The sequence below is a fragment of the Desulfovermiculus halophilus DSM 18834 genome, assembly GCF_000620765.1.
GTDB classification, from domain to species: domain Bacteria; phylum Desulfobacterota; class Desulfovibrionia; order Desulfovibrionales; family Desulfothermaceae; genus Desulfovermiculus; species Desulfovermiculus halophilus.
Window position 1 is genome coordinate 171211 of sequence record NZ_JIAK01000005.1, and the last position, 83272, is coordinate 254482.

Sequence of the window (83272 nt, forward strand, 5' to 3'; positions counted from 1 at the left end):
CAGGTCCTCTTTGACCGCCTTCACCGCCTCAGTGCGTTCCGCCTTGGTCGGGATACTCAGGGCAGATTCCAGCTTGGGTGCGGAAAACTCCCGGACTGCGGCTTCCAGCTCGGAATCGGGCTCCGGTTCGGCCACCGGGAGCTTGTCCGCCCCTACCTGACTGCGCAGCTCGTGCTGCATCTTGATCAGGGGCTGGATCTGCTCATGCCCCCAGGCTATGGCTTCGGCCATGAGCTCTTCAGAAGCGAAGTCGGCTCCGCCTTCAACCATAACCACGGCATCTTCGGTAGCGGCCAAAATGAGGTTGATCTGGCTGAACTCCAGCTCCGCCTGGCTGGGGTTGAGGACGAACTCATTGTCCACGTAGCCGATTCTGGCCCCGGCGATAGGGCCGTTAAAGGGTATCTTGGACAGATGCATGGCGGTGGAGGCCCCGGTTATGGCCAGGACATCCGGATCGTGTTTGGGATCGGCGGACAGGACCGTGGCCATGATCTGCACTTCCTGGCGGAAGCCTTCCGGAAACAGGGGGCGGATGGGTCTGTCGATGAGCCTGGATACCAGGGTTTCCCGTTCGCTGGGCCGGCCGATTTCCCGCCGGAAGTAGCTGCCGGGAATGTTCCCCGAGGCATAGGACATCTCCTGATACTCGACGATCATGGGCATGAAATCGAGCTCCCGGTCCGAGGGCTGAGTCACTGCGGTGACCAGGACCACGGTATCTCCGCACTGGACCCAGGTGCTGCCGTGGGCCTGGTTGGCCAGCCGCCCGGTCTCGATGATAAACGGCTCGTTATTGATCTGGGTTGTCAGGCGTGTGGGTTGGAAAGGACTTTTCATGTGTATTCTCTTCCTCCTTGGCGAGGTGGTCTTGGGCCGCCTTCAGTATGCAGTCCGGACGATTGTCGCCCAATGCACTCTGCGGTCTTGCCCCAAGCGACTGCCGTGACGGCGCACATTTTTTGCGGGAAGCCACAAAGAGCTTGGGGAAACCTGAGCATTGACGGGATACTGTCCGGATATGCCCGGCTGCAGGCGGCAATGGGCAGAAAAAAGCCCGGGACAAGCCGAATGGCTGAAAAAAGGCAGGGACTGTCGTCGCACAGTCCCTGCCTGAAGTTCTATTTGCGAAGGTTGAGCCTGCCTATCAGTTCCCGATAGCGGTTCACATCCTTGTTCCGCAGGTAGTTCAGCAGCTTGCGCCGCTGTCCAACCAGCTTGAGCAGGCCGTTTCGGGAGTGGTAGTCGTGCTTGTGATCTTTAAAATGCTCAGTCAGATAGCTGATGCGCTTGGTGAGCAGAGCGACCTGGACCTCTGGGGATCCGGTGTCGTTTTCGTGCTGCTTGTACTCTTCAATAATGTTCTTTTTGTCCTCAACTGTCAGAGCCACAGCGTCCTCCTTCATACCCTGTTGTGTGTTGTTTATAAATCTGGCCAGCTCACCGTTTGGCCCACAGTCCTCTGAGCACTGCCCAGTACAGGCCCTGCTGGTGCTGCTTGGTTTCGGCCAAAGCCAGCGCTTTGCCCTCTGGGGTCAGCAACAGCGCCTGCCGGCCGGGCTGTGTGGGCTGCCAATCCGGGAAGTGGGATACCTCGATCCGGCCACCGTTGGCGATCTGTTCGGCCTGGGCCTGGCTCGTGTACAGACGAGGCCAGTGCGGCAGGCTCTCTTCCAGAGGGATGACCCGCTCTGCAAAGCGATCCGGTGTCTTAAGCACGCTCTGCAGGGAATGGGCGTGCTCAAGGAGAAAGGGTTCGGATTCTTCCCGAATCAAGCTGGTGAGTACGGCGCCGCACCCGAGTCGTTGCCCCAGGCTGTGGGCCAGGGAACGGACATAGGTGCCTGCGGAACACCGAAGACGAAAGCTAACTCGCGGCAAGTCTACGTGCAAGACCTGGACTTGGTCAATAGCCACCGGTTTGGTCTTGACCGGAATATCCTTGCCGGCCCGGGCCAAGGAGTAAAGGGTCCTGCCCTTGTGCTTGGCCGCGGCATAGGGGGGAACGATCTGTTCGGTCAGCTCCTTCCAGCCCAGAACCTCCTGCTCCACCTGGGCCGGAAGAAGATCCTCCCACGACCCGGATCCGGTCACTGTACCCTGGATATCGTATGTGTCCGTCTCCGTCCCCAGTTCCAGTGCGCCCCGGTAGGCCTTGGCCCCGGACGTCAGGTAGGGGGCAAGCTTGGTGCCCTGTCCCAGGAGCACAACCAGGACGCCGCTGGCCATCGGGTCCAGGGTCCCGGCGTGTCCGATCTTGGGCTGACCGAGCTCGCGCTTGATTCTCTGGACGCAGTCCGAGGAAGTCGGGCCCTGGGGTTTTTCCAGGACCAGGATGCCGTGAAGCTGAGAGGATGCCTGGGGTTTTGGCATAGGATCTACCATGAAATCAAGATGTTGGTGTCCAGCTGTCGCAGGTGGGCTGAGCGCAAAGGAGGGTCAGTCCATGCGGTGGGGCCAGCCCGTGCGGGCGCAAATGGTTTGGACAATCCTTTCTTCCGCGTCCTGTAGTGGACCAGGGATCGATCCTCCAGCTGCATTGGGATGGCCGCCTCCTCCGAGCTCGGCGGCGATGTCCCGGACATTTACTTCCCCCCAGGTCCGCAGGCTGAACTTCACTCCATCCTCTTCTTCGCGAAGACTGACGGCCACCACCACCCCCCGCAGTCGGCGGACATAGTCCACCAGGCCTTCGCAGTCCTCCAGGGTGGCCCCGGTCTGATCACGCAGGGCCCGTGGGGCTCGGATTATGCCGATTTTCCCCTCTCCCCGCACCGATACATCCTGCATGGCCCGGCCGTGCAGGTGGAGCTTGGCCAGGGGCCACTGACGCTGCAGTTTGGCCTGGAATCCATCCAGGTCCAGCCCGCAGGCCTGGATCTCAGAGACAATGTCCAGGGTCTGGGGGGTGGTGTTGCTAAAGCTCAGGGAACCGGTGTCGGCCATGAGAGCAAGATACAGGGCCTCACCCAGATGGCCCTGAAGGGGAAAGCCAAGCCGGCGGGCGGCCAGGGCGATCATCTCTCCGACCGAGGACATTGCGGGATCCACCCAGTTCAGGGAGCCGAACAAGGTGTTCCCGGTATGATGGTCAATGTTGAGCACATCCTGAGCGCGGAACACAGCAGCAAGCTCTGTTCCCACCCGGTCCAGATCGGCACAGTCCAGGATGACGATGCACCGGCCGGAGAGCCCCGGGGGAGAGGAAACAACCGGCCAGGGAGCAGTCAGCCAGGAGAAGCGATCCGGAAGTCCTTGGGGCACAAGGATATGCCCGGTCTTTCCCATCAAGGCCAGCACGTGGGCCAGGCCGACCAGGGAGCCCACGGCATCCCCATCCGGATTGGCATGAGCGGTGAGGAGGAATGTGCGGGAGCTGCGCCAGCGGTCAAGTATCTGCGATAGGGGGGTCATGAATCGTCTCTTCCAAAAAGCTGTCCCAGACAAAGCGGAGCTCAGGCACATGGCGCAGCTTGATCCGTTTGCCGAGCATGGTCCGCATATAGCCGCGGGCAGCATCCAGCCCCTGTTGGACCTCGGAGTGCCGGACCGGGCTCTGGCCGTGGGTGTACAGGACTTCGGCCACAGTCAGATCCGTATTCAGGCGCACGCCGCTGACAGTAACCAGCTCCAGGCGCGGATCCTGGATTTCCTGGACCAGGATCCGACCCAGCTCGTGCATGATCATCTCTTCCAGCCGGATGGCCCGGCGCGAATATGCCTTGCGCATAGAACTCCCCTTGTCAGCCGCTGAAGATCTCGGTGCTGAAATGGACGATCTCTTCCGAGGTCGCGGCCTCGATCATTGCATAGGCCTTCTGCAGCTGGGAATCCACCCGCTTGGCTTCATTGGCCACTGTGACCACCCCCAGGATGAGGACATCCGTGATATCCTGGGCCTCAACTTCAGCCACTGCAACGTTGAACTTGTTGCGCAGCTTGCGTTTTATGCTGGCGGCAATGCTCCGCTTGGCCTTGATCGAGGTCAGGCCGTGGAGCCGAAACTCAACCTTGAGGATTCCGATGTGCATACCGGCCCGCTGCCCTGATCCTACTCCAGGGTGGCTTTTTCCTGAAACTCGGAAAAGGCCTCGATGATGTCCCCAGCCTTGATATCATTGAATTTTTCCAAGCCCACACCGCATTCGTAGTCCTTGGTCACTTCCTTGACGTCGTCCTTAAACCGCTTCAGGGAACTCAGCTTGCCGGTGTAGATAACCACGCCGTCCCGGAGCAGGCGAATGCCGGCGTTGCGCTGGAGCTTGCCGTCTAAAACGAAGCATCCGGCCACAGTGCCCACCTTGGGTACGGAGAAGATGTCCCGGACCTCGGCCTGTCCCAGGTATTCTTCCTTGGTGACCGGAGCCAGCATTCCGGCCATGGCTTCTTTGACCTCGTTCACCAGGTGATAGATGACATTGTAGAAACGTATATCCACGCTTTCCTGGTCGGCCAGGTCCTTGACCTTGGCCGTGGGCCGGACATTGAAGCCGATGATCACCGCTGCCGAGGCCGAGGCCAGCTTGATGTCCGATTCAGTGATCGCCCCGATCCCGCCGTGGATGATGTTCACCTTCACCTCGCTGGTGCCCTGCTTTTGCAGGGATTCGGTGATGGCTTCCAGGGAGCCCTGGACATCGGCCTTGAGGATCAGATTGAGGTTCTTGATCTCTTCTTCGGCCTTGGCGGCAAAGAAGCTCTCCAGGGTGACCTTGGTTTCCTTGGCCAACTCCCGTTCCCGGTGCTTGGCCTGCCTGGTTTCGGCGATCCGTTTGGCGACCTTGTCGTTTTCCACGACCACGAATTCGTCCCCGGCATTGGGCACGCCTTCAAACCCTTGGACCTCAACAGGCATGGACGGCCCGGCTTCGTCTATCTTTTGCCCCATGTCGTTGAACAGGGCCCGGGCCCGGCCTGAATACAGGCCGCATACAAACGGATCAGAGGTGCGCAGGGTGCCTTCCTGGATAAGGACCGTACCCACCGGGCCGCGTCCCTTGTCCAGCTTGGCTTCCACAATGTGGCCCCTGGCCCGCTTGGCGGGGTTGGCCTTCAGCTCCAGGACCTCGGTCTGGAGGAGGACCATCTCCAAGAGCTCGCTCAACCCGATCCGCTGTTTGGCGGATATATAGGCGTAGATGGTCTCTCCGCCCCATTCTTCCGGAATCAGGCCCAGGTCGGCCAATTCCCTCTTGACCCGGTCCGGATCGGCATTGTCCTTGTCGATCTTGTTCACAGCCACAATAATGGGCACCTGGGCCGCCTTGGCGTGGTTGACCGCTTCCTTGGTCTGATCCATCACCCCGTCGTCTGCGGCCACAATGAGGATGACCACGTCCGTGACCTGCGCCCCGCGGGAGCGCATTTCAGTGAACGCCTCATGGCCCGGCGTGTCCAGAAAGACCAGGGTCCCGCCCTCGGTCTGCACGTGGTAGGCCCCGATATGCTGGGTGATGCCCCCGGCCTCGGAATCCATGACATGGGACTTGCGGATGGCGTCCAGCAGGGATGTCTTGCCGTGGTCCACGTGGCCCATAATGGTCACCACCGGTGGGCGGGGCATGAGCTCTTCCGGGTTGTCCTCCTTCTGGGGCAGGACGTACTCCTCCTCGGAAAAGCCGACCTTTTCCACCTCGTATCCGAACTCGGATGCGACCAGGGTGGCGGTGTCCACATCCAGGGACTGGTTGATGGTGGTCATCACCCCGAGGTTGAACAGGCTCTTGATGATGTCCTGGGCCTTGATTCCCATCTCCTGGGCCAGGTCCGCGACCCGGATGGCTTCTTCCATCCGGATCTTGCGCTTGGCTGCTTTCAGAGGCTGGGTAGGCTGGGGAACGGCTTGGGGCTTGGGACCTTTCCTAGCCTGAGGGGCCGTCGGTTTTTTCCTTCGTCCTTTGCCCCGGGGCGGCTTTTCCGGAGCTTCGGCCTGTTTTTTGGCACCCTTGCCCTGGCGGGACTCATCCTGGGTGTACAACCCGGAGACGTCCACAGTCCGCTTGTCCTTCTTCCGCTTTTTGCCCTGCTTCTCTTGATCTTTTCCTGCGGATTCCTCTCCCGCCGGAGCTGCGGGCGGCGCTTCCGGTTCAGGCGCGGCCTCGGGCCGGGATATGACTGTGACCTGAGGGGGCGGGGTCTCTTTCTTCTTTCTCCGTCCCCGCTTCTTTTTCCCCGGCTTGGCTTCGGACTGGGGTTCAGTCCCTTGTGCCCCTTCAGCCGGCGCGTGCTCCCCGGCAGCAGACTCTTCGGGTTCGGAGCCAGCAGGGGGGGTGGGTTCGGCCCGGGACGGCTCCTCGGGGGACGTAGGGGGCTGCTCGGCCTGGAGCTCGACAGCGGACGTCTCGTGGGACTGGTCCGGGCCCGCGGGCTGCCGGGGAGAGACCTCGCCGCTTTCGGCAGCCGGGGGCTGTTCAGGTTCCGGCTGAACAGGGACTTCGGGCTCTGCTTCCGGCTGTTCGGGGCCAGCTTCAGGTCCCGGAGGCTCGGTCCCTTCAGAAACAGGGGAAACCGCTTCCTGCTCCCGGCCGTCTGATTCGGCCTCATGGGCCTTTTTGCGCTGACCTCGCCTGCGGCGGACGATGACCCCGGACGGAGTTACCTTGTCCTGGGAGGCATGATCCCCTGCATGGTCTTTGACTTTGGCTCTGACGCTCTCAACCTGCTCGTCGCTGAGGCCGCTCATGTGACTTTTGACCTGGATATTTTCTTCCCGGAGAATATGGAGCAGCTCCTTGTTGGACAGGCCCAGCTCGGCTGAGAGTTCTCGTACTCGCATTTTGGTGTTCATGACTCCCCCCTACACTTCTTCTGCCACCCCTTGTGACGGGTCAAGGCTCTTTGGCATCCGGGGTCGGAACAGAGGTAAAAACCGCGCCCGGGCAGGATTTGTTGCGGATCAAACTTCAGTGTCAACCGACCGTGGTCGTCTCGCCGACATACGTACCGTTGGAGATTATATTTGGGCAGGCGCGTCCGGCAGATGCAGCACATGCGCTGCGGGATATGCCGTCGGCCGCCGCCGGGCTTGGAAGGAGCATCTGCTGCTTGCGGGCTGTCCGGATAGCTGCTGATCATGCGTCCTCTTCAGGGTCGTCTTGAGCCGTTTCGTTCGCCTCCGGGCCCGCCCAAGGCTCCTGATCGTCCCCGGGTTCAGTTTCTTCCGGCGGTTGCGCGTCGGCATCCGAGGCAGGAGCGGCGTTTCTGCTCAAAAGATTGACCGCGGACCTGAGGTCATCCAGTCTCTGCTCATTCATGCCTTCCAGCTGGAGCAGCTCCTGGTCGGATGCGGATTGCAGGACTTCCAGGCTGTTCAGGCCGGCGGCATAGAACTGATCCACGGAGATGCCGGTTACGCTGGCTACGTGTTCCACGTCCTGGCGATGGGCGTACATTTCCCCGTATCTGCTCTCAGTTACGATATCGATTTTCCAGCCCAGCAGCTTGCTGGCCAGCTTCACGTTCTGTCCCTTGCGGCCGATTGCCAGGTGGTGCTGGCTGTCCGGGACCACAACCTCCAGGGCCTTGTCGTCTTCGTCTACTGTGATACTGGATATCCGGGCCGGAGACAGGGCGTTGACCGCGTAGGTGGTGATGTCCGGGCTCCAGAGCACGATGTCCACCCGTTCGCCCTTGAACTCCTGGACGATCTTGTTGATGCGCGATCCGCGGACTCCGACGCAGGCCCCGACGGGATCCACATCCCGGTCCCGGGAGAGAAGGGCGATCTTGGCCCGGAAGCCGGGATCTCTGGCCACCCCCATGATCTTGATCGTTCCGTCGCTGATTTCCGGGACTTCGATCCGGAACAAGGCGGCCATAAAGTCGGGGTGGGAACGGGACAGGACGACCTGCGGACCTTTGCCTTCCTTCTTGACGTCGATAATATAGCCCTGGATCCGGTCACCCCGGCGATAATGCTCCTTGGGAACCTGTTCTTCCTTGGGCAGCAAGGCCTCGGTCCGGCCCAGGTTGACAATCCAGCCCGACCGGTCCCGGCGCTGGACGGTCCCGCTGATGATCTCCCCTTTGCGCTCTATGTACTCTTCATAGATGATTTCCTGCTCCGCGTCCCGCATCCGCTGGATGATCACCTGCTTGGCGGACTGGGCGGCAATGCGCCCCAGGTTTTCCACATGCAGCTTGAACCCCAGCTCGTCTTCCAGCTCGACGTTGGGATCCACCTGTTTGGCTTCTTCCAGGCTGATCTCAGTGTCCGGATCGTCGATATCCTCGGTGACGATCTTGAACTGATAGACCTCGACGTCCCCGGTCTCTTCATTAAAGTTGACTTCAATGTCCAGCTTGTTGTTGAACTTTTTGTTCACGGCTGAGCGCACAGCCTCTTCCAGGGTGTCGATAAGGACGTCACGGTCGATGCGCCGTTCCTTGCTGATGTGGTCTATGGACTTCTTCAGTTCCAAACTCATGGGCGGATCTCCAGGCTCTGCTTCCGTCGGCCGTGAAGCAAAGGATCAACGGCCGGAATAGATAAGGTGCATTTTATGTATCTGGTCCCAGTGCAGAACCACGGTCTGGGTTTTGCTGTTCAGGGTGATCTCGTTGTCCGCGGCCTGCAGCAGGGTCCCTTTCCATTTTTTGCGTCCCTGGACCGGGTCCTTGAGGGTGACGGCAACCGGGTGGCCGATGTAGTCTGCCAGCTGATGAAAATGGAAAAAAAGCCGTTCCAGTCCGGGGGACGAGACTTCCAGGACATATGAGCCGGGTATGGGATCATCAACATCCAGGAGCATGCTGATGTGCCTGCTGGCCTCAGCGCACTGGTCTACGCTCACCCCCTGTTCGGAGTCCAAAAAGACCCGCAGCTTCCCTCCCTTGGGGGAGGAGGGGGGTTCGATCCCCCACAGGGTAAGGCCCAGGGAACGGACAATCGGTTCGATAAGGCTGACGAGGTGTTCGTGCTGATTCATCGGGTTCTAAATCAAAAAAAAAGTGGACCATGCGGTCCACTCCCTTGGATACACGTTCTGGAAAAGGAGTGGAGCGGGTGACGGGGATCGAACCCGCGACACCAAGCTTGGGAAGCTTGTACTCTACCAGCTGAGCTACACCCGCTCGATCAGGAGATTCATGGCAGCTTTCCCTGTATTTGTCAAGAGCCCGACTGGCCGCTCTTGAATCGGAAAGGAGTTTGGACTAAGACAAGGGCAATGCGCACACCGATTTCAACAATCCATCTCATAACCAAAAGCGGACACACTCAGGCCGAACGCCTGGGTACAGACATTCAGCGCTGGCTGCACCGGCGGGGTCTTCAGGCCAGGATCGTGCCTCTGGACAACTATGTCCACGCTGAGCCGGGATGCAGCTCCCTGCCGGACATGATCCTGGTTCTGGGCGGGGACGGAACCCTGTTGCGGGTGGCCGGGCGGGTGGCCGGCCTGGGAGTTCCGATCCTGGGGATCAATTACGGGCAAGTGGGGTTTTTGGCCGCCCTGAGTCCGGAGGAATGGGAGGCGGTCCTGCCCCGGATTGTTGAGGGCAGGTATCAGATCAGTCCGCGGATTGTCCTGGGTTATGGCCTGCAGCGGGACGGGGGGATGGTCCGCTCCGGATGGTTCATCAACGATATGGTGGTCGGCAGGAGTGGGTTGGCCCGTCTGGTCCGGCTGAGCATCTGGAGCGGGGGGAAGCTGATCTCGGCCCTGCGGGCCGATGGGGTGATCGTCTCTACCCCGGTGGGGTCCACGGCCTATGCGGCCGCAGCCGGAGGAGGGCTGATCAGCCCTGAGCTTGAGGTCATGGAGATCTGCCCGGTCTGCCCCTTTATGAGCGAGTTCCGGCCCTTGATCCTTCCCAGCAGTCAGGAAGTCTCCATCCGGGTGGAATCCACCGCCCCGGAGTGCTTCATCACCCTGGACGGTCAGTCCGGCTGGCCCCTGCACCAGGGAGATGAGATCAGCATCCAGGCCTTACAGGGCAGGTTCCTGCTGGTTGAGCCGGATGGCACTTCTTTTTTCCAGCACCTGCAAAGGGTCGGATATCTCTCCTCCGGACAGGAGAAGGCGGACAGAGAATAAGGTTCTTCGACGAAGCCTGTGTTTTGTGTTTGCCGTCTCTTCTGTGTGCCCACTTTCTGGGGCGAAGAGCCGAGAATACGTGCTGAACGCTGTGGGTGTATTGGGCAGAGCAGGAGATATGCATGAGCCTACGTTCAACTGTTTGGAGCTGGTTGTGGATGGGTGCGGTCTGGGCCGGACTGGTTCTGGCCTGTCCGGGCTGCGGGGGGAAAGAGCCGGTGGAGCCCGGTTTCGACCGGTTGCAGACCCGGGAGATGAGAAGCTTTTGCCGCGGCCTGGATCCGGCCACCCAGGGGCTGGACTCCTGGCTGGACCTGGCCGGACCCTTGGAACGCACTCTGGATGCCCTGCAGGGCCGGAACAGTGAAGAGACTGTCCTGGACACCCCGGAACTGACCCTGACAGTGGGGGACTTGCAGGCCACACTGGGCCACATGCTGCGCATCCTCCCGGACCTGCAGGCCGATCCCGGGCTGCTGGAACGGGAGTTCGTCCTGTATCAGCTGCGCCCCGGTCCAATGTTTACCGGCTACTACCAGCCCAGGCTCCAAGCCAGCCTTGAGCAGGCTCCCGGCTATCCCCACCCCCTGTATGCCCCGCCCGAGGATCTGCAGCGCGTGGATCTGGGCCGTTTTCATCCCAGATGGAAGGGGCAGAGCCTGATATACCGGATTGCTGACGGAGAGGCTGTGCCCTATCATACCCGGGCCGAGATCGACGGCCGGGATGTTCTGGAAGAAAAGGCCGAGGTTGTGGCCTGGGCCCGGGATGCGGTGGATGTCTTTTTTTTGCAGATCCAGGGCTCCGGGCAGCTGCAGCTTCCCGACGGGGAAACGGCTCACATCGGCTACGCCGGAAAGAACGGCCGGGAGTACGTTTCCCTGGGCCGGGTTTTGGTGGACAGGGGGCACATGAGCTATGAGGGCTTGAGTATGCAGTCCATCCGGGCCTTCCTGGACCAGCATCCGGAATTGATGCCCGAGATTTTGTACACCAATCCCAGCTACGTGTTCTTCCGGCTGCGGTCAAACGGGCCGTATGGGGCTCTGGGCCGGGTGCTGACTCCCAGGGTCAGCCTGGCCACCGATCCGTCGTTACTCCCCCTGGGGGCACTGCTGGCCATGGAAGTGGACTTGCCAGGTTCTGCAAGCAAAGATACACTCTCTGGTTTCGGTCTGGCCCAGGATGTGGGCGGAGCCATCACCGGACGGCACGTGGATCTGTACTGCGGCAGCGGTGCACAGGCGGCCCGGGTTGCCGGACGGCTGAAGACCCGCGGCCGGCTCGGGGTCCTGGTGTCCAGGACCGTGCTTACCTCGAAACACTAGGCCCGCCTGATGCAGTACAGGGCGCCGGAGCTGCTGGACGCGTATCGGAATGCAGGACGCGAATACAGCCGGCGGTCTTGTGCGGAGACAGGGCAGAGAAATGCCGGTCCATCGTCCCCAGTGGCCGAAGGGCGTTTGAGATCCCTTAGGAGTGATCAATGTGGTTTGAAGCTGTAATTGGACTGGAAGTCCATGCCCAACTGAGCACCAAGTCCAAGCTGTTCTGTGCCTGCTCCACCCGCTTCGGGCAGGAGCCGAACTCCCATGTTTGTCCGGTCTGCGCCGGCATGCCCGGAGCCCTGCCGGTCATGAACAAGAAGGCCGTGGAGTATGCAGCCAAGATGGCCCTGGCTGTGGACTGTACAGTCAATCGGCGCTCGATCTTCGCCCGCAAGAACTATTTCTATCCCGACCTGCCCAAGGGATATCAGATCTCGCAGTACGAAATCCCCCTGGCCGAGAACGGCCATCTGGATATCGAGACCGAGGCCGGGGAGAAGAGGGTGGGGATTGTGCGCATTCACATGGAGGACGATGCGGGAAAATCCATTCACTCCCCGGCGGAGAACATGAGCTTTGTGGATCTCAATCGGACCGGGGTCCCCCTGATCGAGATCGTCAGCGGTCCGGATCTGGCCTCAGCTGACGAGGCTGTGGCCTATCTGAAGGGACTGCGGAGCATTCTGCTCTATCTGGGAATCAGCGACGCGAATATGGAAGAGGGAAACTTCCGCTGCGACGCGAACGTGTCCATCCGGCCCCGGGGCGATACCGGGCTGGGAACCAGGGCGGAACTGAAGAACATGAATTCTTTCCGTCATGTGCACAAGGCCCTGGAATACGAGATCTCCCGGCAGGTCGCCCTGGTGGAGGACGGCGAGGAGGTGGTCCAGGAGACCAGGCTTTTTGATCAGGACAAGGGGCAAACCAGACCGATGCGGGGCAAGGAAGAGGCCCACGACTATCGATACTTTCCCGATCCGGACCTGGTGCCGGTGGCTGTGGACGAAGAGGAGCTCAAAGCCTGGCGGGAAGGGCTGCCTGAGTTGCCCCGGACCAAGGCCCGGAGGTTTGCACAGGCCTACGGCCTGTCCTCCGCAGATGCCCGGCTGTTGACCCAGGAGCAGGACCTGGCCGACTATTTTGAAGCCGCGGCTGCTCAGGCCGGGCCCAAAGAGGTGAGCAACTGGATGCTGACCGAGATGCAGCGCGAGCTCAAAGAACGGGACATGAAGGCCGCCCAGGTCTCTTTGCGCCCGGAGCAGCTGGCGGCATTGATCAATCTTATCGCCCGGGGTACGATCAGCAACACCATCGGAAAACAGATCTTCCCCGAGCTGTTCACGTCCGGAGAGGACCCGGAAACCTATGTACAGGCCAGGGGGTTGTCCCAGATCTCGGATCAGGGGGAGCTGGACCAGGTGGTGGACGAAGTCCTGGACGAGAATCCGGAGGAAGTGCAGTCCTATCTGGGCGGAAAATCCAAGCTGCTCAGTTTTTTCATGGGCCAGGTAATGAAAAAGACCAAGGGGCAGGCCAATCCCAAAATGGTCAACTCCCTGCTTGAGGCCAAGCTGGAAGCCAAACGGGGCTGACAGATAGAGCGCCGCACCTTTACCATGGGCCCGGGAGCATGAAGATGTGCCTGCCAAGGGCAGAGTTGCAGGCGCAGAAGACAGAGCACAGAGGACAGAAAAATCAAGGCCCTTCGACACAGAAAATGGAATTGCACACAGAAGAGATGGCAGACTCCAAAAATCCACAGGCTAGGTCGAAGAACCAAAATCAATTGGTTACGGGCTCCAGCTTGGCTCATCGTTGACACCAATCGACCTTTTGCGGTTCCGTCTATGAAGCGACATATCAGATTTTCGGAATCCGAACCGGCCCTGCTGCTGTTGGATCAGCGCTTCCTGCCGGACCGGGAAAAGTGGTTCGTCTGCCGCAGGGTGCAGGACGTGATTGCAGCTCTGCAGGACATGGTGGTCCGGGGAGCCCCGGCCATAGGGGTCAGCGCAGCCTATGCCTGCTGTCTGGGCGCGGCCTCCCTGGATCCCTCGGATCGCACCTGGCAGAAGCGGCTGGATGAAAAGCTGGACCGCTTGAGCCGGGCCAGGCCGACGGCGGTGAACCTGCAGCACAGTGTGCAGCGCATGCGCCGGGCCTGGAAGGCCGATCCGGATATCCCCCTTGCCGATCTGCGCTGGATGTGGGGCAAGCTGGCGAAGGATATCCACAACGAGGATATCGTAGCCAACAAGGCCATGGGCCGTTTGGGCCAGGAACTGATCCAGGAAGGCTGGACGGTCATGACCCACTGCAATGCCGGAGCCCTGGCCACCGGTGGCTACGGGACGGCCCTGGGCGTCATCCGGGCGGCCAAGTCCGCCGGCAAGACGGTCGGCGTGGTGGCCAACGAGACACGGCCCTTCCTGCAGGGGGCCCGGCTGACGGCCTATGAGCTGCAGCAGGACGATATCCCGGTCCGGGTGGCCTGCGACAACGCCGCAGCCCTGCTCATGTCCCGGGGGCTGATCCAGGCGGTTATCGTTGGAGCGGACCGCATTGCGGCCAACGGGGACACGGCCAACAAGATCGGTACCTACGGACTGGGGCTGCTGGCCCAGGCCCACGGGATCCCTTTTTACGTAGCCGCGCCCATATCCACAATCGATACCCGGGCCGAATCCGGGGAGGACATCCCCATTGAAGAGCGGACGGCCCGGGAGGTGACCCATGTACAGACCACCCGGGTTGTGCCGGAAGGTGTCCCTGTATTCAACTACGCCTTTGACATCACCCCGCACAGGCTGATTACGCATATCATCACCGAAACAGAGATCATGTCGCCCCCCTTTGATCAGAACATCGCCCGGGCGGTGCGGGAGGCATGAGCTGTAGGGAGCGGTTTTCCGGGAAGGGGAGACACGGGCCGTGCCCCTGACCTCTTCCGGGAAACAAGGGCCCGATATCTGAAATCTTTTTTTATCCAGAGCCTTTCATGAACGCATGTCCCCTTGTGGCTGTCATCGGCCGCACCAATGTGGGCAAGTCCACCCTTTTCAACCGTCTCCTGCGGCAGAACAAGGCCCTGACCCACGACCGGCCCGGCGTGACCAGGGACCGGATGTACGGCCAGGTGCAGGCCGAGGAGCGCTGCTTCGCCCTGGTGGATACAGGGGGCATTGAGCCGGAATCCGAAGAGCACCTCCAGTCCACGATCATGGAGCAGGCCAGGGAGGCCATCGATGAGGCCCAGCTCATCCTTCTGGTCGTGGACGGCAAGAAAGGGCTGTCCCCCATTGACCAGGAGCTGGCCGTGCTCATTCGCCGGAGCCGGAAGCCGGTGCTTCTCGTGGTCAACAAGGTGGACGGTCCGGAGCAGGAGACAGGGTGCCTGGCGGACTTTCACGCCCTGGGGCTGGAGATGACCGCCGTGTCTGCAGCCCATGGATACGGCTGTCCTTTTCTTGTTCAGGCCATCATGCAGCGCCTGCCGGAACAAAGCGCGGAGACATCCGATGCTCAGAAGACCCATCCGGATCTGAGTCTCGCCCTCCTGGGACGGCCCAATGTGGGCAAGTCCTCCTTGATCAATACCCTGTTGGGAGAAAAACGGCTTATTGTCAGTCCTGATGCCGGGACCACCAGGGACAGCGTGGATGTGGTCCTGGACCGGGGGGAGAGCAGGTATCTGTTTGTGGATACAGCTGGGGTCCGGCGCAAGAGCCGGATCCGGGATTCCCTGGAACGCTACAGTGTCCTGCGGGCCCTGAAAAGCAGCAAGCGGGCCCAAGTGACCATTCTGGTGGTTGATGCCGCCCAGCCGCTCAGTGTTCAGGACAAGAGGCTGTTGTCCTTTCTGGACAAGGAAAAGACGCCCTTGATCCTGGCCCTGAACAAGATCGACCTCATCTCCAGACCTCAAAGGCCGAAGGTCAAGGCATATTTTGAACAGGAACTCAGGTTTTGTCCCCACGTCCCGGTCATTGCCACCTCCAGCGTGACCCGGGCTGGATTGGGCGGTCTTCTGCCTCTGGCCGAAAAGCTGTGGGCCGAGTGCGGACAGCGGGTGACCACCGGGGAGCTGAACCGGGTCCTGCAAGAGATGACATCCAGACACCAGCCTCCGGTGGTCAAGGGGCGCAGGGCCAAGTTCTATTATTTGACCCAGGCCGAGTCCACTCCGCCCACCTTTGTATTTTTCATGAACGACCGGGGCCTGTTGAAGGAAAACTATGCCAAGTATCTGGAGAAACAGATCCGCAAGCGTTTCGGGTTGAGCATGACCCCGATCAGTCTCGTCTTCCGGACCAGCCAGGGATGAGGCCGCGGACGCACAGAACATTTCCCTGAGAACATGTCTGAATAAACCCTATTCCCGCACAAAGAGGAGCGTGCTTCATGGTTCAAAAGACGGAGCAGATATGGTTTGACGGCCGGTTTGTCCCCTGGGGGGAGGCCAATGTCCACGTCCTGACCCATACCCTGCATTATGGGGTGGGCGTGTTTGAAGGCATCCGCTGCTATCGGTGCTCTGACGGTTCCTCGGCAGTGTTGCGCCTGGAGGAGCATGTGGACCGCTTTTTCGATTCGGCCAAGGTGGTCCAGATGGAGATCCCCTTTTCCCGGGAAGAGATCAGCCAGGCCATCCTGGATACCCTGCGGACCAACGGGCTGCAGGAGGGCTATGTCCGTCCGCTGGCCTTTATCGGCGACGGAGCCATGGGGGTCTATCCCGGGGACAACCCCGTGCATGTGATCATCGCTGTCTGGCCCTGGGGCGCCTACCTGGGCGACGAGGCCCTGCAGAAAGGGATCACGGTGAAGACCTCCAGCTTCACCCGGCATCATGTGAACGTGATGATGACCAAGGCCAAGGTCTGCGGGAACTATGTCAACTCCGTCCTGGCCAAACGGGAGGCCTTGGCCGATGGATACGACGAGTCCCTGCTTCTGGATGTGGACGGCTATGTAGCCGAAGCCTCGGGGGAGAACATCTTCATCGTCAAAAAGAGTGTGCTGAAAACCCCGCCCCTGGGGCCGGTCCTGCCCGGGATCACCAGAGACTGCCTGATAACCCTGGCCCGGGATATGGGCTACCGGGTCCAGGAGCAGCGGTTCACCAGGGATGAGATCTACACCGCGGACGAGGCCTTTTTCTGCGGAACCGCGGCCGAGGTGACCCCCATCCGGGAGCTTGACCGGCGCAAGATCGGACCTGGAGAGGCCGGAGCGGTGACCAAGCTCCTGCAGCAGGAGTTCTTCCGAGTGGTCCACGGGGACAACTTGAAGTACGCCGGATGGTTGACCCATTTCGGTCTGGAGTAGCCCATGAGGTGGTGGACGCCGTCAGCCAAGTGGGCTGCGGGCAAGAACCGGGAGCGAAGCAAACGGATATGGCTCAGACGCACCTGACTGCGGCCTATCGGCCCCAGCTCTTTTCCCAGGTTGTGGGGCAGGAGGCGGTGACCCAGATCCTGTCCCGGGCCGCCGGGGAGGGCAGGGTGGCTCCGGCCTATATGTTCAGCGGCACCAGGGGGGTGGGCAAGACAACTGTGGCCCGCATCCTGGCCAAGGCCATCAACTGCAGCCAGGGACCGGGGACGGAGCCGTGCAATACCTGCGAGTACTGCCGTCAGATCACCCAGGGCACAAGCCTGGATGTGGCCGAGATCGACGGCGCCTCGCACACCGGGGTGGATCATGTCCGCAAGCTGACCGAGGATGTGAGCTATGCCCCGCTGCACTGCCGCTATAAGGTAGTGATCATTGATGAAGCCCACATGCTCTCCCGCTCCGCCTTCAACGCCCTGCTCAAGACCCTGGAGGAACCGCCGGGCCACGTGTGTTTCATCCTGGCCACCACCGAGCCGCACAAGTTCCCGGCCACTATTGTCAGCCGCTGTCAGCATCTGGTCTTCAAGCGGGTGGAGCAGCAGGTCCTGGAAGGGCACATGGGATGGATCCTCGAGGAGCAGGGCATGGCCTACGAGTCTTCCGCCCTGAGGGTGCTGGCCCGCAAGGGGGGCGGAAGTGTCCGGGATTGCCTGTCCCTGTTGGGGCAGGTCATGGCCTTGGGACAGGAGGAGATTTCGACCCCGGCGGTCCAGTCCTTGCTCGGTCTGGCCGGCCAGGAGCTGATGCAGGAGTGTGTCCAGTCCCTGGCAGACCAAGACTGCGCCGCTGTTGTGAATCTGGTCCGGCAGCTGCTGGATCAGGGGTTGGATATCGGCTTTTTCCTTCAGGATCTGGCCCTGGCCTGGCGGAACCTGTTTATCCTGAAGCAGACCGGCGAGCAAGGCATACCCCTGCTGGACATGCCGGAGGAAGAGGCCAGGCAATGGCTAAAAAGAGCCGATGCTATCAGCATGCGCCAGATCCATGCCGCCTGGCAGATGACCCTGGAAGGCCAGAGACGGGTTGTCTCCAGCCCGGATCCGGCCCTGGCCCTGGAGCTGATGCTCATGAACCTCGCGTTTCTGCCCGAGCTGGTCGGGGTGGGCCAGGAAGGAGGCAGCGCACCCTCCAGGCGGAAAAAGGTCCCCGGTTCCCAAGCCGAGGGCAAAAAGCGCGCTCCTGGAGGCCCACCCGAGGCAGGTCCCGCGTCCGGGGCGGAGAGGCAGTCCGGGAACGGCGCGTCGACTGGCAGCAGGGACTGGGAGGGATTTTTGGCCTCGGTGCGGTCCAGAAAGGACAAGCCCCTGTCCCACCTGCATCTCATCCAGGGGCATGCAAACGGCAGCCGGCTTGAGCTCTACTGTCCAGGGTATATGGCCCAGCGTCTGCAGGACAGGGACAAGGTGGCCTGGCTGCAGGAGCGGGCCGAGGAGTATTTCGGATCCCGGATGGAGATCCGGGTCTGCCGAATGGATCAGGGTGGGACCCAGAATCAGCAGGAGGGGAAAAAAAAAATCCTGAACGAGCCCATGGTCCAGGAGGCCATTGAGCGTTTTGCGGCCCGGATTGTGGATGTGCAGACCGAACAGGCGGACCACGGGTCCGGACCAGAGAACGGGTGATTCGCGCTCCGGTATTCAGTTTTGGGCGGGATCAGAAGAGGGTGCGGGCCGCACGAGAGAGACGGCACACACATACGCAGCAAATGGTATTGGACTGGGGCCACGAACCAAACACGACATGCGGGATGGGGCAGCGGCCCTCCCGCTGGAACGACGAAATGATGATCAAGGGGTGATCAATGGGACTCAATGATATCATGCGCCAGGCGCAGGAGATGCAGAAGAAGATGGCCGACATGCAGGAAGAGCTGGCCAAGAAGACGGTGGAGGCCAGTGCCGGGGGAGGGATGGTCACGGTCACGGCCAGCGGGGCGCTGCAGATCGTTTCGGTCCGGATCGATCCGGCGGTTGTTGATCCTCAGGATGTGACCATGTTGCAGGACCTGATCCATGCTGCGTCCAATGAGGCCTTGAAGAAGGCCAGAGAGATGGCGGAAGGGGAGATGTCCCAGCTGACCGGAGGAATGAAGATCCCGGGGCTGATGTAGCATCCCGGATGCTCTTCGGGCCGCGGCGTGTGCGCTTTGAACCTCTTACCGCCCGGGGGCCTGCAGGTCCCCGGGGAGATGACGGCATATTTATGGATCGATTGCCGCAGGCACTGCAAACCCTGGTTGATCAGCTGGCTGCCCTGCCCGGAGTGGGCCGGAAGTCGGCTCTGCGGATTGGATTGACCCTGCTCAGCTGGCCGGAGGAAAAGGCCCGCGGCCTGGGGCGGGCGATCTGCGATCTGCGGAGCCAGCTCTGCGTGTGCAGCCAGTGCCGTAGTCTGACTGAAACCGATCCCTGTCCGGTTTGCAGCGATCCGCGTCGAGACGACGGACTGCTGTGCGTTGTGGCGGACTGGGACTCCCTGCTGGCCATTGACGAGGCCGGATTCTATCAGGGCAAATATTTTGTTCTGGGTGGGCTGCTCTCTCCCTTGGACGGGATCGATGCCGATCAGCTGGCCTTTGATCTCCTGCACACCCGCTTGGCACAGGGACTGGTTCAGGAGGTTGTTCTGGGGCTGGGAACCACCCGGGAAGGCGAGACCACCGAGTCCTATGTGCGCAATCTGGTGCACCGGGATTTCCCGGGGATTCGAATCACCCGCCTGGCTCAAGGCATTCCGGTGGGTTCTGATCTGAAATACATGGATCGGGAGACCTTGAAGCAATCCATGACCTACCGGCAGGCCCTGGGCTGAGCATAGGCATACCCTGGGCCGGTGAACACGTGGGGAGCATGTCAGTGGAGAATCTGCGCGGCGAGGTACAAACGGTCCTGTTTCACAATCCGGAGACCGGATACGTGGTCCTGCGCCTGAAAGCCTCGGATCAGCCGGGATTGGTCACTGTGGTCGGCGGGCTGGGGAATGTGGTTCCCGGAGAAGGGCTCTTAGTATCCGGACACTGGCAGGAGCACCCCAAGTTCGGTCGGCAGTTCCAGGCCCAATCCTGGGAGCAGATGGTCCCGGCCAGCTTGAACGGGATCAAGCGGTATCTGGGCTCGGGAATGATCAAGGGCCTGGGTCCGTCCCTGGCCCAGCGCCTGGTTGACGCCTTCGGCACTGAGGTGCTCGATCTGCTGGATCAGGATCCGGAACGCCTGCTGGAGGTGGAAGGCATCGGGCCCAAGAAGCTGGAGCGAATGGTCCAGTCCTGGGCCGCGCAACGGGAGATCCGGTCCTTGATGCTCTTTCTGCAGACCCATGAGGTTCCCACCACCTATGCCGGACGCATCTTTAAGCACTACGGCGCAAACGCAGTGCACAAGCTGACCCAGAATCCCTACGACCTGGCCTACGAGATCCGGGGGATCGGATTCAAGACTGCGGACAAGATGGCCCTAAAGCTCGGTTTTTCCCTGGACAGCCCCCAGCGCCTGGAGGCCCTGCTGATCTATACCCTGTTTCAGCACAGCGAGGCCGGACACCTTTTCTGTCCCCGGCACGAGCTGATGGACAAAGTGTACAAGGTGGGGGATCACGTGCCTGCTGAGGGCCTGGATCAGGCTCTGGCCAGACTGGAAGAGAAAAAGCGGATCCGGGTGGTGGATCTTCCGGAGCAGGATGTCCAGCAGGCGGTGTTCTTGCACCATTTCTACCGCTGGGAGAAGGAGATCGCCGCCAGGCTTGGGGATCTGTCCTCCCATCCATCCGCGGTGGACGAGGCCAAGGTTCGGACTCAAATCACCCGCCTGACCCGGTCCTCGAAGCTGGAGTTTTCCGCTGAGCAGCTGGAGGCCATGGAGAAGGCCTGTCTGCACAAGACCGCGATCATAACCGGCGGTCCTGGAACGGGCAAGACCACTCTGACCACGATTATCGTCACCGTCCTGCGCCGTCTGCAGATGAAGGTCCTGCTGGCAGCGCCCACCGGACGGGCGGCCAAGAGGCTGGCCGAAGCCACCGGGTCCTGGGCCCAGACCCTGCACCGGATGCTCGGGTTTTCCCCTGGAGAGGGGTTCGCCCACAACGAGGACAAAAAGCTCAAGGCCGACGCAGTCCTGGTGGATGAGGCATCCATGCTTGACTGCCAGCTCTTTGTCCATCTGCTGCGGGCCTTGCCCTTGACCTGCAAGCTCATCCTGGTCGGAGACGTCCATCAGCTGCCATCGGTAGGGCCGGGTCATATTTTGGCCGATCTGATCAACAGCCAAGCCCTGCCGACCACGGTTTTGACCCATATCTTCCGTCAGGCCCAGGAGAGCATGGTGGTGGTCAACGCCCACCGCATAAACCAGGGTAAATTTCCCCAGGCCAGCCCCCTGGCCCCGCCGCAGGCCGATTTCTTCTGGGTCCAGCAAGACGACGTCCAGAAGGTCCAGGAGCTCATACTGTACATGGTCTGCGAACGGATTCCGAAGATCTACCGCTTGGATCCGGTCCGGGAGGTGCAGGTCCTGACCCCTATGCACAAGGGCCTGGTCGGAACCCAGGAGCTCAACGCCCGGCTGCAGGAGATGCTCAATCCATCAGGCCGAGAGGTGCGCAGTGGGAACCGGGCCTTTCGGATCGGGGACCGGGTCCTGCAGACCAGGAACAACTATGACAAAGAGGTGTTTAATGGAGACCTGGGCTGGGTGCGGGGGTTTGATCAGGACGAAGGGGAGCTGATCGTTGAGTTCGACGATGTCCGGGTGCGCTACACCCAGAACGAGTTCGACGAGCTGTCTTTGGCTTACTGTATCAGCGTCCACAAATCCCAGGGGAGCGAGTATCCGGCGGTGATCGTCCCTGTGGTCACCCAGCACTATCTTCTGTTGCAGCGTAACCTCATATATACCGCTCTGACCAGGGCCAAGCGGTTGGCCGTGCTGGTGGGAAGCAAAAAGGCCCTGGGCCTGGGGCTGAACAATATCAGCGGATCCAGGCGGTACACTCATCTCGAGCACCGCCTGCGGGAAACCGCATCCCGAAATGACGGCTAGCGCGGCGTGATCCTGGTGTCCGTTTTGGGCTCTGTGTTGACAACCCCAGCGCCTCGAATTACTTTGCCTCCGGCCTGGCCGAGTGCGAGAGTGGCGGAACTGGTAGACGCACCAGACTTAGGATCTGGCGGGTTTCCCGTGGGAGTTCGAATCTCCCCTCTCGCACCATGCGCCGTGGTCAGTGACTTGTCACGACCGGGACGACCATTCTTTTCTGCTCCCTCCTTCTCCACTGCGGCGGGAAGCCCGCGATCCAGACATGAAATATCAATTCTCAGGAGTGCAGCATGCCGGATGTTGATGTGCACAAAGCAGAGCTTCTGTCTCCGTTTATCGGCCAGGACTTTTTGACCTGGCTGTGGTTTTGTACCGAAACCGGCAGGGGGACGTGGACCTTGGCCACCGGGGAGACAGTGCTTGTGTCCATGACCCAGCGGGTGGCGGTGCAGGGCGGCGAGGGCGAGAGCAGGGATACGGCCACCAGTGCCGGCCCTCAATCCAGGCTGCAGGAGGCCAGGCTGGGGCTGCGGACCGGGAAGAAGGTGAACCAGGCCCGGATACACATGGAGATGGACGATCATGCCTGGCAGGTGCAGCTTCGGGCCGAGGATTTCGCCCTCAGCGGGCTGCGCACTCCCAAGGTTGAGCTGAAGGTGGAGGAAGGCGAAGACCCGGATGCCCGGTTTTTGGAAAAGATGTATCTGATCGACAAATGCCTGGAGGTCATTGATCTGGTTTTTGTCAGCTTTGTTCAGCTCAGGCTGGGATCAGCCTGGGCACAAGAGGCCAAGGGAGTGAAGGACTGGATCTTTTCCTGAGGCCTGCAGGGTCCGGCCGGCATATACAGACCTACAAACCCACATGCCCTGAGGGGCACGCTTGCGCTAACGAAACATACAAACGATTTCAATCCCGATTGAAAGTGCTTACCCATTGTTGTGATTTTCTTTCTTCGGTTTCGCAATCGCTATCGGGATCGATATCCATAAACTGCGGGTTCCTGCTGCACCGAATGACATATTCTTTCGATTTCGATAGCGATCCCGATTTCGATTTGGATTATCTCAACTATTCACTCATAGCAGTTTTTCATGCAAATGGGTGCGACATGTAGTTCTTTCATTGCGCTTTCATAATAATTGCCTGTGAATGCGCAGAAGCATGGGGGGCGGGGCTCAGTCCGGATCCTTGTCCGGGGGAGGAACAAGCGGCGGGCGGTGAGCCTTGTTCCGGATCCAGTTCATGGCCCTGAGAATGCTTCTGCGCCGGGCAAGGCTCTGCTCCAACCGGAACTTTCCCGGAAAGTTGGTGAAGGTGATCCCGATCAGAATGGTGATCAGCCCCTGCCCGGGGAGCAGGAGCATGGCCAGGCCGGCCGCAATACAAAGCACCCCGATCATGTTCTTGAGCAGGGTAAGCAGGAAGCTCAGCTTCGGATATGCGGATGTCCTGCGCAACGGCCTGCGGGTCTCGGGATGAAAATATGCCGCCGGGAGACGGATGATCAGCCAGGGGATGATCAGGAGGCTGGCTGCAAAAAGCAGAAGCGAGACGGAAGCCAGGGCCAAGATCCAGGGCAGAAAAGGCTCAAGCCAGCTCAAAGACATTGTGTATCCCGGTTTGGTGATTGCAAAGTGAACACAAAGGAAAGCACATGGCCCATCCTGATGCGGATAGGCAGAGCATTTTGTCCTGTCAGCGGTGCGGCGGATGCTGCCGGAGCAACCCTCCGGCCCTGCACCTCCAGGACAGGCCCTTGTATACCGATTCCGTCCTGCGCAGAGGGGACCTGATCACCTTTCGGAAGGGTGAAAAGGTCTACGACAATGTCCAGGACAGGATCGCCTCCCTGGACCAGGAAATGGTCCGCATCCGTTCTCTGCCCCAATCCAGGGCCTGCATCTTCTACGACCATGGGCAACGGGCCTGCCGAATCTACGCCCGCCGACCTTTGGAATGCCGGGCCTTCGCCTGCTGGGAGCCGGAGGGGCTGATCCACATTTACGACCAGGGCCGGGTGAGGCGCGCGGATCTTATTTCAGAGCACTCGGCCCTGGCCCAAGTCATTGCTGAACATGAAAGGCTCTGCCCCTGGTCCAGGATCATGGAGTTGGTGGCTCTGGTCGCACAGGATCCGGACTGCTTTCAGGCCGGAGAGCTGGCGGATATGGTGCACGTGGACCAGGGGATGCGCCAGGGGCTTCGGGACCGGGCCGGGGCGACGGAGCGGGAGCTGGAGTTCATCCTGGGACGCAGCCTGGCCTCCGTTCTGCCCAATCTGGGCCTGAAGGTGATCCGAACCGGGAGCGGAGTGCGCCTTCAGCCCTGTCCCGCCCCCACTGGACAGCCTACAGGATAAGCAGGCTGACGGCCATGACCAGCATGCCCATGATCAGACCGGCTATGGCCACATGGTGCTCCCCGTACTCTTCAGCAGTGGGCAGCAGCTCATCCAGGGAAATATAGACCATCAGCCCTGCGACGCCGGCGAAGACAAGCCCGAACACAGCATCATTGAGGAAGGGGAGAAGCAGAAGGTACCCGACACTGGCCCCCAGGGGCTCGGCTATCCCGGACAGGAGGGAGAGAAAAAAGGCCTTGGCTTTGCTGTTCGTGGCATAGTACAAAGGGACACTGACTGCAATCCCTTCTGGGATGTTGTGGATGGCGATGGCCACCGCAATGGGCAGTCCCAGGCTGGGGTCCTTCAGGGTGGCGGTGAAGGTGGCCAGACCCTCAGGAAAATTGTGCAGGGAAATGGCCAGGGCGGTGAACATGCCGGTTCGGAGAAGCTTGCGATAGGCCATCTGCTGCGACGCGTCGTACAGCGCGTCGATGCGGTGGGCTTCATGGGGATTTTCGTAGGAGGGGACCAGGCTGTCGATGACCGCCATCAACCCAATGCCGGCAAAGAAGGCGGCGATTGCCGCCCATTCCCCCAAGGACGGCCCCAGGGAATCGACCATGGAGGAATGGGCCTTGGGCAGGATCTCCACAAAGGAGACGTAGATCATCACCCCGGCGGAAAAGCCCAGGGCGCCGGACAGGAACTTGGGGCTCGTCTCCCTGGACAAGAATGCCAGGGCGCTTCCAATCCCTGTGGCCAATCCGGCGCCCAGAGTCAGGCCGAATGCCAGCGCAAAGGAACCCTGGATCATGGAGCCGAATGCGGGCTAGGCTTCCTTCTCGGGGGATGCCCAGGCGCTAGCACCCTGGGAAACATCTTCCTGCCCGCTTCCCGAGGGGTTGGTGAAGGTGTCGTTCAGCTTTTGGATGTATTGCCGTCCTTGGGCAATAATGGCCTCCAGCTTCTTTTGATTCGCGGTGTGCAGCCCTGCCGGCCGGGTGTGAAAGATGCTCCGCCACCAGGAGATGTTCTTGTTCAATATCCGCTGCATCCGCTTTTTCAGCTTCGGGTCCTTGATGGAGCCCACGGTTTTGGCAATCAGCCGGCGGCCGAGGACTTTCCGCAGGGTGAAATGCCCCCAGATCAGGGCAAGAAGGACAATGACGCACAGAGCCTGCAGCCAGCCGCTGGAGGCGACCTGGGCCGGAAAGCCGAGGAGGCTGTTCAGGCCGTCCATTCCCTGAAAGTACAGGGATCCTGCTGCCAGAAGGATAATGGCTGCGGCTGCCAGGGCCAGTTCGGTGTTCAGCACCTGCCGCCTCCAGGCATTGAGGAAAGAGGTGACCTGGGGGGTCAGTCCGGACATCAGGTACCGGGCGGATTCTTCCAGCATGCCAACAATCCGGTAGGCGCGCTCCACCCGCACTTCTTCTATCCGCTTGGTGATCCTTTCCAGATCCAGGTCCCGTTTGCGCTCAAAGCGGCCTCTGGTGGCCTCGTCCTCAATAGGCACGGCCACATCCGGGTTGTAGATGCTGTAGTACTGTCCGGCGGTCAGTCCATGTTCGGCCAGGGCCCTTTGCCAGGCGGCAAAGACCTGTTCCGGGTTGTCCTCTTTGGCAGTGACGTCGATCTGATTGAGGATGTACAGGAACTTGGTCGAATCCTTGCGTTGAATGGTGTCCTGGACCAGATGCTTGAGGGTGTCGCGCATGGAGCCGGATTCAGGATGGCGGGCATCGAAAAAGACCAGGACCAGGTCGGAGAGATCGATGATCCGGTCGGTGATCCGCAGGGTTGCTGTGCGCTGGGCGTCGGCATCAAATCCAGGGGAATCGACCAGGATCTTGCCTTTGGTTTTGGAGCTGGGGCAGGTCTTGAGCTGGACAAAGGAATCCACGTGCTTGCCCTGGCCCGGGGCCGCTTTTTCAATCGCCTGGCCGATGCCGTAGAGGGGAAAGCGGGGATCCGAGTCCAGGGCCACTCCGGGGAGGGTGTGGATGGACTCGTCCGGGGAATAGGAGATAACGGTAAACTTGTCGTCCACAGCCTGGTTGCCGGTGGTCTGCAGCTTGTATCCCAGATAGGAGTTGATGAATGTGGACTTTCCGGAGGAATAGGTGCCCAAAACGGCGATCAGCGGCCACCATGGGGTGCGGGTGGCAAAGGACTCGTCCTGGTCGAGAAAGCCTATGCTATGGCCTATGACGTCCAACTTGCGAAAGCTTTGAACCACATCCTGGAGGATTGGATTCTCCTCTTTGAGATGCTCTTCCAGCCTATCCAGGCGCTGTCCAATCTGAGACTCATTGGGCATGCTCCCTCTCCTTGCTTGTATGTTGGGGACTCTGCTGTAGCTTTGTCTGCAGCCGGGATCATTGAGCACTGACGGTGAGCTTTTGGCCGGGAAAGATCTCCGAGTCCGGGGAGAGATTGTTCCAGGACCGGAGCTGCTCAACACTGACATCGAACTTCAGTCCGATGCGGTACAGATTGTCTCCTTTCTTGACCGTGTAGACCTCTTGACCATCCTGGCCAGATCCTGGGCTGGACCCAGAGTCTGGGGAGCCGGCGGAAGCCTGGGCGGGGGCTTTGTCTTGCAGGGCGGAGATCTGGGAAGAGACCTGTTTCTTAAACCGGGTGAAGTCGTTCTCCAGGTTTTGAAGCTGCATGCCCAGAGACTCGAGGGTCTCGTCCAGATCTCCGGAGGATTGATTCTGGCCGGAGGTTTTTATTCTGGAGGCCAAGCTGGAGACCCTGGCCTCCAGATTTTCCAGCCTGGTGCTGACCTCCTGCATATCCTTGGCCCCGAGCGTAGCTGAAGAAGGCGGGGATGCTCCATCCTGTTCGTCGTCGCCCCAAAACAGGGTCAGTCCGATAACCAGAAGGACCCCGGCTATCCCGGCGGCAATCCATGGAAGATGCGGGGTCTGCCCAAGATTGGAGAACCATTCTGCCAGGGAAAAAGAACCGGATTCCTTTTCCGGAGGAGTCTCCAGATCGTCCAGATCATCCAGGTCGTCAATCCACTTATTTTTGCTCATACGCCTTTTTCCTCAACAGGATGGGGGGATTTGAATTTGAACACGGACTGGTCGCTTCCTTAGTCTCTCTGGGCTGCAATCTCCTGCAAAGTGGCCTCAATATCCGAGTACATAAATGTAAATCCTTGATTTTGCAAGACCGCTGGTATGACGGCCTGCCCCTTGCTCAGGGTCTCGGCCAACTGGCCAAAGCGCAGGCGAAGGGCGAACTCCGGAACCGGCAAGAGTGCCGGCCGGTGGACGGCCCGGGCCAGAGCCTTGGTGAATTCGGCGTTGGTGACGACCTGCGGGGCACAGACATTGACCGGTCCATGGATATCCTCTGTGGTCAGACTCAGCTCCAGGGCCCGGACCAGATCCTGGACGTGAACCCAGGGAAAGGGCTGGCGGCCGTTTCCTATCCGGCCGCCCACTCCCTTGGAGAATACGGGCAGAACAAGATCCAGCATGCCGCCGTCAGCTGCCAGTACCGGAGCGAACCGGGCAATGACCACCCGTGATCCCAGGGATGCGGCCCGCAAGGCCGCCTCTTGCCAGGCCACGCAGACCCGGGCCAGAAAGTGATCGCCAGCCGGCCCGGCTTCATCAAAGGGATGGTCAGCTGCAGCAAAGGGGTAGTACCCTGTGGCATTGGCGTTGATCAGGACCGGCTTGTGGCCGTCTGCCTGCTCGACGGCCTGCACAGCCATGTTCGTGGCCTGTATCCTGGAGTCCAGGATCTCCTGTTTTACCTTCTCAGACCAGCGGTCGAAGATATTCCTTCCTACCAGATTGACCATCGCGTCGCATCCGGCTGCTTCCTGCTGCCATGCCCCGGTCTGCATGGGATTGCCATCCACAACTTTGGCCCCGGCCTGTTCCAGTTCGGGTTTGGGTGATCGGCTGAGGATGAGCAGCTCGTGCCCTTGACCGAGAAGATGGGAGAGAAGATGGCGGCCGATAAAGCCGGTGCCGCCGAGTACAAAGATGCGCATCGGATCCCCCGCAGCCGGACGTTCCTAGTGGGATGGGCCACATACGGATCGGATGTTAAGCCCTGATTCTTCTTGCCACGCTGGATCCTATCTTTTTTTGAGCCGCAGCTCAAGGGGGATGAGCTGTCGCGATTGACGGGCAGGCCCAGCCGGGTGTCTCCTCAGGCCTCGAACCTCTGCGCAACGGCTTTCTATTGCAGAGGATCACTGGCGCGAAGAATGAGCGTCCAGTGCATCCGTTTGTTGTGATTTTCTTTCTTCGGGTTCGTCATCCCTATCGGGATCGATATCCATAAGCTTAAGGTGCCTCCTGACCGAATGACATATTCTTTCGGTTTGGATAGCCATCCCGATTTCGATTTGGATTATCCCAACATACAATTGGCCCGGGCCACGCTGGAAGCGCGGCCAATGGGGTGAGCAGGATCAGTTGTGGGCATCTTTGAGCACATTCAGGGCCACGTCGAAGTCATAGAGGCGCAGGGGGTCATTTCCGTTTCGCCGGTCATACATCTCTGCGGCCTGGCGCACTGCTTCGTAGGTCAGCCAGCCGTGCTCGGCCCACATTTGGGGGTCGTTGTCGTTGTGCAGCCTGAACTCAATGACCTCCTGATTTTGCCGGACGTACATCCGGATGGATTTGTGCCCCGGGATAGGGTAGTAATAGACTCCATAAGTGTCTTGCATGGTGAACCCCTCAGGTTTGATTTGTCGTGCCCGGGTCGGTTGCCGGATCGGACCGCGGGTATTTGGGCCAAGCCTTGAGGATGGCATGGATCAGAGTCGCCAGAGGGATGGCGAAAAAGACCCCCCAGAATCCCCACAGGCCGCCGAAAACAAGGATGCCGATGATGACCGCCACAGGGTGCAGGTTGACGATTTCCGACATGAGCAGCGGGGCCAACAGGTTGCCGTCAATGAGCTGGATGATCAGGTAGGCGATGACTGTGTACAGGAAATGGGGATCAAGTCCCCATTGGAAGTAGGCCACCAGGGTCACCGGTATGGTCATGATGGTCGCTCCGACATAGGGAACGATGACCGAGATGCCCACCAGGAAGCTCAAAAGCACGGCAAATCGAAGGTCAAGCACGAAAAAGGTGACGTAGCTGCCGATCCAGACAATGACGATTTCCCACAGCTTGCCCTGGATGAACTTGGCGGTCTTGTGGTTGACTTCGGTCCAGACCTCATGGGTCAGACCCAGGTCCTGGGGCAGTATCATCCGGAAGAAATGGACGATCTTGTCTTTATCCTTGAGAAAGAAGAAGACCATGATCGGGACCAGGATGCTGTATATAAGCACATTGATGAAGCCTTTTACCGAGGCCAGGGAGATGGACAGGATCTCCTGGCCCAGACTGGCCATCTGGTTGGCGATGGTATCGGTCAGCTGGCTGATTTGATGTTGGGTCACAACTTGCGGATAGCGTTCAGGAAGGCGCTGTAGCTCGTTTTGCCAGGAGGTGATCATGGCCGGCAGGTCTTGAATGAACAGGGCGATTTGCTTGGTCAGCTGGGGCAGCAGGCCGAACAGGAGATAGACGAACACCAGCAGGAAGAGGACAAAGACGATATAGACGGCCGGCCGCCTGGGGACTTTCCGCTTTTCCAAGCCCTTGACAAGGCTTTCCAGGAGGTAGGCCAGGACCAGGCTGACGATGACCGGGGTCAAGTACTGCCCGATGGCCATCAGGGTGCCCACTATAAGCCCCAGAATGAGCAGGAGGATGACCAGCTGAGGCTCGGAAAAGGTGCGCTTGAACCAGTTGACGATGATATTCATGGGCTGTGCGGAGTACAGATGTTCTTTTTCCGGTTCATGAGTACCTCCTCCTTTCCTGCGGGCATGAGCCCAGGCGGTTCGCAGCAGCTCCTGGGGCCAGGGCAAAATCCCGGCTACAGTATGCCGTGCAGGGGCTGGCCCGGAGCGCCCAGGGCGCTTACCCGTCTGTCCACCTCGGGATCAGTCTCCAGAGGCGGAGCGTGATAGGTTTTCAGTCTGGCGTCAATGATCAGGACCGAACATCCCCAGTGTTTGGGCCGACTGATCACCCCAAGCCCATAGGTGTCCGTTGCCGGATCGGAGCGGGTGAAGGCCGTCCACAGGAAGTTGTCCCAGGAGGCGGCGGCAAATGAGCTGTCGTCCACGACAACCACCAGGGGGATGCCCTCCAGCCGGGTTTGGCTTTCAAGACGCTCAGCCAAGGTCTCCAGGTCCGGATCTTGGGTGTCCCGGGGCAGAGTGTGAGCCGGCCCCTGAATGAGCAGGATGCCCGGAGCCAAGAGGCGAGGAGCCAGAAAGCCGTGAGGCAGGGAGACTTCCGGGATCTCTGTCCCCAGCTCCCGTTTTGGATCTCCGGCGGCGGCCAGGATGGCCTTGGAGCCCTGGTTCAGGCTTATCCCGGAGTAGTCCAGGGTGTCCATGGTGGTCCGGGTGATCAGGTGTATATCCCGGGTCCAATCCACCCGGAGGAGAAAGTGGTGAAAGAACTCCGGGATATTATGGGCATTGAGCCGGGAGTCATCCTCCCGGGCGGCGATGAAGACATATTTGGACAGGGCGGTCTGGGTGTTGCCCAGCAGGGCATGGGCGTTGGTCAAAAGCTCCTGGGGAATGCGCTCCCGGGCAAAGGGCACGTAGCGTTCGCTGCCCACGGCCAGTAGCAATGGATGCACACCGGCCTGGTCCACGGCATGGACCTGGTGCAGGCCGGGGAAGACTGACGGGACCAGGGGAGAGACCAGGTCGTGGATAAAGGAGCCGATGATCGAGTCTTCCTGGGGCGGTCGGCCCACAGTGGTGAAGGGCCAGACCGCCCCAGGGCGGCGCAGGACCTTGTGCACCCGCAGGGCGGGAAAGTCGTGGGTCAGGCTGTAGTATCCCAGGTGGTCCCCGAACGGTCCTTCGGGGCGAAGCTCGCTGGCATGCACCTCTCCGCAGATGCAGAAGTCGGCCTGGGCCGGGATGGGCAGACCGTTGGCCCCGGTCAGAAAGGGAATGCGCCGGCCGGCCAGGGCCCCGGCGAAGAATATTTCCGGGATCCCTTGGGGCAGGGGCATAATGGCGGCCAGGGTCATGGCCGGAGGACCACCGACAAAGACATTCACCGGCAGGGAGCGGCCGCGGGCCAGGGCCTGGCTGTGATGGGGGCCGATGCCCCGGTGGATCTGATAGTGCAGGCCGGCCTCCCTGTCCTGGGCAAAGGGCGTTCCGCTGATCTGGATCCGGTACATGCCCAGGTTGGATGAGCGTACCCCGGGCTGGTCCGGGCTTTCGGTGTAGACCTGGGGCAGGGTGATGTAGGCCCCTCCGTCCCCGGGCCAGGAAACCAGCTGGGGCAGGTCCTGGAGGCGGACGGTGTGGGCCAGGATCGGACCCTTGCGCACCCGGCGGGGGCGGGCGGACCACAGGATGCGGGGCAGCTTGGGAAGAAGCCCGGGACGGGAGAACAGCTGGCTGGGGTCGGACTTGAGCTTCAGGAGCCCCTGGACGGCGGACAGGGTATCCCGGAAGATGAACTCCAGACGTTTCCGGGTCCCGAACAGGTTGCCCAGCAGGGGAAAGGAAGTGCCCTTGACCCGGGTGAAAAGAAGGGCGGGCCCGCCGGCGGCGAAGACCCTGCGCTGGATGACTCCGGCTTCCAGATACGGGTCGACCTCGGTATCCAAACGCAGGAGCTGGCCGCTGGTTTCCAGGTCCCGGATGCACTGTGCAAGGGTGGCGTAGCCCATGGTCTACAGGGGGTTGATGTGAATGTCTCGGCGATTGATTCTGGACGCAAAATGCCGCTTCAGCCACTGCCGAAAGGCCTGCCTGGTCGGAGCGAACAGAATGAGCAGGCCGCAGATGTCGGTCAGAAGACCCGGGGTGAGGAGGACAGCTCCGGCAGCGAAGATGAGCAGGGCATCAATGAGTTCATCCGTGGGCATGACCCCTCGGTCCAGGTTGGTTCTGAGGTGGAGCAGGGTGCGGGCTCCCTCCTGCCGGGCCAGATAGGCCCCGAGTGCAGCGGTGAGGATGACGATGGCCACTGTGTTCAGGGTTCCGATGACGCTGCCCAGCTTGATGAGCAGGGTCAGCTCGATAAGGGGGATGAGGATAAAGGCTGCGAGCAGCTTGACGAACATGGTCTCTGTATCCTTGCCTGGCCGGATGGGATCCGGGATGAAGGGTGAAGGAGGCGTTCCGGGCGGGGCCTACAGGGAAATGACGCCCTGGATCTGGGCCGCGGCCTGATAGACGGCCACAACCTCGTCGCTGGAAGCCACCGTGCATTTCGCGGTCACGCTCATATACCGGCCGTGGCGGGAGGGGCGGGTGCGCAAATCGTCCCTGGACTCGAAGAGGTCCAGCACCTTTTGGGTCTGCTGCTGGGGGACAATGAACTTGAACATATAGGTGCACGGCCACTGATGGTGTTCATCCAGCCTTTGCTTGAACTGCTGGGCGGATGTGCTCGGTTCCATGAAAATAATCCCTGGGTTCGGGTTTTTGGTTGAACAGAAAGGAATTAGAATATAGGACATTCGTTCCCGGTTTGGCAACCGGGCCAGGTCATGCCCGGAACGGGCTGCTGGGCAAAAGGGCATCCTGTTCTCTCGGCCGGGACCGCTGAATGCGAGCACAGAGTCCGGACCAGGTGGAGAAGAGATGCCGGCTGGACAACCAACCAAGGGCCGAAGGCATTGATGAACAGCAACACCTCGGAAATAGCCGGCAATGCCGTCACAGTGGGCGGAGCAACCCTGCTCAGCCGGATTCTGGGCTTTGTCCGGGACCTGATCGTGGCCTTTGCCCTGGGGGCAGGCCCTTTGGCCGACGCCTTCTTCGTCGCCTTTCGCCTGCCCAACCTTTTGCGCCGTCTGTTTGCCGAAGGTTCCTTGACCATGGCCTTTGTCCCGGTCTTCACCCGGATCCGCCACGATCAGGGCATGGACGAAGCCCAGCGCATGGCCCGCTCCACCCTGTTCTGGCTGGTGCTTATCCTGGGAGGGATCACCGCCGCGGCCTTGATCTGGGCCCGGCCCCTGACCCTGATCGTGGCCCCGGGCTTTGCACAGGACCCGGCCGTGCTGGATTCTGCTGTTCATCTGGTCCGCATATGCTTTCCCTACATCCTGTTTATTTCCGCCGTTGCCCTGAGCATGGGGGTGCTCAACTCCATGGGCCATTTCCTGGCCCCGGCCCTTGCCCCCTGCTTTTTGAACCTCTCCATGATCCTGGCCTCCCTGATCGGGGTCTGGGCCGGGCTTTCGGTCCCGGTCTGCCTGGCCTGGGGGGTCTTGGCCGCCGGAGTTGTGCAGTGGTTGATCCAGCTGCCGGCCCTGCATGCCCGGGGCATTGTCTGGCGGGGGGAATGGAGCCCCTCCCACCCCGGAGTCCGCAGGGTCGGGCGGCTTATGCTGCCCACAGTCTTTGGAGCGGCGGTCTATCAGCTCAATGTGGTCCTGAACACGGTCCTGGCCTCTTTCTTGGTTCAGGGGAGCATCTCCTACCTGTACTACGCCGACCGCCTGGTCCAGTTCCCTTTGGGGGTGTTCGGCCTGGCGGTGAGCACAGCCGCCCTGCCCAGCCTGTCATCGTTGCTGGCCCGGGAGCAGCGGGTCGAGTTCGTGCGCACCCTGCAGACCACGGTCAACCTGCTGCTGTTCATCAGCCTGCCGGCGGCCGCTGGACTGATCGGCCTCAGCCTGCCCATGGTCGATGTCCTGTTCGGCCGGGGGGCCTTTGATCCCGGAGCGGTCCAGGCCACTTCAGCAGCCTTGATCGGCTATTCCCTCGGCTTGCCCGCCTTCTGCGCCGTACGTTCCCTGGTCTCCGCCCTCTATGCCCTGGAGGATACGCGCAGTCCGGTCTGGGCGGCAGTTGTCAGCCTGGGCATCAACCTGGGGCTGGGGCTGCTCCTGATGCAGTTTATCGCCCATGTGGGGCTGGCTGTGGCCGTTTCTCTAGCTTCCTGGGCCAATGTCCTCCTGTTGGGCCGGGCCCTGAACCGTCATGTGGGACGATGGTTCGGCCTGCAGCCCGGTCTGCTGTGGATGACGGGACTGAGCGTGGTCCTGGGGCTGGCCTGCAGCCTGGCTGCCTCCTGGGGCTGGCCGAGCCTGGCCTGCATCCCCCTGTTCGCCGGGGCATACATGACTGCGGCCAGGATGCTTCACCTTCCGGAGGCGGAGATGATCCTCTCCACCCTGGGGCGCAAACTGGGCAAAGGAAGCAGGTGAGTACAATGGGAGACACAGCAGCGGCCGCCCGCTCAGCCTTTCCCTCCGGCCTTGTGCAGCCGGAGTCGGGATTCCGCTTCGGACTGGATTCCCTGCTTCTGGCCTGCTTCGCCTCGTGCAGGCCAGGCTGCCGGGTTGTGGACCTGGGGACCGGGTGCGGGGTGATCGGTCTGGGGCTGTGTCTGGCCAATCCTTGCAGCCGTCCCCGGGTGCTGGGGGTTGATGTGCAGGCCGGGATGGTGGAGGCGGCCACAGAGAACGCCCGCCGGCTGGGGCTTGCCGATCTGTATGCGGCCCGGAAGGGAGATGTGCGCCAGTACCGGAAGATCCCCGGGATGGGTCCTGAAAGCTTCGATCTGGTCCTCGCGAATCCCCCCTACCGCTTGATGGGGCAGGGCAGGCCGCCCCGGGATGAGGGCAAACGCGGGGCGTGCTTCGAATACCGGGCCAGGTTGAAGGATTTTTTGCAGGCCGCAGCCTTTGCCCTGACCAACAAGGGCCGGATCAGTCTGGTCTATATGGTCGAACGGCTGCCTGCACTGCTGCACGAGCTGCACGAATGCCGGCTGGAACCCAAAGAGATGCGGCTGGTGCATGCCGCGGAGCACAAGCCGGCCGGCCTGGCCCTGCTCACGGCTAGAAAGAACGTCCGGCCGGGGCTTGCGGTGCATTCCCCCCTCTTTCTGGACCGGCCCAAGGAGCTGGAAGCCTTCTGTCCCTTAGTGGCCGGGGCTGAAGAGGCAGGAGGAGGCCGACTTGCAATCGGCTGAAATTCAGGACACCATGACCAGCCATCCGCACGAGGCGGTTTTGAGTGTAGACGTTCTTTGCATTCATTCACAGCACGTTTTATGAGGAGACGAGAATGGAGCCCCGACTAGAGACCTATGGATTGGCCAATGTAGGTGAAGTGCACCATAACCAGACCACGGCCGCCCTGTATGAGCAGGCAGTGCGCAGACAGGAAGGAAACATCGCCCATCTCGGCCCGTTGGTGGTCAGGACCGGCAACTATACCGGCCGTTCCCCGAATGACAAGTTCATTGTCCGGGAACCGAGTTCTGAGGAGCATATCTGGTGGGGGCCGGAGAACAAGCCTTTTGAGCCGGAAAACTTCGACCGGGTCTACGCCCGGCTGACCGCATATCTGCAGGGCAAGTCCATCTATGTCCAGGACTGCTATGCCGGGGCGGACAAAAACTACCACATCCCCATCCGGGTGATCACCGAGGAGGCATGGCACAGCCTGTTTGCCCGGAATCTGTTCATTCAGGTCAAGGACGCCCATGAGCTGGAGGAGCATGTCCCGGAGTTCACAATCATCGCCGCTCCGAGGTTTCATGCCGTGCCGGAGTTCGATGGAACCAACTCCGAAGCCTTTATCCTGGTCCATTTCGGGCGCAGGCTGATTCTCATCGGCGGAACCAGCTATGCCGGGGAAATCAAGAAATCCGTCTTCACAGTGCTCAACTATGTCCTGCCCCAGCGCTCCATTCTGGGCATGCACTGCTCAGCCAACCTGGGCGTGGATGGGGACAGCGCCCTGTACTTCGGTCTGTCCGGAACAGGCAAGACCACCTTGTCCACTGTATCCGACCGGCGCTTGATCGGCGACGACGAGCACGGGTGGAACGACCAGGGCATCTTCAACTTTGAAGGGGGGTGCTACGCCAAGGTCATCCGGCTGTCCAAAGAGGCGGAGCCGGAGATCTATGAATGCACCCGCAAGTTCGGCACTGTGCTGGAGAACGTGCACCTGGACATGGAGAACAGGCGCCTGGATCTGGACGACGATTCCCTGACCGAGAACACCAGGGCGGCCTACCCCATGTCCCACATCCCCAACGCCATCCGCAAAGGCGTGGGGCCGCACCCCAAAAATATCTTCATGCTGGCCGCGGATGCCTTCGGCGTCCTTCCTCCCATCTCCAAGCTCACCCCGGAGCAGGCCATGTACCATTTCATGTCCGGATACACGGCCAAGCTGGCCGGAACGGAACGGGGGATCACCGAGCCCAAGGCCACCTTCAGCACCTGCTTCGGGGCCCCGTTTATGGCCCTGCATCCCAGGGTGTACGCCGACCTGCTGCGCCAGAAGATCAATGAACACAAGGTGGACTGCTGGCTGGTGAACACCGGATGGACAGGCGGGTCCTACGGCCAGGGCGGCCGGATGCCCATCCAGTACACCCGGGCCATGATCCGTGCCGCCCTGCAGGGCAGCCTGCGCAAGGTGCAGTATGCGCAGGAGCCGGTGTTCGGCCTCTATGTGCCCACATCCTGTCCGGCGGTTCCGGCGGATGTCCTCTGGCCCAAGAGCACGTGGAAGGACGAGGATGCCTACGACAGCAAGGGCCGGGAACTGGCCGAGCTGTTCAGGGCCAACTTCAAGCAGTTTGAGGACGATGTGGCCCCGGAAGTCCTGCAGGCCGGACCGCAGATATAGGAGCACGCAATCAGGCTCATCGACACAGGGAGCCGGATTTCCTACAAGGAAACGTGTCCAGGCCATTAGGCTGCAAGTGCATTCTGTACATAATTTTGACGGCTCTTCGACACAGAAAGTGGAACTGCATTCATAAGAGATGGAAAACTCCAAAGATCCACAGGCTAGGTCGAAGAACCATTTTGACGAGGGCATGACGTGTCGAACCAAGATGCTACTCATCTGTATCTGCAGTGTTCTACCGGGATCAGCGGCGACATGTTCCTGGCGGCCATGGCTGATCTCGGTTTGGATATTCGTCCTGTGGCCGAGATACTGACCGATGCCGGGGTCCCGGTGCGGATCGAAGCCGAAAAGGTGCGCAGCTGCGGATTGACCGGGACCCAGGCCGCGATATCGCCCCTGGAGCACGAACCGCCCCTGCGGACCATGGAACAGATAAAAACGGTCCTGGCCGCCTCCCGGTTTTCCGCAGGGATCACGGACAGGGCCCACCGGGCCTTTGAGCGTCTGGCCCGGGCCGAGGCCGCAGTCCACGGGGTCCAGGTCTCCGAGGTCCATTTCCATGAAGTGGGGGCTGTGGATACCCTGGCGGATATCGTGGGCTGCTTCTGGGCCCTGGAGCAGCTGGGGGTCAAGGAGGTCTCCTGCTCTCCCCTGCCCTGGTTTCAAGGCCGGGTGGAGTGCGCCCACGGGGTTTTGCCCCTCCCGGCTCCGGCCACGGTGGAGCTCTTGAAGGGCAAACCGATGTTCTCCACTTCCTTTGAGCAGGAGCTTATCACCCCCACTGGGGCCTTGCTCGTGGATCAAACGGCCTCCGGGTTCGGGCCTGCTCCGGATGGGACCCTGACCACTGCCGGGATTGGATGGGGACGGATCGATCTGTCTCCGGTCCCCAACGGGGTGCGGGCCTTTCTTTTCGCCCCCCGGACAGCGGCCCGGGACCCAGAGGTGGAGCGGGTGGTCATCCTGGAAAGCAATGTGGATCACTTGACCGGAGAGGAGATCGGCAGCCTGTACGATCCCCTGCTGGCCGCAGGGGCCCTGGATGTCATCTATCTGCCCGGGGTGATGAAGAAAAACCGCAGCGGCGGCCTGTTGCAGGTTTTGTGCAGGCCGGAGGAGCTGGACCGGGTTCAGACCTGCTTTGTGGATCAGACCATGACCCTGGGGCTGCGGCGCAGGGAGGCGGAGAGGATCGTTCTGCCCAGGCGCACGGAGGAGGCGTCAACTGCCCTGGGGCCGGTGGCGTCCAAGGCGGCTTCCTGGCGGGGGGCAACCTGGAGCAGGCCGGAACACGAGGCCCTGGAGGACCTGGCCCGGAAGACAGGGCGTTCAGTGGTTCAGCTGCGGTACATGCTGCAGGGCTTGGACAAGGACGAGACATCGGATTCAGACCCTGACCACCAGGAGTGATCCGGCGGGCCGGAACGCTGGGGTGAGCGGCCCCCGGCGAGCCGGGGCATCAATCCAGGCCTGTTCGCGGGCACAGATCGGCCAGGATGCATTGGCCGCACTGCGGGCTCCTGGCCCGGCAGACCTCCCGGCCGTACCAGACCAGGAAATGATTGATCTCCCCCCAGGCCTGGCGGGGAAACAACGGCATCAGATCCCGCTCTATCCGTCCGGGGTCCTGGGAAGAGCTCAGTCCGAGCCGGTAGCTCAGGCGCTTGACATGGGTATCCACGGCGATACCTTCGTGGACCCCGAATCCGTGGGAGAGGACGATGTTGGCCGTCTTTCTGGCCACCCCGGGCAGGGTCAGCAGGTCCTGCATCCTGGAGGGCACCTGGGAGCTGTAGTCCTGAACCAGCTTGCGGGCCGTCCGGATGAGGTTCGCGGCCTTGTTCCGGTACAAGCCGGTGGAGCGGATGACCGCTTCCACCTCGGACTGCTGTGCGTCGGCCAGGTCCATTATTGTGGGCCAGCGGGCGAAAAGCACGGGGGTGACCGCATTGACCCTGCCGTCGGTGCACTGAGCGGCCAGGATGGTGGCCACCAGGAGCTCCCAGGGGGAATGCCAGGTCAACTGGCTGCCCACCTCAGGGTAGCGCCGCCGAAGGCGGTCCAGGATGGATGCGGCCCTATCGATTCGGGATTGGTCGGTTGAAGCGGAGTGCACTGGGAAGGGATACCGGAAAAAATCGTTTTCGGCAAGGAGGTGGATCATGCAGGCAGTCCTGGTATACATCACCTGTCGGGACGAGGGCGAGGCCAAGGGGGTGGGAGAAGCCCTGATAGAGTCCCGGCTGGCGGCGTGCGTGAACATCATCGACGGTATGCGGTCCATGTTCTGGTGGGGAGGAAAGATTGATCAGGACGTGGAAACCGTGCTTTTGGCCAAGACCCGGGTCGGGTTGGTGGGCAAACTGACGGATAAGGTCAAGGCTGTGCACAGCGATGAGTGCCCCTGTGTGGTGGCAGTGCCCATCATAGACGGAAACCCGGATTTCTTGGCCTGGATTCAGTCCGAAACCGGAGCCGGGGCCGAATAGCCGCCCGGGCCGAAATGAGCAAAGGACTCTTGGACACAACCCATGGAGCTTCGTACAGGTCATACACATACAGGGGGGAGGGATCCGGACTCCAGGCCTGGATTTCACATCATTACCTTCGGCTGTCAGATGAATGTCTGCGATTCGCAGTGGCTGGAGCAGAGCCTGAGCCTTCGCGGCTGGCGTCCGGTACCGGAGGACAAGGCCGAGGCCATTGTGATCAACACCTGCAGTGTGCGGGAAAAACCGGAGCAGAAGGTGTACAGCCTTTTGGGCCGGCTGCGGAGCCTGTGGAAGGCCGATCCAAGGGTGTTTGTGGCCGTGGGCGGGTGCGTGGCCCAGCAGATCGGGGAGGGGTTCTGGAATCGGTTCCCCTTCGTCCGTCTGGTCTTTGGCTCGGACGGGGTGGCTCAGGTCCCGGCAGCCCTGGACCAGCTGCGGGAGGATCCCGGGCTGCGTCTGTCCTATCTCGATTTCTGCAGCTCGTACCCGGAACGGGAGCGGGTCTGGAACCAGGCCTGTGCCCCATCCCAGGCCTTTGTGACCATCATGCAGGGCTGCGACAACTTCTGCGCCTACTGTATCGTCCCCTATACCCGGGGGCGGCAGAAATCCCGTCCGTTGCCGGAGGTGATCACCGAGTGTTCGGACCTGGTCCGTTCCGGGGCCCGGGAGATCACCCTGCTGGGCCAGAATGTGAACAGTTACGGCCAAGATCAGTCCGGGGACGGAGGCAGCTTTGCCCAGCTGCTGGAGGAAGTCTGCGCGCTTCCCGGCCTAGAGCGGGTGAGGTTCACCACCTCGCACCCCAAGGATCTTCATCCTCAGGTTATTCAAGCTTTCGGCCGGCATCAGAATTTGTGCCCGGCCCTGCACCTTCCCCTGCAGTCCGGATCGGACCGGATCTTGCAAAAAATGGGGCGGAGGTACACAACCAGCCAATACCTGGAGCTGGTTGCAGCCCTGCGCCGGGTCCGGCCGGATATTGTCCTGAGCACCGATCTGATCGTTGGTTTTCCAGGAGAGACGGAGGAAGATTTTGAACAGACCCTGGACATGGTCCGCAGGATCGGTTTTGACTCCAGCTTTTCCTTCAAGTATTCTCCACGGCCAGGAGTGCGGGCCAGTCTGATGCCCGGACAGGTCGCGGAGGAGGTCAAGGCCGGGCGGCTGCAGCGCCTGCAAGTGCTGCAGGAGGAGCTGACCCAGCATTCATTGGACCGGCTCAAAGGCCGGGTCATCCCGGTGCTGGTGGAAAAGCGGGGCGCATCCCGGTTTGAGGGGCAATGGCAGGGCCGTGAAGCCGGCGGCCGGGTTGTTCATTTTACCTGGCCCTCTGACCAGGAGCTCACAGGACGTTTTGTCCGGGTCCGGGTCCAGACAGCCATGAAACATTCCGTTTCCGGGGAGGCAGTGAAAGGACCATGGTAAAAATGAAGATTTTCGGGTTGGCCTTGGACGAACAGTCGCAGGTCCCCCTGCTCATCCTCAAGGATTTGGAGGATACGCAGGTTCTGCCCATCTGGATCGGAGCCATGGAGGCCATGGCCATCTCCATCAGTCTGAACAAGGTGTCCATCTCCAGACCGTTGACCCACGACCTCATGCTCCAGACCCTGGCTACCCTGGGGGCGGCAGTTGAGCGGGTGGAGATCGTGGATCTGCGCGAGGGCACCTATTATGCAGAGATCCATCTGGTGCATGCGGACCGGACCTATCTGGTGGACAGCCGGCCATCGGATGCCATTGCCCTGGCGGTGCGGGCGGAGGCCCCGGTCTATGCCGCCCAGTCCCTTTTGGACCGGGTGGCCAAGCAGTTCGACCAGGAGCACGAGGTCGTGCTCAAGGACGAGGAGTCCGAACGCTGGACGGAGTTTCTGGAAAAATACAATATTGACCAGACCAAATACAAGATGTGAGCTGATGCACAGACCCGGCGGCGGGCCCGAAGGGTGGGCGCTCCCTGTCCGGCTGGGATCAATGGTTGGCCGAATTCTGCGGGCCCATCCCGCAAGTTGACAATACCCAGATGATAGAATTTCATACCCACACCGTGTTCAGCGACGGCAAGCTCCTGCCTGCCGCCCTGGCCAGACGGGCCAGGATGCTGGATTACCAGGCCGTGGCCTTCACCGACCATGCGGACTGGACCAACTATGCCTGGATTCTGGAGCGGCACATGCAGAGCCTGACCCCCAGGGGCCTCTTCTGCGGGCTGGATCTGATTGTCGGCCTTGAGCTCACCCACGTACCTCCCCCCCTGATGCACGAAATGGTGGACAGTGCCCGCCAAAACGGAGCCCAGCTGATCCTGGCCCACGGGGAAAGCCTGGCCGACGGGGTGGAGATTGGAACGAATCTGGCGGCCATTGAGGCCGGAGTGGACATTCTGGCCCATCCTGGACTGATCCAGGAAGAAGAGGCCAGGCTGGCAGGAGAGAAGGGGGTCCTCCTGGAGATATCCGCCCGGTCCGGGCACTGTCTGACCAACGGGCACGTGGCGGCTGTGGCCCGCAAACACGGGGCCCAGGTTGTCCTGGGCAGCGATGTGCATGTGGCCGCAGACCTTCCTTCCAGGGAACAGCGGCGGTGCATCGCCCTGGGGGCGGGCCTGAGCGAAGAAGAATACCTGCAGGCCGAGCGTCGGGCCCAGGATCTGCTGCAGACGGTGAGATCCCGGACCTAGCGTCCCTCGGCACCAACTTTAAAACTGCATCCAAAACAAGGAAAGATTCCATGTCTATACCGGCGCACAGCGGACTGGTATCCATGCTGATGGGAGCCACGCTGGTGGTCAAAATCGTATTGAGCATACTGGCCCTGATGTCCATCATCAGCTGGACCCTGATTTTCTATAAGCTGTTCCTCTATGTCCGGGTCAAGCGGTCCATTGAGCAGGAAAGCAGGATCTTTGATGAAGCCAGGGATCTGGGCACTGCCCTGCGGACCTTGAAAAAGCGTTCCGGGTCCAGGCTGTATGTCATCGGGGCCAAGGCAGTCAGCGAGATCAGGTCCCTGGAAAAGTCCAGCCTCCCGCCCAGCGGCAAGGTCAAGGTTGCCTCGGACAATATCCGCCGGGTTCTGCGTCAGGCCGTGAGCCAGGAGATCAACTCCCTGGCCTATGCCCTCTCCTTCCTGGCCACCTGTACCAACTCCGCACCCTTTATCGGACTGTTCGGCACGGTCTGGGGGATCATGAACGCCTTTCAGGCCATAGGGGTTCAGAAGTCAGCAGCCCTGGCCACTGTGGCCCCGGGGATCGCCGAGGCCCTGGTGGCTACGGCCATCGGCCTGGCAGTGGCTATTCCGGCCTCCGTGGCCTATAATGCATTTCTGGGGCTGCTCAACAGCATAGAAAGCGAGCTGGTGAACTATGCCGGGACCTTTCTGAACCGGGCCCAGCGCGAGCTTCCCTGGCTGAGCGCCGGGCGGACCGAGCGGGAGCAGGAGGATCTCCAACCGGGATCCAAGCTGCGCAGCGGCGGGCTTCAGCCAGAGGGTGAACGGGACGATCTCAGGCATTCCATGGACCTGGACGGATAACAATATGGATTTTAACCCTAATCGGCAGGGGTTCGTCTCCACGATCAATGTCACGCCCTTTGTGGACGTCATGCTCGTGCTCCTGGTCATCTTCATGATTACCGCCCCCATGATGACCCAGGGGGTGAACGTTGATCTTCCTCAGACCAAGACCGTGCAGACCCTGCCCCAGGATTCGGATACCCTGGTCCTGACGGTGAAAAAGGGAGGTACCCTGCATATAGACGAGTACGAGATCACCAGGGAGGAGCTGACCGCGACCCTGAAGAAGCTGGTGACCAAAGAGGACGATATTCTCTATCTGCGGGCTGATTCAGAGGTCCCGTATGGGTTTGTGGTCCAGATCATGAGTGACATCAAGGCGGCGGGAGTGGCCAGGCTGGGTGTGGTGGCCGAACCGGAAGAAGAGTAGGGAGGCGGGATTTGGATGGGTCTTGCAAGCTGCCTGCTTTCTCTTCTTTTGCACCTCAGCGTGATCGTTCTGGCCCTGGTTGGTCCCTGGTGGGGCAGCGAGATGCGCATGGATCTGGATCAGCCGGTGTATGAAGTGGAAGTGGTCCGGATGCCGGAGCAGAAGAAGGCGGTTCAGGTCCCGGACACATCCAGGCAAAAGACGTCAGCCCAGAAAAAAGCTCCCCGACAGGTCAAGGCCCAGCCCAAGCCCAAACCAGCGCCTTCAAAGCAGCCCAGGGCTGAGCCGGTGCAGATAGCCGGAAAGGACGAGAAGCCTCAGGCGGCCAAGGTCCGGCAGAAAGAACGGCCCAAACCAAGCAAGCGCCCGCAGGCCGCGGCCGAGACGCAGACCAAGACCCCGGAAAGGGTGATGCAGGAAGCCCTCAAGGAAGTCAGCACCCAGGCCGAACAGGAGAGCGCAGAGGAAACGAACGACCTGGAAGATGCCCTGGCCCAGCTCAAACAGGAGGCCGCCGCCCAGGGAGTGGACCAGGACAACCTGGGACGCTCCGCCTCAGCCGGGGGGACGAAAAGGGTGTACGGCGCCCTGGTCCGGGAACGGATTCAGGCCAACTGGCGTTTCCCGGATCTGGGGCAGAGCCAAGATCTGACGGCCACAGTCCGGATCAGGGTCGATGCCCAGGGGAAGATCCTGGATCAGTCCATGTTAGAGCCGTCCGGAAATGCCCAGTTCGACAACTCCGTGCTTCGGGCCATAGCCAGGACCGGGCGGCTGCAACCGCCGCCAAGCCCTGATCTGAGGACGGTGCGCATCACGTTTCATCTCCAGGACATGATGCCCTAACCCATGCTGCATACCGGGCATGAATCCATATCATTTCGAGCAGTTACAATATTGCAACATCTGAAACTGTAGGGTGCACATTGATGAATATTTTGTTTCGAAGATGGTGGTCTGTCCTCGGGGCGGCAGTCATCCTGCTCCTGTGCGTCGGCGGACAGGGCAGGGCGGAGAACAGCCTCCAGGTCAATATCTACGGCCCCGGACAGTCAGAGATCACTGCCTATATCGCCCCGTCCAGGCCCAAGGCCGGGGGGCAGGATGACAACGGGACGCCGTCCAGAGTACAGGATCTGGGCCGGATACTGCGGGAAGATCTGGCCTTTCTGCCCTTTATCCGTTTCGCCCCCATGGAGGACATCCTGGGCGGGGCCCAGGTCCAGGGAGTGGACCGGGACAGCCTGGACTTCAAGCGCTTTCAGATGAGCAAGGTGGATCTGGTGTGCACCCTGGGCTGGTCAGCCGACGATCCGGATCGGGAGGAAGTGGAAATCCGGGCCTTTGACACCTACTCCGGGCAGATGATTCTCGGACGGGGGTACATCCTGCGGACCCCTGAGCACGTGGAGCAGGCCAGCCGCAGGTTCTGCGCCGGACTGATGCAAAAGCTGACCGGCCGCTCCGGTTTTTTTCAGTCTGAGCTGGCCTTTGTGCGCAAGACACAGAAGGACAAGGACATATACGCCTGTACCCCCCAGGGACGTTCTTTGCGGCCGGTGGTCGACTTGGACGGGTACTGCCTCAGCCCGGCCTGGTCTGCGGACGGACGGCAAGTGGGGATGAGTTTTGTCGGTCAGGACAAGCACGAGTTTGTGGTCTTTGATACCCAAAACGGGGATGTCCGCCGGACCACCCTGCCCGGGAACACAATCATCAGCCCGACTTTCTGGCCCGGAAACGGCTGGGTGATCAGTGCCGATCCACGCAAGAGCCCGGATATATTCAAGCTCACCGCCGATTTGAGCCTGGGGGAGCCCTTGGTCCAGCACTGGGCCATTGACATCTCCCCGCACTTTGATGCCCAGGGCACAGCCATGGTGTTTGTTTCCAGCCGTTTTGGAAATCCGCACATATTCCTGCGGCATATGGACAGCGGGGAGATTGAGCGGATCAGCTTTGAAGGCACCTACAACACCAATCCCAGCATCAGCCCGGACGGGCGGTTTGTGGCCTACTCCCGGCTGATCAAAGGCCACGGCCACAGGATCATCGTCTACGACCGGCAGAAGGGCTCGGAACGGCAGGTAAGCTTCGGGCCGGGCAACGACGAGGACCCGGCCTGGGGACCGGACAGCTACTTCTTGGCCTTCAGTTCAGATCGTTCCGGGACCTATCAGCTGTACGTGACCACCAGGCATGCGGAGGAGCCGAAAAAAATCCCCACAGGGGAGGGAGCGGCCACATCTCCGGCCTGGAAGCCGAATAAACCTCAGTAGCCACTGCTCCTGTGCAGCGGGCGCAAGGTGCAGTAAGGGGCCCGCGTCGGGAGCCATTTGTGAACCCCTATCAGCCAAGGAGGAGAGTATGCGCAGATATGGATGGATGACAGTATGTGTAGTGGGGTGTGCGGTCCTTGTGCTCCTGGTGCAGGGCTGTGCTCGAAAGCCCGTCGGCAGCGGGTCCGAGGGGTTGAGCGCGGACCAAGCGGGAGCGTACTCGGCCAACGGCACCGGGGTGGCCGGGGACGGGACATCCCAGATGACCGCCGAGGAAATGGAAGAATACCGGCTGAAGGAGCAAGCGCGCCGGGAAAAGGCGAAAGCGGAGCAGGCCAAGGACGAACAGCAGAAGGAGCAAGCCGTTCAGGAGCTGACAAAGCGCATCCATTTTGCCTTTGACTCCTACGAGCTCCGGGTCGATGCCCGGCAGACCCTGAAGAAAAAGGCGGAGATCCTGGACCGGCATTCGGATATCGACCTGACCATAGAAGGGCACTGCGACAGCCGGGGAACCGATGAGTACAACCTTGCTCTGGGCGAACGGCGGGCCAGGGCGGCCTATGAGTTCATGGTCCTTCTGGGGATAGATCCGGATCGGATGAACATTATCAGCTATGGGGAGGAGCGGCCCTTGGACCCCAGAAACACCGAAGAGGCCTGGGCCAAGAACCGTAGATGCGAGTTTCGGGTGGCCGACTAGGGCCTATTGAATCAGGTGGGCCAGGAAGCGGACCCCGGTACGGCTGATGCCCGCGGCTGCAGCAAGCCCGGACAGTATGCCCAGGAAGTTGGCCAGGATGTCCGCCCAGGAGAAAAAGCGCCCCGGAATTACGCTCTGGACCAGCTCTATGCCCAGGCCCAGACCAAGGAGGAAGAGGCCCAGCCCAAATGACTTGGAGGCGGGAATGAAGCTCATCCTGGCCCCCAGGGCCAGCCAGGCATAGGCCAGGGCGTGCATTATCTTGTCCGAGTTCTGGATCCGGATGTCCACGCTGAGGTCCGGGCTCAAAGAGCCGTATAGGACGCACCCCATGGAGATCATCCAGCACCAGAGGATGACCTGCTGCAGGCGGTGAACGGCCGGTGATATATTTGGGTTCGAGCTGGACATGCCGCTCCTGGTTTGGGGATGAGGCAGCAGAGTTCAGAGACTGATCCGCCTGAATACTCCTGAGTGCCGGTGTGGATATGCGGTGCGCAGGGAATGATCCTTACTGGTTCTCCTGTGGGCCGTGCCCGGGGCATGACTTGTATTGCATCCGGCTGGCGGAGACCTCTTTGCCCGCCTCCGCGTGCAGCGTGCACACATCAAGCACTGGACCATCATGAATATGTCCCCTGCGCCGTCCTGTCTCCTCCTGCACGGGTATGGGGGAGCACCGTACGATGTCTCCCCGCTGGCCCGGGCCCTGGAGAACCAGGGGCTGCCGGTCCGGACCCCGTGCCTGCCCGGACACAAAGAGACACCGGAGGCATTTGCCCGCTCCAGGTTTACACATTGGCTTCAGGCCGCAGAGGAGCAGGTGCAGGAAATGCGGGCCCGGGGACCGTGTGTGGTCATCGGTCTGTCCATGGGCGGCAGTCTGGCCTTGAACCTGGCCGAACGATACTCCTTGGCCGGGGTGGTGACCATCGCCGCTCCGGTCTTTCTGTATACCCTTTTTCCCTGGAAGGGGGCAAGCCGGCTTTTGCCCCTGGTCTCCCTGCTCCGTCACCTGCGCCCCATAGTTTTGGTCCCTGAAACCTCGAAACAGGCCATGGCCATAGCCCCTCATGCAGGATACGAGGGGATTCAGGCCCTCCATCCCCTGCACAGCTTGATCAAAGGACTGCGGCCGGTGTATCGGAATCTGCACCGGATTACCGCCCCTCTCCTGGTCCTGCACTCCCCCCAGGATCGGACAGTTCCGGTGGACAACGCCTGGCATATACTGCGCGGGGTCTCTTCCAAGGCGCGCAGAATGGAGCTGTTGCCCATAACTGAAGAGCACACCAGCAGGCATCTGCTGACCACCCATGTGGAAACCAAGGACAAGGTGCAGCAGGCTGTTCTGCACTTTTTGGACCGCAATGACATCGCAGGCGCAGACTGAGATCCTGATCGAAGAGACAGACGGGGAGCAGGCCTATGTGCGTCCAGCATCCCCTGACTCTCCAATGGATGCGGAGCAAATCCTTCAGGACTGGTCTCTTGTGCTCTGCTCCATGCACATCCCGCACAGGATCGTCCAGCACAAGATGGGGGCCGCCCTCTCTCTATCCCGGGACAGCGCACAAAAGGCCAGAGAACAAATCGTTCTTTTTGAGGCTGAAAATGCCCAGTTTGTCACGGATGTCAACGCCGCGCGGAAGGGCAATGGCTCAACTGAGTCCGTGTTTTGGATCATGCTCGCACTGGCCCTGTGGCATGGGATAAGCCAGCACCAGATAAAGCTTTTCGGGATTGATGACATCCAATGGCTGCAGCTGGGCAGGGTGGATGGCCGGGCTATGCTCGAGCAGGGACAGTGGTGGCGTGCTTTGACCAGCCTGACCCTGCATGCCGATGCAAAACATCTGCTCTCCAATATAGTCTTCGGTGGCTTGTTCATGCACCTGCTTTGCCAAGAGACAGGCGGCGGCATAGCTTGGTTGTTGACCATTGCGGCCGCCGGCCTAGCCAATGCCCTCAATGTCCTCATCCAGGGACCGCCCCATTTGGCTATTGGGGCGTCGACTGCTGTATTTGCCGGTTTGGGTCTGCTCAGCGGGATGGGGTCACCTCGGGCAAAAAGATGGCCAGCGGCATTGGCTCCTCTGGGAGCAGGTCTGGTCTTGTTGGCCTGGCTGGGAAGCGGGGGGGAACGCACCGACGTGGGAGCGCATCTGTCTGGATTTGTCGTCGGCCTGGCCCTCATCTTTGGTTTGCGCAAATCTGGGCTGGAGAGAGGGACCCTGGATCATCTGCCCCAAAATCTGTGCGGCCTATGTGCTTTCGCTTTGATACTCACGGCCTGGATGCTGGCTGTAATCGTGTAAGATAATCAGTGCTTGGAGCAAATCATGGAAAAGCTGCCCATAGGCATATACAATTTTGGTTCTTCGACCTAGCCTATGGAGTTTTGGCGTTTGCCATTTCTTCTGTGTGCCCACTTTCGGCCCGGTATTTTCTCATTCCCGCCAAAGGGGGATCCCTCGCCCCCTCCAGGCACTCACATGATGGACATTGCCTTCAGATGGACTGAGCATATCATGCATGTGAGTGCCTGTGCTTCCCCCTTTTGGCGGGACCAAGAAAATGTGCGGGCCTGCCGCTTACGGCACACAAAAGAGACGGCAAACTCTTATGTAGGCAGTTCCACTTTCTGTGTCCAAGAGTCGATTTTATTTGGTGTAGATCTTGATTTGATTGGTGTGCTTTTCCTGTTGGCCGGGAGTGGGCTGACCGGAGGTGATCACCACCCTGTCCCCGGGCAGGAACAAGGGGCACTCCTGGACAAACGTCTCCACCCGATCCAGGTGGTTGGAGAGATCGCAGCCGGTCAATTTGGGCCGGACTCCCCAGTAAAAGTTGAGCAGCCGGATGATGCCCATGTCAGGGGTCAGGGCATAGATGGGCTGGGCCGGGCGGCGGCTGGAGAGCAGCCTGGCTGTGGTTCCGCTGGTGGAGTGGCAGGCCAAGGCGATGCTTTCCGTATTGTCGGCCAGGAGGCAGGCGGAATAGGCCAGGTATTTGGCCGGGTTTTTTTCAATCTTCGGCCGGTACGGGCCCTGCATCCGTTCCAAAAGGTAGGACTCGGCCTGGCCGGCGATCTCCTGGATGAAGCAGACTGCCTCCACCGGGTAGTTGCCCACTGCGGTCTCTTCGGAGAGCATCACGCAGTCGGCCCCGTCCATAATCGCATTGGCCACGTCCGTGGTCTCGGCCCGGGTGGGCAAGGGATTCTGAACCATGGACAGAAGCATTTGGGTGGCCACAATGCAGAATTTCTGGGCATGCCGGCAGGCGCGGATGATCTGCTTCTGCAGGATCGGGAGCTGGGGCAGGGGGCATTCCAGCCCCAGATCACCCCGGGCGACCATGATCCCGTCGGCCTGCTCCAGGATGGCGTCCAGGCGATCAACGGCCCTGGCCCGCTCCAGCTTGGCAATGATCGGGACTGTATGTCCGTGTTCCTGCATGGCCAGGCGGAGGTCTTGAATGTCTTTTTCGCTTTGGACAAAAGACAGGGCGAAACAGTCGATGCCGATATCCAGCCCGGCCTCAAGATCGGCCCGGTCTTTGTCCGTCATTGCCGCCAGGGGGACATCCTTGCCCGGAAAGGTGATCCCCTTGTGCGAGGAAAGCAGTCCGGCATTTTCAGCCTGCAGGGTGAACAGGGTGTGGGGTTCGATGACTTCCTGGACCCTAAAGCGCAGCATCCCGTCGCTCAAGGCAACCTCCATGCCTTCCTGCAGGTCCTGGAGCAGCTCCGGTACGCTTAAGCTGATAAAGGGGGATTGAGGGGCCTTGTCCCTAGCCTGGGGCAGGCCAAGGCTGACCCGGTCGTGCTTTTCCACGTTCACAGGAGAGTCCTGGACCTCGTCTATCCTGATCTTGGGGCCGCTTAAATCCCCCATTATGGTCAGGGGAAGGTCCATTTCCTGTTCCAGCTCCCGGATCATACCCACAGTGGGCGCAAAGTCCTCGGCCTGTCCGTGGGAAAAATTGAGGCGGAAAATCCGCACGCCGCAGGTTACCATGGCCTGCATGGTTTCTTTGGCCAGGGACTTGGGGCCCAGGGTGGCGACGGTCTTTATGCGCATGGTCATTCCCCGTGGTCGCTGTGCACAAGAGAGCAAAATAGAAGAAATTGGGTTCTTCGACGTAACCTGTGGATTTTTGGAGTTTGCCGTCTCTTCTGTATGCAATTCCACTTTCTGTGTCGAAGAGCCAGAAATCGTCTGCCGGCTGGCAGGGAAGGGCCGCCCTTCCCTGCACGTACTGCTCATCCTACGAGCAGTTGACCTCCTTGACAAGCGGTCATTGCAGCCGTTTTTCTTCAGGGGACGAAGAAGGAATCCGGGATCGTTCGCCTGCGCGGCAGCAGAGATACAGCCGCCACCAGGACAATAGAGAAGAGCCGGGAGTCATCTCCCGGCTCTTCGAGTCAACGGCTGGTGGTGTGCGCAACCTAGGTCAGAGAAAAGATAGAGCTCTGGGCCAGGGTCCAGAACATGGAGGGAAAGACGCCCATGGCCAACACACCGGCCGCAGCCACGCTCAGGGCCACGGTCAGAGGGGCGGTGGTGGACGGAAGGACACTCGGGCTTTGGGCAGCAGGAGAAAAATACATGGTCACAATGACCCGCAGATAATAGTAGAAGGAAATAACGCTGTTGATTGCCCCCAAGACCACCAGCCAGACAAAGCCGGACTTAATGCCGGCGGCAAAGATGTAGAACTTGCCCATGAAACCGGCAGTGGGCGGGATCCCGGCCAGGGAGAACATGAAGATGGCCATGGCCAGGCCCATGGCCGGTGCTTTCAGGCCCAGCCCGGAAAAGTCGGTAAGGGTGGAGTATTCCTCCCCGTCCCGGCCCAGGAGGGTGATCACCCCGAATGCGCCGATGTTCATCAAGGCGTAGGCCAAAAGGTAGTAGAGGATGCCTGCCTGGGCCATCTCGGTCCCGGCCACAAAGCCAATGAGCAGGTAGCCGGCGTGGGCGATGCTGGAGTAGGCCAGCATGCGCTTGATGTCCTCCTGGACCAAGGCGATGATATTCCCGGCAAACATGGTGGCCACTGCCGCGACCCAAAGGATCATGGTCCAGTTCACGGCCATGGGTTCCAGGGTGACCATGAGCACCCGGACCAGGGCGGCGACGGCTGCAGCCTTGACCCCGGTGGCCATGAAGGCGGTGACCACTGTGGGGGCTCCCTGATACACATCCGGGGTCCACATGTGGAAGGGAACCATGGAGATCTTGAACCCAAACCCGGTTATGGACATGAGCAGACCGAGGATCAGCCATCCGGAGGAAACGGACTCAGGGTTCTGGGCGATGAAGCGGCTCATTTCGGGCAGATCCAGAGTCCCGGTCGCCCCGTACAGGAAGGCGAAGCCCAAAAGGAGAAATGCGGAGGCAAAGGCGCCGAGGAGGAAATACTTCAGGGCCGCTTCGATGGATCGATCGTTGTTGCGGTGAAAGCCGGTCAGGACATAGACGCAGACCGACATCAGCTCTAACGCGACAAAGATGAGGATCAAGTGTCCGGAGCAGGCCATGAAGGACATGCCCACTGCGGCAAAAAGGAGGAGGGAATAGTACTCACCGGTGCCCATGTGGGGGAAAAACCGGTGATAGTTGACAGAGACCAGGATGGTCAAAAAAACCACGAGCCAGATGGTCAGGTTGAGAAAGGCGGCAAACCCGTCGGCATAGACCATGCTTTGGTAGGTTTCGGTCTGGGGTGCGAGGTTGCCGAGCACGAATCCTGCACTGATCAAAACCCCGAGCATGCTCAGCCCGGGGAGGAAGAAGCGGGATTTCTCCTTGACCAGGACATCCGCAACCAGGACCGCGAGCCCGGTCAGGACCAGGATGATTTGGGGCAGGATGGCCTGCACCGGGATAATGGGGGCCGCAAATTCAAAATGCATGATTACCGTCCTCCGTGCGTTGGGCTCACACCTTCCCGGATTTCGGGTTCTCCCGGAATGAGATCAGTCCACAGGGCGATCTGGTGCCCGTTGGGCAGCCGTTGTTCCTCCAGGGCCACATAGGTCTGGTATCTGCTTTTGACCGTATGGATGAAGCGTTCGGCTGAGGCATCCATCTGGCGCAGGAACAGCCCGGGGAAGATTCCCATGACGATGATCAGCACCGCTATGGGCAGCATGGTCACGGTTTCCCGCCAGTTGAGATCCGAAAGCCCGGCGTTTTGGGGCTTGTCCACCGGCCCGAACATGACCCGCTGATACATCCAGAGCATATAGATGACGCTGAACAGGGCTCCGGAGGTAGCGATGATCGCCAGGAGGGGATAGCTCTTGAATGCACCCAAAAGGATCAGAAACTCTCCGACAAATCCGTTGGTTCCGGGTACGGCCACAGAGGCCAGGGTGGCGATCATCAAGAAGGTGGCAAACACGGGCATGATCTTGGCCAGGCCCCCGAACTCCTCCATAAGCCGGGTATGTCGTCGCTCATAGATCATCCCCACCAGCAAAAAGAGCGCCCCGGTGGACAAGCCGTGGTTGAGCATCTGATAGATCCCGCCCTGGACCCCCTGCATGTTCAAGGCGAACAGGCCGACCAGGACGTAGCCCATGTGGCTCACGCTGGAGTAGGCCACCAGCTTTTTGATGTCCGGCTGGACCCAGGAAACCAGAGCGGCGTAGACGATGGCGATCACTCCCAGACCGGCAATGATGGGAATGAACTGATGAGTGGCGTAAGGAAACAAGGGCATGGCAAAGCGGATGAACCCGTAGGTCCCCATTTTGAGCAGGATTGAGGCCAGGATCACGCTGCCGGCGGTGGGGGCCTCCACGTGGGCATCCGGAAGCCAGGTATGCAGGGGGAACATGGGGACCTTGATGGCAAAGGCCAGGAAGAAGGCCGCACAGAGCCAGAACTGCATCTCCACCGGGATATGCAGATCAAGAAGGCTGAAGAGATAGAAGGACGCCTCCCCTGTGGCCTGCTGATGGTGGAAGTAGAGGACAACGATGGCCACCAGCATGAAGATGCTGCCCACAGCTGTGTACAGGAAGAACTTGACCGCGGAGTATATCCGCCGCTCGCCTCCCCAGATCCCGATGAGCAGGAACATGGGGATGAGCATCAGCTCCCAGAATACATAGAACAGGACCAGATCCATTGCCAGGAAGGTCCCGATCATGGCGGTCTCGATGAGCAGGAAGCTGATGATGTATTCCCGTATCTTTTTCTGGATATAGGTAAACGAGCACAAGATGCACAGAGGGACGAAGAAGGTGGTCAGCATGACCAGCCAGAGGCTGATCCCGTCCAGGCCCAGGGAGTAGCTGATGCCCAGGCTTTCGATCCAGGCCCGGTGTTCGGTGAACTGCATTCCGGCCACAGCAGGATCAAAGGCTATGAGCACCGGGATGGAGATCGCGAACTCCAAAAGGGATACGGCCAGGCCCACGGACCAGAACCTCTTGGCTGCTCCGGGACCGGATCCGGGCATGACGGCGACGACCAGTACTCCCGCCAGGGGGAGAAAGGTCAGGATGCTGAGAATGGGCACGCCAGTGAGACTCATCGACGACTCCTTGTGATCCTAGACCAGGGCAAAGACTGAATACACGACCAAGAGCATGGCCCCGAACAGAAAGGATATAGCGTAGGCCTGGACATATCCGCTCTGAACGATCCGCAGCCTGCTCCCGCACCAACCCACGGCGTGGGCCACTCCGTTCACGGCACCGTCGATGACCCGCACATCGAAGCCCTTCCACAGGAAGGTGCTCACTGCGTGCAGGGGACGGACGAAAAGGGCGCCGTAAATCTCGTCCACATACCATTTGTTGAGCATGGCCGTGTACAGCCATTTGAATTTGACCGCCAATTCGGCCGGAATGTGGCGTTTGCGCACATACATGGTGTAGGCCAGCCCGATGCCGATGAACACGATGACCACGGAGATGAGCATGAGCAGGTACTCCGTGCTCACCGAATGGTGGCCGTGGCCTCCGGCATGGTGCATGACCGGTTCCAGGAAATGCTCTATTCGGTTGCTCCCGCCCAGGACGGCGGGAACGCCGATGGCTCCGCCGATGACCGACAGGATGGCCAGAACGGACATGGGGACGGTCATGGATTTCGGCGATTCATGGATATGCTTCTGGACCTCCTGAGACGCGCGGCATTCGTTGAAAAAGGTCATGAAGATCAGCCGGAACATGTAGAAGGCCGTCATTCCGGCGGTTACCACCCCAATGAACCACAGCACCGGATGCCCGTTGGCAAAGGTGTACCACAGGATCTCGTCCTTGCTGAAGAATCCGGACAGACCCGGAAAGCCGGCAATGGCCAGGGTGCCCAGGAGCATGGTTATGTAGGTGACCGGGATCTTTTTACGCATCCCGCCCATGTTGCGCATGTCCTGCTCATTGGCCAGGGCATGCATCACGCTGCCGGCGCAGAGAAAGAGCAGGGCCTTGAAGAAGGAGTGGGTAACCACATGGAATATGCCGGCGCTGAACGCGCCGACCCCCAGGCCCAGGAACATGTATCCCAGCTGGCTGACGGTGGAGTAGGCCAAGACCCTTTTGATGTCGTTCTGGGTCAGGGCTATGGTGGCGGCGACAAACGCGGTCAGGGCACCGATCACGGCCACCACCTGCAGGCTTACCGGGGACATGGAGTAGAGCACATTGCTTCTGGCCACGAAATAAATCCCGGATGTAACCATGGTTGCAGCGTGGATCAGGGCGCTGACCGGCGTCGGGCCGGCCATGGCGTCCGGCAGCCAGATGTAGAGGGGGATCTGGGCGGATTTGGCCGTGCACCCGATGAAGAAGAGGAGGCACACAGCGGTTACCACGGCCTGGGGCAGAAGGTGGGCGTGCTCGAAGACCTCGGTGAACCGCAGGGACCAGACCCCGTGTTCGCCCAGGGCGATGAGCAGCAGGAACAGGCCGACCAGGAAGGCGAAGTCGCCGACCCGGTTGGTGATAAAGGCCTTCTTTCCGGCCTTGGCGTTGTTCAGATCGCCGAACCAGAAGCCGATGAGCAGGTAGGAGCACATGCCCACCCCTTCCCAGCCCAGGAACATGAGCAGGAAGTTGTTGGCCAGCACCAGATTGATCATGGAAAACATGAACAGGTTCAGGTAGGTGAAGTACCGGTAGTACCGGCCTTCGCTGTGCAGCATGTAGCCGATGGAGTAGATGTGGATCAGGAAGCCCACACCGGTGACGAACAGGCACATGACCATGGACAGGGGATCGACCTGATAGGCGATGGAGACGCTGAACTCCCCGGCCCGGATCCATTCGAACCAGATGTACTCCACCAGCCGTTCCGAGGTGGGCAGGCCCAGAAGCTGAAAGAAGGTGACCACAGTGAGCACAAAGGATAGCCCGACTGCTGCACAGGCTATCCAATGGATCAGGGACTTGTTCGCCTCTTCCAGGCGCCGGCCCAAAAGGCCGTTGATGAGCACCCCGAGCAGGGGAAAGACCGGAATGAGCCAGATATAGTCAAACATGCCACTCTCCTCGACTTACCATTTGAGCAGGTTGAACCGCTCCACATCGATGGAACCGGTCTTTTGGTACATGCGGAAGAAGATGGCCAGGCCGACTGCGGCTTCCACAGCGGCCACGGCCATGACGCACAAGACCATGAAGGCCCCCTCGACATTCTGGGTGCTGCGGGCAAAGGTCAGGAAGACCAGGTTTACCCCGCCCAGCATGATCTCGATGCTCAGAAACACGACTATGGCCGTTCTGCGCACCAGAGCGCCGGCTGTTCCGATCAGAAAAAGGGCCAGTCCCAGGCCGAGGAACACGCTTTGATATTCCATACAGCTGTCTCCTTAACGGTCTTTCTTGGCCAGGGCCAGGGCCCCGACAACGCCGGCGGTGAGCAGCACGGCCACCAGTTCAAAGGCAATGATGTACTCGGAGAAAATATGGGTGGCCAGGATGCCGGCTTCTCCAATCTCTTCCATGGCCTGCACGGTAAAGGGGCCGCTGAGAGGGGAGTGGGCCGGCAGGAGCTCGGCCAGGCCCAAGAGGCCGACCATGAAGACGACCAGGATGACCAGCCCCAGGGTCTTCAGGTTCCAGAGCAGATAGGCCCCGGAGCTGAAGCGCAGGTTGAGCATCATGATGGCGTAGAGGATGAACATCATGATCGCTCCGGCATAGACAATGATCTGCAGGACAGCCAGGAACTGCAGGTGGAGGAGGAGGAACATGCCGGCCAGGGCCACGCAGGATACGATCATCCACAGGGCACAGTGCACGATGTTCCTGGTGCAGACCACCAGAAGAGAGGACAGAACGGACAGGACGACGAAAAATGTGAGGATGCCGAGTTCAGCCATGGATCTCATCTCCTTCGCATAGGCAACACAGGCTTCATGGACATGCCGGCGCAGATCCCTCAGCCGAGGATCTTCTGGGCCAGGCTCCTTTGATATCGGAACCTGAAGCGTTCCGGGTCGTCCAGTTTGTCCAGGGAGAACAGGAAGTCTTCCCGGGTGTGATCAACATAGTCGTATACCGTGCTCAAGGTTATGGCCCCTCTGGGGCAGACTTCCTGGCAGAACCCGCAGAATATGCACCGCAGCTCGTCAACGACGAACTCCTCGGGGTAGCGTTCTCCGTTTTCCGGTTCATACGGGGTGAGATCTATGGCCCGGGCCGGGCAGACCGCGGCGCACAGCCCGCAAGCAACACAGAGGAGCTGCCCATTCTCGTCCCGATTCAGGCGGTGCAGTCCCCGCCACCGCGGGCTCACCGGGCGCTTCTGCTCGGGATACTCAATCGTCTTGTGCTTGGACAGCAGGTTCCCGAAGGTATACTGCAGGCCTTTGAGCAGCGGAGTGACGTATTTGAACTTCCCGCTCCATTTTTCCCTGACCCGAATGATGTCTGTGTCGTGCATGGTCAGCTCCGGTTGAGCACCTGGTTAGACTCTCTGGAGATATGTTTCTATTGCCCAAGGTTGTGTTTTCTACACGGCCAAGACCAGAGCGGTGGCCAAGATGTTGACGATGGCCAAGGGCATGAGGAACTTCCATTCCAGCTTCATGACCTGATCGTAGCGCAGCCTGGGAAAGGTCGCCCGTTGCCAGATGCAGAAGAAGACCACCAGCAGGGTCTTGATGAAGAACCAGACCACTCCGGGCAGGACCGGGCCGTGCCAGCCGCCCAGAAACAGGGTGGTCACCAGGCAGCCGAAGATGAAGAGATGGGTGTATTCTCCAAAGAAGAAGAGGGCGAACTTCATGCTGCTGTATTCCACGTTGTACCCGCAGCAGAGCTCCGCTTCCGCCTCCGGCATGTCAAACGGGGTCCTGTTCAGCTCGGCCAGGCCGCTGATGATGAAGATGACAAAGGCCACCGGGGCGTACACGATGTTCCACATCCCGGCTTGAGCCTGGACGATGCCGACCAGACTCAGAGATCCGGAGAGCATGACCACGCAGATAACGGCGAAGGCCATGGACAGCTCGTAGCTGATGATGATGGCTGCGGCCCGCAGACCGCCGGTATAACCGTACTTGTTCCCGGACGACCAGCCCCCGAGCATCCCTCCGTAGGCGCCCAGGGTGCCCAGGGCCAGAATGATCAGGATCCCGACGTCCGGATTGGCCAGATAGAGGGTGATTTCCCGGCCCAAGATGGTGACCGTGTCTCCGAAGGGAATCAGGGCCAGCATAATCATCGGCGAGGCTATGCTGATGATGGGTGCGATGTGGTAAATGGGTCGTTCGGCGTTTGTGGGGGTGAGCTCTTCCTTTAAAAAGAGCTTGATCCCGTCGGCAAAGGGCTGCAGCAGCCCCCAGTAGCCGACCCGGTTCGGCCCGTGCCTGAACTGTATAAAGCCCAGGATCTTGCGTTCAGCCAGGGTCAGATAGGTAACCACCAGCATGCACACGCTGATGACGACCACGGTCTTGATCATGGTGATGATCATAAGTTCCAGCATGGACCATCCTCCTTAGGCAACTTTCTGGATGGAGACAGCGCAGACCTTGAGCTCCGGGATCTTGGCCACCGGGTCCAGCGCGGAGTTGGTCAGGGCGTTGATCGGAGACTCCCGGAAATGAAAGGGGACAAAGACAACACCCGGGCCGGGGCGGTCGCAAATCCAGGATTTGATATTGATTTGTCCCCGCCTGGAGGCAATGGTCACCATGTCCCCATCTGCAAGCCCCAGCTTCTCTGCGTCCAGGGGGTGGATCTCAGCCATGACCTCCGGATAGAGGCGGGACAGGCCCTGTCCCTGCCGGGTCATGGTCCCGGTATGGTAATGCTGGAGGACTCTTCCGGTGCTGAGGACAAATGGGTACTGGGTATCCGGCTGTTCAGCCGGAGGAAGATGCTCGATGGGAGTGAAGGCTCCTCTGCCCCGGGAGAAGCTGCCGACGTGCAGGGTGGGGGTCCCGGGATGATCGGCATCGGGGCAGGGCCAGGTCAGTGGTCCCTGTTCCAGACGCTTGGCCGTTATTCCGGCATAGCTGGGGGTCAGATCGTTGATCTCAGCCAGGACCTGTGGATAGGCGTACTGCATGGGGAAGTTCATCCTGGCCGCGAGGCGGGCAATGATCCAGCTGTCCTCCCGGGCGTCCCCGGGCGGACTGACAGCCTTGCGCACCCGCTGCACCTTGCGCTCCGAGTTGGTGAAGGTCCCTTCCTTTTCCGCGAAACAGGCCGCTGGAAGGACAACATCCGCCTTCTGGCCGGTTTCGGTCAAAAAGATGTCCTGGACCACCAGAAAGTCGAGCTTGTCCAGGGACTGGGCCACATGGGCCTGGTCCGGATCTGAGAGCATGGGGTTTTCGCCCATGATGTACATGCCTTTCAGGGACCCGTTGTGGGCGGCGGGAAACATCTCGGTTGCCGTCAGGCCGGGTGTGTCCGGAAGGGGGCCCACCTTCCAGGCCCGCTCGAACTTGCCGCGGACCTCTGCATCGGTTACCTGCTGATATGCGGTCAGGACGTTGGGCAGTCCGCCCAAGTCGCAGGCCCCTTGCACATTGTTCTGTCCGCGCAGGGGATTGACCCCCCCGCCCTGGACCCCCAGGTTCCCGCGGAGCATGGCCAGGTTGGCCAGGGACTTCACGTTGTCCGTGCCGCAGATGTGCTGGGTTATGCCCATGGCATACAGGATCGCGCCCGGATGGTTGCTCCCATAGAGCCTGGCCGCCTCCTCCAGTTCCTGCACCGTGAGCCCGGTGATGGAGGACACGTACTCCGGGGTGTACTTGTCCACGACCTCGCGCATTTCCTTGAAGCCGGTGGTCCGCTGTTTTATATAGCCCACATCGTGCAGCTTGTCCCGGATGATGATGTGCATCAGTCCGTTGATCCAGGCGATATCCGTGCCGGGCCTGGGCTGGAGCCAGAGGTGGGCGTGCTCGGTGAGCGGGATCTGGCGCGGATCGATGACCAGGAGCTTGGCCCCGTGCTTGCGCACGGCCTCGATGACGTACTGGGAGAAGATGGGATGGTTCTCTGTGGTGTTGGTCCCAGTGGCCAGGATCACCTTGCTGTGCAGGAGGTCGGTTATGGGATTGGTCATGGCCCCACTCCCGAATGCGGCGGCCAGCCCGGCCACCGTTGAGGAGTGTCAGAGCCTGGCGCAGTGGTCGACATTGTTCGTTCCCACCACTGCGCGCATAAATTTCTGGAACAGGTAGTTTTCCTCATTGGTGCATCTGGCCGAGGCCAGGCCGCCGATGCTGTCTGCACCGAACTCGGATCTGATCTTGCCCAGCCGCTCGGCCACCAAAGACAGGGCCTGGTCCCAGGAGGCTTCCCGCAGCTTGCCGTTTTTGCGGATCAAGGGCGTGGTCAGCCGCTCCGGGCTGCCGATGAACTCGTATCCGAATCGGCCCTTGACGCACAGACTGCCCCGGTTGACCCCGATGTTCTGCTCAGTTTCGATGCCGATGACCCGGTTGTTCTGAACCTTGAGCTCCAGCTGGCAGCCGCAGCCGCAGTAGGTGCATGTGGTCTGGGTCCTGTCCTCCAGCCAGTACCGTCCCTTGTACCGGCTCAGGTTTTCGGTCAGCGCCCCGGTGGGGCAGACCGCGAGGCATTCCCCGCAGGATACGCAGCGCTCCGGATGGGGGACCACCCGGGCCTGATTTCCCTGGCCCTGGATGGATATGGCCCCGATGCCCAGGACCTCGTTGCAGGCGGTCACGCAGCGAAGACAGAGGATGCAGCGTTCCGGCCAGTACCGGATGTTCGGGGTCGCGTACTCCGGAACACCCTGATCCGGCCGCTTGGGCATGGGCACGTGCTGCACTCCGTACTCATAGACCAGATCCTGGAGGCGGCACTCCCCGCCCTGATCGCAGATCGGGCAGTCATGATATCCGGTATGCATCAGCATGGAGAGGATCTCCCGTCTGGCCTCCATCACCGCTTGGGAGTGGGTCTGGATGCGCATCCCGGCATTGGCCGGCGTGGAGCAGGCCGGGAGGAGCTCGCTGCAGCCGTCCACTTCCACAACGCAGATCCGGCAGGAGCCGATGGGTTCGGCACGCTGCATGTGACACAGGGTGGGAATGGCCACCCCGTGTTCGCCGGCGACCTCAAGAATCGTCTGTCCCGGTGTAAACGAGACGTCCTGACCATTCAGGGTGAGTGTCTGATCCATAGCTTGCCTCGATTGTGCACTGTGCTCTGATAACGAAAGCTTCCGGGTGCCCAGGCGCCCGCTCATCTGCGGGCCGGAAGGGGGAACTAGGTGCCTGCATCCGGGGCGACGGCGGCCATGCCGATCCTGTAGCACCGCAGGCATCGGGAGGCCTCGCGCAGGGCCTGACCCTGGTCGAAGCCGCCCTCGACCTCCCCGAAGTGCTCGATGCGTTTTTCCGGATCCAGCGCGGGCTGGCGGGCACGCTTGTCCATTCCTTTATAGGGCATCTTTTCAAATGGGTAGAAGACGCCCAGTTCGGAGATGTAGTTCTCCAGCTCGTCGTGGACGTCGGGCAGGCATTGCCCGGACTGCAGGTATTGATCGATATACTTGGCCCCCTTTTTCCCGGCGGCCAGGGCGGCGATCAGGGTGGCAGGACCGGTGATGCAGTCCCCGCCTCCGAAGATGTCCTGCTCGGAGCTCTGAAATGTTACCGGATCCACGACCAGGGTCTTCCACCTGGACAGCTCCACCCCCTGCTCGTCCGGCAGGACACAGTCCACCACGCAGGTCTGCCCGATGGCCGGGATAATGACGTCGCAGTCCAAAACGAAGTTGGATCCCTCCACCGGCTCAGGCCGGCGGCGTCCTGATTCATCCGGCTCTCCGAGCTCCATGCGGATGCATTCCAGTCCGGTGACCTTGTTGTTCTCGGCCAGGATCTTGACCGGCTGGACCTGGTAATGAAAGGCGATCCCTTCTTCCTTGGCCTCTTTGATCTCCACCGGATCAGCGGGCATTTCCTTCAGGGTCCGGCGGTAAACCAGGTTGACGTCCTCGAAACCCAGGCGCCGGGCGGACCGCACGCAGTCCATGGCCACATTTCCGCCGCCGATGACCACGGCCCGCTTGCCTTCCAGGGGCTTTTCGCCCTGGGCGATACGGCGCAGGAACTCCACGCCGGTCATAAAACATTGATATCCAGCGTCTTCCCCTTCACAGCGCATCTTGGAGGATTCCGGTGCCCCGGCCCCGACGAATACGGCCTGATAGCCCTTGTCCCGAAGGTCGGCAATGGTAATATCCTGGCCGATGTTCGTGTTGTAGGTGATACTCACCCCCAGCTTCTGGATATACTCCACCTCCTTGCGCAGGACGTCTCTGGGCAGGCGGTAGTCCGGAATGCCGACCGCGGCCATGCCCCCCGGCTCGGGGAGAGATTCGTAGATAGAGCATTGATATCCGCGTTGGGCCAGATAGTAGGCGCAGGACAGACCGGCCGGCCCGGCGCCGACAATGGCCACCGGCCCCTTGTTTGCATCCTGCTCGGAGTCCTGGACCGGAGCTGCCTCCGGATACCGCTTTTGCTCGTAGTCGACCAAAAAGCGCTTCAAGGCCTTGATGGCGATAGGCTCGTCCAGCTTGGTCCGCCGGCAGTTCATCTCGCAGGGCCGGACGCAGACCCGTCCGATGGTGGCCGGCATGGGGCAGTCGTTGCGGACCACCTCCAGGGCCTCTTTGTACTGCCCCAGGCGGATCTTTTCCACATACGCCGGAATGTCCAGATGAGACGGACAGGCGTTGGTGCAGGGCGCAGTGACCAGGGAGTGATATGTACCCCGGGGGATGGGATTGTTTTGGGCAACTGCCTGCTCGAACTCCTGCCGGTAGTGGGTCAGGGCATCCAGAATCGGCCGTGGCCCTGTTTCCCCGATCCCGCACTTGGCGGTGCTGGTGACCAGCCGGGCGAGTTCAGCCAGCTGGTCCAGGTCCTCAGGATGGCCGTTTCCGCTGCATATCCGCTCCAGGATGTCGGCCATCAGGGCGGTTCCCAGGCGGCAGGGGAAGCACTGGCCGCAGGATTCCTGCTGGACCCGCTGCATATAGGCCCGGCACATGTCCACGACATGGACATCCTCCTCCCAGACCATGAATCCATCCCAGCCCATAAAGGCCTTGAGCGGGCCGTGCCGGTTCAGGGATTGGGGGAGATCGGAATGATCCGTCTTCTCTGAGCCGCGTGTCCATTGGCCCCAGTTGGAAAAAATCAGATTGCGCTGCATAACCGTATGCTCCATATGCTCCACTGCCTAGCGGTCCACTTCCCCCAGCACGATGTCGATGCTGCCGATCAGGGTGATGACGTCTGCGATCATGTGTCCCTTGACCAGGTAGGGCAGCGCGCTGACCAGGTAATACCCCGGGGATCTGATCTTCATTCGGTAGGGGTGGTTTTCCCCGTTGCCCACCAGGTAGAAGCCCAGCTCGCCTTTGGCCCCTTCCACGGCGTGATAGGTCTCGCCTGGGGGAAAGGCAAAGCCTTGGCTGGCGATCTTGAACCTGCGGATCAGATCGTCCGCGTTGTGGCGTACAGCTTCCAGATCAGGGCTTGTGGTCCAGGGATTGTCGGCCATAATCGGCCCCGGGGGCAGGTTTTCGATGGCCTGCTCGATGATCCGGACCGACTGGGTGAACTCTTCCATGCGCACCAGATACCGGTCGTAGGTGTCCCCGTCCTCTCCGATGGGGATCTGGAAGTCAAAGTCCTCGTAGCTGGAGTAGGGCGCGGCTTTGCGCACATCATAAGCAATGCCGGAACCGCGGAGACTGGGGCCGGTGAAGCCGTAGTCCACGGCGGTGTCGGCCGGAATGACTCCGATCCCTTTGGTCCGCTTCATCCAGATGGCGTTCTGGGTCAGCAGTTGGTGGTACCCGTCGATGGCCTTGGGCATCTTGCGGACGAACTCCCGGACCTTGCGGACAAACTCAGGGGTGATGTCCTGGGAAACACCTCCGATGCGCATATAGCTCGGGGTCAACCGGTATCCGGAGGCTTCCTCGGTGATGTCCATGGCCAGTTCACGGTCGGCGAAGGCGTAGAAGATGGGGGTCATGGCCCCGATGTCCAGAGCATGGGTGCCCAGCCAGAGCTGATGGCTCATGATCCGGGCCAGCTCGGCCATTATGACCCGCAGATACTGCGCCCGTTTGGGGACCTCCAGGCCAAGAAGCTTTTCCACGGCGGTGCAGAATCCCAGGTTGTTGGCCGAGGCCGCGGCATAGTCCAGGCGGTCGGTCAAGGGGATGATCTGCTGCGCGGTCTTGTGCTCGGCCATCTTTTCGAACCCGCGGTGCAGATAGCCCACATGGGGGTGGGCACGGACGATGGTCTCGCCCTCGAGCTCGAGTTCCAGCCGCAATACCCCGTGGGTAGCCGGGTGATGGGGCCCCATGTTCAGGAGCATGGTCTTTGTTTGTGTGCTCATGATCACTCCAGCGCGTTTGGAATCCGGCAAGGCTGGTCGATATCTGAGGCAAAGGCTGAGTTGACCTCCAGGGTGTGGAAGTCGAAGTCGTCCACATCGTAGTTGCCGTGCAGGGGGAAGTCTTTGCGCAGCGGATGGCCTTCAAAGGAATCCCAGGTCAGGATGCGGCGCAGGTCCGGGTGATTTAGGAAATGGATGCCCATCAGGTCGTATACTTCCCGTTCCCCCCAATTCGCCGAGCGCCAGACTCCGGCTACCGAGGGGACCGGTTCGTCCTCAGCCACCGCAAGGTGCAGGACAAGCCGGTGGGTATTGGCTATGGAGTACAGGATGTAGACCAGGTCGAAACGCGGGGTGCGCGGGGTCCAATCCGTGGCTGTGATATCGGTTAGCATGGTGTAGCGCAGGGCTGGATCGTCCCGCAAAAAGCGCATGAAAGCGAGGAGGTCGTCCCCCTTGAGATTGAGAGTGAGATGCAGCTGTCCGTAGGGTTGGTCCGAGGAGGCCACTGCCTGAGGGAAGCCTTGGGTCACAGCGGCCAGCACCTGGGAATTATCCATGCATATTCCTCCTGGACTCAATGTTATCCCGGATGGTTCATGTCCGGAAACAGGGGGCTACGCCGACAGTTCACTGCTGTCCTGGCGCATATCCACCCGCTCGGTCTTGATCTTTTCCTGCAGGGTCATCAGGGAGGCCAGCAGGGTTTCCATCCGCGGGGGGCATCCCGGGACGTAAATATCCACAGGGATGATCTTGTCCACCCCCTGCAGCACAGCGTAGCTCCTGAACTGCCCTCCGGCGCAGGCACAGGCGCCCATGGCGATTACCCATTTGGGTTCGGCCATCTGGTCATAGACCCGCTTGACCTGGGGAGCCATCTTCATAGTTACGGTGCCGGCTACAATGAGCAGGTCGGATTGCCGGGGAGAGGGGCGGAAGACCTCGGCCCCGAATCGGGCCATGTCGTAATGAGGCATCATGGTGGCCATCATCTCCAGGGCGCAGCAGGCAAGCCCGAAGGTGCAGGGCCAGACCGAGTTCTTGCGTGCCCAGTTGACAACGGTGTTCACGCTGCTCACGATAAGATTGTCACCGTGCAGATGTGATTCTAGTCCCATTCCAATGCTCCGCTTTTCCATTCGTACACAAAGCACACCAGCAGGATGCCGATGAAGACCAGGACCCCGAAAAAGCCGGCCAATCCCAGGCTGCCCAGGTGGACGGCCCAAGGATAGAGGAAGACGCACTCCAGGTCGAAAATGAGAAAGAGCAAGGCGACGACATAAAATTTGATGGGGGTCTGCGTGTACTGGATGCCTTCACTGGGCAGCCCGCATTCGTAGGAGGCGTCTTTGACTGCAGTTTGGCGTCTCGGGCCGAGGAGGGAAGACAGGAGAACCGTAACCAGACCGAAACTCACAGCAATGAGAATGAGGTAGGCAAGTGGGATGTATTCCAGGAGCATAGCCGATCCTCCACCGAAAAGGGGTGTGTACCGAGGCGTGCATACTCTGCTTGTGAAATGCTGAACTAGCACGAGGCCGTCTGCCAGTCAACCCCTGGTCAAGAAAAAATATCTCCCGGAAAAGCAGGTCATCACTTAACGCAACTTCGCTTTTCCAACATTGCTGCGCAGACGAAAATCCAGGCCTTCGGCCCGGGGCTGAAGGCCGCCCCCGCCGGGGCCGGGGTTGCAAAAGTTCTGGAAGCAGGTACAAACTGTTCACAGTTTGGTGGGCGTGGGCCCTTACTTGAGGATGTGGAGGCGATTCATGGATTGGAAGGGCTATGACCAGAATTGCAGGCCTGTTGTTTGATTTTGACGGGACGCTCGCTGAGCTGCATATAGATTTCGAGGCCATGCGCAGACAGGTTGCTGAACTGGCTGCGGTATTCATGGATCAGGCCCCGGAGGCTTCGACTGCTCCGGTGCTGGAATGGATCGATCAGCTGGCGGCCCGGATGAGCCGGGATCTCCCCAGGGAGGACGTCCTGGAGTTCCGCAGCCGGTGCAGGATGCGCCTGGTCGGTCTGGAAATGAAGGCGGCGGCCCGGGGCAGGCTCTTTCCGTTCACCCAAGGGGTCCTGGCCGGACTGCAGGACAAGGGGGTGCGGACCGCAGTAGTTACTCGGAACTGCACTCCGGCGGTGAAAACGGTGTATCCGCAGATCATGCAGGAGGTGGACTGTCTCCTGGCCCGGGAGGATGTGCAGCGGGTCAAGCCCGATCCCGATCATCTGCTCCAGGCGATCCGGACCCTCGGGGTGCGGCCGGAGGAGTGCTGTATGGTCGGTGACCATTGGCTGGACATTCAGGCTGCCCACAGGGCGGGGATACGCAGTGCGGCCGTGCATACCGGCCGGATATCGGGCTTAGAATTGGCCCGGTACGGTCCGGATTTCTCGGTTCCGGACGTCCACAGCCTGGTCCGCGAGTTGAGCCGTTTTGGGCTGCTCCAGGCGGACTGCCGGGACCGGACTTGTTGACCCTGGACAATCGCGGGGCTAGGCTGAATGCTGACCGTGGTCCAGAAGGTAAAAAAAACTCGATGATCGTTTGCGGGACAACGGTGCCTGTTTTGCCTGGGCCCGGACTGCGAGCTGTGGACAAATCTACGGAGGACTTGTGATATGTGCCTGGCGGTTCCTACCCGGGTGACAGAGGTCAGAGAGCAGACCGCCGTGTGCAGTGTGCACGGCGGGGAAACCGAGGTGGAGGCCTCCCTCCTGCTCATGGACGAGGAGGTCCGGGCCGGGGACTATGTCCTGCTCCATGCCGGCTTTGCCCTGCGCAGGCTGGAGGAGGGCGAGGCCCGGGAGACCCTGGCTCTGCTGCAGGAGATGGCGGGGGAAGGCTCTTGAGCCTGGGTCCCGATGGTTCGGTGCAGGGCGCCCCGCGTGATTGGATGTGGGGGAACAAGGAAGGAAGCGACTGATGAAGTACATAATCTTCGAAGACTTCGGCGGTCACCAGACCCCGATCCTGTTCCCGGGCCGGATCCTGCACGAGGAGATGCGGGACCAGATTCCCTATGCCCGGGTGCTTTCTGCCGGGGAAGTGGAATGCATTGGCGGTGAATTTGTGTGTCGGGGACGGTCCAAGGCCTTGGGGGTCAAGGCCTCTGCTGAGGACGCAGCTGTCATCTCCGCTCATTTCGCCGGTCAGGAATCAGATACTTGAATGGGCGCAACACAAAGGTTTCGCCACAGCATGGAGGATACTATGTCTTGGCGCACAATTGGTCTTGGACCGGTGCTCGGCCTGCTTCTGCTGGGGTTGGTGTCCACCGCGGCCACGGCAGCCCTGCCTCAGTTTGTCGATCTGGCCAGGGAGGCCAGCCCGGCCGTGGTCAATATCAGCACTGTCAAGGTTGTGGAGTCGGCGGACCCGATGCAGAGATTTCTGGAGCCTTTCCAGCGCAGAGGAAGTCCGTTTGAGGAATTCTTTGACCAATTCTTCGGCCAGCTGCCCCAAAAACGGAGGGAGCAGGCCCTGGGGTCCGGGTTCATCATCTCCAGGGACGGATATGTGGTGACCAACAATCATGTGGTGGAAAAGGCGGATGAGATCCAGGTCATACTCAAAGGAGGGGATGACTCCTTTCCGGCCGAGATCGTGGGCCGGGACCCGGAGACCGATCTGGCCCTGCTCAAGATCGAGGCCGAGAGGGATCTGCCCACGTTGGGCTTCGGCAACTCCGACCAGCTGCAGGTCGGACAGTGGGTCATGGCCATCGGCAACCCGTTCGGCCTGGATCACACAGTGACCGCAGGGATCATCAGCGCCAAAGGGAGGGTGATCGGAGCCGGTCCCTACGACAACTTTCTGCAGACGGATGCATCCATCAATCCCGGGAACAGCGGAGGGCCGCTGCTGAACATGGAGGGAGAGGTGGTGGGCATCAACACGGCGATTGTGGCCGCCGGACAGGGCATAGGATTCGCCATTCCCGCTTCCATGGCTGAAGAGATCATTTCCGAGCTCAAGAGCCACGGGTCCATCAAAAGGGGCTGGCTGGGGGTGAGCATTCAGGACGTGGATCAGAACACGGCCAAGGCCCTTGGGCTGACTGAAGCCAAAGGGGCCCTGGTGGCCTCGGTGACAGAAGGCGATCCGGCGGACAAGGCCGGGATTCGACCCGGGGACGTTATTGTGGCCGTGAATGGAACGTCGATCCAGGACGCCCATGAATTGACCCGGACCATCGGGGCCCTGCCCCCTGAGGACAAGATCAAGCTGACCATTTGGCGTGCAGGCAAGGTCAAGGAAGTGAAGGTCACCCTTGGAGAGCGGCATGCCGGCATGGAGCCCGGAGCTGATGGAGACAGAGGGGCGGAAGGCCCGGAAGCCCTGGGGATGCGCCTGCGGGCGGTGACCCCTGAAGATGCCAGGCGTCTGCGGCTGCCTGAGGCCGAGGGGCTGCTGGTTGCGGAGGTGGCAGAGTCCTCAAAGGCGGCGCGGGCGAATATCGTTCCCGGGGATGTGATCCTGGAGGCCAATGGACAGAAGGTCGACTCTCTTCAGAGATTCCGGGATGTACTGCAGGGTGACGCAGCGGATAAGGGCGTGATCCTTCTGCTTGTGTACAGGGAAGGGCAGACCCTGTTTCGAACCATTCCTCTGGAGGATTGAGGACGGGGTGCCGGGCTCGTCCCGTACCCCGAATCTTTGCTGTCAGCCGGATCGCAGACAAAATCGACCCCGGCGGCTGGAGAACCCTCGCGCGCATCCCGTCCGCCGGACCCAATGCTTCCAGGAGCCCATGTCCAGCAGTGAGCCACATATTCTGCACGCAGGCTGCAAGGTCAACATCTACCTGCGTATTGTAGGGACCAGACCCGACGGGTACCATGAGCTGCGCAGCCTGTTTCTGCCCTTGGCCGATCCCAGGGATGAGCTGTACGTGACCCGGTCGGAGGCTGGGCCGGGCCTGGTTCTGGAGTGCACCAGCCCCGGACTGTCCGGAGGGAACAATATCCTGCACCGGGCATTCGACGTTTTCGCCGGGGAGACCGGGTGGAGGCCCGGGGTGCAGGTCCGCCTGGAAAAAAACATCCCCCAGGGAGCTGGGTTGGGCGGGGGAAGCTCGGACGCGGCCGCCTTGCTCACGCATCTCAATGCCCAGTGCCCCAGGCAGATGCGCCTGGGAGAGGACAAACTGATCAAGGCAGCAGCCGAGGTCGGGGCCGACGTTCCCTTTTTCCTGCAGCACTCCCCGGCCTGGGTGACCGGAATCGGAGAACGAGTAGAACCGGTCAACTTGGCCTGGAGCAGTGGATGGCTGCTCACGGTATGTCCGGATGTCCAGGTCCAGACGGCCTGGGCCTACGCGGCCTGGGACCGGGAGGTAGGCCTCAAAGGGGGAGAGCCCTGGTTGACAAGAGGTGAAAAACCGGATAAGGGTTCCGCCTGCGCTGCGGGACGTGTGCTGTACAACAGCTTTGAGCGGGTGGTTTTCACCGCCTGCCCCGAACTCCGGGATTTGAAGCTGCGTCTATTGCAGTATGGGGCCAAAGGGGCTGTCCTCAGCGGTTCCGGTGCAGCACTGGTCGGTCTGTTCACAACGGAGCAGGAGTGCCGACGAGCCGGGCAAGGGCTCGAAAACGATCAAACCAAAGTTTTTGCTCAAGCAGTTGACCCGTGCTGGGGTGTAGCCAAGTGGTAAGGCAACGGGTTTTGGTCCCGTCATTCGGAGGTTCGAATCCTTCCACCCCAGCCAATTGCCCCCTTTCCTTCCCGACGTTCGAAACCGTCCGGCATCACGATATCCACCGATTCATCAGAACAGACCATGAGCAGCCGGTATCTGGCTGCAAGCAGCACATGTTTGATGAAGGCGGACCACGAATGTGGAGGTTTCCTGAACTCAAGCAAGCGGATGTGCCATGAAAAGCTATGGTGATTTGAAGCTGATTACCGGAAATGCCAATCCTGAACTGGCTCAGGCCATCGGCCGGCACCTGGATTGCCCGCTGACCCCGTCATTGACCAAGGAGTTCAGCGACGGCGAGATCCGGGTCGAGGTCGGAGACAACGTCCGCGGACAGGATGTCTTTGTCCTTCAGCCCACCTGCAGGCCGGTGAACCGTTCCCTGGTCGAGCTCTGCCTGATGCTCGACGCCCTGAAACGGGCCAGTGCGAAGCGGATAACCGCCGTTGTCCCCTATTACGGATATGCCCGCCAAGACAGGAAGGTCGTGCCCCGGGTTCCGATCAGCGCCAAGATGGTGGCCGACTTCATGACCGTGGCCGGTGCGAACAGGCTTTTGACCGTTGATCTCCACGCCGGACAAATTCAGGGGTTTTTCGATCTGCCCGTGGACAATCTCTACGCCTCCAGGGTGCTTTTGGAGTCCTTGCGCAATGAAAACAACGAACTGGTGATCATATCCCCGGACGCCGGAGGGACCGAACGGGCCCGGGCCTATGCCAAAAGGCTGTCCGCGGGGCTGGCCATCGTGGACAAGAGACGGGATCAGCCCAATCAGGCCCAGGCCATGAATATCATCGGGGATGTGCGGGGCAAGACCGCCATCGTGGTCGACGACATGATCGATACTGCCGGGACCATGGTCGCCGCCGCAGACGCCCTCCGGGATCACGGGGCGAGCTCGGTTATGGCCTGCTGCTCTCATCCCGTGCTTTCCGGGCCGGCCATAGAACGGATCGAGCGGTCAAGCTTGAGTAAGGTCTTGGTCACTGATACCATACCTTTGCAGGAAGATGCGGCCCAATGCCCAAAATTTGAAGTGGTCTCGGTGGCTCCCCTTCTGGCCCAGGCGATTTGGAACATCCATTCCGAGTCCTCGGTCAGCACCCTGTTTACATAAAAACGACGATCTCATGAATCATGGAGGATAGACAGTTATGGCCCAGCAGTACACCCTCGAGGTCCAGCGTCGGGAAGAGAGCGGGAAGAACGCCATTCATCGTCTGAGGCAAAAGGGGCTCATTCCCGGAGTCTATTACAACTACACAAAAGGGGAGAATATCCCCATCCAGGTCTCCTACGGGCCGTTTGAGCGGATTTTTTCCCGGGCTCACAAGAGCAATGTCATCGATTTGACCATTAAGGACGGCCAGTCCCAGATCACCCGGCCGGTCCTGATCTGGGACGTGCAGAATCATCCGGTCAAGGACCTCTACCTGCACATGGACTTTATCGGGGTGGACCTGAAGCAGAAGATGGACGTGGATGTGCCGGTCACTGTTTCCGGTCAGGCCAAGGGCGAGGCCGAAGGAGGCATTGTCACCGTGTATCGCGATGCCCTTTCAGTCACCTGCCTGCCGACGAATATACCGGATCAGATCGAGATCGACGTCAGTGAGCTGGAGATCAATGATTCCATTACGGTCCAGGACCTGAAACTCCCGGAAGGGGTTGTGGTCAAGGACGCGGATGAGAACTACGCAGTGGTGGGGGTTGCTCCTCCCGCCGCGGAAGAGCTGCCTGAAGAGGAGGAAGGCGCTGAGGGCGAAGGCGCTGAAGAGCAGGCCGGCGAGGCTGGAGCTGAATCCTCCGGAGGCGAGGGCGACGAAGAATAAATCAGGAATACGGTGCAGACGCGCCCCAGGGCCGCCCTGCGGCGCGTCTGCACCGTTGTACCCGCCTGAGTACGTGCAATCCTTAAGGCCGGTCAGGTCGCACCCCACATGCCCGCCATAGATTTCGCCATTGTCGGACTCGGCAATCCCGGAGCCCGGTATGAACGCACTCGACACAACATCGGGTTCATGGCTATTGATCATCTGCTGCGTCGGGAGAAGGACTTTACTGCCCCTGCAGGCAGCAAGAAGAGCCGGGCAGAGTGTTGGCAGTGGGATCTGCCCGAGGGAAGCCGAGTCCTGCTGGCCAAGCCCCAGACCTATATGAATCGAAGCGGTCTGGCGGTAAAGGCCTTGTGCGCAGGCTATGGCCTGCAGCCGGCCAAGGTGGTTGTGATCCACGACGAGCTGGATCTGGCCCTGGGCCAGGCCCGGTTCAAGTACGGCGGGGGACTGGCCGGACACAACGGCCTGCGGTCTGTGGCCGCAGAGCTGGGAACCAGGGACTTCTACCGGATCCGGCTGGGCATTGGCCGTCCAGAGCCCGGGCGGGAGGTGATCAGCCATGTCCTGACCTCCTTTGCCCCCTGGGAGCAGGAGCAGTTGCCGAAGGTTCTGGAGAGAACGGCGGAAGGCATTCGGATTCTGTGCACCCGGGGGATGCAGGCGGGGATGAACTTTCTGCATGCGGATGTGGAGTCGGCCCACCATCCATGAACCGGACCCGCGGAACCAGGGTGTGCAGCCGGGACAGAACAACGGTTTGCCCCGCCGGGAGCTGTGCCCTCCGGGATAGGGGCAAACAGCCGAGTTGATCTGGACTCTTTATTCAGCCTGTGCTAGCTTACGGTGATCGGGGATATTAGGCTTATGCCAGGAGGCTGAACAAAGTGTTTCACATACATCAACTTGTCGTCTACCCAGCCCAGGGAGTGGGCCGGGTGGAGGATATCACCAGCCAGGAAGTCGGTGGAGCGACCAGCGAGTTCTACGTCGTCCGGATCTTGAACAATGACGGGACCCTGCTGGTGCCGGTCAAGAATGCGGCGAATGTCGGGCTGCGCACGATCTGCGATCAGGAGTACGGGGTTCAGGTCCTGACCTCCATGCAGGACTGGTCGGATTTCAAGGGCTATGCCGGGCAGAACTGGAACCGTCGCTATCGGGAGTATTCGGAAAAGCTGAAGACCGGGAAACTGGAGGATGTCGCCTATGTTCTCAAGGAACTGATCCTCATTTCCCAGGACAAGGACCTGTCCTTTGGAGAGAGACGGCTCATGGAGCAGGCAATGGGCCTGATCAGCATGGAGCTGGCCTGTGCCATGAACCGGCAGCAGAGTGAGGTTCAACAGGAAATCGAGGGCATATTCCAGGATGTGCTGAAAAAGAACGAGCTGTGAGCCCGGGTACCCGGGATGGGCCGATTCTTTCGATCTCGCCGCAGGCTGTCCGCTCTGAGTTTTTTCGCAGCCGATATTGACGTCATATACTCCCAGCCGTTGCTATAAATTCCACACTTCCACCTCTTTCTCAGATGCCGCCGCGCACTGTGGACTGCGATCCCGCACTGTCCCCGGAGCTCCGGCGGTCAGTCCTGGACGGGGACAGTAATACGCCCCGGCCCAGGTGGAGCCAAACCCAGTCCGACTGTGCCGCGGACCCGGATCTTTTCCAAGGAACGTGCAAGGAAATGGATTGTCCTGACCAGTGCAGATGCCGCACCAGCCAGGTGCCGCCCTGGGCCGGGGCCGTCCACGCCTGTATTTTAAGACATAAAGTGGAATTTTGGTCATGAGCGTTTGCCGTATATTCCACAGTCAGCGTCGAAGAACCCGTATTCGAGATCATGAACGTTAATCACCAACCCCTTTGATGGAGAGAGCGGAGTATGGAAACGAATTCCATAATGAACCTGTCGGAAATGAAGAAGCGATCAATGAACGAGCTGATGCAGCTTGCCGCCGAGTACGAGGTGGAAAACCCCAGCAGTCTGCGCAAGCAGGAGCTGATCTTTGCCATTTTGCAGGCCTGTTCCTCACAGAACGGGAATATCTACGGCGAAGGGGTGTTGGAGATCCTTCCGGACGGATTCGGCTTCCTGCGTTCTCCGATGTACAACTACATGCCCGGACCGGACGATATCTATGTTTCCCCCTCCCAGATCAGAAGGTTCGGCCTGCGCAAAGGGGATGTTGTTTCCGGACAGATTCGCCCGCCCAAGGAAGGGGAGCGCTATTTCGCCCTGCTTCGGGTCCAGCAGGTGGGATTCGACCGGCCGGAGGAGTCCAAGCGCCTGGTCCTGTTCGATAATCTGACCCCTGTCTATCCGGACGAACGGTTTGTGATCGAGAATGGGGCTGAAAACTACTCCTCCAGGATCATCGATCTGCTCACCCCGATCGGGAAGGGCCAGCGGGGGCTGATCGTGGCCCCTCCCCGGACCGGAAAGACCATGCTCATGCAGACGGTGGCCAATTCAATCAACACCAATCATCCGGATGCCTATCTCATCGTCCTGCTCATCGACGAGCGCCCGGAGGAAGTGACCGATATGGAGCGCACGGTGACCGGAGAGGTGGTCAGCTCCACATTCGACGAGCCCCCGCAGCGGCATGTGCAGGTGGCCGAAATGGTTCTGGAGAAGGCCAAGCGCCTGGTGGAGCGCAAGCGGGACGTGATCATCCTGCTGGATAGCGTCACCCGCCTGGGCCGGGCCTACAACGCGGTCACTCCCTCTTCCGGACGGGTCCTCTCCGGGGGGCTGGACGCCAACGCCCTGCAGCGCCCGAAACGGTTTTTCGGCGCAGCCCGGAACGTGGAGCAGGGAGGAAGCCTGAGCATCATCGCCACCGCGCTGATCGACACCGGCTCGCGCATGGACGAGGTCATTTTCGAAGAGTTCAAGGGCACAGGGAACATGGAGATTTATCTGGACCGTTTCCTGGCCGACAAGCGGGTGTTCCCGGCCATCGATCTGACCAGGTCCGGCACCCGCAAGGAGGAGCTCCTGCTCAGCCCCGATGTGCTGAACCGGGTCTGGATCCTGCGCAAGCTTTTGTCTTCCATGAACTCGATCGACGGGATGGAGTTCATGCTGGACAAGATGCGGGGCACCAAAAGCAACCAGGAGTTCCTGGACATCATGAACAAATAGGCTGGAGCCCCTGTGTTTCGCTGCTGGCATATCCTGGTCTGCATCCTGCTCACCGTTGCTCTGATATTTCCGCCCAATGTCCGGGCCGCATTCGGTGAGTTCGGGATCAAGGACGAGGCGGAGCTGGGCGAGAAGTTCAAGATCCTGATGCAGGCCCAGTTCCCCTTGGTCAAGGATCCCTATGTCCTGGACTATATCCAGGGCATATTGGATCGGGTCAAGGATACCCTCCCTCCCCAGCCCTTTCCGGTTCGAATCAACGTCATGCTGGACCCGTCCATCAACGCCTTTGCCGCTCCGGCCGGGTATGTATTCGTCAATACAGGGCTTATCCAGCAGATGGAGAACGAAGACGAGATTGCGGCTGTCATCGCCCACGAGCTGGCCCACGTTTCGGAGCGGCATATCGCCCAGCGCATTGCCCAGTCCCAGATCATCAGCATCGGTACCCTGGTCGGCGTTCTGGCCGGAGCGCTTCTCGGAGCCGGGGGGGCCGCCCTGGGCCAGGCCCTGAGCGTGGGGGCCATGGCCGGCGGACAGGCCGCCTCGCTGAAATACAGCCGGGACGACGAGCGGGAAGCGGACCGGCTCGGGCTGCGTTTCTTGACCGGGGCTGGATACGAACCCCAGGCCATGATGCGCACCTTCCAGCGCATGCTGGAACAGATGCGGATGAGCGGAAGAAACAAACCTCCGGACTATATGCTGACCCACCCCGGGCTCGGAGAGCGGATCGGCTCGGTCCAGGACATGGTCAGCTATTACCGGCCCAAGCCTCCACTGGCCAAGGAGGATACCCAGGCCTTGGAACGGGTCCAGATGCTCATCCGGACCAAGTATTCCCGGAACCCGGAGCAGTCCTCCCTTCTCGGCAGGGATGACCAAGAGCTGAACTGTCTGGAGCTTTTGGGCAAGGGTATTGTCCTGGCCAAGCTGCACCGGATGAACCGGGCTGAAAAGACGTTCGCCCGGGCCCTGGAGTGCAGACCGGATCACCCGCTGTGGCTGCGGGAGGCCGGGTGGTTCGCTTTTCAGAACGGAGACTACGCCCGGGCCAGGACCCTTTTGGACCGTTCTCTGCAGGCCAACCGGGGCGATTATCTGGCCCGCTACTATCGGGCCAGAGTCTTGGCCGAGACCGGGGAGCCGGACCGGGCGGCCGCCGACCTGCAGAAGGTCTTGGAGTCGGTGCCCCAGGACTGGCAAGTACACCGGGCCCTGGGCCGCATCGTGGGGCAAAGCGGAGACCACTTCCGGGGCTACCTGCACCTGGCTTACTCCTACCTCTATGCCCATCGCATGGAGCAGGCGGCCAAGTTCATGGACCAGGCCCGGGCCCAGGCTGAAACCACGGATCAGAAAGACCAGGTCAGCGCCCTGGAGAAGGAGTACAAGGAACGCAAAGAGATCCTGTAGGTGTAATCGTTCAGGGGGCTGAACGCGTACCTGCAGATAGGGCCCAAAGGTTGACAGGACAGTGGCTGAGCAGGTACTGAGCAGCAGCTATGGCGTGAAAGTACCCGAGTTCAGCTAAGATTTAAGGAAGCAAGGAGGCGGTATGTTGTGGCAAGACGTGGCCTATGCCATGGGACAGAGTGCCGGTGGAGCCGGGGGGCAGAATCCTTTGGTGGCATTTATGCCCCTGATCATTCTTTTTGTAATCTTTTATTTCCTTTTGATTCGCCCCCAGCAGAAAAAGGCCAAAGAACACAAGGAAATGCTCAACAATCTGAAACGAGGGGACTCGGTGATCACCGGGGGAGGCCTCTATGGCCGGATCAACGCGATCAATGAGGATGTGTTGACCCTGGATCTGGGCGGCGGACAGGAAGTTAAGGTCAACCGCGGATATATCGCCACAGTCACCGACAAGAAGGTCGTGGAGTCCGGAAAGAAAGAGAAGAAGGCCAAGACCGAGGCCAAGGCTGAGGACAAATCCAAGGCTGAAGACACGACCACGACTGACGAATAGACTCGGCCGGCTGCTCGAGCTGTACCCCGGCAAAGGGGCCGCGGACCATTGTGGAGGTCAGTCCAGGATGGGCCCGGCCTCAGTCCACGTCCGGGATGCGGTCGAAACTGCAGCTGTCGGCTCGGATACGTAAAGGACTTTGTATGAGCGGCTTGCGTTGGCGGATTGTTGCGGCGGTTCTGGTTGTCGGCCTGGCGGCGGTGTATGCCCTGCCGTCCATCTTGCCGGACAAGGGGCCGCTATCGTCTGTTTTTCCGGACAAAGAGGTCAATCTGGGGTTGGATCTCAAGGGTGGGATCAATCTCATTCTCGGGGTGGACATGCAGACCGCTGTGAACAACACCCTGGAGCGCATGGGCGAGGAACTCCGGGCTGAGGCCCGGGAGGACAAGATCATCGTCTTGAGTCCCCAGGTCGGGTCCGAGGGCAAGCTGCACTTCGAGCTGCTGACCAGATCGAAGGAAAAGGCCCTGGATGACCTTTTGGACAACTACTACGCCGATCAGCTGCGGCTGGACTCCAAGGAACCCGGGGACCGGCGGATTCGGTATACAGTGTCCATGACCTCCCAGTACCGGGAAAAGCTGCAGAAGATGACCATTGATCAGGTCCTGAAGGTCATCCGGAACAGGATTAACCAGTTCGGGGTCACCGAGCCGGATATCCGCAGGATGGAAAACAATCGCCTCCAGGTTCAGCTGCCCGGGCTGGAAGACGCTCAACGGGCTGTGGATCTGATTCAGCAGACCGCGCATTTGGAGTTTCAGCTGGTCGACGACGAGGCGGATGTGGACAAGGCGACCAAGGGGGTTGTTCCCCCCGGGAGCGAGCTGGCCTACTTGCAGAAGCCACAGCCGGACGGCTCCTATACCCGGCAGCCCATCGTCCTGGAGAAAAACGTCCTCCTCAGCGGGGAATACATCACCGATGCCCAGGTGGCCTTTGATCAGTTCAATCAGCCCTATGTGGCCTTGAGCTTCGACCGGCAGGGGGCCAGAATATTTGAGCGGGTGACCGGAGAAAACGTGCACGAGCGCCTGGCCATTGTGCTGGACGAGAAGGTCTATTCCGCACCCACTATTCAGGAAAAGATCAGCGGGGGACGGGCCAGCATCACCGGACAGTTCTCCATGCAGGAGGCCCACGATCTGGCCATCGTCCTGCGCGCCGGCTCCCTGCCCGCGCCGGTGGATATCCTTTCCGAACGCAGCGTTGGGGCCTCCCTGGGCCAGCAATCCATCGAGCAGGGCATCCGGTCCATTGTGGTCGGCGGGATCCTGGTTCTGCTGTTCATGGTCGTGTATTACGGGATCGGCGGCCTGATTACGGATATCCTCCTGTTTTTGAATATCCTGCTCATCGTGGCGGTCCTGGCCGGGTTCGGGGCCACGCTTACCCTGCCCGGGATCGCGGGGATCATCCTGCTCATCGGTATGGCCGTGGATGCCAGCGTCCTGATCTACGAACGGATCAGGGAAGAGCTTCGCAGGGGGCTCAGTCCCAGAAAGGCTGTGGATGAAGGGTTTTCCCGGGCCACGTTGACTATTGTGGACGCCAATGTGACCACCATCGTGGCCGCAGTCATCCTCTATCAGTTCGGCACCGGACCCATCCGGGGCTTTGCGGTCACCCTGTCCATTGGTGTCTTGGCCTCCATGTTTACCGCTATCTTTGTCTGCCGCATCTTTTTCGATCTCTGGCTGCGGCAGCGCAAGCCGGGCTCAAGTCTGAACCTATAGGCCTGTCTGGCCCGCGGGAAGGGCCGACAGGCATATTCATGGGCCGGCAACCATCGGACCGGACCAGCGAACCACAGCACAAACACTAAGGATGCTTTGCATATGGGCCTTCGGATCATCAAACCGGACACAAACATCGATTTCATGGGCAAGCGGGTGGTGGCCATGATCGCCTCGATCCTGGTCCTCGCCTTGGGGCTTGGAGCCGTCATCTACAACGGCGGGCTGAACTATGGGATTGATTTTGCCGGAGGCATCAATATTCAGGTCAAGTTTGCCCGGGACGTGGAGGTCCGGGAGATCTCGCAAGCATTGAGGGGCCAGGGACTTCCGGAGATCAGGGTGCAGGAGCTTGGTCTGGACCGGGCCAATGAGTATTTGCTGCGCATCTCCGCTCTGGACGTGAATGCCGAAGAAATGCGGGACCGGATCGGGACCGTCCTCTCGGAGAATATGACGGTGGATTCGACAATACAGCGCCTGGAGATGGTGGGTCCCAAGGTCGGGGCGGACCTGAAGAACAAGGCCCTGCAGGCCTTGTTCTATGCCGTGCTGTTCATCTCCATCTATATCTCCGGCCGATTCGAGCAGCGGTGGATGACCGCGGGGATCATGGCCGCCGGGTTGCTGACCGGACTCTATGTTTTGGGTCTGCTGGCCCTTCCCCTGGCCTATCTTGTCCTGTCCGCCCTGCTTATCACCCTGGGCCTGTGCTGGTATCTGCGGCTGAATTATGCCCTGGGCGCGGTTGTGGCCCTGATTCACGACGTGCTGATCACGGTGGGCATCTTCGCCCTGTTGGGCAAGGAGTTCGATCTGACCACGGTTGCCGCCCTGCTGACCATCATTGGGTATTCCTTAAACGATACCATCATCATTTATGACCGGATCAGGGAAAACCTGCGCTCCAAAAATGCCCCGCCCCTTTTTCAGACTATAAATCGCAGCGTGAATCAGACCCTGAGCCGAACCCTGCTCACTTCAGGGACTACCCTGATGGTTGTCCTGTGCCTGATCATCCTGGGCGGAGGTGTTATCCACGATTTCGCCCTGGCCCTGCTGATAGGTATTTTGGTGGGAACGTATTCCTCCATTTTCGTGGCCGGATCCCTGCTTCTGGGCATCGGCCCCACCCCTGAGAATGAGCCGGAGGAGGAGGCGGTCCAGGCGGCGTAGGTTCAGAGGTCAGAGGACAGAGGGCAGAAGTAAGAGGTCAGAGGACAGAGGGCAGAGTAACGCTGAGGATCACTGGCGCGAAGAATGAGCGTCCAGTGCATCCGTTTGTTGTGATTTTCTTTCTTCGGGTTCGTAATCGCTAGCGGGATCGGGATCGATAGGCTGAGGGTTCCTGCTGCACCGAAGACATATCTTTTCGATTTCGATAGCGAGCCCGATTTCGATTTGGATTAACCCAACTATTACCTCATACCAGTTTTTCATACAAACCCACATGCCTGCCAAGGCGCAGGCACGCTTGCGCTAACGAAGTATAAAAACGATTTTGATACCGATACCGATACCGATACTGATGCCGATACCGACTGGGAGCGGTTACTCAATCGGATCCTGATAACTATTAACTGATAACTCATAACAGTAAAAGAGCTGAGCTTCCATCCATGATCAGAATCAATGAGCATTACCGCAAGCTGCAGTCCTCGTACCTGTTTGCCGAGATCAAGCAGCGAGTGGACGAGTACCAGAAGGCCAATCCCCAGACCCGGGTCATCAAGCTCGGGATCGGGGACGTGACCCGGGGGCTGCCCGGGGCATGCATCCAGGCCATGCACACGGCCGTGGACGAGATGGCCGAGGACGAGACCTTTCGCGGCTACGGGCCGGAGCAGGGATACGAGTTCCTGCGCCAAGCCATTGCGGACAACGACTTTCAGGCCCGGGGCGCGGACATCAAGCCGGACGAGATCTTCATCAGCGACGGGGCCAAGTGCGATACGGCCAACTTTCAGGAGCTGCTGTCCGGCGAGTCGCGGGTCGCCCTGCCAGATCCGGTCTACCCGGTATATCTGGACACCAACGTCATGGCCGGCCGGACCGGCCCGGAAAAAGACGGCCGATATCAGGGAATCACCTATCTGGAGTCCACCCGGGAAAACGGCTATATTCCGGATCTGCCCCCGGAGGCAGTGGATGTGATCTACCTCTGCTTTCCGAACAATCCCACCGGGGCGACCATCTCCAGGACCGGGCTGCAGAAATGGGTGGACTATGCCCGGGACAATAAGGCCCTGATCCTTTTCGATGCGGCCTATGAATGCTTTATCCGGGACGACAGCCTGCCCCATTCCATCTTTGAGCTTCCCGGGGCCCGGGAGGTGGCGGTTGAGTTCCGGAGCTTCTCCAAGACCGCCGGGTTCACCGGGACCCGTTGCGCGTATACCGTTGTCCCCAAAGACTGCCGGGCCTGGACGGCCGACGGGGACACGGTCTCCCTGCACGATCTGTGGTTTCGGCGCCAGAGCACCAAGTTCAACGGGGTCTCCTATCCCATACAGCGGGCGGCCGAAGCGGTGTACTCCCCGGAAGGACAGGTCCAGGTCAGGAAGCTGACCGACTTCTATCTGACCAATGCCGGAATGATCAGGCAGGCCATGACCGATCTGAGTTTTGAGTGCGTGGGGGGTGAGAACTCGCCGTATATCTGGATTTACGGCGGACGCAGCTCCCGGGAGATTTTCGATATGCTCCTGAATCAAGCCGGAGTGGTCTGCACCCCGGGCGTCGGGTTCGGACGCTGCGGAGAGAACTTTATCCGCATCAGCGCCTTCAACAGCCGGGAGAATGTGGAGGAGGCCCTGGAGCGCATCCAAAAGGCCCTGGCCTGATCCAGGGCCGGGTTGGATCGTGTGCCGTATTTTCAGACATCAGCCCTTACCCGGAGAGAAGCATGCGCCGGACACGAGTTTGGGATGCTTTGCAGGCCGACGGTCCGCAGGAGAATGTCCTGGTCAAGGGGTGGGTGCGGACCAGGCGGGATGCCAAAGGATTTTCCTTTCTGGAGATAAACGACGGGTCCTGTCTGCAGAACCTGCAGGCCGTGGTGGATCATCATCTGCCCGGAGCCGCTCTTTTGGGGGACATGCAGACCGGTGCGGCTGTGGCCCTGCGCGGGCAGCTGGCCGAGTCCCCGGGCAAGGGACAGCGTTTTGAGCTGCAGGTGGGGGAGATGGAGCTCCTGGGGCGGGCTGACCCGGAATCCTACCCCTTGCAGAAAAAACGGCACTCAGACGAGTTTTTGCGCTCCATTCCCCAAATCCGGGCCCGGACCAACAAGTACGGGGCCCTGTACCGCATCCGGTCCGAGCTGTCCTGGGCCATCCATTCCTTCTTCCATCAGCGCGCTTTCGCCTACGTACATACCCCGATCATAACCGGCCTGGACTGCGAAGGGGCCGGAGAGCTGTTCCGGGTCACCAGCCTGGACCTGGACCGGCTCCCTGCACCTGAGGAGCGGGAGGCCCGGGATTTCTTCGGACAGAAGGCCTTCCTCACGGTCTCCGGTCAGCTCACGGCCGAGGTTCTGGCCTGCGCCTTGGGCAACGTATACACCTTTGGCCCCACCTTTCGGGCCGAAAACTCGAATACGCCCAGACATGCGGCCGAGTTCTGGATGCTGGAGCCGGAGATGGCCTTCGCCGATCTGGAGGAGAACATGGATCTGGCCGAAGATCTGATCGTCTCCTGCATCTCGCATATCCGCCGGGAATGCGCCCAGGACCTGGATCTTTTCGCCCGGTTTGTGGACACCTCCCTGTACGAGACCCTGGATCTGGTCACCTCCGGTCCGTTCATCCGCCTGCCCTATGCCCAGGCCGTGGACATCTTGCAGGCTGCGCACAGGAAAAAGAAATTCGAGTATGAACCTCTCTACGGCCAGGATCTGCAGACCGAACACGAGCGCTACCTGGTGGAAACGGCCTACCGCCGGCCGGTGATCGTCCATGACTACCCCCAATCCATCAAGCCGTTCTACATGCGGATCAACGAGGACCGGGAGACCGTGGCGGCCATGGACGTCCTTCTGCCCCGGGTGGGGGAGATCGTGGGCGGCAGTCAGCGGGAAGAGCGCTATGATCAGCTGGTTGCCCGGATGGAGGAAATGGGCCTTAATACCGAGGAGTACAGCTGGTATCTGGACCTGCGCCGCTACGGAACCGTGCCGCACTCCGGATTCGGGCTGGGGTTCGAGCGCCTGCTCATGTTCATTACCGGGGTGCACAACATCCGCGACGTCCTTCCCTTTCCCCGCACGCCACAGCATCTGCAATTCTAAGCCACCCAGGCATCCGGTGGATCTCCCGGACAGAGGCGTATACCTGCGGTGATTCGAGGTGGTTTCTCGACGTAGCCCATCTTTACGCTTAACTTCGCAAAATTAGCTTAAAATTTGCCTGGATTAACTTGCCAAAAATCCGTAACCACCTGAAAATACGTAGTTACTTTAGTTATACGGTCTTTTGTAGTGACTACGAATGCAAAACTGCTTATTGACAGAATGGCCAGCCATGATAAACTCCTTGCATGTTCATCAGGGAAACAAAAAGAAAGTACAAGAATTCTAATAAGTTATATTATACACATAAGTTAGTTGAGTCAATTCGTACTCCGGATGGCCCCAGGCAAAGAGTTGTGCTTAATCTGGGCACCTTGGAGCTTTCGAAAGATAAATGGACTGAGCTGG

The 83272-nt window shown here is 60.4% G+C and carries 79 protein-coding genes and 3 tRNA genes (1 of these 82 cut by a window edge); 45 read left to right on the plus strand and 37 right to left on the minus strand.

Annotated features, from left to right (window positions below; translation table 11 throughout):
- The 11 genes from pnp to N902_RS0102185 form a co-directional block, all read right to left on the minus strand.
- Nucleotides 1–840, minus strand: partial view of a polyribonucleotide nucleotidyltransferase gene (pnp, locus tag N902_RS0102140; RefSeq protein ID WP_027369588.1) — the 5' end (the start) only. 1395 nt of this gene lie to the left of the window's left edge; the window shows 840 of its 2235 coding nt (coding positions 1–840); the start codon lies at nucleotides 838–840; its stop codon lies beyond the left edge, outside the window.
- A 281-nt stretch (nucleotides 841–1121) separates the two neighbouring features.
- Nucleotides 1122–1391: a 30S ribosomal protein S15 gene (gene rpsO / locus N902_RS0102145; RefSeq protein ID WP_027369589.1), complete on the minus strand. Its 270-nt coding sequence runs from the start codon at nucleotides 1389–1391 to the stop codon at nucleotides 1122–1124.
- 49 nt (nucleotides 1392–1440) lie between these two features.
- Nucleotides 1441–2373 carry a tRNA pseudouridine(55) synthase TruB gene (gene truB, locus N902_RS0102150; RefSeq protein WP_027369590.1) on the minus strand — a complete coding sequence of 311 codons (933 nt, stop codon included), beginning with the start codon at nucleotides 2371–2373 and terminating at the stop codon, nucleotides 1441–1443.
- 66 nt (nucleotides 2374–2439) lie between these two features.
- Nucleotides 2440–3414, minus strand: a complete 975-nt coding sequence (locus N902_RS15990; RefSeq protein ID WP_034621264.1) for a DHH family phosphoesterase — start codon at nucleotides 3412–3414, stop codon at nucleotides 2440–2442.
- Nucleotides 3389–3730, minus strand: a complete 342-nt coding sequence (gene rbfA / locus N902_RS0102160) for a 30S ribosome-binding factor RbfA (RefSeq protein WP_027369591.1) — start codon at nucleotides 3728–3730, stop codon at nucleotides 3389–3391. The genes N902_RS15990 and rbfA overlap by 26 nt, the downstream gene beginning before the upstream one ends.
- 13 nt (nucleotides 3731–3743) lie before the next feature.
- Nucleotides 3744–4031 (minus strand): DUF503 domain-containing protein, encoded by a 288-nt coding sequence (locus tag N902_RS0102165; protein WP_027369592.1) that lies wholly within the window; start codon nucleotides 4029–4031, stop codon nucleotides 3744–3746.
- A gap of 20 nt (nucleotides 4032–4051) precedes the next feature.
- Nucleotides 4052–6787 (minus strand): translation initiation factor IF-2, encoded by a 2736-nt coding sequence (infB, locus tag N902_RS0102170; protein ID WP_027369593.1) that lies wholly within the window; start codon nucleotides 6785–6787, stop codon nucleotides 4052–4054.
- Nucleotides 6784–7074: a YlxR family protein gene (locus N902_RS19045; protein WP_341830619.1), complete on the minus strand. Its 291-nt coding sequence runs from the start codon at nucleotides 7072–7074 to the stop codon at nucleotides 6784–6786. Before N902_RS19045 ends, infB begins: the two co-directional genes overlap by 4 nt.
- Nucleotides 7071–8426, minus strand: a complete 1356-nt coding sequence (nusA, locus tag N902_RS0102175) for a transcription termination factor NusA (RefSeq protein WP_027369594.1) — start codon at nucleotides 8424–8426, stop codon at nucleotides 7071–7073. Before nusA ends, N902_RS19045 begins: the two co-directional genes overlap by 4 nt.
- Before the next feature lie 45 nt (nucleotides 8427–8471).
- The gene (locus N902_RS0102180) at nucleotides 8472–8927 is read right to left on the minus strand and encodes a ribosome maturation factor RimP (RefSeq protein WP_027369595.1); all 456 of its coding nucleotides are present in this window, start codon (nucleotides 8925–8927) and stop codon (nucleotides 8472–8474) included.
- Between the two features lie 69 nt (nucleotides 8928–8996).
- Nucleotides 8997–9072, minus strand: a tRNA-Gly gene (locus N902_RS0102185).
- A gap of 95 nt (nucleotides 9073–9167) precedes the next feature.
- Between N902_RS0102185 and N902_RS0102190 the strand changes: the two genes are divergently transcribed.
- The 12 genes from N902_RS0102190 (at nucleotide 9168) to N902_RS0102245 (ending at nucleotide 22619) form a co-directional block, all read left to right on the plus strand.
- Nucleotides 9168–10037: an NAD(+)/NADH kinase gene (locus N902_RS0102190; RefSeq protein ID WP_027369596.1), complete on the plus strand. Its 870-nt coding sequence runs from the start codon at nucleotides 9168–9170 to the stop codon at nucleotides 10035–10037.
- 122 nt (nucleotides 10038–10159) lie between these two features.
- Entirely contained in the window at nucleotides 10160–11365 is a 1206-nt protein-coding gene (mltA, locus tag N902_RS0102195; protein WP_084287612.1) for a murein transglycosylase A, read from the plus strand.
- A 158-nt stretch (nucleotides 11366–11523) separates the two neighbouring features.
- Nucleotides 11524–12960 carry an Asp-tRNA(Asn)/Glu-tRNA(Gln) amidotransferase subunit GatB gene (gene gatB, locus N902_RS0102200; protein ID WP_027369598.1) on the plus strand — a complete coding sequence of 479 codons (1437 nt, stop codon included), beginning with the start codon at nucleotides 11524–11526 and terminating at the stop codon, nucleotides 12958–12960.
- 255 nt (nucleotides 12961–13215) lie between these two features.
- A complete protein-coding gene (gene mtnA, locus N902_RS0102205) occupies nucleotides 13216–14259 on the plus strand; it encodes an S-methyl-5-thioribose-1-phosphate isomerase (RefSeq protein WP_027369599.1) in 1044 nt (347 codons plus the stop codon).
- A 107-nt stretch (nucleotides 14260–14366) separates the two neighbouring features.
- Nucleotides 14367–15692, plus strand: a complete 1326-nt coding sequence (gene der / locus N902_RS0102210; RefSeq protein WP_027369600.1) for a ribosome biogenesis GTPase Der — start codon at nucleotides 14367–14369, stop codon at nucleotides 15690–15692.
- 77 nt (nucleotides 15693–15769) lie between these two features.
- The gene (locus tag N902_RS0102215; protein WP_027369601.1) at nucleotides 15770–16696 is read left to right on the plus strand and encodes a branched-chain amino acid transaminase; all 927 of its coding nucleotides are present in this window, start codon (nucleotides 15770–15772) and stop codon (nucleotides 16694–16696) included.
- Nucleotides 16697–16764: 68 nt separating this feature from the next.
- Complete coding sequence (dnaX, locus tag N902_RS16000) at nucleotides 16765–18387, plus strand: DNA polymerase III subunit gamma/tau (protein ID WP_084287645.1); 1623 nt, start codon at nucleotides 16765–16767, stop codon at nucleotides 18385–18387.
- Nucleotides 18388–18566: 179 nt separating this feature from the next.
- Complete coding sequence (locus N902_RS0102225) at nucleotides 18567–18875, plus strand: YbaB/EbfC family nucleoid-associated protein (protein ID WP_027369602.1); 309 nt, start codon at nucleotides 18567–18569, stop codon at nucleotides 18873–18875.
- Between the two features lie 92 nt (nucleotides 18876–18967).
- Nucleotides 18968–19576 carry a recombination mediator RecR gene (gene recR / locus N902_RS0102230; RefSeq protein WP_027369603.1) on the plus strand — a complete coding sequence of 203 codons (609 nt, stop codon included), beginning with the start codon at nucleotides 18968–18970 and terminating at the stop codon, nucleotides 19574–19576.
- A 38-nt stretch (nucleotides 19577–19614) separates the two neighbouring features.
- Nucleotides 19615–21801, plus strand: coding sequence for an SF1B family DNA helicase RecD2 (gene recD2 / locus N902_RS0102235; protein WP_027369604.1), 2187 nt, complete (start codon nucleotides 19615–19617; stop codon nucleotides 21799–21801).
- An 84-nt stretch (nucleotides 21802–21885) separates the two neighbouring features.
- Nucleotides 21886–21969, plus strand: a tRNA-Leu gene (locus tag N902_RS0102240).
- A 119-nt stretch (nucleotides 21970–22088) separates the two neighbouring features.
- Nucleotides 22089–22619: a hypothetical protein gene (locus N902_RS0102245; RefSeq protein ID WP_027369605.1), complete on the plus strand. Its 531-nt coding sequence runs from the start codon at nucleotides 22089–22091 to the stop codon at nucleotides 22617–22619.
- A 357-nt stretch (nucleotides 22620–22976) separates the two neighbouring features.
- On the opposite strand, the gene N902_RS0102250 is transcribed toward N902_RS0102245, so the two are convergent.
- Nucleotides 22977–23408 (minus strand): hypothetical protein, encoded by a 432-nt coding sequence (locus tag N902_RS0102250; protein WP_027369606.1) that lies wholly within the window; start codon nucleotides 23406–23408, stop codon nucleotides 22977–22979.
- A 47-nt stretch (nucleotides 23409–23455) separates the two neighbouring features.
- Here N902_RS0102250 and N902_RS18530 point away from each other — a divergent pair, with 47 nt between their 5' ends.
- Nucleotides 23456–24160, plus strand: coding sequence for a YkgJ family cysteine cluster protein (locus N902_RS18530; protein WP_051564133.1), 705 nt, complete (start codon nucleotides 23456–23458; stop codon nucleotides 24158–24160).
- Here N902_RS18530 and zupT read toward each other — a convergent pair.
- From zupT to N902_RS0102300, 9 genes are all read right to left on the minus strand, one after another.
- Complete coding sequence (zupT, locus tag N902_RS0102260; protein WP_027369607.1) at nucleotides 24150–24959, minus strand: zinc transporter ZupT; 810 nt, start codon at nucleotides 24957–24959, stop codon at nucleotides 24150–24152. The genes N902_RS18530 and zupT overlap by 11 nt on opposite strands.
- Nucleotides 24960–24974: 15 nt before the next feature.
- Nucleotides 24975–26465: a dynamin family protein gene (locus N902_RS0102265; protein WP_027369608.1), complete on the minus strand. Its 1491-nt coding sequence runs from the start codon at nucleotides 26463–26465 to the stop codon at nucleotides 24975–24977.
- Between the two features lie 58 nt (nucleotides 26466–26523).
- Entirely contained in the window at nucleotides 26524–27192 is a 669-nt protein-coding gene (locus N902_RS0102270) for a LysM peptidoglycan-binding domain-containing protein (protein ID WP_027369609.1), read from the minus strand.
- Nucleotides 27193–27251: 59 nt separating this feature from the next.
- Nucleotides 27252–28166 (minus strand): TIGR01777 family oxidoreductase, encoded by a 915-nt coding sequence (locus N902_RS0102275; protein ID WP_027369610.1) that lies wholly within the window; start codon nucleotides 28164–28166, stop codon nucleotides 27252–27254.
- Between the two features lie 426 nt (nucleotides 28167–28592).
- The gene (locus N902_RS0102280; RefSeq protein WP_027369611.1) at nucleotides 28593–28853 is read right to left on the minus strand and encodes a hypothetical protein; all 261 of its coding nucleotides are present in this window, start codon (nucleotides 28851–28853) and stop codon (nucleotides 28593–28595) included.
- Nucleotides 28854–28863: 10 nt separating this feature from the next.
- Nucleotides 28864–30057 (minus strand): AI-2E family transporter, encoded by a 1194-nt coding sequence (locus N902_RS0102285; RefSeq protein ID WP_244147359.1) that lies wholly within the window; start codon nucleotides 30055–30057, stop codon nucleotides 28864–28866.
- Nucleotides 30058–30065: 8 nt separating this feature from the next.
- Nucleotides 30066–31901 carry a UbiD family decarboxylase gene (locus N902_RS0102290; RefSeq protein WP_027369613.1) on the minus strand — a complete coding sequence of 612 codons (1836 nt, stop codon included), beginning with the start codon at nucleotides 31899–31901 and terminating at the stop codon, nucleotides 30066–30068.
- 3 nt (nucleotides 31902–31904) lie between these two features.
- A complete protein-coding gene (locus N902_RS0102295; protein ID WP_027369614.1) occupies nucleotides 31905–32297 on the minus strand; it encodes an FxsA family protein in 393 nt (130 codons plus the stop codon).
- Between the two features lie 69 nt (nucleotides 32298–32366).
- Nucleotides 32367–32636: a DUF493 domain-containing protein gene (locus N902_RS0102300; RefSeq protein ID WP_034621269.1), complete on the minus strand. Its 270-nt coding sequence runs from the start codon at nucleotides 32634–32636 to the stop codon at nucleotides 32367–32369.
- 222 nt (nucleotides 32637–32858) lie between these two features.
- Here N902_RS0102300 and murJ point away from each other — a divergent pair, with 222 nt between their 5' ends.
- The 4 genes from murJ to larC all read left to right on the plus strand — a co-directional run bounded on the left by murJ (nucleotide 32859) and on the right by larC (nucleotide 38256).
- On the plus strand, nucleotides 32859–34394 hold the full coding sequence (murJ, locus tag N902_RS0102305; protein WP_027369616.1) for a murein biosynthesis integral membrane protein MurJ: 1536 nt from the start codon (nucleotides 32859–32861) through the stop codon (nucleotides 34392–34394).
- Between the two features lie 5 nt (nucleotides 34395–34399).
- Nucleotides 34400–35164 carry a tRNA1(Val) (adenine(37)-N6)-methyltransferase gene (locus tag N902_RS16010; RefSeq protein WP_051564135.1) on the plus strand — a complete coding sequence of 255 codons (765 nt, stop codon included), beginning with the start codon at nucleotides 34400–34402 and terminating at the stop codon, nucleotides 35162–35164.
- Between the two features lie 95 nt (nucleotides 35165–35259).
- Nucleotides 35260–36840 (plus strand): phosphoenolpyruvate carboxykinase, encoded by a 1581-nt coding sequence (locus N902_RS0102315; protein WP_027369617.1) that lies wholly within the window; start codon nucleotides 35260–35262, stop codon nucleotides 36838–36840.
- Between the two features lie 198 nt (nucleotides 36841–37038).
- On the plus strand, nucleotides 37039–38256 hold the full coding sequence (larC, locus tag N902_RS16015; protein WP_244147360.1) for a nickel pincer cofactor biosynthesis protein LarC: 1218 nt from the start codon (nucleotides 37039–37041) through the stop codon (nucleotides 38254–38256).
- Between the two features lie 49 nt (nucleotides 38257–38305).
- Here larC and nth read toward each other — a convergent pair whose 3' ends face one another.
- Nucleotides 38306–39010: an endonuclease III gene (gene nth / locus N902_RS0102325; protein WP_084287615.1), complete on the minus strand. Its 705-nt coding sequence runs from the start codon at nucleotides 39008–39010 to the stop codon at nucleotides 38306–38308.
- Here nth and cutA point away from each other — a divergent pair.
- The 9 genes from cutA to pal all read left to right on the plus strand — a co-directional run bounded on the left by cutA (nucleotide 39009) and on the right by pal (nucleotide 46272).
- Nucleotides 39009–39335: a divalent-cation tolerance protein CutA gene (cutA, locus tag N902_RS0102330; protein ID WP_027369619.1), complete on the plus strand. Its 327-nt coding sequence runs from the start codon at nucleotides 39009–39011 to the stop codon at nucleotides 39333–39335. The genes nth and cutA overlap by 2 nt on opposite strands.
- A 42-nt stretch (nucleotides 39336–39377) precedes the next feature.
- Nucleotides 39378–40766, plus strand: coding sequence for a tRNA (N6-isopentenyl adenosine(37)-C2)-methylthiotransferase MiaB (miaB, locus tag N902_RS0102335; protein WP_051564138.1), 1389 nt, complete (start codon nucleotides 39378–39380; stop codon nucleotides 40764–40766).
- Nucleotides 40760–41254 (plus strand): bifunctional nuclease family protein, encoded by a 495-nt coding sequence (locus N902_RS0102340; RefSeq protein ID WP_027369621.1) that lies wholly within the window; start codon nucleotides 40760–40762, stop codon nucleotides 41252–41254. Before miaB ends, N902_RS0102340 begins: the two co-directional genes overlap by 7 nt.
- A 110-nt stretch (nucleotides 41255–41364) precedes the next feature.
- On the plus strand, nucleotides 41365–42021 hold the full coding sequence (locus N902_RS0102345; RefSeq protein ID WP_027369622.1) for a histidinol phosphate phosphatase domain-containing protein: 657 nt from the start codon (nucleotides 41365–41367) through the stop codon (nucleotides 42019–42021).
- Between the two features lie 50 nt (nucleotides 42022–42071).
- Nucleotides 42072–42878 carry a MotA/TolQ/ExbB proton channel family protein gene (locus N902_RS16020; protein WP_084287618.1) on the plus strand — a complete coding sequence of 269 codons (807 nt, stop codon included), beginning with the start codon at nucleotides 42072–42074 and terminating at the stop codon, nucleotides 42876–42878.
- Nucleotides 42879–42882: 4 nt separating this feature from the next.
- Nucleotides 42883–43290 carry an ExbD/TolR family protein gene (locus N902_RS0102355; RefSeq protein ID WP_027369623.1) on the plus strand — a complete coding sequence of 136 codons (408 nt, stop codon included), beginning with the start codon at nucleotides 42883–42885 and terminating at the stop codon, nucleotides 43288–43290.
- Nucleotides 43291–43305: 15 nt separating this feature from the next.
- Complete coding sequence (gene tolA, locus N902_RS0102360; protein ID WP_027369624.1) at nucleotides 43306–44136, plus strand: cell envelope integrity protein TolA; 831 nt, start codon at nucleotides 43306–43308, stop codon at nucleotides 44134–44136.
- An 83-nt stretch (nucleotides 44137–44219) separates the two neighbouring features.
- Nucleotides 44220–45569 (plus strand): PD40 domain-containing protein, encoded by a 1350-nt coding sequence (locus tag N902_RS0102365; protein WP_051564140.1) that lies wholly within the window; start codon nucleotides 44220–44222, stop codon nucleotides 45567–45569.
- An 88-nt stretch (nucleotides 45570–45657) separates the two neighbouring features.
- Nucleotides 45658–46272 (plus strand): peptidoglycan-associated lipoprotein Pal, encoded by a 615-nt coding sequence (pal, locus tag N902_RS0102370; RefSeq protein ID WP_051564142.1) that lies wholly within the window; start codon nucleotides 45658–45660, stop codon nucleotides 46270–46272.
- A gap of 3 nt (nucleotides 46273–46275) precedes the next feature.
- Here pal and N902_RS18535 read toward each other — a convergent pair whose 3' ends face one another.
- Complete coding sequence (locus tag N902_RS18535) at nucleotides 46276–46683, minus strand: VanZ family protein (protein ID WP_051564145.1); 408 nt, start codon at nucleotides 46681–46683, stop codon at nucleotides 46276–46278.
- A gap of 214 nt (nucleotides 46684–46897) precedes the next feature.
- Here N902_RS18535 and N902_RS0102380 point away from each other — a divergent pair, with 214 nt between their 5' ends.
- Both N902_RS0102380 and N902_RS16030 read left to right on the plus strand, forming a co-directional pair.
- A complete protein-coding gene (locus N902_RS0102380) occupies nucleotides 46898–47665 on the plus strand; it encodes an alpha/beta hydrolase (protein WP_027369627.1) in 768 nt (255 codons plus the stop codon).
- Nucleotides 47643–48590: a rhomboid family intramembrane serine protease gene (locus N902_RS16030; protein WP_051564149.1), complete on the plus strand. Its 948-nt coding sequence runs from the start codon at nucleotides 47643–47645 to the stop codon at nucleotides 48588–48590. The genes N902_RS0102380 and N902_RS16030 overlap by 23 nt, the downstream gene beginning before the upstream one ends.
- A gap of 345 nt (nucleotides 48591–48935) precedes the next feature.
- Here N902_RS16030 and pyk read toward each other — a convergent pair whose 3' ends face one another.
- From pyk to N902_RS0102460, 14 genes are all read right to left on the minus strand, one after another.
- Nucleotides 48936–50357, minus strand: coding sequence for a pyruvate kinase (pyk, locus tag N902_RS0102390; protein WP_027369628.1), 1422 nt, complete (start codon nucleotides 50355–50357; stop codon nucleotides 48936–48938).
- 368 nt (nucleotides 50358–50725) lie between these two features.
- Nucleotides 50726–52195 carry an NADH-quinone oxidoreductase subunit N gene (locus tag N902_RS0102395; protein WP_051564151.1) on the minus strand — a complete coding sequence of 490 codons (1470 nt, stop codon included), beginning with the start codon at nucleotides 52193–52195 and terminating at the stop codon, nucleotides 50726–50728.
- A 2-nt stretch (nucleotides 52196–52197) separates the two neighbouring features.
- On the minus strand, nucleotides 52198–53826 hold the full coding sequence (locus N902_RS16035; RefSeq protein ID WP_051564152.1) for an NADH-quinone oxidoreductase subunit M: 1629 nt from the start codon (nucleotides 53824–53826) through the stop codon (nucleotides 52198–52200).
- 18 nt (nucleotides 53827–53844) lie between these two features.
- Nucleotides 53845–55776 (minus strand): NADH-quinone oxidoreductase subunit L, encoded by a 1932-nt coding sequence (nuoL, locus tag N902_RS0102405; protein WP_027369630.1) that lies wholly within the window; start codon nucleotides 55774–55776, stop codon nucleotides 53845–53847.
- A gap of 15 nt (nucleotides 55777–55791) precedes the next feature.
- Nucleotides 55792–56094 carry an NADH-quinone oxidoreductase subunit NuoK gene (gene nuoK / locus N902_RS0102410; protein WP_027369631.1) on the minus strand — a complete coding sequence of 101 codons (303 nt, stop codon included), beginning with the start codon at nucleotides 56092–56094 and terminating at the stop codon, nucleotides 55792–55794.
- A gap of 12 nt (nucleotides 56095–56106) precedes the next feature.
- A complete protein-coding gene (locus tag N902_RS0102415) occupies nucleotides 56107–56619 on the minus strand; it encodes an NADH-quinone oxidoreductase subunit J (protein WP_027369632.1) in 513 nt (170 codons plus the stop codon).
- A gap of 59 nt (nucleotides 56620–56678) precedes the next feature.
- Nucleotides 56679–57182 carry a NuoI/complex I 23 kDa subunit family protein gene (locus N902_RS16040; RefSeq protein ID WP_051564154.1) on the minus strand — a complete coding sequence of 168 codons (504 nt, stop codon included), beginning with the start codon at nucleotides 57180–57182 and terminating at the stop codon, nucleotides 56679–56681.
- Nucleotides 57183–57251: 69 nt separating this feature from the next.
- Nucleotides 57252–58229: an NADH-quinone oxidoreductase subunit NuoH gene (gene nuoH, locus N902_RS0102425; RefSeq protein ID WP_027369633.1), complete on the minus strand. Its 978-nt coding sequence runs from the start codon at nucleotides 58227–58229 to the stop codon at nucleotides 57252–57254.
- 12 nt (nucleotides 58230–58241) lie between these two features.
- A complete protein-coding gene (gene fdhF / locus N902_RS20315; protein ID WP_482156179.1) occupies nucleotides 58242–61055 on the minus strand; it encodes a formate dehydrogenase subunit alpha in 2814 nt (937 codons plus the stop codon).
- Nucleotides 60998–62971 carry an FAD-dependent oxidoreductase gene (locus N902_RS0102440; protein WP_027369636.1) on the minus strand — a complete coding sequence of 658 codons (1974 nt, stop codon included), beginning with the start codon at nucleotides 62969–62971 and terminating at the stop codon, nucleotides 60998–61000. Before N902_RS0102440 ends, fdhF begins: the two co-directional genes overlap by 58 nt.
- Before the next feature lie 12 nt (nucleotides 62972–62983).
- Complete coding sequence (gene nuoD / locus N902_RS0102445) at nucleotides 62984–64159, minus strand: NADH dehydrogenase (quinone) subunit D (protein ID WP_034621276.1); 1176 nt, start codon at nucleotides 64157–64159, stop codon at nucleotides 62984–62986.
- Nucleotides 64160–64161: 2 nt separating this feature from the next.
- A complete protein-coding gene (locus N902_RS16045; protein ID WP_051564157.1) occupies nucleotides 64162–64719 on the minus strand; it encodes an NADH-quinone oxidoreductase subunit C in 558 nt (185 codons plus the stop codon).
- A gap of 57 nt (nucleotides 64720–64776) precedes the next feature.
- Nucleotides 64777–65280: an NADH-quinone oxidoreductase subunit B gene (locus N902_RS16050; protein WP_034621278.1), complete on the minus strand. Its 504-nt coding sequence runs from the start codon at nucleotides 65278–65280 to the stop codon at nucleotides 64777–64779.
- Nucleotides 65271–65627 carry an NADH-quinone oxidoreductase subunit A gene (locus N902_RS0102460; RefSeq protein WP_027369638.1) on the minus strand — a complete coding sequence of 119 codons (357 nt, stop codon included), beginning with the start codon at nucleotides 65625–65627 and terminating at the stop codon, nucleotides 65271–65273. Before N902_RS0102460 ends, N902_RS16050 begins: the two co-directional genes overlap by 10 nt.
- 323 nt (nucleotides 65628–65950) lie before the next feature.
- Here N902_RS0102460 and N902_RS0102465 point away from each other — a divergent pair, with 323 nt between their 5' ends.
- From N902_RS0102465 to asnS, 17 genes are all read left to right on the plus strand, one after another.
- A complete protein-coding gene (locus tag N902_RS0102465; protein WP_027369639.1) occupies nucleotides 65951–66649 on the plus strand; it encodes an HAD family hydrolase in 699 nt (232 codons plus the stop codon).
- Nucleotides 66650–66793: 144 nt separating this feature from the next.
- Nucleotides 66794–67024, plus strand: coding sequence for a HypC/HybG/HupF family hydrogenase formation chaperone (locus tag N902_RS0102470; RefSeq protein WP_027369640.1), 231 nt, complete (start codon nucleotides 66794–66796; stop codon nucleotides 67022–67024).
- Between the two features lie 73 nt (nucleotides 67025–67097).
- Nucleotides 67098–67343 carry a hypothetical protein gene (locus tag N902_RS0102475; protein ID WP_027369641.1) on the plus strand — a complete coding sequence of 82 codons (246 nt, stop codon included), beginning with the start codon at nucleotides 67098–67100 and terminating at the stop codon, nucleotides 67341–67343.
- Nucleotides 67344–67385: 42 nt separating this feature from the next.
- Entirely contained in the window at nucleotides 67386–68795 is a 1410-nt protein-coding gene (locus N902_RS0102480; protein WP_027369642.1) for a DegQ family serine endoprotease, read from the plus strand.
- Between the two features lie 130 nt (nucleotides 68796–68925).
- Nucleotides 68926–69828 (plus strand): 4-(cytidine 5'-diphospho)-2-C-methyl-D-erythritol kinase, encoded by a 903-nt coding sequence (ispE, locus tag N902_RS19055; RefSeq protein ID WP_084287630.1) that lies wholly within the window; start codon nucleotides 68926–68928, stop codon nucleotides 69826–69828.
- Nucleotides 69808–69882: transfer RNA gene (locus N902_RS0102490), tRNA-Gln, on the plus strand. Before ispE ends, N902_RS0102490 begins: the two co-directional genes overlap by 21 nt.
- A gap of 166 nt (nucleotides 69883–70048) precedes the next feature.
- Nucleotides 70049–70993: a ribose-phosphate diphosphokinase gene (locus tag N902_RS0102495; RefSeq protein ID WP_027369643.1), complete on the plus strand. Its 945-nt coding sequence runs from the start codon at nucleotides 70049–70051 to the stop codon at nucleotides 70991–70993.
- A 37-nt stretch (nucleotides 70994–71030) separates the two neighbouring features.
- The gene (locus tag N902_RS16055) at nucleotides 71031–71708 is read left to right on the plus strand and encodes a 50S ribosomal protein L25 (RefSeq protein ID WP_051564159.1); all 678 of its coding nucleotides are present in this window, start codon (nucleotides 71031–71033) and stop codon (nucleotides 71706–71708) included.
- Nucleotides 71709–71816: 108 nt separating this feature from the next.
- Nucleotides 71817–72425, plus strand: a complete 609-nt coding sequence (gene pth, locus N902_RS0102505; protein WP_027369644.1) for an aminoacyl-tRNA hydrolase — start codon at nucleotides 71817–71819, stop codon at nucleotides 72423–72425.
- Nucleotides 72426–72598: 173 nt separating this feature from the next.
- Nucleotides 72599–73108 carry a CarD family transcriptional regulator gene (locus N902_RS0102510; RefSeq protein WP_027369645.1) on the plus strand — a complete coding sequence of 170 codons (510 nt, stop codon included), beginning with the start codon at nucleotides 72599–72601 and terminating at the stop codon, nucleotides 73106–73108.
- Between the two features lie 506 nt (nucleotides 73109–73614).
- Nucleotides 73615–74862, plus strand: a complete 1248-nt coding sequence (rho, locus tag N902_RS0102515; RefSeq protein ID WP_027369646.1) for a transcription termination factor Rho — start codon at nucleotides 73615–73617, stop codon at nucleotides 74860–74862.
- 12 nt (nucleotides 74863–74874) lie between these two features.
- On the plus strand, nucleotides 74875–76278 hold the full coding sequence (locus N902_RS0102520) for a M48 family metallopeptidase (protein WP_027369647.1): 1404 nt from the start codon (nucleotides 74875–74877) through the stop codon (nucleotides 76276–76278).
- Nucleotides 76279–76420: 142 nt separating this feature from the next.
- Nucleotides 76421–76834 carry a preprotein translocase subunit YajC gene (gene yajC / locus N902_RS0102525; RefSeq protein WP_027369648.1) on the plus strand — a complete coding sequence of 138 codons (414 nt, stop codon included), beginning with the start codon at nucleotides 76421–76423 and terminating at the stop codon, nucleotides 76832–76834.
- A 143-nt stretch (nucleotides 76835–76977) separates the two neighbouring features.
- On the plus strand, nucleotides 76978–78573 hold the full coding sequence (secD, locus tag N902_RS0102530; RefSeq protein ID WP_027369649.1) for a protein translocase subunit SecD: 1596 nt from the start codon (nucleotides 76978–76980) through the stop codon (nucleotides 78571–78573).
- A 102-nt stretch (nucleotides 78574–78675) separates the two neighbouring features.
- Complete coding sequence (gene secF / locus N902_RS0102535; RefSeq protein ID WP_027369650.1) at nucleotides 78676–79749, plus strand: protein translocase subunit SecF; 1074 nt, start codon at nucleotides 78676–78678, stop codon at nucleotides 79747–79749.
- Between the two features lie 443 nt (nucleotides 79750–80192).
- Nucleotides 80193–81416, plus strand: a complete 1224-nt coding sequence (locus N902_RS0102540; RefSeq protein WP_027369651.1) for an LL-diaminopimelate aminotransferase — start codon at nucleotides 80193–80195, stop codon at nucleotides 81414–81416.
- Nucleotides 81417–81478: 62 nt separating this feature from the next.
- Nucleotides 81479–82864 (plus strand): asparagine--tRNA ligase, encoded by a 1386-nt coding sequence (gene asnS, locus N902_RS0102545; RefSeq protein WP_027369652.1) that lies wholly within the window; start codon nucleotides 81479–81481, stop codon nucleotides 82862–82864.
- The last annotated feature ends 408 nt before the right edge of the window (nucleotides 82865–83272 follow it).

Coding starts and splice junctions, on each gene's coding strand:
- N902_RS0102460 (WP_027369638.1), bottom strand. CDS start 65,627: ATGCTCCTGGAATACATCCCACTTGCCTACCTCATTCTCATTGCTGTG.
- murJ (WP_027369616.1), top strand. CDS start 32,859: ATGAACAGCAACACCTCGGAAATAGCCGGCAATGCCGTCACAGTGGGC.
- N902_RS0102180 (WP_027369595.1), bottom strand. CDS start 8,927: ATGAATCAGCACGAACACCTCGTCAGCCTTATCGAACCGATTGTCCGT.
- N902_RS0102215 (WP_027369601.1), top strand. CDS start 15,770: ATGGTTCAAAAGACGGAGCAGATATGGTTTGACGGCCGGTTTGTCCCC.
- pyk (WP_027369628.1), bottom strand. CDS start 50,357: ATGCGCATAAAGACCGTCGCCACCCTGGGCCCCAAGTCCCTGGCCAAA.
- rho (WP_027369646.1), top strand. CDS start 73,615: ATGAACCTGTCGGAAATGAAGAAGCGATCAATGAACGAGCTGATGCAG.
- rbfA (WP_027369591.1), bottom strand. CDS start 3,730: ATGCGCAAGGCATATTCGCGCCGGGCCATCCGGCTGGAAGAGATGATC.
- der (WP_027369600.1), top strand. CDS start 14,367: ATGAACGCATGTCCCCTTGTGGCTGTCATCGGCCGCACCAATGTGGGC.
- N902_RS0102165 (WP_027369592.1), bottom strand. CDS start 4,031: ATGCACATCGGAATCCTCAAGGTTGAGTTTCGGCTCCACGGCCTGACC.
- N902_RS15990 (WP_034621264.1), bottom strand. CDS start 3,414: ATGACCCCCCTATCGCAGATACTTGACCGCTGGCGCAGCTCCCGCACA.
- N902_RS0102315 (WP_027369617.1), top strand. CDS start 35,260: ATGGAGCCCCGACTAGAGACCTATGGATTGGCCAATGTAGGTGAAGTG.
- N902_RS0102290 (WP_027369613.1), bottom strand. CDS start 31,901: ATGGGCTACGCCACCCTTGCACAGTGCATCCGGGACCTGGAAACCAGC.
- N902_RS0102275 (WP_027369610.1), bottom strand. CDS start 28,166: ATGCGCATCTTTGTACTCGGCGGCACCGGCTTTATCGGCCGCCATCTT.
- N902_RS0102380 (WP_027369627.1), top strand. CDS start 46,898: ATGAATATGTCCCCTGCGCCGTCCTGTCTCCTCCTGCACGGGTATGGG.
- miaB (WP_051564138.1), top strand. CDS start 39,378: ATGGAGCTTCGTACAGGTCATACACATACAGGGGGGAGGGATCCGGAC.
- N902_RS16040 (WP_051564154.1), bottom strand. CDS start 57,182: ATGCACGACACAGACATCATTCGGGTCAGGGAAAAATGGAGCGGGAAG.
- N902_RS16045 (WP_051564157.1), bottom strand. CDS start 64,719: ATGGATAATTCCCAGGTGCTGGCCGCTGTGACCCAAGGCTTCCCTCAG.
- N902_RS16010 (WP_051564135.1), top strand. CDS start 34,400: ATGGGAGACACAGCAGCGGCCGCCCGCTCAGCCTTTCCCTCCGGCCTT.
- zupT (WP_027369607.1), bottom strand. CDS start 24,959: ATGATCCAGGGTTCCTTTGCGCTGGCATTCGGCCTGACTCTGGGCGCC.
- N902_RS0102250 (WP_027369606.1), bottom strand. CDS start 23,408: ATGTCTTTGAGCTGGCTTGAGCCTTTTCTGCCCTGGATCTTGGCCCTG.
- N902_RS0102345 (WP_027369622.1), top strand. CDS start 41,365: ATGATAGAATTTCATACCCACACCGTGTTCAGCGACGGCAAGCTCCTG.
- N902_RS0102225 (WP_027369602.1), top strand. CDS start 18,567: ATGGGACTCAATGATATCATGCGCCAGGCGCAGGAGATGCAGAAGAAG.
- N902_RS18530 (WP_051564133.1), top strand. CDS start 23,456: ATGGCCCATCCTGATGCGGATAGGCAGAGCATTTTGTCCTGTCAGCGG.
- recR (WP_027369603.1), top strand. CDS start 18,968: ATGGATCGATTGCCGCAGGCACTGCAAACCCTGGTTGATCAGCTGGCT.
- nuoH (WP_027369633.1), bottom strand. CDS start 58,229: ATGCTGGAACTTATGATCATCACCATGATCAAGACCGTGGTCGTCATC.
- N902_RS18535 (WP_051564145.1), bottom strand. CDS start 46,683: ATGTCCAGCTCGAACCCAAATATATCACCGGCCGTTCACCGCCTGCAG.
- pth (WP_027369644.1), top strand. CDS start 71,817: ATGCCCGCCATAGATTTCGCCATTGTCGGACTCGGCAATCCCGGAGCC.
- pal (WP_051564142.1), top strand. CDS start 45,658: ATGCGCAGATATGGATGGATGACAGTATGTGTAGTGGGGTGTGCGGTC.
- asnS (WP_027369652.1), top strand. CDS start 81,479: ATGCGCCGGACACGAGTTTGGGATGCTTTGCAGGCCGACGGTCCGCAG.
- secF (WP_027369650.1), top strand. CDS start 78,676: ATGGGCCTTCGGATCATCAAACCGGACACAAACATCGATTTCATGGGC.
- N902_RS0102415 (WP_027369632.1), bottom strand. CDS start 56,619: ATGGCTGAACTCGGCATCCTCACATTTTTCGTCGTCCTGTCCGTTCTG.
- N902_RS0102395 (WP_051564151.1), bottom strand. CDS start 52,195: ATGCATTTTGAATTTGCGGCCCCCATTATCCCGGTGCAGGCCATCCTG.
- N902_RS16050 (WP_034621278.1), bottom strand. CDS start 65,280: ATGGGACTAGAATCACATCTGCACGGTGACAATCTTATCGTGAGCAGC.
- N902_RS16030 (WP_051564149.1), top strand. CDS start 47,643: ATGACATCGCAGGCGCAGACTGAGATCCTGATCGAAGAGACAGACGGG.
- cutA (WP_027369619.1), top strand. CDS start 39,009: ATGCAGGCAGTCCTGGTATACATCACCTGTCGGGACGAGGGCGAGGCC.
- N902_RS0102465 (WP_027369639.1), top strand. CDS start 65,951: ATGACCAGAATTGCAGGCCTGTTGTTTGATTTTGACGGGACGCTCGCT.
- tolA (WP_027369624.1), top strand. CDS start 43,306: ATGGGTCTTGCAAGCTGCCTGCTTTCTCTTCTTTTGCACCTCAGCGTG.
- N902_RS0102280 (WP_027369611.1), bottom strand. CDS start 28,853: ATGCAAGACACTTATGGAGTCTATTACTACCCTATCCCGGGGCACAAA.
- N902_RS0102270 (WP_027369609.1), bottom strand. CDS start 27,192: ATGAGCAAAAATAAGTGGATTGACGACCTGGATGATCTGGACGATCTG.
- N902_RS0102475 (WP_027369641.1), top strand. CDS start 67,098: ATGAAGTACATAATCTTCGAAGACTTCGGCGGTCACCAGACCCCGATC.
- N902_RS16035 (WP_051564152.1), bottom strand. CDS start 53,826: ATGAGTCTCACTGGCGTGCCCATTCTCAGCATCCTGACCTTTCTCCCC.
- N902_RS0102265 (WP_027369608.1), bottom strand. CDS start 26,465: ATGCCCAATGAGTCTCAGATTGGACAGCGCCTGGATAGGCTGGAAGAG.
- truB (WP_027369590.1), bottom strand. CDS start 2,373: ATGCCAAAACCCCAGGCATCCTCTCAGCTTCACGGCATCCTGGTCCTG.
- N902_RS19045 (WP_341830619.1), bottom strand. CDS start 7,074: ATGATCAGCAGCTATCCGGACAGCCCGCAAGCAGCAGATGCTCCTTCC.
- nuoL (WP_027369630.1), bottom strand. CDS start 55,776: ATGTTTGACTATATCTGGCTCATTCCGGTCTTTCCCCTGCTCGGGGTG.
- recD2 (WP_027369604.1), top strand. CDS start 19,615: ATGTCAGTGGAGAATCTGCGCGGCGAGGTACAAACGGTCCTGTTTCAC.
- mltA (WP_084287612.1), top strand. CDS start 10,160: ATGAGCCTACGTTCAACTGTTTGGAGCTGGTTGTGGATGGGTGCGGTC.
- nth (WP_084287615.1), bottom strand. CDS start 39,010: ATGATCCACCTCCTTGCCGAAAACGATTTTTTCCGGTATCCCTTCCCA.
- N902_RS0102540 (WP_027369651.1), top strand. CDS start 80,193: ATGATCAGAATCAATGAGCATTACCGCAAGCTGCAGTCCTCGTACCTG.
- gatB (WP_027369598.1), top strand. CDS start 11,524: ATGTGGTTTGAAGCTGTAATTGGACTGGAAGTCCATGCCCAACTGAGC.
- N902_RS0102440 (WP_027369636.1), bottom strand. CDS start 62,971: ATGGAGCATACGGTTATGCAGCGCAATCTGATTTTTTCCAACTGGGGC.
- N902_RS16020 (WP_084287618.1), top strand. CDS start 42,072: ATGTCTATACCGGCGCACAGCGGACTGGTATCCATGCTGATGGGAGCC.
- N902_RS0102470 (WP_027369640.1), top strand. CDS start 66,794: ATGTGCCTGGCGGTTCCTACCCGGGTGACAGAGGTCAGAGAGCAGACC.
- dnaX (WP_084287645.1), top strand. CDS start 16,765: ATGGCTCAGACGCACCTGACTGCGGCCTATCGGCCCCAGCTCTTTTCC.
- N902_RS0102245 (WP_027369605.1), top strand. CDS start 22,089: ATGCCGGATGTTGATGTGCACAAAGCAGAGCTTCTGTCTCCGTTTATC.
- nusA (WP_027369594.1), bottom strand. CDS start 8,426: ATGAGTTTGGAACTGAAGAAGTCCATAGACCACATCAGCAAGGAACGG.
- N902_RS0102495 (WP_027369643.1), top strand. CDS start 70,049: ATGAAAAGCTATGGTGATTTGAAGCTGATTACCGGAAATGCCAATCCT.
- N902_RS0102365 (WP_051564140.1), top strand. CDS start 44,220: ATGAATATTTTGTTTCGAAGATGGTGGTCTGTCCTCGGGGCGGCAGTC.
- secD (WP_027369649.1), top strand. CDS start 76,978: ATGAGCGGCTTGCGTTGGCGGATTGTTGCGGCGGTTCTGGTTGTCGGC.
- nuoK (WP_027369631.1), bottom strand. CDS start 56,094: ATGGAATATCAAAGCGTGTTCCTCGGCCTGGGACTGGCCCTTTTTCTG.
- ispE (WP_084287630.1), top strand. CDS start 68,926: ATGTCCAGCAGTGAGCCACATATTCTGCACGCAGGCTGCAAGGTCAAC.
- N902_RS0102480 (WP_027369642.1), top strand. CDS start 67,386: ATGTCTTGGCGCACAATTGGTCTTGGACCGGTGCTCGGCCTGCTTCTG.
- N902_RS16055 (WP_051564159.1), top strand. CDS start 71,031: ATGGCCCAGCAGTACACCCTCGAGGTCCAGCGTCGGGAAGAGAGCGGG.
- N902_RS0102190 (WP_027369596.1), top strand. CDS start 9,168: ATGCGCACACCGATTTCAACAATCCATCTCATAACCAAAAGCGGACAC.
- N902_RS0102355 (WP_027369623.1), top strand. CDS start 42,883: ATGGATTTTAACCCTAATCGGCAGGGGTTCGTCTCCACGATCAATGTC.
- yajC (WP_027369648.1), top strand. CDS start 76,421: ATGTTGTGGCAAGACGTGGCCTATGCCATGGGACAGAGTGCCGGTGGA.
- N902_RS0102340 (WP_027369621.1), top strand. CDS start 40,760: ATGGTAAAAATGAAGATTTTCGGGTTGGCCTTGGACGAACAGTCGCAG.
- nuoD (WP_034621276.1), bottom strand. CDS start 64,159: ATGAGCACACAAACAAAGACCATGCTCCTGAACATGGGGCCCCATCAC.
- N902_RS0102300 (WP_034621269.1), bottom strand. CDS start 32,636: ATGGAACCGAGCACATCCGCCCAGCAGTTCAAGCAAAGGCTGGATGAA.
- N902_RS0102295 (WP_027369614.1), bottom strand. CDS start 32,297: ATGTTCGTCAAGCTGCTCGCAGCCTTTATCCTCATCCCCCTTATCGAG.
- infB (WP_027369593.1), bottom strand. CDS start 6,787: ATGAACACCAAAATGCGAGTACGAGAACTCTCAGCCGAGCTGGGCCTG.
- mtnA (WP_027369599.1), top strand. CDS start 13,216: ATGAAGCGACATATCAGATTTTCGGAATCCGAACCGGCCCTGCTGCTG.